General features: G+C 59.4%; 106 protein-coding genes and 1 pseudogene (1 of these 107 running past the window's edge). 56 read left to right on the forward strand and 51 right to left on the reverse strand.

Annotation, left to right across the window (positions count from 1 at the left end; translation table 11 throughout):
* Positions 1-366 (reverse strand): 50S ribosomal protein L13 (gene rplM / locus ACI2KB_RS09045; protein ID WP_404633592.1); only part of this gene is annotated, 366 nt, incomplete at its 3' end.
* Between the two features lie 240 nt (positions 367-606).
* On the opposite strand from rplM, the gene ACI2KB_RS09050 reads away from it, so the two are divergent.
* Positions 607-1644, forward strand: a complete 1038-nt coding sequence (locus tag ACI2KB_RS09050) for an NADP(H)-dependent aldo-keto reductase (protein ID WP_404633594.1) — start codon at positions 607-609, stop codon at positions 1642-1644.
* 115 nt (positions 1645-1759) lie between these two features.
* Here the strand turns inward: ACI2KB_RS09050 and ACI2KB_RS09055 are convergent, their stop codons facing one another.
* Positions 1760-2896: an acyl-CoA dehydrogenase family protein gene (locus tag ACI2KB_RS09055; protein ID WP_404633596.1), complete on the reverse strand. Its 1137-nt coding sequence runs from the start codon at positions 2894-2896 to the stop codon at positions 1760-1762.
* A gap of 245 nt (positions 2897-3141) precedes the next feature.
* On the opposite strand from ACI2KB_RS09055, the gene ACI2KB_RS09060 reads away from it, so the two are divergent.
* On the forward strand, positions 3142-4038 hold the full coding sequence (locus ACI2KB_RS09060) for a GlxA family transcriptional regulator (protein ID WP_404634335.1): 897 nt from the start codon (positions 3142-3144) through the stop codon (positions 4036-4038).
* A 170-nt stretch (positions 4039-4208) separates the two neighbouring features.
* Here ACI2KB_RS09060 and zapE read toward each other — a convergent pair whose 3' ends face one another.
* The 3 genes from zapE to ACI2KB_RS09075 form a co-directional block, all read right to left on the reverse strand.
* The gene (zapE, locus tag ACI2KB_RS09065) at positions 4209-5303 is read right to left on the reverse strand and encodes a cell division protein ZapE (RefSeq protein WP_404633598.1); all 1095 of its coding nucleotides are present in this window, start codon (positions 5301-5303) and stop codon (positions 4209-4211) included.
* A gap of 63 nt (positions 5304-5366) precedes the next feature.
* The gene (locus ACI2KB_RS09070; protein WP_404633600.1) at positions 5367-6716 is read right to left on the reverse strand and encodes a tryptophan--tRNA ligase; all 1350 of its coding nucleotides are present in this window, start codon (positions 6714-6716) and stop codon (positions 5367-5369) included.
* A 33-nt stretch (positions 6717-6749) separates the two neighbouring features.
* The gene (locus ACI2KB_RS09075; protein WP_404634336.1) at positions 6750-7373 is read right to left on the reverse strand and encodes an alpha/beta hydrolase; all 624 of its coding nucleotides are present in this window, start codon (positions 7371-7373) and stop codon (positions 6750-6752) included.
* Positions 7374-7518: 145 nt separating this feature from the next.
* Between ACI2KB_RS09075 and ACI2KB_RS09080 the strand changes: the two genes are divergently transcribed.
* Together ACI2KB_RS09080 and ACI2KB_RS09085 are read left to right on the forward strand one after the other, a co-directional pair.
* On the forward strand, positions 7519-7956 hold the full coding sequence (locus ACI2KB_RS09080; protein ID WP_404633602.1) for a YhcB family protein: 438 nt from the start codon (positions 7519-7521) through the stop codon (positions 7954-7956).
* Between the two features lie 158 nt (positions 7957-8114).
* Positions 8115-8300, forward strand: coding sequence for a hypothetical protein (locus ACI2KB_RS09085; protein ID WP_404633604.1), 186 nt, complete (start codon positions 8115-8117; stop codon positions 8298-8300).
* Positions 8301-8749: 449 nt separating this feature from the next.
* Here ACI2KB_RS09085 and cysN read toward each other — a convergent pair whose 3' ends face one another.
* The 3 genes from cysN to ACI2KB_RS09100 form a co-directional block, all read right to left on the reverse strand.
* Positions 8750-10648, reverse strand: a complete 1899-nt coding sequence (gene cysN / locus ACI2KB_RS09090; protein ID WP_404633606.1) for a sulfate adenylyltransferase subunit CysN — start codon at positions 10646-10648, stop codon at positions 8750-8752.
* A 9-nt stretch (positions 10649-10657) separates the two neighbouring features.
* The gene (cysD, locus tag ACI2KB_RS09095) at positions 10658-11575 is read right to left on the reverse strand and encodes a sulfate adenylyltransferase subunit CysD (protein WP_062384278.1); all 918 of its coding nucleotides are present in this window, start codon (positions 11573-11575) and stop codon (positions 10658-10660) included.
* Between the two features lie 374 nt (positions 11576-11949).
* A complete protein-coding gene (locus ACI2KB_RS09100) occupies positions 11950-12708 on the reverse strand; it encodes a Nif3-like dinuclear metal center hexameric protein (protein ID WP_404633608.1) in 759 nt (252 codons plus the stop codon).
* 101 nt (positions 12709-12809) lie between these two features.
* Here ACI2KB_RS09100 and algW point away from each other — a divergent pair, with 101 nt between their 5' ends.
* On the forward strand, positions 12810-13970 hold the full coding sequence (gene algW / locus ACI2KB_RS09105) for a Do family serine endopeptidase AlgW (RefSeq protein ID WP_404633610.1): 1161 nt from the start codon (positions 12810-12812) through the stop codon (positions 13968-13970).
* 172 nt (positions 13971-14142) lie between these two features.
* Here algW and hisC read toward each other — a convergent pair whose 3' ends face one another.
* The 10 genes from hisC to ACI2KB_RS09155 all read right to left on the reverse strand — a co-directional run bounded on the left by hisC (position 14143) and on the right by ACI2KB_RS09155 (position 22163).
* On the reverse strand, positions 14143-15195 hold the full coding sequence (gene hisC, locus ACI2KB_RS09110) for a histidinol-phosphate transaminase (RefSeq protein ID WP_404633612.1): 1053 nt from the start codon (positions 15193-15195) through the stop codon (positions 14143-14145).
* Between the two features lie 2 nt (positions 15196-15197).
* Positions 15198-16526, reverse strand: coding sequence for a histidinol dehydrogenase (gene hisD, locus ACI2KB_RS09115; RefSeq protein ID WP_404633614.1), 1329 nt, complete (start codon positions 16524-16526; stop codon positions 15198-15200).
* 149 nt (positions 16527-16675) lie between these two features.
* Positions 16676-17311: an ATP phosphoribosyltransferase gene (hisG, locus tag ACI2KB_RS09120; protein ID WP_404633616.1), complete on the reverse strand. Its 636-nt coding sequence runs from the start codon at positions 17309-17311 to the stop codon at positions 16676-16678.
* 165 nt (positions 17312-17476) lie between these two features.
* Positions 17477-18742 (reverse strand): UDP-N-acetylglucosamine 1-carboxyvinyltransferase, encoded by a 1266-nt coding sequence (gene murA / locus ACI2KB_RS09125; RefSeq protein ID WP_404633618.1) that lies wholly within the window; start codon positions 18740-18742, stop codon positions 17477-17479.
* A gap of 23 nt (positions 18743-18765) precedes the next feature.
* The gene (locus ACI2KB_RS09130; protein ID WP_081565357.1) at positions 18766-19005 is read right to left on the reverse strand and encodes a BolA family protein; all 240 of its coding nucleotides are present in this window, start codon (positions 19003-19005) and stop codon (positions 18766-18768) included.
* A 114-nt stretch (positions 19006-19119) separates the two neighbouring features.
* Positions 19120-19425, reverse strand: coding sequence for a lipid asymmetry maintenance protein MlaB (locus ACI2KB_RS09135; RefSeq protein ID WP_404633620.1), 306 nt, complete (start codon positions 19423-19425; stop codon positions 19120-19122).
* The gene (locus ACI2KB_RS09140; RefSeq protein WP_404633622.1) at positions 19422-20078 is read right to left on the reverse strand and encodes a phospholipid-binding protein MlaC; all 657 of its coding nucleotides are present in this window, start codon (positions 20076-20078) and stop codon (positions 19422-19424) included. Before ACI2KB_RS09140 ends, ACI2KB_RS09135 begins: the two co-directional genes overlap by 4 nt.
* An 11-nt stretch (positions 20079-20089) precedes the next feature.
* A complete protein-coding gene (gene mlaD, locus ACI2KB_RS09145) occupies positions 20090-20557 on the reverse strand; it encodes an outer membrane lipid asymmetry maintenance protein MlaD (protein WP_404633624.1) in 468 nt (155 codons plus the stop codon).
* Positions 20557-21354 (reverse strand): lipid asymmetry maintenance ABC transporter permease subunit MlaE, encoded by a 798-nt coding sequence (gene mlaE, locus ACI2KB_RS09150; RefSeq protein ID WP_404633626.1) that lies wholly within the window; start codon positions 21352-21354, stop codon positions 20557-20559. The genes mlaD and mlaE overlap by 1 nt, the downstream gene beginning before the upstream one ends.
* On the reverse strand, positions 21354-22163 hold the full coding sequence (locus tag ACI2KB_RS09155; RefSeq protein WP_404633628.1) for an ATP-binding cassette domain-containing protein: 810 nt from the start codon (positions 22161-22163) through the stop codon (positions 21354-21356). Before ACI2KB_RS09155 ends, mlaE begins: the two co-directional genes overlap by 1 nt.
* Positions 22164-22475: 312 nt before the next feature.
* On the opposite strand from ACI2KB_RS09155, the gene ACI2KB_RS09160 reads away from it, so the two are divergent.
* The 11 genes from ACI2KB_RS09160 (at position 22476) to ACI2KB_RS09210 (ending at position 31316) form a co-directional block, all read left to right on the forward strand.
* A complete protein-coding gene (locus tag ACI2KB_RS09160; protein ID WP_404633630.1) occupies positions 22476-23450 on the forward strand; it encodes a KpsF/GutQ family sugar-phosphate isomerase in 975 nt (324 codons plus the stop codon).
* Between the two features lie 12 nt (positions 23451-23462).
* A complete protein-coding gene (locus ACI2KB_RS09165; RefSeq protein ID WP_404634337.1) occupies positions 23463-23984 on the forward strand; it encodes a KdsC family phosphatase in 522 nt (173 codons plus the stop codon).
* 10 nt (positions 23985-23994) lie between these two features.
* Positions 23995-24567 carry an LPS export ABC transporter periplasmic protein LptC gene (lptC, locus tag ACI2KB_RS09170; RefSeq protein ID WP_404633632.1) on the forward strand — a complete coding sequence of 191 codons (573 nt, stop codon included), beginning with the start codon at positions 23995-23997 and terminating at the stop codon, positions 24565-24567.
* A complete protein-coding gene (gene lptA / locus ACI2KB_RS09175) occupies positions 24554-25102 on the forward strand; it encodes a lipopolysaccharide transport periplasmic protein LptA (protein ID WP_404633634.1) in 549 nt (182 codons plus the stop codon). The genes lptC and lptA overlap by 14 nt, the downstream gene beginning before the upstream one ends.
* A complete protein-coding gene (gene lptB, locus ACI2KB_RS09180) occupies positions 25102-25827 on the forward strand; it encodes an LPS export ABC transporter ATP-binding protein (protein ID WP_404633636.1) in 726 nt (241 codons plus the stop codon). The genes lptA and lptB overlap by 1 nt, the downstream gene beginning before the upstream one ends.
* Before the next feature lie 186 nt (positions 25828-26013).
* Positions 26014-27513: an RNA polymerase factor sigma-54 gene (locus tag ACI2KB_RS09185; protein WP_404633638.1), complete on the forward strand. Its 1500-nt coding sequence runs from the start codon at positions 26014-26016 to the stop codon at positions 27511-27513.
* A 77-nt stretch (positions 27514-27590) separates the two neighbouring features.
* On the forward strand, positions 27591-27899 hold the full coding sequence (gene hpf, locus ACI2KB_RS09190; protein WP_003377554.1) for a ribosome hibernation-promoting factor, HPF/YfiA family: 309 nt from the start codon (positions 27591-27593) through the stop codon (positions 27897-27899).
* Between the two features lie 12 nt (positions 27900-27911).
* On the forward strand, positions 27912-28376 hold the full coding sequence (gene ptsN, locus ACI2KB_RS09195) for a PTS IIA-like nitrogen regulatory protein PtsN (RefSeq protein ID WP_404633641.1): 465 nt from the start codon (positions 27912-27914) through the stop codon (positions 28374-28376).
* Positions 28377-28378: 2 nt separating this feature from the next.
* Positions 28379-29236, forward strand: coding sequence for an RNase adapter RapZ (rapZ, locus tag ACI2KB_RS09200; protein ID WP_404633643.1), 858 nt, complete (start codon positions 28379-28381; stop codon positions 29234-29236).
* A gap of 16 nt (positions 29237-29252) precedes the next feature.
* The gene (locus ACI2KB_RS09205; RefSeq protein WP_404633645.1) at positions 29253-29525 is read left to right on the forward strand and encodes an HPr family phosphocarrier protein; all 273 of its coding nucleotides are present in this window, start codon (positions 29253-29255) and stop codon (positions 29523-29525) included.
* A gap of 294 nt (positions 29526-29819) precedes the next feature.
* A complete protein-coding gene (locus tag ACI2KB_RS09210; protein WP_404633647.1) occupies positions 29820-31316 on the forward strand; it encodes a diguanylate cyclase in 1497 nt (498 codons plus the stop codon).
* A gap of 42 nt (positions 31317-31358) precedes the next feature.
* On the opposite strand, the gene ACI2KB_RS09215 is transcribed toward ACI2KB_RS09210, so the two are convergent.
* Positions 31359-31829 carry a PA2169 family four-helix-bundle protein gene (locus ACI2KB_RS09215; RefSeq protein WP_404633649.1) on the reverse strand — a complete coding sequence of 157 codons (471 nt, stop codon included), beginning with the start codon at positions 31827-31829 and terminating at the stop codon, positions 31359-31361.
* Positions 31830-32060: 231 nt separating this feature from the next.
* Here ACI2KB_RS09215 and ACI2KB_RS09220 point away from each other — a divergent pair, with 231 nt between their 5' ends.
* Positions 32061-32324 carry a DUF3820 family protein gene (locus ACI2KB_RS09220; protein WP_404633651.1) on the forward strand — a complete coding sequence of 88 codons (264 nt, stop codon included), beginning with the start codon at positions 32061-32063 and terminating at the stop codon, positions 32322-32324.
* A 344-nt stretch (positions 32325-32668) separates the two neighbouring features.
* On the opposite strand, the gene ACI2KB_RS09225 is transcribed toward ACI2KB_RS09220, so the two are convergent.
* Genes ACI2KB_RS09225 through zwf form a run of 3 tightly spaced genes read right to left on the reverse strand, consistent with a single transcriptional unit; the run spans position 32669 to position 35536 of the window.
* Complete coding sequence (locus tag ACI2KB_RS09225; RefSeq protein WP_404633653.1) at positions 32669-33328, reverse strand: bifunctional 4-hydroxy-2-oxoglutarate aldolase/2-dehydro-3-deoxy-phosphogluconate aldolase; 660 nt, start codon at positions 33326-33328, stop codon at positions 32669-32671.
* Between the two features lie 32 nt (positions 33329-33360).
* Positions 33361-34080: a 6-phosphogluconolactonase gene (pgl, locus tag ACI2KB_RS09230; protein WP_404633655.1), complete on the reverse strand. Its 720-nt coding sequence runs from the start codon at positions 34078-34080 to the stop codon at positions 33361-33363.
* Positions 34067-35536: a glucose-6-phosphate dehydrogenase gene (zwf, locus tag ACI2KB_RS09235; protein ID WP_404633657.1), complete on the reverse strand. Its 1470-nt coding sequence runs from the start codon at positions 35534-35536 to the stop codon at positions 34067-34069. Before zwf ends, pgl begins: the two co-directional genes overlap by 14 nt.
* 242 nt (positions 35537-35778) lie before the next feature.
* Here zwf and ACI2KB_RS09240 point away from each other — a divergent pair, with 242 nt between their 5' ends.
* Positions 35779-36648 carry a MurR/RpiR family transcriptional regulator gene (locus ACI2KB_RS09240; RefSeq protein ID WP_404633659.1) on the forward strand — a complete coding sequence of 290 codons (870 nt, stop codon included), beginning with the start codon at positions 35779-35781 and terminating at the stop codon, positions 36646-36648.
* Positions 36649-36791: 143 nt separating this feature from the next.
* On the opposite strand, the gene ACI2KB_RS09245 is transcribed toward ACI2KB_RS09240, so the two are convergent.
* From ACI2KB_RS09245 to edd, 10 genes are all read right to left on the reverse strand, one after another.
* Entirely contained in the window at positions 36792-37571 is a 780-nt protein-coding gene (locus ACI2KB_RS09245; protein WP_404633661.1) for a D-hexose-6-phosphate mutarotase, read from the reverse strand.
* Positions 37572-37870: 299 nt separating this feature from the next.
* Positions 37871-39226 (reverse strand): carbohydrate porin, encoded by a 1356-nt coding sequence (locus ACI2KB_RS09250; RefSeq protein WP_404633663.1) that lies wholly within the window; start codon positions 39224-39226, stop codon positions 37871-37873.
* Between the two features lie 148 nt (positions 39227-39374).
* Positions 39375-40535 (reverse strand): ABC transporter ATP-binding protein, encoded by a 1161-nt coding sequence (locus ACI2KB_RS09255; RefSeq protein ID WP_404633665.1) that lies wholly within the window; start codon positions 40533-40535, stop codon positions 39375-39377.
* 2 nt (positions 40536-40537) lie between these two features.
* Positions 40538-41383: a carbohydrate ABC transporter permease gene (locus tag ACI2KB_RS09260; RefSeq protein ID WP_404633667.1), complete on the reverse strand. Its 846-nt coding sequence runs from the start codon at positions 41381-41383 to the stop codon at positions 40538-40540.
* Positions 41376-42284 (reverse strand): carbohydrate ABC transporter permease, encoded by a 909-nt coding sequence (locus ACI2KB_RS09265; protein ID WP_404633669.1) that lies wholly within the window; start codon positions 42282-42284, stop codon positions 41376-41378. The genes ACI2KB_RS09260 and ACI2KB_RS09265 overlap by 8 nt, the downstream gene beginning before the upstream one ends.
* Positions 42285-42437: 153 nt before the next feature.
* Positions 42438-43724 (reverse strand): ABC transporter substrate-binding protein, encoded by a 1287-nt coding sequence (locus ACI2KB_RS09270; RefSeq protein WP_404633671.1) that lies wholly within the window; start codon positions 43722-43724, stop codon positions 42438-42440.
* Positions 43725-43960: 236 nt separating this feature from the next.
* On the reverse strand, positions 43961-45421 hold the full coding sequence (locus ACI2KB_RS09275; RefSeq protein ID WP_404633673.1) for an ATP-binding protein: 1461 nt from the start codon (positions 45419-45421) through the stop codon (positions 43961-43963).
* A gap of 6 nt (positions 45422-45427) precedes the next feature.
* Positions 45428-46165: a response regulator gene (locus ACI2KB_RS09280; RefSeq protein WP_404633675.1), complete on the reverse strand. Its 738-nt coding sequence runs from the start codon at positions 46163-46165 to the stop codon at positions 45428-45430.
* 166 nt (positions 46166-46331) lie between these two features.
* On the reverse strand, positions 46332-47285 hold the full coding sequence (locus tag ACI2KB_RS09285) for a glucokinase (RefSeq protein ID WP_404634338.1): 954 nt from the start codon (positions 47283-47285) through the stop codon (positions 46332-46334).
* Positions 47286-47293: 8 nt separating this feature from the next.
* Positions 47294-49120: a phosphogluconate dehydratase gene (gene edd, locus ACI2KB_RS09290; RefSeq protein WP_404633677.1), complete on the reverse strand. Its 1827-nt coding sequence runs from the start codon at positions 49118-49120 to the stop codon at positions 47294-47296.
* A 236-nt stretch (positions 49121-49356) separates the two neighbouring features.
* On the opposite strand from edd, the gene gap reads away from it, so the two are divergent.
* The 14 genes from gap to ACI2KB_RS09360 all read left to right on the forward strand — a co-directional run bounded on the left by gap (position 49357) and on the right by ACI2KB_RS09360 (position 65877).
* A complete protein-coding gene (gap, locus tag ACI2KB_RS09295; protein WP_404633679.1) occupies positions 49357-50358 on the forward strand; it encodes a type I glyceraldehyde-3-phosphate dehydrogenase in 1002 nt (333 codons plus the stop codon).
* A 158-nt stretch (positions 50359-50516) separates the two neighbouring features.
* Positions 50517-51032: an RNA polymerase sigma factor gene (locus ACI2KB_RS09300; RefSeq protein ID WP_404633681.1), complete on the forward strand. Its 516-nt coding sequence runs from the start codon at positions 50517-50519 to the stop codon at positions 51030-51032.
* Positions 51033-51191: 159 nt separating this feature from the next.
* A complete protein-coding gene (locus tag ACI2KB_RS09305; RefSeq protein WP_404634339.1) occupies positions 51192-52097 on the forward strand; it encodes a FecR family protein in 906 nt (301 codons plus the stop codon).
* Between the two features lie 121 nt (positions 52098-52218).
* Positions 52219-54807, forward strand: coding sequence for a TonB-dependent receptor (locus tag ACI2KB_RS09310; RefSeq protein ID WP_404633683.1), 2589 nt, complete (start codon positions 52219-52221; stop codon positions 54805-54807).
* Between the two features lie 195 nt (positions 54808-55002).
* Entirely contained in the window at positions 55003-55602 is a 600-nt protein-coding gene (locus tag ACI2KB_RS09315; protein WP_404633685.1) for a biliverdin-producing heme oxygenase, read from the forward strand.
* Positions 55603-55694: 92 nt separating this feature from the next.
* Positions 55695-56120, forward strand: a complete 426-nt coding sequence (locus tag ACI2KB_RS09320; RefSeq protein ID WP_404633687.1) for a YbaN family protein — start codon at positions 55695-55697, stop codon at positions 56118-56120.
* A gap of 74 nt (positions 56121-56194) precedes the next feature.
* A complete protein-coding gene (locus ACI2KB_RS09325; RefSeq protein WP_404633689.1) occupies positions 56195-56545 on the forward strand; it encodes a DUF5064 family protein in 351 nt (116 codons plus the stop codon).
* Positions 56546-56736: 191 nt separating this feature from the next.
* Complete coding sequence (locus ACI2KB_RS09330) at positions 56737-58245, forward strand: sigma-54-dependent transcriptional regulator (protein ID WP_404633691.1); 1509 nt, start codon at positions 56737-56739, stop codon at positions 58243-58245.
* A 502-nt stretch (positions 58246-58747) separates the two neighbouring features.
* Positions 58748-59131 (forward strand): glycine cleavage system protein GcvH, encoded by a 384-nt coding sequence (gene gcvH, locus ACI2KB_RS09335; RefSeq protein WP_404633693.1) that lies wholly within the window; start codon positions 58748-58750, stop codon positions 59129-59131.
* Positions 59132-59141: 10 nt separating this feature from the next.
* Positions 59142-62000, forward strand: a complete 2859-nt coding sequence (gene gcvP, locus ACI2KB_RS09340; protein ID WP_404633695.1) for an aminomethyl-transferring glycine dehydrogenase — start codon at positions 59142-59144, stop codon at positions 61998-62000.
* Between the two features lie 121 nt (positions 62001-62121).
* Positions 62122-63498: an L-serine ammonia-lyase gene (locus ACI2KB_RS09345; protein ID WP_404633697.1), complete on the forward strand. Its 1377-nt coding sequence runs from the start codon at positions 62122-62124 to the stop codon at positions 63496-63498.
* A gap of 63 nt (positions 63499-63561) precedes the next feature.
* Positions 63562-64683, forward strand: a complete 1122-nt coding sequence (gene gcvT, locus ACI2KB_RS09350) for a glycine cleavage system aminomethyltransferase GcvT (RefSeq protein ID WP_404633699.1) — start codon at positions 63562-63564, stop codon at positions 64681-64683.
* A 392-nt stretch (positions 64684-65075) separates the two neighbouring features.
* Positions 65076-65288 (forward strand): cold-shock protein, encoded by a 213-nt coding sequence (locus ACI2KB_RS09355; RefSeq protein ID WP_010220199.1) that lies wholly within the window; start codon positions 65076-65078, stop codon positions 65286-65288.
* A gap of 97 nt (positions 65289-65385) precedes the next feature.
* Positions 65386-65877, forward strand: a complete 492-nt coding sequence (locus ACI2KB_RS09360; RefSeq protein ID WP_404633701.1) for an RDD family protein — start codon at positions 65386-65388, stop codon at positions 65875-65877.
* 170 nt (positions 65878-66047) lie between these two features.
* On the opposite strand, the gene lptG is transcribed toward ACI2KB_RS09360, so the two are convergent.
* Complete coding sequence (lptG, locus tag ACI2KB_RS09365; RefSeq protein ID WP_404633703.1) at positions 66048-67109, reverse strand: LPS export ABC transporter permease LptG; 1062 nt, start codon at positions 67107-67109, stop codon at positions 66048-66050.
* Positions 67102-68220 carry an LPS export ABC transporter permease LptF gene (gene lptF / locus ACI2KB_RS09370; protein WP_404634341.1) on the reverse strand — a complete coding sequence of 373 codons (1119 nt, stop codon included), beginning with the start codon at positions 68218-68220 and terminating at the stop codon, positions 67102-67104. The genes lptG and lptF overlap by 8 nt, the downstream gene beginning before the upstream one ends.
* Positions 68221-68527: 307 nt before the next feature.
* On the opposite strand from lptF, the gene ACI2KB_RS09375 reads away from it, so the two are divergent.
* The 5 genes from ACI2KB_RS09375 (at position 68528) to rlmF (ending at position 75242) form a co-directional block, all read left to right on the forward strand.
* Positions 68528-70018 carry a leucyl aminopeptidase gene (locus tag ACI2KB_RS09375; protein WP_404633705.1) on the forward strand — a complete coding sequence of 497 codons (1491 nt, stop codon included), beginning with the start codon at positions 68528-68530 and terminating at the stop codon, positions 70016-70018.
* A gap of 69 nt (positions 70019-70087) precedes the next feature.
* Entirely contained in the window at positions 70088-70516 is a 429-nt protein-coding gene (locus ACI2KB_RS09380; protein ID WP_404633707.1) for a DNA polymerase III subunit chi, read from the forward strand.
* Between the two features lie 7 nt (positions 70517-70523).
* Positions 70524-70967: a DNA polymerase III subunit chi gene (locus tag ACI2KB_RS09385; RefSeq protein ID WP_404633709.1), complete on the forward strand. Its 444-nt coding sequence runs from the start codon at positions 70524-70526 to the stop codon at positions 70965-70967.
* Between the two features lie 235 nt (positions 70968-71202).
* Positions 71203-74049 (forward strand): valine--tRNA ligase, encoded by a 2847-nt coding sequence (locus tag ACI2KB_RS09390; protein ID WP_404633711.1) that lies wholly within the window; start codon positions 71203-71205, stop codon positions 74047-74049.
* Positions 74050-74219: 170 nt separating this feature from the next.
* On the forward strand, positions 74220-75242 hold the full coding sequence (rlmF, locus tag ACI2KB_RS09395; protein WP_404633713.1) for a 23S rRNA (adenine(1618)-N(6))-methyltransferase RlmF: 1023 nt from the start codon (positions 74220-74222) through the stop codon (positions 75240-75242).
* A gap of 208 nt (positions 75243-75450) precedes the next feature.
* Here rlmF and ACI2KB_RS09400 read toward each other — a convergent pair whose 3' ends face one another.
* The gene (locus tag ACI2KB_RS09400; RefSeq protein WP_404633715.1) at positions 75451-75732 is read right to left on the reverse strand and encodes an HU family DNA-binding protein; all 282 of its coding nucleotides are present in this window, start codon (positions 75730-75732) and stop codon (positions 75451-75453) included.
* Positions 75733-76086: 354 nt separating this feature from the next.
* Between ACI2KB_RS09400 and yejK the strand changes: the two genes are divergently transcribed.
* Together yejK and ACI2KB_RS09410 are read left to right on the forward strand one after the other, a co-directional pair.
* Positions 76087-77088: a nucleoid-associated protein YejK gene (gene yejK, locus ACI2KB_RS09405; RefSeq protein WP_404633717.1), complete on the forward strand. Its 1002-nt coding sequence runs from the start codon at positions 76087-76089 to the stop codon at positions 77086-77088.
* Positions 77089-77093: 5 nt separating this feature from the next.
* A complete protein-coding gene (locus ACI2KB_RS09410) occupies positions 77094-77444 on the forward strand; it encodes a glutaredoxin family protein (protein WP_404633719.1) in 351 nt (116 codons plus the stop codon).
* 1 nt (position 77445) lies between these two features.
* Here the strand turns inward: ACI2KB_RS09410 and ACI2KB_RS09415 are convergent, their stop codons facing one another.
* The 8 genes from ACI2KB_RS09415 to ACI2KB_RS09450 all read right to left on the reverse strand — a co-directional run bounded on the left by ACI2KB_RS09415 (position 77446) and on the right by ACI2KB_RS09450 (position 85124).
* Positions 77446-78378, reverse strand: a complete 933-nt coding sequence (locus ACI2KB_RS09415; protein WP_404633721.1) for a glutathione S-transferase N-terminal domain-containing protein — start codon at positions 78376-78378, stop codon at positions 77446-77448.
* Positions 78379-78442: 64 nt separating this feature from the next.
* Positions 78443-78763, reverse strand: a complete 321-nt coding sequence (locus ACI2KB_RS09420; protein WP_404633723.1) for a GIY-YIG nuclease family protein — start codon at positions 78761-78763, stop codon at positions 78443-78445.
* 47 nt (positions 78764-78810) lie between these two features.
* Positions 78811-79296, reverse strand: a complete 486-nt coding sequence (locus tag ACI2KB_RS09425) for a nuclear transport factor 2 family protein (protein ID WP_404633725.1) — start codon at positions 79294-79296, stop codon at positions 78811-78813.
* Positions 79297-79383: 87 nt separating this feature from the next.
* Positions 79384-80691 carry a CynX/NimT family MFS transporter gene (locus ACI2KB_RS09430; protein ID WP_404633727.1) on the reverse strand — a complete coding sequence of 436 codons (1308 nt, stop codon included), beginning with the start codon at positions 80689-80691 and terminating at the stop codon, positions 79384-79386.
* Positions 80692-80961: 270 nt separating this feature from the next.
* The gene (locus ACI2KB_RS09435; protein ID WP_404633729.1) at positions 80962-81726 is read right to left on the reverse strand and encodes an amino acid ABC transporter ATP-binding protein; all 765 of its coding nucleotides are present in this window, start codon (positions 81724-81726) and stop codon (positions 80962-80964) included.
* 10 nt (positions 81727-81736) lie between these two features.
* Entirely contained in the window at positions 81737-82834 is a 1098-nt protein-coding gene (locus ACI2KB_RS09440; protein ID WP_404633731.1) for an amino acid ABC transporter permease, read from the reverse strand.
* A gap of 10 nt (positions 82835-82844) precedes the next feature.
* Positions 82845-84026 carry an amino acid ABC transporter permease gene (locus ACI2KB_RS09445; protein ID WP_404633733.1) on the reverse strand — a complete coding sequence of 394 codons (1182 nt, stop codon included), beginning with the start codon at positions 84024-84026 and terminating at the stop codon, positions 82845-82847.
* A 66-nt stretch (positions 84027-84092) separates the two neighbouring features.
* Positions 84093-85124: an amino acid ABC transporter substrate-binding protein gene (locus ACI2KB_RS09450; protein WP_404633735.1), complete on the reverse strand. Its 1032-nt coding sequence runs from the start codon at positions 85122-85124 to the stop codon at positions 84093-84095.
* 486 nt (positions 85125-85610) lie between these two features.
* Between ACI2KB_RS09450 and ACI2KB_RS09455 the strand changes: the two genes are divergently transcribed.
* The gene (locus ACI2KB_RS09455; protein ID WP_404633737.1) at positions 85611-86267 is read left to right on the forward strand and encodes an alpha/beta hydrolase; all 657 of its coding nucleotides are present in this window, start codon (positions 85611-85613) and stop codon (positions 86265-86267) included.
* Positions 86268-86375: 108 nt separating this feature from the next.
* Complete coding sequence (gene rhlB, locus ACI2KB_RS09460; protein WP_404633739.1) at positions 86376-87845, forward strand: ATP-dependent RNA helicase RhlB; 1470 nt, start codon at positions 86376-86378, stop codon at positions 87843-87845.
* A gap of 137 nt (positions 87846-87982) precedes the next feature.
* Here rhlB and moaE read toward each other — a convergent pair whose 3' ends face one another.
* The 5 genes and pseudogenes from moaE to ACI2KB_RS09485 all read right to left on the reverse strand — a co-directional run.
* Entirely contained in the window at positions 87983-88432 is a 450-nt protein-coding gene (gene moaE / locus ACI2KB_RS09465) for a molybdopterin synthase catalytic subunit MoaE (protein ID WP_404633741.1), read from the reverse strand.
* A 2-nt stretch (positions 88433-88434) separates the two neighbouring features.
* On the reverse strand, positions 88435-88680 hold the full coding sequence (locus ACI2KB_RS09470; protein ID WP_404634343.1) for a MoaD/ThiS family protein: 246 nt from the start codon (positions 88678-88680) through the stop codon (positions 88435-88437).
* Between the two features lie 5 nt (positions 88681-88685).
* Positions 88686-89168 carry a cyclic pyranopterin monophosphate synthase MoaC gene (gene moaC, locus ACI2KB_RS09475; RefSeq protein ID WP_404633743.1) on the reverse strand — a complete coding sequence of 161 codons (483 nt, stop codon included), beginning with the start codon at positions 89166-89168 and terminating at the stop codon, positions 88686-88688.
* 183 nt (positions 89169-89351) lie between these two features.
* Positions 89352-90746 carry a PhoH family protein gene (locus ACI2KB_RS09480; protein ID WP_404633745.1) on the reverse strand — a complete coding sequence of 465 codons (1395 nt, stop codon included), beginning with the start codon at positions 90744-90746 and terminating at the stop codon, positions 89352-89354.
* 469 nt (positions 90747-91215) lie between these two features.
* A pseudogene (locus tag ACI2KB_RS09485) lies at positions 91216-92322 on the reverse strand (polysaccharide deacetylase family protein); the annotation flags it as partial.
* A gap of 290 nt (positions 92323-92612) precedes the next feature.
* On the opposite strand from ACI2KB_RS09485, the gene yaaA reads away from it, so the two are divergent.
* The 15 genes from yaaA (at position 92613) to ACI2KB_RS09560 (ending at position 112489) form a co-directional block, all read left to right on the forward strand.
* Positions 92613-93392 carry a peroxide stress protein YaaA gene (gene yaaA / locus ACI2KB_RS09490; RefSeq protein WP_404633747.1) on the forward strand — a complete coding sequence of 260 codons (780 nt, stop codon included), beginning with the start codon at positions 92613-92615 and terminating at the stop codon, positions 93390-93392.
* A gap of 932 nt (positions 93393-94324) precedes the next feature.
* Positions 94325-95641 carry a nucleotide sugar dehydrogenase gene (locus ACI2KB_RS09495; RefSeq protein ID WP_404633749.1) on the forward strand — a complete coding sequence of 439 codons (1317 nt, stop codon included), beginning with the start codon at positions 94325-94327 and terminating at the stop codon, positions 95639-95641.
* Between the two features lie 139 nt (positions 95642-95780).
* Positions 95781-97262, forward strand: coding sequence for a mannuronan synthase (alg8, locus tag ACI2KB_RS09500; protein ID WP_404633751.1), 1482 nt, complete (start codon positions 95781-95783; stop codon positions 97260-97262).
* A gap of 67 nt (positions 97263-97329) precedes the next feature.
* Positions 97330-98502, forward strand: coding sequence for a PilZ domain-containing protein (locus ACI2KB_RS09505; RefSeq protein ID WP_404633753.1), 1173 nt, complete (start codon positions 97330-97332; stop codon positions 98500-98502).
* A 2-nt stretch (positions 98503-98504) separates the two neighbouring features.
* Entirely contained in the window at positions 98505-99932 is a 1428-nt protein-coding gene (algK, locus tag ACI2KB_RS09510; protein WP_404633755.1) for an alginate biosynthesis TPR repeat lipoprotein AlgK, read from the forward strand.
* A complete protein-coding gene (locus ACI2KB_RS09515; RefSeq protein ID WP_404633757.1) occupies positions 99929-101437 on the forward strand; it encodes an alginate export family protein in 1509 nt (502 codons plus the stop codon). Before algK ends, ACI2KB_RS09515 begins: the two co-directional genes overlap by 4 nt.
* A gap of 27 nt (positions 101438-101464) precedes the next feature.
* Positions 101465-103123 (forward strand): mannuronan 5-epimerase AlgG, encoded by a 1659-nt coding sequence (gene algG, locus ACI2KB_RS09520; protein ID WP_404633759.1) that lies wholly within the window; start codon positions 101465-101467, stop codon positions 103121-103123.
* 13 nt (positions 103124-103136) lie between these two features.
* Entirely contained in the window at positions 103137-104576 is a 1440-nt protein-coding gene (locus ACI2KB_RS09525) for an alginate O-acetyltransferase (RefSeq protein WP_404633761.1), read from the forward strand.
* A 7-nt stretch (positions 104577-104583) separates the two neighbouring features.
* Positions 104584-105720: a mannuronate-specific alginate lyase gene (locus ACI2KB_RS09530; protein ID WP_404634345.1), complete on the forward strand. Its 1137-nt coding sequence runs from the start codon at positions 104584-104586 to the stop codon at positions 105718-105720.
* 241 nt (positions 105721-105961) lie between these two features.
* Entirely contained in the window at positions 105962-107527 is a 1566-nt protein-coding gene (locus ACI2KB_RS09535; protein WP_404633763.1) for an MBOAT family O-acyltransferase, read from the forward strand.
* Between the two features lie 10 nt (positions 107528-107537).
* Positions 107538-108710, forward strand: coding sequence for an alginate O-acetyltransferase (locus ACI2KB_RS09540; RefSeq protein ID WP_404633765.1), 1173 nt, complete (start codon positions 107538-107540; stop codon positions 108708-108710).
* Positions 108711-108747: 37 nt separating this feature from the next.
* Entirely contained in the window at positions 108748-109404 is a 657-nt protein-coding gene (locus tag ACI2KB_RS09545) for an alginate O-acetyltransferase AlgF (RefSeq protein ID WP_404634347.1), read from the forward strand.
* 134 nt (positions 109405-109538) lie between these two features.
* Positions 109539-110993: a mannose-1-phosphate guanylyltransferase/mannose-6-phosphate isomerase gene (locus tag ACI2KB_RS09550; protein ID WP_404633767.1), complete on the forward strand. Its 1455-nt coding sequence runs from the start codon at positions 109539-109541 to the stop codon at positions 110991-110993.
* A 177-nt stretch (positions 110994-111170) separates the two neighbouring features.
* Complete coding sequence (locus ACI2KB_RS09555; protein ID WP_404634349.1) at positions 111171-111635, forward strand: multidrug transporter; 465 nt, start codon at positions 111171-111173, stop codon at positions 111633-111635.
* A 29-nt stretch (positions 111636-111664) separates the two neighbouring features.
* Positions 111665-112489 carry an SDR family oxidoreductase gene (locus ACI2KB_RS09560; RefSeq protein ID WP_404633769.1) on the forward strand — a complete coding sequence of 275 codons (825 nt, stop codon included), beginning with the start codon at positions 111665-111667 and terminating at the stop codon, positions 112487-112489.
* Here the strand turns inward: ACI2KB_RS09560 and ACI2KB_RS09565 are convergent, their stop codons facing one another.
* The 3 genes in view from ACI2KB_RS09565 to ACI2KB_RS09575 are tightly spaced (at most 18 nt apart) and all read right to left on the reverse strand, a layout consistent with a single transcriptional unit that may run on beyond the window.
* Entirely contained in the window at positions 112490-113347 is an 858-nt protein-coding gene (locus ACI2KB_RS09565; RefSeq protein ID WP_404633771.1) for an efflux RND transporter periplasmic adaptor subunit, read from the reverse strand.
* A gap of 18 nt (positions 113348-113365) precedes the next feature.
* On the reverse strand, positions 113366-113566 hold the full coding sequence (locus tag ACI2KB_RS09570) for a DUF1656 domain-containing protein (RefSeq protein WP_404633773.1): 201 nt from the start codon (positions 113564-113566) through the stop codon (positions 113366-113368).
* Positions 113556-115076, reverse strand: the 3' portion of a protein-coding gene (locus ACI2KB_RS09575; protein WP_404633775.1) for an FUSC family protein. It continues 678 nt past the right edge of the window; 1521 of the gene's 2199 nt are visible here — the last part of the coding sequence; the start codon falls outside the window, past its right edge; it ends in the stop codon at positions 113556-113558. Before ACI2KB_RS09575 ends, ACI2KB_RS09570 begins: the two co-directional genes overlap by 11 nt.

A 115076-nucleotide genomic window follows, 5' to 3' on the forward strand; every position in this document is an offset into this window, starting at 1 on the left:
CAGCTTACGATACATGTCGCGACCCAGCGGGTTCTTAGGCAGCATGCCTTTGACCGCGGTCTCGATCACGCGCTCAGGAGCTTTGGCGATCAGCTTTTCAAAGTTGATCGACTTGATCCCGCCCGGGAAACCGGAGTGAGAGTAGTAGATCTTGTCGGAGGTCTTGGCGCCAGTAACACGGATTTGCTCAGCGTTGATCACGACGATGTAGTCGCCAGTGTCGACGTGCGGAGTATATTCCGGCTTGTGTTTGCCACGCAGACGGCTCGCGATTTCAGTGGCCAAACGACCCAGGGTCTGGCCAGCAGCGTCGACGACGTACCAGTCGCGCTTTACTGTTTCCGGTTTAGCGGTAAAAGTTTTCATTCTTTATAGCCTCAAAGGCCGCCCTGAAAAATAGACGGCGGAGCATACTCGTTAGTACGGTCTTTGACAAGTCAAAGGCCGCCGGGCACGAACGCTATAGGGGGCTCGGGTCAGCGCGTTCGATCGCAGCGGTGTCTTGTATCGCGGGGCATCACTCCCACGACGAAGAGCTGCGGAATTATCCAGATTGCGAAAAAAATTTCAACCTGCTTTTATGGGTCTTTTGATCGGGAGAGCTGTATGGATTACCGCCAACTGGGCAGAACAGACCTCAATGTCAGCGCCATCTGTCTCGGCACCATGACCTGGGGCGAACAGAACACCGAGTCCGAAGCCTTCGCCCAGATCGAACGCGCCAAGGCAGCGGGCATCAATTTCATGGATACCGCCGAGATGTATCCAGTCCCGCCGAAGAAAGACACCTACGCCGCCACCGAAACCATCATTGGCAACTGGTTCAAGAAAAGCGGCGACCGCGCCGACTGGATTCTCGCCAGCAAGATCGCCGGTCCCGGCAACGGCATCGACTATATCCGCGACGCCCAACTGAAATTCAACCGCGATCACATCGTTGCCGCCGTGGACGCCAGCCTCAAGCGCCTGCAAACCGATTACATCGACCTGTATCAACTGCACTGGCCGGAACGCAGCACCAACTTCTTCGGCAAACTGGGTTATACCCACAGTGACGAACAATTCACGCCACTGCTGGAAACCCTTGAAGCGCTGAACGAACAGGTCAAGGCAGGCAAGATTCGCCACGTCGGCCTGTCCAACGAAAGCGCCTGGGGCACGATGAAATACTTGGCCGAATCAGAGACTCACGGCTTGGTGCGCCCGGTGTCGATCCAGAACCCGTACAACCTCCTGAACCGCAGTTTTGAGGTGGGTTTGGCGGAAGTCGCCATTCGCGAACAGTGCGGTCTGTTGGCGTACTCGCCGATGGCGTTCGGGTTGCTGTCAGGCAAATACGCCAACGGCGCTCGCCCACCGAAAGGCCGTCTGAGCCTGTACAGCCGTTTCACCCGCTACTTCAACCCGCAGTCGGAAGCGGCCTGCGCCCGCTATGTGGCACTGGCCCGAGAACACGGCCTGGACCCGGCGCAAATGGCGCTGGCGTTCGTCACCAGCCGCGCGTTCGTGACCAGTAACATCATTGGCGCCACGACGCTTGAGCAACTGGACAGCAACCTGGCCAGCGCTGAGCTGGTGCTGTCCGAGGAAGTGCTGGCGGGGATCGAGGCGATTCACAAGGATCAGCCCAATCCTGCTCCGTAACGCATACCTCTTGTAGGAGTGAGCTTGCTCGCGATTGCGGTGTGTCATTCACCAATGCGGCGTCTGAATTGATGCTATCGCGAGCAAGCTCACGCCTACAGGGTCCATGTTCGGCTCAGAGTGAGCGCGCAATGATCTCCTTCATAATCTCGTTAGTCCCCGCATAAATCCGCTGCACCCGTGCATCCGCCCAGGCCCGTGCAATCGAGTATTCCCACATGAAGCCGTAGCCACCATGCAGTTGCACGCATTCGTCGAGCACCTTGCATTGCAGGTCAGTGGCCCAGTATTTGGCCATCGCCGCCGTCGGCACATCCAGCTTGCCCTCCAGATGCAACTCCAGACAGCGATCGACAAACACCCGTCCGATCTGCACTTCGGTAGCGATCTCCGCCAGCTTGAACCGGGTGTTCTGAAAATCGGCGATCGCCTGCCCAAACGCCTTGCGTTCGCGGGTGTAGTCCAGCGTCCATTGCAACGCAGCTTCAGCCGACGCAATGGCGCCAATGGCAACGGTCAATCGCTCTTGCGGCAATTCCTGCATCAAATAGGCGAAGCCCATGCCCGCCTGCCCCAACAGATTCGCCTTCGGCACACGGACGTCCTGAAAAAACAATTCGGAGGTGTCTTGCGCCTTCATCCCGACCTTTTCCAGACGCTTGCCCTTCTCGAAGCCCGGCGTGCCCGCCTCCACCAGAAACAGACTTGTGCCTTTGGCGCCTGCTTTGGGGTCGGTTTTGGCGACCACGATCACCAGCTCCGCGAGAAAGCCGTTGGTGATGAAGGTTTTCGAGCCATTGATGACGTACTCATCCCCATCCAGCACGGCCGTGGTCTTCACCCCCTGGAGGTCCGAGCCCGCCCCCGGCTCGGTCATGGCAATGGCCGTGACCAATTCACCCGACACCATCTTCGGCAGGTACTTCTGCTTCAGGGCTTCGCTGCCGTAATGCAGGATATAGGGCGCGACGATGTCCGAGTGCAGCGAAAAACCGATACCGGTCAGGCCCAGCCGATAAATCTCTTCGATCACCACCGTGGTGTAGAGGAAGTCCGCCGCCATGCCACCGTAGGCTTCAGGCAGATGCGAACACAACATGCCCTGCTCGCCCGCACGGTTCCACAGCGTGCGATCAACATGCCCCTGCTTTTCCCACGCAGCATGAAAAGGCGCGGCCTCCTGTTCGAGAAACTTGCGAACACTGTCACGGAAAAGCTCGTGTTCCGGGCTGAAAAGAGTTCTTGGGAGCATGGGACACCTTGTCGTGAGGGATCGTCGGACATCGTTGCGAACAGAGCGTATTCCGAGGGATTTAACGACGACACTGGACACATCCGACAAAAAATAAGACGATCACGCCGTTGCTTGACCACTTTCCCTTATAAGAACAACAGATTATGTCTACTCAACACACCGTGCCGTTGCGGCGCGTCAGCATCCTTGCGATCGATGGAATTTTCGCTTCCACCCTGACCCAGGCCAAGGACTTCTTCCATCTGGCCAGCCTGCGCTACGGCAAACAGCTGGGCCACGGCCTAAAAGCCGCCTTTGAAACCCGACTGGTCAGCCCAGATGGCCAGCAGGTGCGCAGTTTCAGTGAAGTCATGTTGCCGGTCGATGGCACGCTGGAAAACGCCGATATCATCATCCTCCCTGCCTTCGTCGATAACTTCGACACCTTGCGCGCCCGCTATCCGCAAATCCTGCCGTGGCTGCGCGAGCAGCACGCCCGAGGCGCCGTGTTGTGCGGCGAAGCCAGCGGCGTGTTCTGGCTGGCGGAAGCAGGCTTGCTCGACGGCAAAGAGGCCACCACCTACTGGCGCTTCTTCAACGACTTCGCTGAACGCTTCCCCAACGTGCTGCTCAATCAGGAAAAGCACCTGACCGACGCTGACAATCTGTATTGCGCAGGCGGGACGATCTCAGCCTGTGACTTGTACATCTACTTGATCGAACGCTTCTGCGGCGCCAACGTGGCGCAGACCGTGGCGCGGGACATTTTGTATGAAGTGCAACGGAGCTACTCGCCAGGCCGTATGGGCTTCGGCGGGCAGAAACTGCACCAGGACGTGATCATTCTGCAGATTCAGCATTGGCTCGAAGAGCACTTCGCTGACAAGTTTCGCTTTGAGGATGTGGCGCGAGAGCACGGCATGAGCATTCGCAACTTCATGCGCCGCTTTCAGACGGCCACGGGGGACAAGCCGCTGCATTACCTGCAACGCTTGCGTATCGAGACCGCCAAAGGACTGCTGTCGGGGTCCCGCAAGAGCATCAAGACCATCAGTTACGAAGTCGGCTACGACGACGCGAGCTTCTTTGCCCGCCTGTTCCGCCAGCACACAGAATTGTCGCCGAACCAGTATCGGCAGCAGTTCCAGCAGGCCGCCTGAAATGAAAAACGCCCCGCTACAATTCGGGGCGTTTTCATTAGCTGCCTGACACTACAGCGATCCTGTGGGAGCCGGCTTGCTGGCGAAAGGTCGAGTCAGCCGACACGATATCGACTGCCAATTCGTCTTCGCCAGCATGCCGGCTCCCACAATGATCAGCGATCAGCGCGTTACGGCTTGTGCGCGCGAGACAGGAACTCGTGGGACTGCATTTCCAGCAACCGGCTCAAGGTGCGCTGGAATTCGAAGTTCAGGCGACCACCGGAATACAGATCCTTCAACTCGACCTCCGCCGAGATGATCAGCTTCACGTTACGGTCGTAGAACTCGTCGACCATGTTGATGAAACGACGGGCGATGTCGTCGGTGGTGACACTCATCTGCTCCACGCCGCTGAGCAGCACAGCGTGGAAAATCTTGCCCAACTCGATGTAGTCGTTCTGGCTACGCGGGCCGTCGCACAGCTCACGGAATTCGAACCACGCCACGTCGTCACAGGTGCGCAACGCCTTGATCGGACGATTCTCGATCATCAGCACGTCGTTTTCGGTGGCCTTGGTGCATTCCGGCGTCAAGGCACGGAAGCTCTGGCGCAGGCTTTCGTGGGCCGCTTCGTTCAGCGGGAAGTGGAACAGCTCGGCTTGCTCCAGATGGCGCAGCCGATAGTCCACGCCGCTGTCGACGTTGACGATGTCGGTGTTCTGTTTGATCAGCGCAATCGCAGGCAGGAAGCGCGCGCGTTGCAGGCCGTCTTTATACAGGCCGTCCGGCACGATGTTCGAGGTGGCGACAAGCGTCACGCCGTTCTTGAACAGCTCTTCCATCAGCGTGCCCAGGATCATGGCGTCGGTGATGTCGGACACGAAGAATTCGTCGAAGCAGATCACTCGGGCTTCCTGAGCGAAGCGCTTGGCGATCGCCTTCAACGGGTCTTTCTCACCTTTGAGGGTCTTCATTTCCTCATGCACGCGCTTCATGAAACGGTGGAAGTGCGTGCGCATCTTGTCTTCGAACGGCAGCGCTTCGAAGAAGGTGTCGACCAGATAGGTCTTGCCACGGCCTACCCCGCCCCAGAAATACAGGCCCTTGACCACCGAGACCTCTTTCTTGCCGAACAGCTTGCCGAACAGGCCTGGCTTGCTCTCATGGGCCGCGATCAGATCGTCGTACAGACGCTGCAGATGACGCACAGCGTTTTCCTGAGCGGCGTCATGGAAGAACTCGGGTTTCTTAAGGTCGTTCTGGTAGCTTTCTAGAGGCGTCATAATTTCGTTAGCGAGGTAACAAAAACGGGCCGCCACTGTAGCGATGGCCCGTTGTAATGGCAATTAATCCTGTTGTGGCGACAAGGCCAGCTTCAGGGCTTCGATAGCAGCGTCACGGGCCGCCGTGTCGGCGAACGCCGGGCTGTCTGCCACACAGGCGCCGCCCAGCCAGACCGTGAATGCCTCGCCTTCCGAACGAATGTCCAGCGCGCCGCCTTGCTGCAACTGTTTGGTCACGGCCCCGGCCGCCTTGCCGTCGGCAAAAGTGCGCGACAACAGCAGTTGCTCACCGTCCGCCGCCAGCAGGCGGAAGCGGAAGCTGCCGTCGTCCTCGCGGAAGCTGACGAAGCGCGCCCCCTTGGCGGCTTTTTTCTTGGTGGCGGCGACGGCTTGTGTGGTCTCGCGGAAGGAGCGCAGCCCCACCGCCTCCCGCAACTCGCCCAAGAACGGCGTGGCGATACGACGAGCTTTTTGCGCACCGGCCAGCAGAATGTCCTCCAGATCGGCCGGACGTTCAATCAGACGATGGTAGTTCTCGCGGGCTTCACCCAATTCGCTGTCCAGCAGTTGGAATAGACGCTGTTTAGCATTGCCCCAGCCCAGGCCTTGCAGAAGGTCCGCGCGGAACTCGTCGCTCTGCGCTTTGGTGGCGAACGCCTGATACAGAGTGAACAGGTGCGAGTTGTCCGGATCTTTCGCTTCGCCCGGCAGACGCGAATCGGTGACGATGCGCGAAATCGCGTCCTTCATCTCCCTGGCGCTGCTGAACAGCGGGATCGTGTTGTCGTAGCTCTTCGACATCTTGCGACCGTCGAGGCCCGGCAGGGTCGCCACGCTCTCCTCGATCAACGCTTCGGGCATGACGAAAAATTCCTTGCCCTGACCGAACAAGTGGTTGAAGCGCTGGCCAATGTCACGGGCCATTTCGACGTGCTGAATCTGGTCACGACCGACCGGCACTTGGTGAGCGTTGAACATCAGAATGTCCGCCGCCATCAGCACCGGGTAGCTGAACAGGCCCATGGTCACGCCCGCATCCGGGTCTTCACCGGCTTCGACGTTCTTGTCCACCGACGCCTTGTAGGCATGGGCGCGATTGAGCAGGCCCTTGCCCGCAACGCAAGTCAGCAGCCAGGTCAGCTCAGGAATTTCCGGGATGTCAGACTGGCGATAGAAAGTGACGCGGTCTACGTCCAGACCGGCAGCCAGCCAGGTCGCGGCGATTTCCAGACGCGAACGCTGAATGCGCAACGGGTCATCGCACTTGATCAGCGCATGATAGTCGGCCAGGAAGTAGAACGAATCGGCGTCGCTCTGGCGGCTGGCGACGATGGCCGGGCGAATGGCACCGGCATAGTTGCCCAAATGGGGCGTACCGGTGGTGGTGATACCGGTCAGGATACGAGTGGTCATGGCGGGTCGCTTATTCTGGGTACGGCGATCGATTCAAAGGCGCGGCACGACCAGATCCTTGAGATCGGTCAGCTTGCCGTGAAAAAAGTGTCCGCATTCTGCCACTTTCAGCAGCTCATGGGGGCGCGAGAGTGCGTCAGACCAGGCATATACCCGTTGTGGGTCCACCACTTCGTCGGTTTCTGGCTGGATCAGGGTCAGCGGGCCGTTTTGTGGCAGTGCGCTCGGGTCTGCGATGCGCATCACTGCCGGTGCAACCATGAACAGGTGACTCAGGGTTTCGCCCTTGGCTTCAAGACGTCCGCCGAGTGTCGCAGCCACGAAACCACCGAATGAGAAGCCGAACAGCGTCATCGGCAGATCCGGGTGTTTGTCACGCAGCCAGGCAGCCGCCGCTTCGGCATCATCGACCTCGCCCTGCCCCATGTCCGAACTGCCCGCACTTTCACCAACGCCCCGGTAATTGAAACGCAACGTGATGTATCCTGCGTCCCGCGCGGTACGTTGCAGGGTCGAGATGACTTTATTGAGCATCGTGCCGCCCTGAACCGGGTTAGGATGGCAGATCAGCGCCAGGCCCTTGGCCCCTTCCAGGTCAAGGTACAGGGCTTCGAGTTGGCCCACCGGGCCGTCGATGAATACAGGGGTTTCACGCATGAGCAAGAATGAACTCCGTGACCTTCAATTGGGTCGACTCGTCTAGCTGATTGTCTGTGGCTGGCATGTCGGCGACGCGTCGCCGCTATACAGCGCAGGTTCGAGCCGTTAACGTAAAGCAAAGCCGTTTATAGAGGAAGGACTCGTGGATTACTCGCTCTTAGTTTGGTTGCTGCCGACTATTGCCCTGGTTGCCGGTGTCGCCATCGGTTTCTTCGTGGCACGTGCGCTGCCCAATGCCGCGCCTAACAGCACTCAGCGCCAGCTGGATGACGTTCAGGAGCGTTTCGACAGATATCAGAACGAGGTGGTCACTCACTTCAACAGCACGGCTAATCTGGTCCAGAAGCTGACTCAGAGCTATCAGGAAGTCCAGGAACATCTGGCCGAAAGCGCCAATCGCCTGGCCACCGACGAACTCACCCGCCAACGCCTGCTGGCCGCTTTGCATCCGGATTCGGTGCAGACCCCACGCGACCGCCTGACCCCACCGCGCACCGCCGCCGAGCCGCCGCGGGACTACGCGCCAAAAGCGCCGAACACGCCGGGTATGCTGGATGAGCATTACGGGTTGAAGAAGTAACTCCCGAGCGCATCAAAGAAAGCCCGCCCCTGAGGTGATCAGGGGCGGGCTTTTTTGTGTGTTTCGACTTTACAGAAACATCCTACGGGTCTATCAGACGCCGCCATCTACGCGCCAGTAAAGCGACCTAATAGGATCTCCAAAAAACTGGAGCCACCATGAAAACGATCACTGCCCTGCTTTGCTGCTTGCCCCTGATAGGCTGCGTCTCTGCCGATTGCGTGAAAGACTGCTATATCGTCGAGCTCAGAAAGTACGATCTGGATCTTGATTACAAGTGTTCGACCGGATCTGTCGATCCAAGATGTGAAGGGCGCGAGGCCACGATGAAAATCGGCTACTGACCCACCTATGAAATACTTCCTTGCTGCCCCTACCGTCAGAACCGCCGCCCTGTGTATCGCACTGAGTGGATGCGTATCCGCAGATTGCGTCGAAAACTGCTACATCACCGAACAACAGGCATACGAATCGCGGTGGGAGCAACTGTGCGAGAAGCACACGTTTGATCAGCGTTGTGAGGGACGCTCGCCATTGCCGGTTTTGTGAGCTTTGGATTCTGGCCGCAGGCAGGGATCAACGGATGCATCTGCGACATCACTAAAATCTGACCTGACGCGGGACTATTGTGGGAGCGAATTCATTCGCGATGCGGTGGTACATCCGACAGACATGTGTTGGATGTACCGGCCAATCGCGAATAAATTCGCCCATAGAGAAATGTGTTGCTGCGGGGCCGGCACCAACAAGAAACCCGCCATTGCTGGCGGGTTTCTTGTACATCAAACATCGCTTAGATCGCGCCGCGCGCTCGCAGCAGGTCCAGCACTTGTTTGACGCTGTCTTCAACGTTCAACGACTGGGTGTCGATCACCAGATCGGCGTCCAGCGGCACGTCGTACGGGAAAGACTCACCGGGGATGTTGTCCTTGCCAGCCGCGTACAGGCCCTGAGGATCGCGTTCCCGGCACGCTTGCGGCGATGCCTGAACGTAAACGGTGATCAGGCGATCATCGCCGATCAGCGCCTTGGCGTTCGAGCGACCCGCCGCATCCGGCGCAACGAAGGCGGCCAGGGTCAGCAGGCCTGCTTCGTTGAACTGACGCGCCACATGCGCGGCACGACGCCAGTTTTCGGTACGCCCTGCACGATCCTGTGGCAGACCTTTGTTCAGGTCGTGACGCAGGTTCTGGCCATCGAGGACAAACACCGCACGGCCCATGTCGAACAGCTTGCGCTCGACGGCATACGCCAGGGTGCTCTTGCCCGCGCCCGACAAGCCGCTGAACAGCACAGTGGCGGGCTTCTGGCCGAAACGCTGAGCGCGCTCTTCAACCGATACGTGGGCCAGCGCGCCGTGATGGGTGTCATGGCCCGCCGCAACCGGTTTGGCGATGATCATGCCCGCCGCGACGGTGCCGTTGGTCAAACGGTCAATGACGATGAACGCGCCAGTGGTGCGGTTGGTGTCGTAACCATCCAGCGCAATCGGTGCGTCGAGGCTGACCTTCACGCGGCCGATTTCGTTCAGTTGCAGCGCGCTGGCTGGGCCTTCTTCCAGAGTGTTCACATCGACCCGGTGGGTGATGCTGGCAATCGAGCCTGGCACATAGGACGTAGCGCGTTTGATGTCGTACTTCTTGCCCGGCAGCATCGGCTCTTCGGCCATCCACACCAGCATGGCATCGAACGCATCTGCCACTTGCGGCACGTTGTCGGCATGAACCAAAAGGTCGCCACGGGAGATATCGATTTCGTCTTCCATGGTCAGGGTCACGGCCTGACCGGGGCCTGCGTGCTCCAGCTCACCTTCGAAGGTGACGATGGACTTCACGCGACTGCCCTTGCCTGATGGCAGCACCACGACTTCGTCACCCTTGCGCACGATGCCGCTGGCCAGCGTACCGGCGAAGCCACGGAAGTTCAGGTTCGGACGGTTGACGTATTGCACAGGGAAGCGCAGGTCGTCGAGGTTGCGGTCGTTGGAAATCTCGACGGTTTCGAGGATTTCCATCAGCGACTTGCCGGTGTACCACGGCGAACGCTCGCTCTTGTTCACCACGTTGTCGCCCTTGAGCGCCGACATCGGAACAAATTCCATGGTCGTCGGCTTCAGGGAAATACGCTCGGCGAACTTCAGATAATCCGCTTTGATCTGCTCGAAAGTGGTTTCGTCGAAGCCATTGAGGTCCATCTTGTTGATGGCGACCACGATGTGCTTGATGCCCAGCAGCGAGGCGATGTAGCTGTGGCGGCGGGTCTGGGTCTGCACGCCATAACGGGCGTCGACCAGAATGATCGCAAGGTCACAGGTGGAAGCACCGGTGGCCATGTTGCGGGTGTACTGCTCATGGCCGGGGGTATCGGCGATGATGAATTTGCGTTTGGCCGTCGAGAAATATCGGTAGGCCACATCGATGGTGATGCCCTGCTCGCGCTCGGCTTGCAGACCATCCACCAGCAGCGCCAGGTCGACGTCATCGCCCGTGGTACCGGACTTCTTGGAGTCGCGAGTGATGGCTTCCAGGTGATCTTCGTAGATCATTTTGGAATCGTGCAGCAAGCGGCCGATCAACGTACTCTTGCCGTCGTCGACGTTGCCACAGGTCAGAAAGCGCAGCATCTCTTTACGCTCGTGCTGGCCCAGATAGGCGAGGATGTCCTCGCTGATCAAATCAGATTGATGCGACATGACAACCCCTTAGAAATAACCTTGACGTTTTTTATCTTCCATCGAGCCCGCCCCATCGTGGTCGATGACTCGGCCTTGGCGCTCGGAAGTTCGCGTCAGGAGCATTTCCTGAATGATGTCCGTCAGGGTTTCGGCCTCCGACTCGACAGCGCCCGTCAACGGGTAGCAGCCCAGGGTACGGAAACGTACTTTCTTCTTGACGATGCGCGCCTTTTCCTCGTCGGTGAGGTGTTCGAGGATGCGGTCGTCATCGATCATGATCAGCGTGCCGTTCTTCTCGATGACTTCGCGTTCGGCGGCGAAATACAGCGGGACGATCGGGATGCCTTCAAGGTAGATGTACTGCCAGATGTCCAGCTCGGTCCAGTTGGAGAGTGGGAATACGCGGATCGACTCGCCTTTGTTGACGTTGCCGTTGTACACGTTCCACAACTCGGGACGCTGGTTCTTCGGGTCCCAACGGTGTTTGCTGTCGCGGAAGGAGTAGACGCGTTCTTTAGCGCGGGATTTCTCTTCGTCGCGGCGAGCACCACCGAAAGCGGCGTCGAAACCGTGCTTGTCCAGCGCCTGTTTCAGGCCCTGGGTTTTCATGATGTCGGTGTGCTTGGAGCTGCCGTGGGTGAACGGGTTGATGTCCTGCGCCACGCCTTCCGGGTTGATGTGGGTGATCAGCTCAAGGCCCATCTCCTCGACCATCTTGTCGCGGAAGCGGTACATCTCCTGGAATTTCCAACGCGTGTCGACGTGCATCACCGGGAAAGGCAGCTTGCCCGGAAAGAACGCCTTGCGCGCCAGGTGCAGCATCACGGCGGAGTCCTTGCCGATCGAGTACAGCATCACCGGGTTATCGAACTCGGCGGCGACCTCACGGATGATGTGGATGCTTTCCGCCTCCAGCTGTTTCAGATGCGTCAGTTTGTCGACCATGGTTACTCACGGGATAACGTACTTTTATGGAGAGCCTGCGGGCTCTATCGAGCGAGGCACTTTATCATGGGGCCTGATTCTAATCAGTGGAGCTTATAGATCGAAAGGATATAACCATATAGCTCAGGATTTGGACGAATGAAGGTCACCTCTGTTCCACGGGAAATTCCATGTTGACTGGTCAACTGCATTCGCCACCAAGGCGGCTCCCACAGAATCAGCGCCGATCATAAATGCGATACTCGACGCGCATCGCTGTGGGAGCCGGCTTGCTGGCGAAGGCGTCAGTTCAGGTACCGATGTGTTGAATGACAAAACGCTTTCACCAGCAAGCCGGCTCCCACAGAGGGGATCGGCGGTTGCGGGCGGCAATTTCAAATCGGATTCGGGCAATCAATGAACAAATGTTCCAACGCAAAGCGCCTCGCCAGGTAATCACCCAGCGCCTGCACGCCATAGCGCTCAGTCGCGTGATGCCCGGCGGCAATGAAGCTGATGTCATTTTCCCGCGCGCTGTGGAAGGTCTGCTCCGACGCCTCACCGCTCAAGTACAGATCGACGCCCGCCAATACGGCCTGATCGATATAACCCTGTCCACCTCCGGTGCACCAGCCCACGCGGCGAATCATTCCACTGCCCTCTATCAGTAGCGGTTCACGCCCCAGCGCGCTCTGCACCCGATGGGCGAAGTCTCGCGGCGTCATGGGTTCCGACAGCGAGCCAACCAGCCCCACCACCCGCGGGTTCTCGGGATCGAGCGGGCCTTCGACGGTAATGTCCAGTTGCCGTGCCAGTTGCACGTTATTGCCCACCTCCGGATGCAGGTCCAAGGGCAGATGGTAGGCGAGCAAGCTGATGTCGTGCTTGAGCAACGTCTTCAGGCGGCGCTGTTTCATGCCAGTAATGCGCGCGTCTTCGCCCTTCCAGAAATAGCCGTGATGCACCAGGATCAAATCGGCGTCCGCATCGACCGCCGCATCCAGTAACGCCTGACTGGCCGTGACGCCGGAGATGATCCGACTGACGTGCGGGCGCCCTTCGACCTGAAGGCCATTGGGGCAGTAATCCTGAACCCGCGCGCTGCCCAGATAGCGGTCCGCCTCCTCGACGAGAGTGTTCAGAGAAACAGCCATAAAAGTCTCCTAAATAGGCATTTCAGACCGTGCCGGTCCTCGTATAATGCCCGCCATTATGGCGCAGGTACGCTGCGTTTTTCCTTTCAGGACCTTGTTCAATGTTCAAAGCGCTGCGTTTTCTCGGCTGGCCGTTGCTCGCTGGTGTGCTTATCGCTTTATTGATTATTCAGCGCTATCCACAGTGGGTCGGCCTGCCCAGCCAGGACGTCAACCTGCAACAAGCCCCGCAAACCGCCTTCATTCAACCGGGGCCGGTGTCCTATGCCGACGCGGTGAGCAGCGCCGCGCCTGCGGTAGCCAACCTGTACACGACCAAGATGGTCAACAACAAGCCCAATCACCCGTTATTCGAAGACCCGCAGTTCCGCCGCTTCTTCGGTGACAACCTGCCCAAACAGCGGCGCATGGAATCCAGCCTCGGCTCGGCGGTGATCATGAGCCCCGAAGGCTATCTGCTGACCAACAACCACGTCACCTCGGGTGCTGACCAGATCGTCGTGGCGTTGAAGGATGGCCGCGAAACCATCGCCCGAGTGATCGGCAGCGATCCGGAAACCGACCTGGCCGTGTTGAAGATCGACCTGAAAAACCTGCCCTCCATTACCCTTGGCAGCTCCGACAGCATTCGCATCGGTGACGTCGCACTGGCGATCGGTAACCCATTCGGCGTGGGTCAGACGGTCACCATGGGCATCATCAGCGCCACAGGCCGTAATCAACTGGGCCTGAACACCTATGAGGACTTCATCCAGACCGACGCCGCGATCAACCCCGGCAACTCGGGCGGCGCGCTGGTAGATGCTAACGGCAACCTGACCGGGATCAACACGGCGATTTTCTCCAAATCCGGCGGCTCGCAAGGCATCGGTTTTGCGATCCCGACCAAACTGGCGCTGGAGGTGATGAAGTCGATCATCGAGCACGGCCAGGTGATTCGTGGCTGGCTGGGGATCGAGGTTCAGCCTCTGACGCAAGAACTGGCCGAATCCTTTGGCCTGAAAGACCGTCCTGGCATCGTGGTGGCCGGCATTTTCCGCGACGGGCCTGCGCAGAAGGCCGGTCTTCAATTGGGTGACGTGATCCTGAGTATCAATGGCGAGCCTGCGGGCGATGGGCGTAAATCGATGAATCAGGTGGCGCGCACCAAGCCGTCGGAGAAGATCGCGATTCAGGTCATGCGCAATGGCAAGGAATTGAAGCTGATGGCGGAGGTGGGACTGCGTCCGCCGCAGACGCCGCAGCCTGCGGCAGAGGATTGAGCCTCTCGACAAACCTGTGGGAGCCGGCTTGCTGGCGAAGCCGTCAATTCAGTCACAGACGTTTTGGACGACACACCGCTTTCGCCACCAAGGCGGCTCCCACAAGGTGCGCCAGTATTTCTTCCATAAAAAACCGCCGAATTCGGCGGTTTTTTATGGAAGGCGGAAAGACTTACAACTCGCCCAACGCCTCCACCAGCGCCTGATTTTGCTCCGGCGTGCCGATGGTGATGCGCAGGAATTGCGCAATGCGCTCCTGCCTGAAGTGACGCACGATCACGCCCTGCTCGCGCACCTTGGCTGCCAGACCCGCTGCGTCGTGTTTCGGGTGACGAGCGAAGATGAAGTTGGCCGCCGACGGCAGCACTTCAAAACCTTTGCCTTCCAGTTGCTCGACCAGCTTTTCACGGCTGTCGATGACCAGATTGCAAGTCTTCTCGAAATATTCGCGATCGTCGAACGCCGCCGCTGCACCGACGATGGCCATGCGGTCCAGCGGGTACGAGTTGAAGCTGTTCTTGACCCGTTCCAGCGCCTCGATCAGATCCGGATGACCGACGGCCAACCCGACACGCAGCCCCGCCAGCGAACGGGACTTGGACAGGGTCTGTGTGACCAGCAGGTTCGGGTAACGCCCCACCAGCGCAATCGCGCTTTCGCCACCGAAATCGATGTAAGCCTCATCGACGATCACCACCGACTCAGGGTTGGCTTGAAGAATCTGCTCGACCGCCTCGAGTGCCAGCAGGCAGCCCGTCGGTGCATTGGGGTTCGGGAAGATGATCCCGCCGTTTGGACGGTTGTAATCCTCAACGCGAATCTGGAACTGCGCGTCCAGCGGAACGGCTTCGTACTCGACGCCATACAGGCCGCAATAGACCGGATAGAAGCTGTAGCTGATGTCCGGGAACAGCAGCGGTTTTTCCCGCAGGAAAAACGCGTGATACGCGTGGGCCAGCACCTCATCGGAACCATTACCCAGAAAAACATGGCTGGTCTCGACGCCGTAGTAGCGCGCGACGGCCTGCTTCAGCAGGTCGCTGTTCGGATCCGGGTACAGACGCAGATTGTCGTTGACCTCGGCGCGCATAGCTTCGATGGCTTTCGGCGACGGGCCATAAGGGTTTTCGTTGGTGTTCAGCTTGACCAGTTTGGTCAGCTTCGGTTGTTCGCCCGGCACGTAAGGCACGAGATCACGGACAAACGGACTCCAGAACTTGCTCATGCTCACTGGCCTTCTTGTGGGTTATCAACGATTCGGTATTCAGCGCTGCGGGCGTGGGCGGTCAACGATTCACCACGAGCCAGTACCGATGCAGTCTTGCCCAGCTCCGATGCACCTTGCTCCGAGCAGAAGATGATCGAGGAACGCTTCTGGAAGTCATACACGCCCAGTGGCGAGGAGAAACGCGCCGTGCCGGAGGTCGGCAAGACGTGGTTCGGGCCTGCGCAGTAGTCGCCCAGCGCCTCAGAGGTGTGACGGCCCATGAAGATCGCGCCTGCGTGGCGAATCTGCGGCAACCAAGCTTGCGGATCTGCCACGGACAGCTCCAGGTGTTCAGGCGCAATACGATTGGCCACTTCGATGGCCTGGCTCATGTCGGCGACCTTGATCAACGCACCACGGCCATTGATCGAGGTGTTGATGATTTCAGCGCGCTCCATGGTCGGCATCAGTTTGGCGATGCTGGTGGCCACCTGATCGAGAAACTCGGCATTCGGGCTGACCAGAATCGCCTGAGCGTCCTCATCGTGCTCAGCCTGGGAAAACAGGTCCATGGCAATCCAGTCCGGGTCCGTCTGACCATCACACACCACCAGAATTTCCGAAGGACCTGCGATCATGTCGATGCCGACCTGACCGAACACGTGACGCTTGGCAGTGGCGACATAGATGTTGCCCGGACCCACAACTTTATCGACTTGCGGAACGCTTTCAGTGCCATAAGCCAACGCCGCAACCGCCTGAGCGCCACCGATGGTGAACACGCGGTCGACACCGGCGATGCAGGCCGCCGCCAGCACCAGTTCGTTGACCTCGCCACGCGGGGTCGGCACGACCATCACCACCTCGCCAACGCCTGCCACTTTGGCCGGGATGGCGTTCATGAGCACCGAAGACGGATAAGACGCCTTGCCGCCCGGCACGTACAGACCTGCGCGATCCAGCGGCGTGACCTTCTGACCCAGCACCGTGCCGTCAGCTTCGGTGTAGCTCCAGGAATCCTGCTTCTGCCGCTCATGGTAACTGCGCACACGCTCAGCGGCTTTTTCCAGCGCCTGACGCTGAACAGGTGTGATGCGAGTCAACGCCAGTTCCAGACGCTCGCGCGGCAGAATCAAGTCGGCCATCGACTTGGCATCCAGCCCGTCGAAGCGTTGGGTGTACTCCACCACGGCCGCATCACCACGTTCGCGTACGTTCTTGATGATGTCGAGCACACGCTGGTTGACCGAATCGTCGGACACACTTTCCCAGCTCAGCAGATGAGCCAGATGTCGAGCGAAATCCGGATCAGCAGCGTCGAGTCGGCGAATGGTGTTGGAAGTGGTCATAGCGTGAGCCTCTATAAATGGCGTTTTCTCAGGAGCCTGAATGCGAAGGCAGGAGCCTAAGCTACCAAGCCATCCGCGCAGGCACCTGAGAAATTTGGCTATGACACGGATAGCTGGGCGCCATTTCAGGTTGAAATGGCGCGAAACAGTCAGCCGCGGTGTCGCGACTCCACCGCGGTGCGCAGGGTGTCAATCAGCGACTGAATACGGGCGTGCTGCATTTTCATCGATGCCTTATTCACCACCAGACGCGAACTGATGGTTGCAATCAGTTCCTGAGGTTCAAGACCGTTGGCACGCAGCGTGTTGCCGGTGTCGACGACGTCGATGATCTTGTCGGCCAACCCCACCAAGGGTGCCAGCTCCATGGAACCGTACAGCTTGATGATATCGACCTGACGACCTTGCTCGGCGTAGTAACGCTTGGCCACGTTGACGAACTTGGTTGCCACGCGCAGTCGGCCCTTTGGCTCGGCTGCACCGACGGCACCCGCCGTCATCAACTTGCATTTGGCAATTTGCAGATCCAGCGGCTCGTAAAGGCCCTGACCGCCGTACTCCATCAGCACATCCTTGCCTGCAACGCCCAAATCAGCTGCGCCATGCTCGACATAGGTCGGCACATCGGTCGCCCGGACGATCAGCAGGCGCACGTCATCCTGGGTCGTCGGGATGATCAGCTTGCGGCTCTTGTCCGGATTCTCGGTCGGCACGATGCCCGCAGCAGCGAGAAGCGGCAGGGTGTCGTCAAGGATTCGGCCCTTGGACAGTGCGATGGTCAACATGGGAAACGTCAGTCCTTATCAGCAGGCGCATGCCGGGTCGCAAACGGCGCCCGGTAACCTTCGAGCCGATGAAACCTGGCTCGAAGTGAAACGATTCAAAAGGTCAAACTTTCATTGCGTCACCTCGCGACCCACTGTGGGCAGGCCGCGAAGCGCCAGAGGCTGTTAGCCCGGAACGCGACGAATCTTCGCGCCGAGCATTTGCAGCTTCTCTTCGATGCACTCGTAACCACGGTCGATGTGGTAGATGCGGTCGATCAGCGTATCGCCCTGGGCCACCAGCGCCGACAGCACCAGACTGGCCGAAGCGCGCAGGTCGGTTGCCATGACGGGTGCGCCTTTGAGCTTCTCGCAGCCGGTCACGATGGCAGTGTTGCCCTCGACCTGAATCTGCGCGCCCATACGATGCATTTCGTAGACGTGCATGAAGCGGTTTTCGAAAATCGTTTCGATGATCGCGCCCGTGCCTTCGGCGATGGCGTTCAGCGAAATGAACTGTGCCTGCATGTCGGTCGGGAACGCCGGGTACGGAGCGGTACGCAGGTTTACGGCCTTTGGACGCTTGCCGTGCATGTTCAGCTCGATCCAGTCTTCACCCGTGGTGATTTCTGCACCGGCTTCACGCAGCTTTTCGAGAACGGCTTCCAGGATGGTCGGATCGGTGTCCTTGACCTTGACGCGGCCACCGGTCACGGCAGCAGCGACCAGGTAGGTGCCGGTCTCGATACGGTCAGGCATGACGCGATAGGTCGCCTTGCCAAGACGCTCGACGCCTTCGATGGTGATGGTGTCGGTGCCCGCACCGGATACTTTGCCGCCCATGGCATTGATGAAGTTAGCCAGATCGACGACTTCCGGCTCGCGCGCGGCGTTCTGCAGGACGCTGCGGCCTTTGGCCAGAGCGGCAGCCATCATGATGTTTTCTGTACCGGTCACGCTCACGGTATCGAAGAAGAAGTGAGCACCACGCAGACCGCCTTCCGGCGCCTTGGCCTTGATGTAACCGCCTTCGACTTCAATGATCGCGCCCATGGCTTCAAGGCCACGGATGTGCAGATCGACCGGACGCGAGCCGATGGCGCAACCGCCTGGCAGTGCGACTTCAGCCTCGCCGAAACGCGCCACCATCGGACCCAGTACCAGAATCGACGCACGCATGGTTTTCACCAGTTCGTACGGGGCGACCAGGGTCTTGATGGTGCGCGGGTCGATTTCAACGCTGAGCTTTTCGTCGATGATAGGTTCGATACCCATGCGACCGAACAGCTCGATCATGGTGGTGATGTCGTGCAGGTGCGGCAAGTTGGCGACGGTCACAGGACCGTCAGCCAGCAACGTGGCTGCGAGAATCGGCAGGGCAGAGTTTTTCGCCCCGGAGATGCGGATTTCGCCATCAAGACGACTGCCGCCAGTAATAATCAGTTTGTCCATTGGGATCTCGACGCCAATTTGGCTCAGGTGCGCTCGGCCCAAGCCGCGCGGCTGAAAAATTTCATGGTGACCGCGTGGATGCTGCCATCAGCGATCCAAGGGTTCAAATGCGTGTAGATCTGCTGCTGGCGCTTGACTGGACTCAGTGTAGCCAGTTCGTCGCTGATCACGTTCAGCTGGAAGTTGCAGCCTTCGCCTTCAACTTCGACCTGGACCTCTGGCAGCTTACCTTCAAGGAAGCTTTTAACTTCTACGGCCTGCATGCTTAACCTCAATCGGCGCCCTACGCGCGCGGGTCGGCCATCATACAAAAAAGCCCTCTCGTTGCGAACCCTGCTTTGCAGGAGACGGACGAGGGGCTTGATCGATGACAGCAATCAATGTTGTTCGAACAGTTCGGTGACGCCCGATACCTGTGCGATTTCTTTCATGTCTTCGGGCAATGCGCGAACGCTCACCGATTTACCGGCCGCCGTGGCATCGCGCATGAACGCCAGCAGCAGAGCCAGCCCAACGCTGCTGGACTTCACGACCGCCGAGCAATCCAGCACAAGAGAAGGCGAATCGCTGGATTTGATCAGCTCAGCCCCCTGTTTACGCAACTCAGGCCCCGTTCGGTAATCGAGCACACCGAACAGTTTCAGCTCGCCGCCACCTACCGCCGTGACACATGCCTCATTCATTTGACGACCTTGTCAGGCGAGTTTTCGGTCTCTTGCTTGGCCTTGGCGACCTCACCGGCCCAACCATCGATGGTCTTGTCCAGGTTGTTGCCATTGCGCTGCATGGCGTCGGCGAACTGATCGCGGAACAGCTTGCCAATGTTGATGCCATTGATGATCACGTTACGCACTTTCCAGTCGTCGTTGATCTTCACAAGGGTGTACGACACAGGGTAAACCGCGCCGTTATTGCCCTTGACGGACATGTCGACAGAGGCGCGGTCAGAGCCATCATCACGGGCCGAACCCACGGTGATGCCCTGGTTGTTGTACTCCAGCAACGCATTGCCATAGAACTGGATCAGGCTGCGCTTGAAGTTTTCCTGAAACCGTTGCATCTGCGCCGGGGTGGCGTTGCGCGAATACTTGACGGTCATGATGCTCTTGGAAATACCGTCGGCATCGATCACGGGGCCGACAATGCCATTGAGCGCATCGTAGAACGCCTGCGGATTGGTTTTGTACGTTTCCTTGTTGGCTGCCAGGTCCGCCAGCAATTGCTTGGTGGTGTTGTCCACCAGGTCATGCGCGGACGACATGGTGGCCGCCGCATTGGCGAACAGAGGCAGAGCAGCCAGCAGCACCAGAAGGCCACGGCGCAGAATCGAGATCATGAAAAAACTCCTCATTTGGCGTCTTTACCCACGGAATTGAGCAGGAATTTGCCGATCAGGTCCTCAAGTACCAACGACGACTGGGTGTCATGAATCGTACCGCCATCCTTCAGCAGCTTGTCGTCCCCACCCACGCTGATGCCGACATATTTCTCGCCCAGCAAGCCTGCGGTGAGGATCGAAGCGGTGGAGTCGGACGGCAGGTTGTTGACCCGCTTGTCGACTTCCATGGTCACACGGCCTGTGAAGGTATCGTGGTCCAGATCGATCGCAGTGACCTTGCCGATGGTCACACCGGCCATGGTCACCTTCGCTCTGACAGTCAAACCGGCGATATTGTCGAAGTTTGCATAAAGTTTATAGCTGTCAGTGGTCGTACTGGCGCTCAGACCACTGACGCGCAGGGCCAGCAGGAGCAAAGCCAGAATACCGGCCAGCAGGAACAGGCCGACACCGGTTTCGAGGGCGCGGTTTTGCATCAGAAGTCTCCAAACATCAAGGCGGTCAAAATAAAGTCCAGGCCCAGTACGGCCAAAGAGGCATAGACCACGGTCTTGGTCGTGGCGCGACTGATCCCCTCTGAGGTGGGTTCGCAGTCATAACCTTGGAATACGGCAATCCAGGTGACCACAAAAGCGAAGACGACGCTTTTGATGACACCGTTAATGACGTCGTTGGGGAAGGAAACGCTGTTCTGCATGTTGGCCCAGAACGAACCTTCGTAGACACCCAGCCAGTCGACGGCCACCCACGAACCACCCCAGATGCCGACCACACTGAAAATGATGGCCAGCACCGGCAGAGAAATGAAACCTGCCCACAGGCGCGGGGCAACAATGTATTTCAGCGGATCGACACCGATCATCTCAAGGCTGGACAACTGCTCGGTGGATTTCATGTTGCCGATTTCCGCAGTCAGCGCCGAGCCGGCACGACCGGCAAACAGCAAGGCTGTCACGACAGGCCCCAGTTCACGCAGCAATGTCAGCGCAACCATCTGGCCGACGGCCTGTTCGGAACCGTATTTGGCGAGGATGCTGAAACCCTGTAGCGCCAGAACCATGCCAATGAAAATCCCGGACACGACGATAATCGCCAGCGACATCACGCCGACCGAATACAGCTGGCGAACCAGCAACTGGAAACCACCACCGATACCGCCTCGCCCGAGCAAGGCATGCACCAGAAAAAGCCCCGAACGCCCCAAAACTGCAACAATGTCGATCGCGGATCGCCCCATCAGGCGAACACGATCCATCAACGACTTTCTGCGCATCAGCGCTTCCCCAAAAGATCTTCGCGAAAATCCGGTGCCGGATAGTGAAAAGGCACGGGGCCGTCTGGATCCCCTGTCATGAACTGCCGAATGCGTGGGTTATCCGACTGCATCAGTTCCTGCGGCGTGCCCTGCCCCAGTACCTGACCGTCGCCGACGACGTAGAGATAGTCGGCAATGCTGGCGGTCTCGGCCAGATCATGAGACACCACGACGCTGGTGATACCCAGCGCATCGTTGAGCAAACGGATCAGACGCACCAAAACCCCCATGGCGATCGGGTCCTGCCCCACGAAAGGCTCGTCGTACATCAAAATCTGCGGGTCCAGCGCGATGGCTCGCGCCAGTGCGACGCGACGCTTCATCCCGCCAGACAGCTCGTCCGGCATCAACTCGACAGCGCCACGCAGCCCCACGGCCTGCAACTTGAGCAGGACGATGTCGCGAATCATGTCTTCAGGCAACTGGGTATGCACACGCAGCGGAAATGCCACGTTTTCGAAAACATCCAGATCGGTGAACAGCGCACCGCTCTGAAACAGGACACCCATCTGCTTGCGTGCATCGAACAAATCGCTGCGCGACAGCTGTGGCAGGTTCTGGCCATTGACCCAGACCTCGCCGCTGCTCGGGCGCAGCTGTGCACCCATCAGTCGCAGCAGAGTGGTTTTCCCACTGCCCGACGGCCCCATGATGCCGGTGACTTTGCCCCGGGGTATGCGGATGTCTACATTATTGAAGATGCTGCGCGTACCGCGCTTGAAGGACACACCCTTCAGCTCGACCGCGTAGGCGTTATCGGCGCTCATCTAAACTCCTTGCGATGCAGCCTGCCTCTCAGATGCCGCGTCCTTTTCGAACGACACACTGTCTGGAGGGGCCGAACAAGCGGCGAACTATAACACCGCTGTCGCACGCCGCCCAAGGGCCAAACAGGTCAGTTGTATCTTCAGAGAAATATTTCGAGGCAGCAGGAAATTTCCTGCACACGTTGCGGCTGTTACTGCACAGAAGCTGAAGGAACTGCCGTTTCTATAAACAAACAACTGCGATGATGCGTGAGGCTTTTCAACATTGCCGCTATAATCGCCGCCTTTTCACCCGACCGACCCTCTTCAGACATGACCAACGCTCGCGACCTGATTCAATCCGCACAGTGCACCATCCGCCTTGAGATCGAAGCGGTTGAAGGCCTGCTCGCGCACATCGACGCAGACTTCGTCAGTGCCTGCGAGATGATTCTCGCCAGCAAGGGGCGTGTCGTCGTCGTCGGCATGGGCAAATCCGGCCATATAGGCAAGAAAATCGCTGCCACCCTGGCCAGCACCGGCACCCCCGCTTTCTTTGTGCATCCTGCCGAAGCCAGCCACGGCGACATGGGCATGATTACCGGCGACGACATCATTCTCGCCCTGTCCAACTCAGGCACAACCGCTGAAATCGTCACCCTGCTGCCTTTGATCAAGCGTCTGGGCATCAAGCTCATCAGCCTTACCGGCAATCCCGAATCAGCGCTGGCCAAGGCCGCCAACGTCAACCTCAACGCGCGCGTAGAAAAAGAAGCCTGCCCGTTGAATCTGGCACCGACCTCATCGACCACAGCAGCATTGGTCATGGGTGACGCCCTGGCCGTTGCACTGCTCGATGCCCGCGGGTTCACCGCCGAAGATTTCGCATTCTCCCATCCGGGCGGCGCACTGGGCCGTCGGCTGCTGCTGAAGGTCGAGCACGTCATGCACACCGGCGACGAACTGCCGAAGGTCGCCCGCGGCACCCCACTGCGCGACTCGCTGATGGAAATGACCCGAAAGGGCCTGGGCATGACCGCTATTCTTGAAGCAGATGGCCGACTGGCCGGAATCTTTACCGACGGCGACCTGCGCCGCACGTTGGATCGCGACATCGACATTCGCCAGGCCTCCATCGACGACGTGATGACCGCGCACGGAAAAACCGTACGCCCGGAGATGCTGGCCGCCGAGGCTTTGAAAATCATGGAAGACAACAAGATTGGCGCACTGATCGTGGTCGACCAGAACGACCACCCTATTGGCGCCTTCAACCTCGGTGACCTTCTTCGCGCAGGAGTCATGTAAGTGAGTGGCGATATGAACGAACTGATGCAACGCGGCAAACAGATCAAACTGGCGGTCTTTGACGTTGATGGCGTTCTGACCGATGGCCGTCTGTACTTTCTCGAAGATGGTAGCGAGTTCAAGACGTTCAATACGCTGGACGGTCAAGGCATCAAGATGCTGATCAATTCGGGCGTGACTACCGCTATCATCAGTGGTCGCAAGACGCCTGTCGTCGAGCGCCGTGCCAAAAATCTGGGCATCGCGCACCTGTACCAGGGGCGCGAAGACAAGCTGGTCGTACTCGACGAATTGCTCAAGCAATTGAACCTGGGCTACGAGCAGGTCGCCTATCTGGGCGACGATCTGCCGGATCTGCCGGTGATTCGCCGGGTGGGCCTGGGCATGGCTGTCGCCAACGCGGCGGGGTTCGTGCGCGAACACGCCCACGGCGTCACCCAGGCACGTGGTGGCGAAGGTGCAGCCCGAGAGTTTTGCGAGTTGATCCTGAACGCTCAGGGCAATCTCGAAGCGGCCCATGCCGCCTACTTATAGAAGTGCATTTATGCTGAGCAAACGAATTCGTACATTTCTGATCTTCGGTGTACTCGCCGCACTGCTTGCAGCGGCCGGGTACTGGAACATCAGCCCGGAAAGCTTCATGGATCAGCCCAAGGCGGCCGTGGACGAGAGCGCAATCGATTACTATGCGACGAACGCCCACAGCATCCAGTACCTTGAAGACGGCTCGGTGCAATACGACCTGACGTCCGACAAGGTCGAACACTTGAAGGCCACCGACGTGACCCTGATGACGACACCCGTTCTGGTGATGTATCGCGGCACCGAATTCCCGTGGCACGTCAAGAGCGTGCGTGCGGAAGTGTCGCCGGGAGGCGATCATGTCGAGCTGATCGACGATGTCCGCATCAATCGCACCGACGAAAAGAACCGCACCACGATCATCACCAGCACCCGCATGACTGTCTTCCCTCAGAAGCAATATGCGGAAACCGCGCAACCCGTTAGAATCGACGGCTTTAACGGCGTGAGCACCGGTACGGGTATGAAGGCCTATCTAAAAGAAAGCAGGATTCACCTGCTATCGAACGCAAGAGGACAGTATGAGGCTCCTTAAAACCCTCCCTATTTTGCTCGGCTTGGGCGCAGCACTGGGAAGCGTGAGCGCCTGGGCTCTGCCGAACGATCAGGATCAGCCTATCCGTGTTCAGGCCGACGATGCTCAGCTGGATGACAAACAAGGCATCGCCACCTACACCGGTAACGTGATCATTACCCAGGGTTCGATGAAGGTGACCGGCAACAAGGTGACCATGACCCGTACCCCGGCCGGTGATATCGACGTTGTGACCTCGGTAGGCAATCTGGCCTATTTCGAGCAGCTGCAAACCGCTGGCGACCCGAAACCCGTTCAGGGCTGGGGCGTGACGATCCAGTACCATGCGCCGCAAAACCGCATTGTGCTGATCGACAAGGCCAAGGTTGTCGACAAGGACAACAACACCACGCAGGGTGAGAAGATCGTCTATGACACGGTCCGTAAACTCGCCAGTGCTGGCCGCGCCACCGGCAGCAAGGTCACCGAAGCTCGCCCTCGCGTCGACATGGTGATCCAGCCGAAAAAGAAAACCGACCAGCAGAAGGCCCAGTAATGGCAACGCTGAAAGCCCAACACCTGGCCAAGGCATATAAGGCTCGCCAGGTCGTACGTGACGTCAGCCTGTCCATCGACAGCGGTCAGATCGTCGGTCTACTAGGCCCCAACGGCGCAGGCAAGACGACGTGCTTCTACATGATCGTCGGCCTGGTGCAGGCCGATCAGGGGCGCGTGCTGATCGACGATCAGGATGTCAGCCACCAGCCCATGCATGGCCGCGCCCGTGCCGGTATCGGTTATCTGCCGCAAGAAGCTTCGATCTTCCGCAAGCTGTCGGTGTCGGACAACATCATGGCCATCCTTGAAACCCGCAAGGACCTCGATCGCGCCGGACGTCGCAAGGAGCTGGAAAGCCTGCTTCAGGAATTCCACATCACGCACATTCGCGACAACCTGGGCATGAGCCTTTCGGGTGGTGAGCGTCGCCGTGTGGAAATCGCTCGCGCCCTGGCCACCTCGCCCAAATTCATTCTGCTGGACGAACCGTTCGCCGGTGTCGACCCCATCTCCGTGGGCGACATCAAGCAGATCATCTACCATCTCAAGGCAAAGGGCATCGGCGTTCTGATCACCGACCACAACGTCCGCGAGACCCTCGACATCTGCGAAACCGCTTACATCGTCAACGATGGGCAACTGATCGCAGAAGGCGATGCTGAAACCATCCTCGCCAACCAGTTGGTGAAGGAAGTGTACCTCGGCCACGAGTTCCGCCTCTAAGCGGGCGATGGCGAGTGGTTGACGACGGAACGCGGCATGCGGCTCATCGCCAACCTCGCATTAATTGCCATCACACCCTAGGCAAACACTCCGGTTTCAGGCATATAATTTGCTTAAGTTGGCGCCACGGCGCCCTAGTAGTGGATGGCGCGAGTGCGCCGGCGAATAAGGTGTTAAGCCCCTGCCATGAAACCTTCGCTAGTCTTGAGAATGGGCCAGCAGCTGACGATGACACCGCAGCTGCAACAGGCCATCCGCTTACTCCAACTGTCGACGCTGGATCTCCAACAGGAAATCCAGGAGGCACTGGAGTCCAACCCCATGCTGGAACGCCAGGAAGAAGGCGACGATTTCGATAACGCCGACCCGATGGCCGACAACATCGAAACAAAACCTGCTGCTGACGTTCAGGAACCGACTTACCAGGAATCCACGCCCACCGTCGACAACCTCGAAGACGGCGAATGGAGCGACAGCGAGCGCATCCCCAACGAGCTGCCCGTCGACACCGCCTGGGAAGACATCTACCAGACCAGTGCCAGCAGCCTGCCCAGCAACGACGACGATGAATGGGATTTCACCACCCGCACGTCCGCTGGCGAGAGCCTGCAAAGCCACCTGCTGTGGCAATTGAATCTGGCGCCGATGTCTGACACGGATCGCCTGATTGCCGTGACGCTGATCGACTGCATCAACAACCAGGGCTACTTGGACGAATCCCTCGAAGAACTGCTGGATGCGTTCGATCCCGAACTCGACATCGAGCTGGATGAAATCGAAGCGGTCCTTCACCGCATTCAGCAATTCGAACCGGCTGGCGTCGGCGCCCGCACACTGAGCGAGTGTCTGCTGCTGCAACTGCGTCAGCTTCCGGCGAAAACCAAATGGCTCGCCGAAGCCCAGCGTCTGGTCAGCGACTACATCGATTTGCTCGGTAGCCGCGACTACGCGCAACTGATGCGCCGCATGAAGATCAAGGAAGACGACCTGCGCCAGGTCATCGAACTGGTCCAGAGTCTCAACCCGCGCCCCGGCTCGCAGATCGAATCCACTGAAGCCGAATACGTCGTCCCGGATGTCATCGTGCGCAAGGACAACGAACGCTGGCTGGTCGAGCTCAACCAGGAAGCGGTGCCACGACTGCGTGTGAATCCGCAGTACGCCGGTTTCGTGCGCCGTGCCGATACCAGCGCCGACAACACCTTCATGCGCAATCAGTTGCAAGAGGCGCGTTGGTTCATCAAGAGCCTGCAAAGCCGCAACGAGACGCTGATGAAGGTCGCCACCCAGATCGTCGAGCACCAGCGAGGCTTTCTTGAATACGGCGACGAGGCGATGAAACCGCTGGTTCTGCATGACATCGCCGAAGCGGTGGGCATGCACGAATCGACGATTTCCCGCGTGACCACGCAAAAATTCATGCATACGCCCCGTGGCATTTACGAACTGAAGTATTTCTTTTCCAGCCACGTCAGCACCTCCGAAGGCGGCGAATGCTCGTCCACGGCGATCCGCGCGATCATCAAAAAACTGGTTGCTGCGGAAAATCAGAAAAAGCCGTTGAGCGACAGCAAGATCGCTGGTTTACTGGAGGCACAAGGCATTCAAGTGGCCCGCCGCACGGTCGCCAAGTACCGCGAATCCCTGGGGATAGCGCCTTCGAGCGAACGCAAGCGGCTGATGTAGAGGTCACAGGCCACAGCGTTCCAGTGGCAGGCCCCAAGGTCTGCCTCTTAATGCACTGGCAACGAAGGAGAAGCTGTATGCAAGTCAACATCAGTGGACACCAACTGGAAGTCACCAAGCCCCTGCGCGAATACGTCGAGCTGAAGCTGAAAAAGCTCGAAGGGCACTTTGACAAGATTACGAATGTGCAAGTGACGATGGCCGTCGAGAAACTCAAACAGAAGATCGAGGCCACTCTGCATATCCACGGTGGAGAGGTGGTTGCCAATGCGGAGCATGACGACATGTATGCGGCAATCGACCTGCTCACTGACAAGCTCGACAGACAATTGCTCAAGCATAAGGAAAAGCAGCAAAGCATCCTCAAAGGTGCGGCAGCTCGCTGATACTCCCCATCCATGATTCGACTTGAAAATATCCTGACCCCTGGCCGTTCCCTCGTGAACGTGCCAGGTGGCAGCAAAAAAGCCGTACTCGAACAGATCGCCAGAATGATCGGGCAACAGGTGCCTGAATTCGACTGGGAAACTGTCTACGAAAGCCTCATTGCCCGTGAAAAACTGGGATCTACCGGTTTCGGCAATGGCATCGCGATTCCTCATTGCCGACTCAAGGGTTGTACTGCCCCAGTGAGCGCGGTATTGCACCTTGAACGCCCTGTCGATTTCGACGCGATTGACGGCGCCCCGGTGGACCTGTTGTTTGTGCTGCTGGTGCCCGAAGCCGCTACCGATGCTCATCTTGAGCTGCTGCGCCAAATCGCCAGCATGCTTGATCGTGCGGATGTCCGCGCCAGCCTGCGCGCGGCGAAAAGCAGTGATGAGCTCTACAACGTCGTGCTTCACGTCCAGAACGGCCACTGATCATGCGCATGATCATCGTCAGCGGTCGCTCCGGCTCCGGCAAGAGCACGGCCCTCGATGTTCTCGAAGACAGCGGTTTTTACTGCGTCGACAACCTGCCGGCGGGCCTGCTGCCCGAACTCGCCGAGCGCGCTCTGATCAACACCGAACTGGCCGAGCCGCTGCTGGCGGTTTCGATCGACGCACGCAATCTGCCCAGTCATCTGACTCGCTTTCCGCGCATGCTCGAAGAGGTGCGCGCCCGGCATATCCGCTGTGATGTGCTGTTCCTGGACGCCGAAGAGTCCACATTGCTCAAACGCTTCTCGGAAACCCGTCGCCGCCACCCGCTGAGCACCGCCACACGCTCGCTGGCGGAAGCGATTCGTGACGAAAAGACGTTGTTGGGGCCGATCATCGATCTGGCCGACCTGACCATCGACACGACCCACCTGAATCTGTACCAGTTGCGTGACACGCTCAAACTGCGGCTGCTGAACAAGCCAGAACCCGGCACCGCTTTCCTGATCGAGTCGTTCGGGTTCAAGCGCGGCATGCCGGTGGACGCAGATCTGGTGTTTGATGTGCGCTGCCTGCCGAATCCTTACTGGAAGCCGGAGCTGCGCGAGCAATCCGGGCTGGATCAACCCGTCGCCGAATACCTGGCGGCGCAACCGGATGTCGAAGAGATGTTTCAGGACATCTCTTCCTACCTGATCAAGTGGTTGCCGCGCTTCGCCGCCAGCAACCGCGCTTACGTCACCATTGCCATTGGCTGCACTGGCGGGCATCACCGCTCCGTCTATCTGACCGAACGTCTGGGTCAGGTCCTGCAGCAATCGCTCAAGAATGTTCAGGTCCGCCACCGCGACCTCAGCTGAAAGGACCCCTTACGCGATGCCCGCTCACCAGATCACCATCATCAACAAGCTGGGCTTGCACGCCCGCGCGGCCGCCAAGTTCGTCGGCGTTGCCGGTAAATACCCGTGCCAGATCCGCGTCGGTCGCTCTCCCGACAGCATGGTCGACGGCAAAAGCATCATGGCCGTCATGATGCTCGCCGCCGGAAAAGGCACCGAAATCCACCTGCTGACCGAAGGCGACGACGAACATGCGGCACTGGAAGGTCTGATCGAGCTGATCAACAACAAGTTTGACGAGGGCGAGTAATCGCCCCGCTTACCAATGCATTCCTTTGAAGTCCTCGGCGCTCGTCAGTTCGAAAAATTCTGGGTTTTTGATCTGCCCGTCGGGGAAGGTCGCAACAATCTCCAGATCCCCCCGCCCTCACCCAACCCTCGGAATCATCCGACTTGATCATTCTCGGCGATGGATCTTTAATTCACCGCTTTGAAACACCTCATTGCTCATCATCCACTCTCAATCGTTCATCAGCCTGAGTGGCGACTGAGGTCCATACTCAAGCGTGACGGGTTTTCGGGTGTACCTTCACAGAGTTGATCGATGACACTGTCCGCAGCGTTGGCGCTTCACGGGGCTTGGTCCCGCTCGGAAAAAATGTTGATGACCGGCAGCGTACTGGCGGTGTTGGCGATTGTGCTGATCGTCACGTCACTGCTTGCTCGCGAGTACGGCAACGCTACCGATACTGCGGTGCGTTCGGCGAACAACGTGGTGCAGTTGATCGACGCCGACGTGCAACGCAGCGCAGACCTCTACGACACATCGCTTCAGGGCATGATCGCCACCTGGCGGCAGCCGGAGGTGATGTCGATTTCCGCACAGTTACGTCAGCAGGTGCTGTTCGACCGCTCAACCGCTGCCCCTTACAAAGGCGATCTGGTGGTGCTGGACGAAACCGGCACCATCGTTGCCGATTCAGTTTCAGCCATCCCTCGCGAAGACAACTTCTCCGACCGCGCCAGTTTCGCCTGGCACCGGGATAACCCTTCTCTGGCCTTGCAGGTTGCTGGCCCTTTCAAGTCGCGCTGGGGGTTCAAGGATTGGTGTATCAGCTTCAGCCGCCGGATCCCCTCGCCTGACGGAAGGTTCGTCGGCGTGGTAGCCGCATCGATGCGTCTGGCGTATTTCAACCGCCTGTTTCGCGGACTGGACGTCGGCCAGCACGGCACCATCAATCTGATCAACGCCGACGGCATAATGCTCGCCAGGGAACCGGAGGAAACCGAGCGTACCTTCATCGGGCAGGATTTCAGTCAGCGACCCAATTTCCAGCGCATTCTCAAGGAGGTCAACGGCAGCTTCACCGCCGTCTCGGAACTGGATGGCGAACGCAGGCTCTACACATTCTCGCGGGTGGGCGACCTACCCCTGATCGTGGTGGTCGCACAGTCGCGGGACGAGGTGTACGCGGTCTGGAAGCGCAATGCGCTGCTGGTAGCGAGCGCAACCGGCCTGTTGTGCCTGGGCATCCTGTGGCTGTCCTACCTGCTGGGCCAACAATTGAAGTTACGGCACCGGGCGGAACGGGAGCTGGCCGAACTGGCGGCAACGGATGGCCTGACAGGACTTGCCAACCGTCGTCGGCTGGACATGGTCCTGCGGCAAGAATGGGCGCGCAGCATGCGTTCAGGCACCCCGCTCTCGCTGCTGATGATCGATGTGGATCACTTCAAGGCGTTCAACGACCGACACGGCCATCACGGCGGCGACGTCGCGCTGCGCAATGTGGCCAAAACCCTGGCCGCCAACATCCGTCGCCCGGGCGATCTCGCGGCTCGCTATGGCGGAGAAGAGTTCATGGTCGTATTGCCGGAAACCGATCTGCGAGGCGCCTATGCACTGGCAGAAAAGATCAGAATCGCCATAGAGTCCCTGCCGCCCTATGCCAGCGAAACTCATCCCGTCACAGTTAGCATTGGTGTCGCCTCACAGCGGCCACGATCAGGAGACAAGCAACCGCAACTGCTGGCCGATGCCGACACAGCGTTGTACCAAGCCAAACGAAACGGTCGTAACAGGGTCGAACCGCGCCCATAAAAAAACGCCAGTCAGGCTGGCGTTTTTCGATCACTCTGGCGATTAGCTCGCTCTGCGAACAGAGTCGCGCAGCGCCTTCACTTTGTCGTGGTTGGCTTGCACACCTGCCAATTGACGCTGAATAAGGCTGACCACATTGGTTGGAAATGCTTTTTCCACAGCCTTTTGCTGAGCCTCTTTATAGGCTTTCAGTGCATGGTCTTCACCACGTTCCACTTCATTAAGCACGGCTTCATCGCTTTTGCCAGTGACTGCCGATTTCAGCTCGACCCACAGACGGTGCACAGTACCTGCAGCGCTGGAGGAATTTTCTGGATCGCCACCGAGCGCACGAACTTCGGCTTGAAGCTCACGCACGGCCGACGCGCATTCCGAAGCGCGAGAAAGGAAGTAGGCTTTAATCTCTGGGTTTTTCAGGTCTTCGGCGCTGGTGTGAAAACCTTTTTCGCCATCCTTACTGGTTTCGATCAGATCATTCAGGACCGAAATCGCTTCTTTGTTGATGTCTGTCATTTTGCAGTTCCTTTCTGGCAGGTTAATCGAAGGGTTGATGTGTCCACACTCGATAACACTGTTATTGCAGCGTGCGTGCCAGATAATCTGATAAATATTTCTACCCTATTTTCAATGACTTACAACATTCAACATTATGTTCAACCTCGCGTTCTGCATGATGAGTGCATTGGCGGACTTGCAGAATGCACGTATCGTCCAAGTTCATTGAAAACGATAAACGGAGTCGGCATGAATCCCGAAAAACTCAAACTGCTGGTGACCCGGGAAATGCCCTACGGCAAATACAAAGGTCGCCTCCTGGCGGACCTGCCCGGTGACTATTTGAACTGGTTCGCCCGCAAAGGATTTCCTGCCGGGGAACTGGGCAGCTTGCTGGCCTTGATGCACGAGATCGACCACAACGGGCTGTCCGCCCTCCTCGATCCTTTGCGCACACGCCCTCGCGAGCCGTTACGCGAAAGCCCGCTGAAGACACCGATCCGCTTCACCTGAACGCGTTGATCTGCGCCCACCAAAAATCGGGCAAAAAAAAGCGGCAACCGCAGACGAATACGGTGCCGCCAAAGAGCTTCATGGAAAAACAACTACAAAGGAGTGCTAAAGATACGAAAGCGCTTGAGGTCGAGTGCGGTACATATTTATAGCGTCTGTTTTTTCTGAAAATCAGGCAAAAAAAACGGCGCTCCTGACCAAAGGAACACCGTTAAACAGCCATGCAACAACGACTCCTGTAGCAGCGCCCCAGCGCTCGAACGCATTCAATGCTCTCGATTAGAACAGCTCACGCATGAACGGGAGCTGTCGAAGATCAATCAACGGGGCGCCTGACGCCTGCGTCAGCCGAACAGCGCAACCGCTTCGGCCGTCGCCTCAGTGATGCGCCCCCAGTCACCGTTCTTGACCCAGGCGTTGTCGATCATCCATGTGCCGCCGACGCACATCACGTTCGGCAACGCCATGTAGTTTTTCAGGTTGGCCGCGCTGACGCCGCCAGTCGGGCAGAAGCGGACTTCCGGGAACGGACCGCCCAAAGCCTTGAGCGCACCAACACCGCCGCTGATTTCAGCCGGGAACAGCTTGAAGCGACGATAGCCCAGCGCGTAACCGATCATGATTTCCGACGCACTGGCAACGCCCGGCAGCAGCGGCAATTCGCTCTGCGCACCGGCTTCCAGCAGGTCTTGCGTGCTGCCAGGCGTGACTATGAACTGCGAACCGGCCTCTTCAGATGCCTTCAGCATGTGTCGATCCAGCACAGTGCCCGCGCCAACGCACAGCTCAGGACGAGCGTCGCGCAGCATGCGAATGGCCTTGAGGCCGAATTCGGAACGTAGGGTAATTTCCAGCGCGGTCAGGCCGCCTGCTGCCAGCGCATCGGCCAGCGGCAGCACGTCCTGTTCACGCGCAATGGTGATGACCGGCAGAATCTTCGCTTTCGCGCAGAGTTCATCGATCTGGGCAACTTTGCTCGCCATGCTGTTCAACGGTTGTGTCATTTGGGTTTTCTCCATGGCGGCTGATCCATCGCTTATGGGCACCAGTAAATCTCTAGAGACGAATTGAGGAACGCGCGAACCGGCATTTCGGCAAGATCATCGCCTGCCAGCGCGGTGCGCAGTGTTTCCAGTTTTGCCTGCCCGGAAACGGACAGGATTGGCGTCGTTGCCGACGCCAACAGGGAGCGCGTCATGGTTAGACGCTGATGGGGGATGCTCGGGGCCAGCATCGGCAGACAGCGTTTGTTGCTGTTCAGATCCAGCGCCTCGGCGAGGTTAGGGCTGCCCGGGAACAGCGACGCGGTATGACCGTCATCGCCCATGCCCAGAATCAGCACGTCAATTTTCGGCAATTCTTTCAGCGCTTCATCCGTAGCCGCTGCCGCTTCGTCCAAGGTCGTCGTCGGGCGATACAGGCTGAAGAAACCTGCTTCGGCCGCCGGTCCTTGAAACAGAAAGCGCTTGAGCAGACCGGCATTGCTGTCGGCGTGCTCGGTCGGTACCCAGCGCTCGTCGGCGAGCGTGATAACCACTTTCGACCACTGGATCGGCTTTTGCGCCAATGCCTGGAAGAACGCCACCGGACTCTTGCCACCTGACACCGCCAAGGTCGCGATGCCATGCGGATTGCTGGAAATGGCCGCCGTCAGACGCTCGGCCACGTGATCGGCCAGCGCGCTGGCCAGTTGTTCGGGGTTATCGAATTCGTTGGCTTTCAGGCCAGCCGGAAATTGAAGTTCACATATCGCCATACCAGGACCTCCCGTCACGAGTAATGAGCGCAATGGAACTCATCGGCCCCCAAGAGCCTGCCGCATAAGGCTTGGGCGCATCGCCCGCCTTCTTCCAGCCTGCGATCAACTGGTCGCACCATTGCCACGCATACTCGATCTCATCTTTGCGGACAAACAGGTTCTGATTGCCGCGCATGACCTCCAACAGCAACCGCTCATAGGCGTCCGGGACTCGGGCGCTGTGGTATGCGTCGGAGAAGCTCAGTTGCAAAGGATTGCTGCGCAATTGCATGCCTTTGTCCAGCCCCTGATCCTTGGTCATCACTTGCAGCGAGATACCCTCATCAGGCTGCAGGCGGATGATCAGGCGGTTGCTGATCTGCATTCGCTGTTCCGGGGCGAAGATGTAGTGCGGCGGTTCCTTGAAGTGAATCACGATCTGCGACAGCTTTTGCGGCATGCGCTTGCCGGTACGCAGATAGAACGGAACCCCGGCCCAACGCCAGTTACGGATGTCGGCACGAATGGCAACGAACGTTTCGGTGTCGCTCGCGGTGTTGGAGTTTTCCTCTTCCAGATAACCGGGTACCGGTTTGCCTTCGCTGTAACCGGCGATGTATTGCCCACGCACCACTTGGGTCGCCAGGCGCTCCGGGGTGAACGGTGCCAGTGCCTTGAGCACTTTTACCTTTTCATCGCGGATGCTGTCGGCGGACAGGTCGCTCGGCGGGTCCATCGCAATCAGACACAGTAGTTGCAACAGGTGGTTCTGGATCATGTCGCGCAACTGACCAGCCTGATCGAAGTAACCCCAACGGCCCTCGATCCCTACTTTCTCCGCCACAGTAATCTCGACGTGGGAAATGTAGTTCTGGTTCCATTGGGTTTCGAACAGGCTGTTGGCGAAACGCAGCGCGATGAGGTTTTGTACGGTGTCTTTGCCCAGATAGTGGTCGATGCGATAAACGCGATTCTCGGGTAGGAATTTGGCCACCGCATCGTTGACCCGACGGGACGATGCGAGATCATGGCCGATCGGTTTTTCCAGCACGGCCCGGGTGCGATCGGTCAGGCCGACCAACGCCAGATTCTCGCAAATCGCTCCGTATACCGAAGCGGGCGTTGCGAAGTAAGCGATCATGGTTTGCGCATCGCCGACTTTCTCGGCCAGCGCGGCGTAGTCTTCGCCCTTCAAAAAATCCACGTGCAGGTAGCTCAGGCGCGCCTGAAAACGCTCCACATGTTCACGCTCAAGCTGCGATTCGGGGACGAAACGGCGCAGGCTCTTGTCGATATACGCCAGATGCTCTTCAGGCGTGCCCGCCTCACGGGCCAGAGCGAAAATTCGGGTCTCGGCATGCAGCAGTCCAGCACGGTCCAGCTGGTACAACGCAGGGAACAGCTTGCGCACTGCCAGGTCGCCCAAGGCGCCGAACAAGGCGAAAGTGCACGGTTCAACCGTAATCGAGAGCATAATGTTGGTTCTTTTATCAAGTTAAGCTACAAATACCTTTTTTAAAGGCGTTACTCAAGGCCAAATGTAGTAATAACCACAACATTTATCCAAAAAGCACATTAGAGTGGTGATCACTACAGGCCCCCAGTACGATAGGCCACCTTTGCTACAGGCTAAAGGCCCTGTTGAGCACCTTTTGCAAACCATTTGCACATTGCCTCACAGATCAGCCTGTTACAGCGTCACAAGAAGGACTTTGAATGGAACGGGTACGCAATCTTCTGGAGCAGATCCAGAGCCGTCTTGAAGAACTGAACAAGGCCGAGCGCAAGGTCGCCGAGGTCATTCTGAGCAACCCTCAGCAAGCCACGCGCTTCAGCATCGCGGCGCTCGCCCAGGCGGCCAAGGTCAGTGAGCCAACTGTCAACCGCTTCTGCCGCTCTTTCGATGTCAGCGGCTATCCCGAGCTGAAACTGCAACTGGCGCAAAGCCTGGCCAGTGGTGCGGCTTATGTCAGTCGGGCGGTGGAAGCCGACGACAATCCCGAAGCCTACACCCGCAAGATTTTCGCCAGCGCCATTGCATCCCTCGACAGTGTTTGCCAGGTGCTCGATCCAAATCTGATCAGCAAGGCCGTCGACCTGTTGATTCAGGCCCGGCAGATCCACTTCTTTGGCCTCGGTGCTTCGGCCCCTGTCGCGCTGGATGCGCAGCATAAATTCTTCCGCTTCAATCTGGCGGTGACCGCCCACGCTGACGTGCTGATGCAACGCATGCTGGCGTCGGTGGCCCACACGGGCGAGTTGTTCGTGATCATTTCCTACACCGGCCGCACCCGCGAGCTGGTGGAAGTGGCACGCATCGCGCGGGAGAACGGCGCATCGGTGCTCGGCCTGACCGCCGCCCATTCGCCGCTGGCCAAAGCCAGTTCGCTGAGCCTGAACATTCCGCTGCCGGAAGACACCGACATTTATATGCCGATGACGTCACGCATCATCCAACTGACGGTGCTCGATGTATTGGCCACCGGCATGACCCTGCGCCGAGGCGTGGATTTCCAGCCGCATCTGCGCAAAATCAAGGAAAGCCTCAATGCCAGCCGGTATCCGGTGGATGACGGGTTGGATTGAATAGCGTTTCCGGACAGAGCGCAGAACCCGTGGGAGCGAATTCATTCTGGGCGGCATTCCGACGAGGCGGTGTCAGTCAATATTTTCTGACCCGACGCATTCGCCACCCTAGAATCTCCCACAGGATTCCCCCCAACCACAGATCAACCCGCCAAACTCGCTTGCAGGCTCAACCGGACTTGCTGACCGGGCGCCAGGCTCAGGCAATCATCAGCACCTGAAGCCGCTTCGACTCGCACAAAACCCGCAGCCTCATGACCTGTGACACCCAGCAGCGGTCGACTGCCGGGATGCCACACAGCGGTGCTGGCACTGTCGCGGGTGTCGATGTTCAAACGGCGCTGCCAGTTATCGTCATGAAGCTCCAGCCCCCCTTCCAGACCTTCCAACGCGATGTCGGCGATGTCGCTGATTCGCCAGTACGCATGCAGGGCGTGGCCGAATTGACAGGGCTCGCTGTCCTCATGCCGGGTTTCCAGACGCAAGTCCATGCCGTGCCCAAGCTCCGCATAAAGATCAGCCTGCCAATCCCACAGACTCAGGCGCCAGTGCAACGACACGCCTTCGTCATGCTCATGGCTGTCGATCAGCTTCCAGTCGAGCAGCCGCCCCCAACCATTGGCAGGCCAGCCGCCCTCTTCCGGGTGACGGCCCACCCAAGGCCAGCACACCGGTACGCCACCGCGAATCGCACCGACTTGCGGCCAATGTGAGGAGCACCACAACCAAGGTTTCTGACCGGCTGGCTGGAAATGCACGAGCTGCGCACCTTGGCGACTGAAAACCGCTTGGCATTGCGGATGAGTGATCACCAAGACGTCGCGCTGCTGATGGCGCTCCCATTGGAAGGTGGGTTGCGGTCTTACGCTGGTGAAGAAGCGTTGCAGAGGATGTTCAAGCGAACCGGCTTCTTTGCTGGACATTGTTTCCCACTACGAATCCCCCCTTGTAGGCCTTCGCTTGCTCGCGATGGCGGCGTATCAACCTGCATGTAGTCGGCTGACCCACTGCAATGACGAGCAAGCTCACTCTTACAGGTTCGGCGAAAATCCCAGAAATGGCGTTGTTTGACCGTACAAAAAATGCTCCTGGAAACGGAGCTATCATCCATAAAAAAACGGGCAGCCAAGCTGCCCGCAAAGCACACACGACCCTTGATCGTTTGTGAAGCACATCAGAGAGCGCCACGCGGAGGAGCGGGTCCGCGCGGCGATGAAGCGATTTAGAACTTGGACTGAATCTTCAGACCCGCAACCAGCGCGTTGTCCGCGTCGGTCACACCACCTGGGCTCTTCACGTATTGCAGGTTCGGACGCACGGTCAGCCAGTCGGTCACGTGGAAGCCGTAGTAGATTTCCGAGTTGTACTCGCTGGTCTGCACCGGCTGGAACAGAGGATTGTCGTAATCGCTCACGCCGTTGAAGGCATTGAGTTCACGCTGAGCGTCACGGACGTCGTCGTTCACGTGAATGCGCGCGATGCCAATACCGATGTCATCCTTCGGACGCGCATCGAACGGGCCTTTGTACACAAAGCCGATCTGCTGATAGTTGTCGACGAAGTTGGTCGCCTTGTCATGCACCGTGGCGTTGGCAAAAATGCTCAAGCCGCGGGAAGCGTCGCCGTTGTGAGTGGTCAGTTGTTGCTGCGCTACGATCCACCAGCCGTGCTTGTCTTTGTGGGACTTGAAGTCACCGCCAAAGATACGCTGGTTCTGGCCATCGACGTTTTCAGCAACGTCATCAGCGCTTGGCGAGCTGAGGTAGTAACCGACGCGGTACTCGCCTGGCAAGGAGTTCACGTTAGGCGACCAAACCAGTTCGACCGGGACCACGGTGCCTTTCGCGCCGCTGCCGCTGAGTTTGAAGCTGTTGCCGGTTTCCAGATAGGACGGGTTCTGCTCGTACACACCGATCTGGGCGAAGACTTCCGGCGTGATGTTGTACTTCACGCGCAAGGCCCACTGGCTGACTGGCCAGTTGTACCAGGTGTTCACGTAGTTACCCACTTGCGAGCCGCAGAACGACAGGTTCTGGAAGTCGCACGGGAAGCTGTTGAAGTCCTCGCCTTCACCGAAGCGACCGACCTTGATATCCAGCGCGCCGTCGAAATACTTCTGCTTGACCCACATCTGCGTCAGACGCCAGGTCTGACCACGGCCCCAGACTTCTTGCGAGGAGCTGAGGGTGCCCGCGCGCGGATCGCTGATACGGTCGTTGGAAATGTTGTTTCCGCTACGCTCGGTGATCGCCAGCTTGAATTCCGCATCATGCCAACCGAGGATTTTCTGCAGGTCCATCTGCACGCCGAATGCGAACTGGTCGCTGTAACGGCCTGTCGTGTCGTGGTTGTAGCCGCCAGCCAGGTTGGAGCCTGCCTCGCCCACGTACTCGATCGGGAAATCGTAGCCTTTGTCGTACAGTTCCTGGCGCAGACCGCCCCAGTCACCGGTCAGGTGTTCACTCGCTTTGAACGGTTCCATCGCAGAGGCCGTTCCGGACAGCGACAAAGCGCCCAAGACCGACAAGCCACCGATAAGCTGAAACTGGTTAAGCGATTTGCCTTTTACCTTCTTCATCCCTTAAATCCTCGTTTTATTGTTATTAGCTTTGAACAGCGTTGTAACCACTTGCCTCGTGTGCCTGACAGGGCGCTTTTTACGGCAGAAAGTGCCCTGCCAGTGTGCTCGTTGACGCAGTGCTCCTGCGTGTGAAGTCAGTTGCGGCTCAGTTTCGGTTGAGCCGCGTAACGTTACTCATGCCCTCATTCGGTTTTGCCTTTCCCAGCACGCCCAGACGCTCCCCGGTGGCAGCATCGAACAACAACACCTTGGACGGATCGAATTGCAGGGTCAGGGTCTCACCCACGGCAGGTGCGACATCCGGTGCCAGACGGCAGCACACCTTGCTCTCGTTGAGGGTGACGAAAACCAGCGTATCGGGACCGGTCGGTTCGGTGACTTGCACCTCGGCGCGAATGGTCGGCAGACCCGCACCTTCACCGGACGCTAACATGATCTGCTCAGGGCGAAGGCCCAGAATCACCTCACGGTCTTCAAGGCCGGCGTCGCTCATGCTCATCGGCAATTCACAGCGCGCCTGACCGCTGTCCAGCAAGGCCACCAGACGACCATCCTTGCGTTGCAGGCGCAGCGGAATGAAGTTCATCGGCGGTGAACCAATGAAGCTGGCGACGAACTGGTTGGCCGGGTCGTTGTAGATTTCTTTGGGGGTGCCGAACTGTTGAATGATGCCGTCCTTCATGACCGCCACTTTGTCCCCCAGGGTCATCGCTTCGATCTGGTCATGGGTCACGTAGACCGTGGTGGTTTTCAGGCGCTGGTGCATCAGTTTCATTTCGGTGCGCATTTCGACCCGCAGCTTGGCGTCGAGGTTGGACAACGGTTCGTCGAACAGATAAATCTTCGGCCGACGGGCCAACGCACGGCCCATGGCCACACGCTGTTGCTGACCACCGGAAAGCTGGCCCGGTTTGCGATTGAGCAGGTGCTCGATCTGCAGGAGCTTGGCGACCCGCGCCACTTCCGCGTCGATGTCCGACTGATTCATCTTGCGAATCTTCAGACCGAATTCGATGTTCTCGCGCACGCTCATGGTCGGGTACAGCGCGTAGGACTGAAACACCATGGCGATGTCACGGTCCTTCGGGCTCATGCCACTGACGTCCTGATCGCCGATCATGATCGCGCCACCGGTGATGTTTTCCAGACCGGCGATGCAGTTCATCAGGGTCGACTTACCGCAGCCGGAAGGGCCCACCAGAATCAGGAATTCGCCATCCTTGATCGACAGTTCGATGTTCTTCAGGGTGTCTGGCAGACCGGCCCCGTAAGTCTTGTTTACATTGCGAAGTTCGAGCGTTGCCATGATTACCCCTTGACTGCGCCGGCCGTCAGCCCGCGCACGAAATACTTGCCTGCCAGCACATAGACCAGCAGCGTCGGCAGCCCGGCGATCATCGCCGCTGCCATGTCCACGTTGTATTCCTTGACCCCGGTGCTGGTGTTGACCAGGTTGTTCAGCGCTACGGTAATGGGCTGCGAATCACCGCTGGAAAACACCACGCCGAACAGGAAGTCGTTCCAGATCTGAGTGAACTGCCAGATCAGGCAGACCATGATGATCGGGGTCGACATCGGCAGAATGATCCGACGAAAAATCGTGAAAAATCCGGCGCCATCCAGACGCGCGGCTTTCACCAGCGCATCCGGGATGCTCACGTAGTAGTTACGGAAAAACAGCGTGGTAAAGGCCAAGCCGTAAACCACATGGACGAACACCAAACCCGTGGTCGTGCTGGCCAGGCCCATCTTGCCGAGCGTGAACGACGCGGGCAGCAGCACGGTCTGGAACGGCAGGAAGCAACCGAACAACAACAGACCGAAGAACATCTGCGAACCGCGGAAGCGCCACATTGACAGCACGTAGCCGTTCAACGCACCGATGGCGGTAGAGATCAGCACCGCCGGAACGGTGATCATGATCGAGTTCCAGAAGTAGCCCTTGACCGTCGCCCAGGCCTTGACCCAGCCAATGGCGGTGACTTCGGCAGGCCAGCTCAGCAGGTTGCCGGTGCCGATGTCTTCCGGGGTTTTGAAACTGGTCAGCAGCATGACCACCAGCGGGATCAGGTAGATCAGCACGGCACCGATCAGCACCGCGTAGATCGCGATGCGGCTCAGGCTCAGTGAAGGTTTGTCGGCCAGACTAGTCATTGCGCTTGGTCCTCAGCTCGGAATACAGGTAGGGCACGAGGATCGCGAGAATCGCACCGAGCATCAGAATCGCACTGGCCGAGCCCATGCCCATCTGGCCACGGCTGAAGGTGAACGAGTACATGAACATCGCAGGCAAGTCAGACGAATAACCCGGACCACCGGCGGTCATCGCGGCCACAAGGTCGAAGCTCTTGATCGCGATGTGCGCCAGGATCATCACCGAGCTGAAGAACACCGGACGCAGGCTCGGCAGCACCACTTTCCAGTAGATCTTCGGCATGCTCGCGCCGTCGATTTGCGCAGCACGGATGATCGATTGATCGACGCCCCGCAGACCCGCCAGAAACATCGCCATGATGAAGCCTGAGGCCTGCCACACAGCGGCGATGACCAGGCAGTAGACGACGCGATCCGGGTCGATCAGCCAGTCCAGACGCAAGCCTTCCCAGCCCCAGTCACGCAGCAGCTTGTCCAGGCCCATGCCAGGGTTGAGCAGCCATTTCCAGGCCGTACCGGTGACGATCATCGAGAGCGCCATCGGGTACAGGTAAATCGTGCGGATGAACCCTTCGCGGCGAATGCGCTGGTCGAGGAACACCGCCAGCAGCACGCCGACCACCAGACTGATGCCGATGAACATGCCACCGAAAACGGCCAGGTTCTTGCTCGCAACCCACCAGCGGTCGTTGTCGAACAACCGGGCGTACTGCGCCAGCCCTACGAACTTGTAGGACGGCAGGAATGTGGAATTGGTGAACGACAGAACGAACGTCCACAGGATGTAGCCGTAGAAGCCCACCAGAACGATGAACATGCTGGGCGCCAGCACCAGTTTGGGTAGCCAGCGCTGCAGTGCATCGAACGGCGAGGCTTTGCTGAACACAGCAACAGAACTCATGGTGAAATCCAGTACAGAAAAATGAAATGCGAAGTCAGTTTCTGTAGGAGCGCGCTTGGTCTGGGCCGCACCCGGACGATTGCGGTGTGTCATTAAACGATCAGGGCCTGATCTGACGCATCGCGGGCAAGCGCGCTCCTACAAAGCTGTGGCTTATTTAGCCGCCTTGATCGCAGCACCCAACTTCTTCGCCGCATCAGCCGGATCGGCTTTCGGGTCGTTGATGTAGTTGGTCACGACGTCAAAGAACGCACCTTGAACCGCCAGCGTGGTGGCCATGTTGTGCGCCATGCTCGGTTGCAGGCCGCCGTTCTTGGCGTCCGCCAGGAAGTCCTTGGCGGCGGTCTGGGCGCAGGAGTCAAAGCCGTACTTGTTCATGTCGGCCAGCATGTCGTTGCGCACCGGGATCGAACCCTTGTTGATGCTGAAGACCTTCTGGAAGTTTTCACCCAATACGACCTTGGCGATGTCCTGTTGACCGGCAGCAGTGCCTTTGTCTTTCTGCTTGAACACAGCGAGGGAGTCGATGTTGTAGGTGAACGCCTTGTCAGTACCTGGGAAAGCTACGCACTCGTAGTCCTTGCCGGCGATCTTCTTGGCCGCGGTCCATTCGGACTTGGCCCAGTCACCCATGATCTGCATGCCGGCCTTGCCGTTGATGACCTTGGCGGCTTCCAGGTTCCAGTCCTGACCTTTGCCGTCCGGGTCCATGTAGGTCGCGACTTTCTTCAGCTCGGTGAGTGCCTTGACCATGTCAGGGCCGGTCAACGCGCCGTTGTCCAGATCGACCAGGGCCTTCTTGTAACCATCAGCGCCCATGACGGAGAGCACGACGGCTTCAAATACGGTGCTGTCCTGCCAAGGCTGGCCACCGTGGGCCAGCGGGATGAAACCGGCTTTCTTCAGCTTGTCGCCTGCAGCGTAGAATTCTTCGAGGGTGGTAGGCGCTTTATCGATACCGGCTTTCTTGAAGACTTCCGGGTTGATCCACAGCCAGTTCACGCGGTGAATGTTCACCGGCACGGCCACGTAATCGCCGTCGTACTTCACGGTATCGGAGACTTTCTTGTCGAGGACGCTGTCCCACTTTTCTTCTTTGGCCGTGTCTTTCAAGACATCGGTGTCGAGCAGGCCGGTGGATGCCCACTCCTGAATGTCCGGGCCTTTGATCTGGGCGACGCCTGGCGGGTTACCGGCCACGGCGCGGCTCTTCAGAACGGTCATGGCGGTAGAACCACCACCACCGGCGACGGCGCCGTCCTTCCAGGTGAAACCGTCTTTTTCGACTTGGGCTTTAAGCACATCGACAGCCGCTTTTTCACCGCCAGAGGTCCACCAGTGGACAACTTCGACGGTGCCTTTGGAATCAGCGGCCATGGCGCTCAGAGGGAACAACGAGGCGAGAGAAATGAGTGCTGCGAGACGGGAGATCGAATTCATCTATTTGACCTTTATTGTTGTTATGCATGAGCAAGTCGTAGTGCTTGCGCTGCATGGATTCTAAACAACGGGCTAGAGCGGACGGTAACGAAGGGATGCGCGAGTGTCACAGGATGGTGACATTCGCTGTATTCCGTTGTAGAAGCGCGCTTGCCCGCGACCGCGGTGGGTCGGCACCGAGTGAGATGGCTGACCCACCGCTATCGCGGGCAAGCGCGCTCCTACAGTGGCCGCGTTCAGTTTGGGCTACGCGGCAAATACAGCGTCACCCGCAACCCACCTTCACGCAGGTTCTGCAAGCTCACCTCGCCGCCATGGCTGTGGGCGATGTTGCGGGCGATGCCCAGCCCCAGGCCGTAGCCCTGTTGCTGTTTGCCCGCCAAGCGAAAATGTGGCTCGAATACTTGCTCAAGCCGCTGCTCGGGTACGCCAGGTCCTTCATCTTCGACGTGTAGAACAAAGGCCTCAGCATCGTCCTCGACGATTAAATGCGCCTTGTCGCCATACTTGATCGCATTGTCGATCAAGTTGCCCATGCAGCGCCGCAACGCCAGCGGCTTGCCGTAAAACATCGACATCGCCTTGCCCTTGAGCGTGACACGGCCGTCGCCGTTGGCGCCCAGATACGGCTCGATCAGGCAATCCAGCGCATGGTTCAAATCCACCGGTTCGATGTTCTCGTGGATGTCGGTGTCCTTCACGCATTGCAGCGCGCCTTTGACCAGCAGCTCCAGCTCGTCGAGGTCCCGGGTGAATTTGGTCTGCATCGCTTCATCTTCCAGCAACTCGACGCGCAGCCGAAGGCGGGTGATGGGCGTGCGCAGGTCGTGGGAGATGGCGCTGAACAACTGCCCGCGCTCGGTCAAGTAACGGCTGATGCGGTCGCGCATGGTGTTGAACGCGCGCATCACCTCGACCACCTCACTGCCGCCGCCTTCGACCACCGGCTCTACGTCCGCCCCCAGCGACAGGTCCCGCGCCGCCCGGGCCAGACGCTTGAGCGGGCCGCTCTGCCAGTGCACCAGCAGGCCGATGAACACCAGCAGAAACATACTAGTCAACGCGATGAACCAGACTTGTTGCGAAGGCAAACCTTCCTCTTCGAGCATGGTGTACGGCTCGGGCAAGAGCGAGGCGATGTACAGCCATTCGCCGGGTGACAGCTCGATTTGCGTCACCAGCACCGGAGGGTTTACCGGCTCGAGTGTCAGCGCGTAATGCGCCCAGGAGCGCGGCAGTTCGTCGAGTTTCAGGCCACTGTTGAAGATGCGCAGGTCTTCGGGGCGCACAAAGCGCACGAGGATGTCTGGGTCGGCGCCGAGATTCTGCCGCAGCACCTGACCGACGACGTCGATCACCGCCGTTTTGCGCACCGTCGGCTCCAGCACCTGCATGTCCAGCGGACGATCGTTGAGGGACACGAAAAAGCGCGTACCGCCCATGCTCCGCAATTGATCAAGGACCAGCGGGCGAAACGCCACGGGTAACGAACGGAAGTAACTCACGCTTGCGGCCATGGAAAATCCAAGGCTACGCGCGCTAGTGATCAGGCCCTCCATCTGCGTGGCACGCAGTTGCGATAGCCAGATAAGGCTGGACAGCGTTTGCGCCAGCAACACCGCGAGCAGGGTCAGCAACAGCATGCGCCCCAGCAATGAACGCGGCACCGGGACGCGACGCTTTTTCTCGTTGCCCATCGGCGATCAGTAGCCGTTGCTGGCTTGCGGCAGCACGTTGGCCGCCAGCAGGTAACCACTGCCGCGCACGGTTCGAATCAGCCTTGGCGCCTTGCCGGTATCACGCAAACGCTGACGCAAGCGGCTCACGGCCATGTCGACGATGCGCTCCAGCGGCATCAATTCGCGCCCTCGGGTGGCGTTGCCGATGGTGTCGCGGTCGAGGATCTGTTGCGGGTTGTCGAGAAACAGTTTGAGCAGCGCGAAATCGGCACCGGACAGGATCACTTCTTCCCCATCGTTGTGAAAGAGGCGATGGCTGACCATGTCCAGACGCCACTCATCGAACACCAGCACTTCACCACCGGCGCGCTCCTGCCCGAATTGGGCACGACGCAAGAGGGCCTTGATACGGGCCTGAAGTTCGCGGGGGGAAAACGGCTTGGCCATATAGTCGTCGGCGCCTAGCTCCAGACCGATCACGCGATCCGCCTCATCGGAGCTGGCCGTGAGCATGATGATCGGAACATGGGGCTGGCGCGGATGCTGACGAACCCAGCGACAGAGGCTGAAGCCGTCTTCGTCGGGCAACATGACATCAAGAATCAGCAGGTCGCTGGGCTCGTCGTTGAACGCCTGACGAAACTCGGCGCCGTCACCGACGGTACGCACCTGAAAGCCGGAACGGCTCAGGTAGGCCTGCAGCAATTCCCGAATCTCCTGGTCGTCATCGACCACCAGAATCGATTTACTGACAGCGTTCAATTGGGTCGTCCTTGTAAGCACTGAAATTGTTGTTATGGGGTCTAGCGGGTGACACATTTCTTGTGAGAGCCGGCTTGCTGGCGAAAGCGGTGTTTCATTCGACACTGTGTTGTCTGACACTCCGCATTCGCCAGCAAGCCAGCTACCACAGGTATTGCGTTCGGCATCAGCCCTGGGCAATCAGCGCCTGATCGAGGGCCACACCAGCGCCCATCAGCCCTGGGTACTCAGCCGTCACCAGCCACACCGGCACGTCCTTGAAGTAGTCCTTCATCAGCCCTTTTTCCGCAAACGCCCTGCTGAAGCCGCTCTGCGTGAAGAAGTCGACGAAACGCGGGATCACCCCACCAGCGATGTATACACCGCCCCGGCCACCGACGGTCAACACGTTGTTGCCCGCCACGCGTCCCAGAAATACACAAAACTGCTCAAGCACCGCGCAGGCTACCGGGTCGCCTTTGAGCGCGGCCGAGGTAATCGCTGCCGGAGATTTCAGCTCTGGCTCAATCTCGTCCAGCGCACAACTCACTTGATACAACAGCAACAGACCGGCACCACTGAGAATGGTCTCGGCGCTGACATGTTCGTGGCTGGCCATCAGGCGCATCCACAACAGCGCCTCGCGCGGGCTGCCAATAGGCAAATCAACATGCCCACCTTCGCCTGGCACCGCCGTCCAGTGGCTCTCGCCAGAGCGAATCAGCGTACCGACACCCAACCCGGTGCCCGGACCGATCACCACGCGAGCGGCTTTGGGATCGCCCTTGCCGTGACGCACGGTCAGGTATTCGTCATCGCGCAGGCGGGTCATGCCAAGCGCCATCGCGGTGAAATCGTTGACCATGATCAGGTTGTCGATCTTCAGCGCCGCGCAGAACGCCTGACGATTGATCTTCCAGTGGCTGTTGGTGAAGTGAAAATCGTCGCCGGTCACAGGGCCTGCGACCGCCAGACAGATGGAACCGACGTCGCCCAGCTGCAGCTCCAGATCCTGTAGATAGACCAGCAGGGCCTTTTCGGGGCTGGCGTAATCCACCGTCGGGAAGACCCGGATCGAATGCAACTGATCGTCTTCCCAAATGGCAAAACGCGCATTCGTGCCGCCGATATCACCCACCATCGCCAATGTCACTTGAGCGTCTCCAGATTAGCCGTGAAGGCGCTGGCGCCCTTCTCTGCCGAGCTGAAGGCCATGCGCATGAAACCGAACAGCTCACGGCCGGTGCCCACGTTGTGGGACAAACGTCCGATTGCCGGTTCTCTGGACGCCAATTCTGCCGGTTCGACCAGAACTTGCAACGTTCCTTTGACCCCATCCACACGGATGAGATCCCCATCACGCACCAGCGCCAAAGGACCACCATCGCTGGCTTCCGGGCACACATGGATCGCCGCCGGAATTTTCCCCGAAGCCCCAGACATGCGCCCGTCGGTGATCAACGCCACTTTGAAGCCACGATCCTGCAGCACGCCCAGGAACGGCGTCATTTTGTGCAACTCAGGCATGCCGTTGGAGCGCGGCCCCTGAAAACGCATTACGGCGACGAAGTCCCGCTCCAGCTCGCCCGCCTTGAAGGCGTCGGCCAGGTCCTGCTGATCTTCGAACACACGCGCCGGGGCTTCGACGATCTGATGCTCCAGCGCCACCGCCGAAACCTTCATCACACCACGGCCCAAATTGCCTTCCATCACTCTCAAGCCGCCTTCCGGCGAGAACGGGCGAGCCACCGGACGCAGAATGTTCTCGTCCAGGCTTTCAATCGGGCCATCGCGCCAAACCAGCTTGCCATCTTCAAGGAACGGCTCCTGGGTATAGCGACGCAGGCCACGGCCCATCACGGTGTTCACGTCTTCATGCAACAAACCGGCGTCCAGCAGCTCGCGAATGAGGAACGACATGCCGCCCGCCGCCTGGAAATGGTTGATGTCGGCCTTGCCGTTTGGATAGACGTGGGTCAGGGTCGGCACGACTTCCGACAGATCAGCCATGTCCTGCCAGGTCAGTTGAATGCCTGCGCACTGAGCGATGGCGGGCATGTGCAGCGTGTGGTTGGTGGAACCGCCCGTCGCGTTTAATGCAACGATCGAGTTGACCAGCGCACGCTCGTCCACAATCTCTCCCAGAGGGATGAAATCGCCGCTCTGCTTAGTCAGGCGCGTGACCTGAAACGCCGCTTCGCGGGTCAGGGCATCGCGCAGCGGTGTGTAGGGATTGACGAAGGAGGCGCCCGGCAAGTGCAGTCCCATGACTTCCATCAGCAACTGGTTGGTGTTGGCGGTGCCATAGAAGGTGCAAGTACCCGGACCGTGGTAGGACTTCATTTCCGAGTCCAGCAGCTGTTCGCGGGTCGCCTTGCCTTCGGCGTAGCGTTGCCGCACGTCGGCTTTTTCCTTGTTGGAAATACCCGACACCATCGGCCCACCCGGCACGAAGATCATCGGCAGGTGACCAAAACGCAACGCCCCCATCATCAGGCCCGGCACGATCTTGTCGCAGATGCCCAGCATCAGAGCGGCATCGAACATGTTGTGGGACAGCGCCACCGCCGTGGCCATCGCGATGACCTCACGGCTGGCGATACTCAATTCCATGCCCGGCTCACCCTGAGTGACGCCATCGCACATGGCAGGCACACCGCCCGCAAATTGGCCGACAGAGCCAATCTCACGCAAGGCCTTTTTGATCTGCTCAGGAAAATGTTCGTACGGCTGGTGCGCAGAGAGCATGTCGTTGTACGCCGACACGATGGCGACGTTGGCCGCGTTCATCATGCGCAGGCTGTGCTTGTCTTCGCTGCCACAGGCCGCGACGCCATGGGCAAAGTTGGCGCATTGCAGCTTGCCGCGCATCGGCCCGTCGCTCGCCGCGCCCCGGATCAGTTGCAGATAGCGCTGACGGGTGTCACGGCTGCGAGCGATCAGCCGTTCGGTTACCTCAAGGACGCGGGGATGCATTGTCATGAACTCCAGGCTAACGGATGGGGTCACCCGTTTCAGGCGCTTACAAAATCTGACAATCATGATGGCCCTGAAGAAACGCTTCAGCAACGCATTGATTTTCAGGAAATTGTGCTGGCCCGACGGGCTTCTATTTGTAGATAAAACAAAATACTGCCACTAAAAAGGCTTGTTTTCTATTTTTATGAGAATAATCTTGTAATTCCAACAACAAATTCACAGAGGATGGGTGTATGACTCTCCGCATCGCAATCAATGGCTTTGGCCGCATCGGCCGCAACGTCCTTCGTGCACTCTATACCCAAGGCTATCGCCAGGACCTGCAGGTCGTCGCCATCAACGATCTGGGCGACAGCGAGATCAACGCCCACCTCCTCAAATACGACACCGTTCACGGCCCGTTCGACGCCACTGTCGAGCACGACAAGGAAAGCCTGACGGTCAATGGTGACCGTATTTCGGTCAGCGCCATTCGCAACCCTGCCGAGTTGCCATGGAAGTCGGAAAAGATCGACGTGGTGTTCGAGTGCACCGGCCTGTTCACCGACCGCGCCAAAGCCGCCGCGCACATCACCGCCGGTGCGAAGAAAGTCATCATCTCGGCCCCGGCCAAGGGCGCTGATGCCACCGTGGTATTCGGCGTCAACCATGACGTGCTGCGTCAGTCCCATCAGGTCATCTCCAACGCGTCGTGCACCACCAACTGCCTGGCGCCGGTCGCCCAGGTGCTGAACCGCGAGCTGGGCATTGAAAGCGGCCTGATGACCACCGTTCACGCCTACACCAACGACCAGAACCTGATCGACGTCTACCACACCGACCCGTACCGCGCCCGCTCGGCTACGCAATCAATGATCCCGAGCAAAACCGGCGCCGCTGAGGCCGTTGGCCTGGTGCTGCCGGAACTGGCGGGCAAACTGACCGGCATGGCGGTGCGCGTACCGGTGATCAACGTCTCGCTGGTGGACCTGACCATTCAGTTGAAGCGCGATGCGACTGCCGAAGAAGTCAACGCGATCATGAAAGAAGCCGCCAAACACTCGAAAATTCTCGGCTACAACTCCCTGCCGCTGGTGTCCCACGACTTCAACCACAACCCGCTGTCGTCGATCTTCGACGCCAACCACACCAAAGTCAGCGGCCGTCTGTTGAAAGTGTTGGCCTGGTACGACAACGAATGGGGCTTCTCCAACCGCATGCTGGATAACTGCCTGGCGCTGATGAAGGCGGAGTAAAAGCCTAAGCCTCCTGTGGGAGCCGCCTTGGCGGCTCCCGCAATGTCTATAAGCGCCGACCGATACTGGCGTTTACACATTCTTTGCAATTTTGACCCTTGACCCATACAGCAGATGACAATCATTATCATTCGCTGAATTTCTGGTCGGGTATCCCCGTGAGTCAGTCGCACTTCAACGACGTTTTCCTGGCAAGGCGAACGATTCTGCTGCGCACCCTGCAACGCATGGTTCGCAACCCCAGCACCGCCGAAGATCTCTTGCAGGAAACCTACCTGCGGGTGACCCGTGCACTGGGCGAACGCGCCATCGATCATCTCGAACCCTTCGTATTCCAGACCGCTCGCAACCTGGCGCTGGACCATCTGCGCGCCAAACGCATTCACGCGCGCACCATCGTTGACGACGTCCCACTGGCTGACGTTCACAGTGTCGTCGCGCCCGATGCCACGCTCGAAGATGCCGCCCACGCGGATCGCCTGCTGCACAACCTGAACGCCAGCCTGGAGAAGCTCACGCCGCGCCAGCAGAAGATTTTCACGCTGAGTCGGTTAAACGGTTGCAGCTATCTGGAAATCGCCGAGCAACTGGGTGTTTCCGCCAGCACCGTACAAAAGGAACTCAAGCTGATCATGGCGATTTGCGTCGGGGTTGCAGCCCGGCTCGAACGTTGATGAGAGCAGCCTGATCCATACTTCATAAGAAATCTTGCGGAAGGTCAGCGACCGTAGCGCTAAACTCCCGCCCCACACCCGTGTAGCCGAGGACGCCCCTTGACGGACTCTCACTCACCTGGCCCCAGTCAGGCAGCCCAGCCGCTGAACGGCAGCGCCATGGATCAAGCCCTGAACTGGCTGATCGAACTGGAAGGCGCTGACGCGCAGCAGCGCGCACGCTTTCAGGAATGGCTCGCCGCCGACCCAGTCCATGGCGAAGCCTTTGCCAAGGCCGAGGCCATCTGGAATTCTCAACCGGTATTCGATGCCGCGATGAGTCTTGCCGCGCCGAAAAAACCGTCGATGCTGCGCCGTCTGCGTCCGCACTGGCTACCACTGGCCACTGCCGCCGTTCTGCTGCTGGGCCTGTTCAACTTCAGCGACCTGCCCTTGCGATTGAAAGCCGACCACCTGACGGTCGCCGGAGAGCGCCAGCGCCTTGAGTTGGGGGACGGTTCGAAGGTGTTACTCAATACCCGATCCGCCTTCTCCAGCGAGTTGGATGATCGGCAACGCATCGCCCGGCTTTACGAGGGCGAGGCCTTCTTCGAAGTGCCCGGCGCGAAGGGTTTGCCACTAGAGGTCGAGGCCGGTCCGGTGCGCATGAGCGCCAGTAGCACCTCATTTGCCGTGCGTTATCTGGACGGCGTCGCGCAGATTCAGGTCGAACGTGGCGCGGTCAATGTCCATTCCGCCAAAGGCAATTCCCAGATGAGCCTGAATGCAGGCGACAGTTTGCGCGTCGGCCCCGATGGCTTCGGGCACCGAGAGAAACTCGACCAGAACAAGGATCTGGCCTGGGTCCAGGGCCGCCTGATTTTCGATAATTGCCCGTTGAGCGAAGTCCTGACGGAGCTGCGCCGTTACTACCCAGGCTGGATCGTCAACGCCAATACCAAGCTGGATCAGGTTGCCGTGACTGGAAACTATCGCCTCGACAACCCTATCGACGTGGTCCGCTCACTGGCGCAAATCACCTCCGCACGCCTGCACGAACTGCCTGCGCTGGTGATTTTGAATTGAGAATAATTATTTTTACGCGATAGCCGAGAGTCGTTCGTCTCGTTATAGCCAATGCAAGTGATTCCTATTAATACAGCACTTGCCAACACTGTAACGACCCGCACGACAGGGAGCGCTATCGATGCCGTCCACGTTCACCCCCGCCACTTCCGACTCGCCAAGAGCCACCCGCACCTTCGCCCTTTCTTTGCTGACCGTCGCGGTGTTGACCGCCGGTCTGCACGGCGCCCCCGTTGCAGCCGCTGAACAACCGGCCCGTGTGGCGGGCAGCTATCAGTTCTCGATCAAACAGCAGCCACTGGTGTCGGCACTGAACGAGTTCAGCAAAATCACCGGCTGGCAGGTGGGGATGTCGTCAGATCTGGCACAAAATGTGACCTCGCCAGGCGTCACAGGCTCGATGTCGGCAGAGAAAGCCCTCGATCGTCTGCTGGCAGGCAGCAATCTGAGCTACCGCAACCTGGGCAACAACAACGTCGTGCTGGAAAAACGCAACACCGCGGGCGCCCTGGCACTGGATCAGGTGACTGTCAGCGCCACCCGTCAGGCGCAATCGGTGGATTCGGTCCCCAGCACCGTCACCGTGCACGACCGCGCCGAGCTGGATCGCCAGAACGTCAACAACATTCGCGATCTGGTGCGCTATGAACCGGGCGTTTCGGTAGGCGGCGCCGGCCAGCGTGCAGGCACCAGCGGCTACAACATTCGCGGTATCGACGGTGATCGCATATTGACGCAGGTCGACGGCGTCGAAGTGCCGGACAACTATTTCTCCGGCCCGTACGCCAACACCCATCGCAATTACATCGACCCGGAAATCGTCAAACGCGTGGAGGTCCTGCGCGGCCCGGCGTCGGCCCTGTACGGCAGCAGCGCCATCGGCGGCGCAGTGAGCTACTACACGCTGGACCCGGACGACATCATCAAAGAAGGCAAGGACGTCGGCGCCCGCCTGAAAACCGGTTACAGCTCGGCGGACAATAGCTGGCTGAACTCGGCCACCGTGGCCGGTCGCGAAGGTGATTTCGACGCGTTGCTGCATGTCAGCCAGCGCAACGGTCGCGAAACCGAGTCTTACGGTGAACACGGCGGCACCGGGCTGAATCGCACTGCCGCCAACCCGGAAGACAACCGCGCTACCAACGTGCTGGCCAAACTGGGGTGGAACTATGGCGACGGCGACCGCTTGGCGTTCACCTATGAAAAGTACAAGGATGACACCCACACCAACCAGAAAAGCGCGGTGGGCGGCCCCTTCACGGGGGGGCGTGGTTTCGGCTTCTATCAGGGGCGCGAAGGTAACGACGTCATCACCCGCGAGCGTTTCGGTCTGGAAAACACCTTCGCACTGGACAGCCTGCTGGTCGACAACGTCAAGTGGAGCCTGAACTATCAAATCGCCAAGACCGACCAAAACACCATCGAGCGCTACGTGCCAGGCAGCCGAGATGTCTGGCGGACCCGCGACACCACCTACAAAGAACGCCAGTGGATCTTTGACGCCCAGTTGGACAAGACCTTCAACATCGGCGATACCGAGCACCTGCTGACCTACGGCACGACCCTCAAGCAGCAGAAAGTGACTGGCGAACGCAGCGGAACCGCGACCTGCGCCGCCGTTCTGGGCACTTGCCGCACCATTGGCGCCACCAGCCCTACCGCCTCCGACAGCCTGGCGCCAAACAGCGACTTCCCGGATCCAACCATCAATACCTATGCCCTGTTCGCCCAGGACCAGATCAAATGGGGTGACTGGACCTTTACGCCGGGAGCGCGCTACGACTACACCACGCTCAATCCGCACGTCACGCCAGAGTTCCTGCGTGCCGTCAGCCTGACCAGCGCCGACCAGTTCAATGACAAAGAGAAGAAATGGCATCGCCTGTCGCCGAAACTGGGTGTGACGTACACCATCGACGACGCCTACACCTGGTACGGCCAGTACGCCGAAGGCTTCCGCACGCCGAGCGCCAAGGCGCTGTATGGCCGCTTCGAAAACCTCAACACCGGTTATGTGGTGGAGCCTAACCCGGACCTGGAACCGGAAAAGAGCAAGAGCTACGAAACGGGTCTGCGTGGGCGCTTCGATGAGGGCTCGTTCGACGTTGCGGTGTTCTACAACAAATACCGTGACTTCATTAATGAAGACGCCATTCAACCGGCGACCTCTACCGAAGCGGTGTTCCAGTCCAACAACATCAAGCACGCCACCATCAAGGGTGTGGAGTTGAAGGGCCGTCTGAATCTGGACAGCTTCGGAGCGCCACAAGGCCTCTACACCCAAGGATCGCTGGCCTATGCCTACGGCCGTAACGACGACACGGGTCAACCGATCAACAGCATCAACCCGCTGACCGGCGTGTTCGGTCTGGGCTATGACCAGGACAACTACGGCGGCCTGCTGAGTTGGACGTTGGTCAAGCGCAAAACCCGCGTGGACGACTCCAACTTCCACGCGCCGGACGGCTCTTCGACCCAGTTCAAGACCCCAGGCTTTGGTTTGCTGGACCTGACCGGTTACTACAAAGTTACCGACGATGTGACCGTCAGCGGCGGCGTGTACAACCTGGCCGACAAGAAATACTGGCTGTGGGATGACGTGCGCGGCTACGACGGCGTGGGTGAGGCAGGTGTCACCGCGCCCGCCAACCTTGATCGCCTGACTCAGCCGGGCCGTAACTTCGCCATCAATCTGGTGTGGGATATCTAACCGGCCACTCACCTACTTTTGTGGGAGCCGGCTTGCTGGCGAAAGCGGCGCGTCAGCCACGCCAATGGCAATGACACACCGCATTCGCCAGCAAGGCGGCTCCCACGGAACTCTCTTTGCCCCATCGATTTTTTTACTGTTCTTCGAGACTCACTCGTCTTATTTACAAGGCCTCTTTTTTCCAAGGAAGACACCATGTCTGAAGACTCGATTCGTCGCTCGCAGCGCCTGAACCAGATCACCCATGCCCCGCATGAGAAACTGGACAAGGCCGTCAAGGCCAACGCCCCGTTCGAAACCCTGGCCAGTTACAGTCGTTTTCTGGCCGCCCAATACCTGTTTCAACAGGAATTGAAAGCGCTGTACACCGACCCGCAACTGGTCGACCTGATCGCCGATCTGCCAGAGCGCTGCCGCGCCGAACAAGCCAAGGCTGACCTGAACGACCTCGACACCCCGATCCCGGCTCCCGTGGCGGGCGCCGTCGACAAACCTTCACAAGCCGAAGCCTTGGGCTGGCTGTTCGTGTCGGAGGGTTCGAAGCTGGGCGCTGCTTTTCTGATCAAACGCGCTGTGTCCCTGAACCTGAGCGAGACGTTCGGCGCCCGTCATCTGGGCGAGCCAGTCGGTGGTCGCGCCGACGGCTGGAAACGTTTCACCCGGATCCTCGACGAACTGCCGTTCAGCGAAGAGCAGGAGCGCCAGATCGACAAAGGCGCCATCGCCGCCTTCGAACGCTTCAACGTATTGCTGGAACATGCCTATACGTCGGCTGCCGAAGCTGAACCTGCCTGATGACGCCCCGCAGGCGCCCCGGCTTTGTTAAGCTGGGGGCCTTCGACGGGCCTGCCCCGTGCAACATCTCTTCACCGGTTGTTCCAGGACTCATGACCCACACTCCGCCCGGCAGCAAACTGTCCCGCATCCTGTTTGGCATTCTGGCCTACGTCAGCCTTGCCATCGGCATCATTGCGATCTTCATTCCGGGGCTGCCCACCACCGAATTCATCCTGCTGGCTGCCTGGGCTGCGACCAAAAGCTCGCCCCGCCTGAGTGCCTGGCTGGAAAACCATCGCCTGTTCGGCCCGATGCTGAGCAACTGGCGCAACGGCAAACTCATCGCCCGCAGTGCCAAGATCAGTGCAACCGTCACCATGCTCATCTGTGCCGTCATCATGCTGATCGTGCTGACACCTCACTGGTGGATCTACTTCGCGATCACCGGCATGGTGCTGGTCAATCTGTGGATCTGGTCGCGCCCTGAACCCGGCGCACGCTCCGCCGAGTGCCCGGAGTCTTCCGGTCAGCGCTGAACGTCCAGCGCTGAACCCAGGCCAGCGCACACGGTCTGCTCCTTACGGTCATCGTTTCTTGAGGGAGCAGTCACATGTTCGAACCAGGCCACCTGCACATCGCTCGCCCTGCCCTGCAGCCGGATGACGTCAGTTACGATCTGCACATTCGCTATGAAGTCAGCCAGACCGACTCCGGCCCCGGTATGCATTTCACGCTCAAGGGCGACATCAACGGCACAGCCGTCAACGAAAGCTTCGACCTGCCCAAAGACCTCGCCTACAACTTCGCCAGCGACGTCTCACGTCTTGCCGAGAAGCATGGCCTGCCCAAAAACACCGATCTGCATGAAATGCATGGCCAATACGACGCCATGTTCGAAGACATTCGCGACCAGTTGGACATGAAATCCGGCGATCCGGTGAAGCCTGAGCATTTGGAATAATCACAGGTCTGTCGATCCTCCCCTGAGGGAGCGAATTCATTCGCGAAAATAGTCCGGCCGATAGAGATGTGTCGGATGCACAACCGCATCGCGAATAAATTCGCTCCCACAGGGGCTGCTCCGTGGCACGGAATATGTTCGTTTGCTGGCATAATCGCGCCCATCTTCGGCACGAGCATCCCGACCTCCCCATGCGCATCCACGTCACGTTCATCGACCGCGTCGGCATCACTCAGGAAGTGCTGGCGATTCTCGGCGCGCGGAATCTGAACCTCGACGCCGTGGAAATGGTGCCGCCCAACGTCTACATCGACGCGCCCACCCTAAGCCATGAACTGCTGGAAGAACTGAAAGACCGATTGTTTCGCGTACGCGGGGTGGAAGCGATCAAGGTCGTGGATATCCTTCCCGGCCAGCGTCGGCACTTGCAACTCGATGCTCTGCTCGCGGCCATGGCCGACCCAGTATTGGCGCTGGACAGCGCGGGCCATGTGCTGCTCGCCAACCCTGCGCTGGTAGCGCTGTATGGCCGCGAACCTGCGGGCGAGGCTGTCGGGGACTTGTTTGCCGATGCCGCGCTGCAAACCGCGCTGCTGGAAAATGGCTTTCGACTGCCTTTGCGCGAAGTCACGCTCAATGGCGAAGCATTACTGCTGGACGCCACGCCGATCACGGACGCAGGCGCCCTGATCACGCTGTACCTGCCCAGTCGCATTGGTGAGCGCCTTTCAGCCCTGCATCACGACCACGCCGAAGGGTTCGATTCGTTGCTCGGCGACTCCGCGCCCATTCGAACCCTCAAAGCCCGTGCCCAGCGAGTCGCAGCACTGGATGCGCCGTTATTGATTCAAGGCGAAACCGGCACCGGCAAAGAACTGGTGGCCCGCGCCTGCCACGCCGTGAGCGCCCGCAATGGTGCACCGTTTCTGGCATTGAACTGCGCCGCATTGCCGGAAAGCCTGGCCGAGAGCGAACTGTTCGGTTACGCCCCCGGCGCGTTCACCGGGGCGCAGCGTGGTGGCAAACCGGGTTTGATGGAGCTAGCCAACCAAGGCACGGTGTTTCTCGACGAAATCGGCGAAATGTCGCCCTACCTGCAGGCCAAGTTACTGCGCTTTCTGAATGACGGCAGTTTCCGGCGGGTCGGTGGCGACAAGGAAGTGCAGGTCAACGTGCGCATCGTCAGCGCGACCCACCGCGATCTGGAGAAGATGGTCGCCGAGGGCACGTTTCGTGAAGACCTGTTCTATCGCCTGAACGTGCTCAATCTGGAGGTCCCTCCCCTGCGCGAGCGTGGTCAGGACATCTTGCTGCTGGCGCGCTTTTTCATGGAACAGGCCTGCACCCAGATTCAACGCCCCGTGTGCCGATTGGCGCCAGCGACCTATCCGGCGCTGCTGGGCAACCGCTGGCCGGGCAACGTGCGTCAGTTGCAAAACGTGATCTTCCGCGCGGCGGCCATTTGCGAAAGTGCGCTGGTGGACATTGGCGATCTGGACATCGCCGGTACAGCCGTCGCTCGGGAAAGCGACGGCGAAATCGAGAGCCTGGAAGCGGCGGTCGAGCACTTTGAAAAGTCGCTGCTGGAAAAGCTGTATGGCGAATACCCCTCGACCCGGCAACTGGCTGCCCGACTGCAAACCTCCCACACAGCCATCGCCCATCGGCTGCGCAAGTACGGGATATCCAGCAAAAACTGAATGGCCCAACACAACCCCGCTGATCACGCCGGAACTGTGGGAGATTCTACGGTTGGGTACAAATGCTCTGTGTCCGACTTGCTGACGATGCTGACTGACCTATCGTCTTCGCCACCAAGGCGGCTCCCACAGTAATTACGCCGAATCCAAATCTTTAGTTCGACGCCGAACCTGTGGGAGCCGCCTTGGTGGCGAACGCGGTTGATTAGCCACCATAGAATCTCCTGCAGGTTCGCGCGCCGATCGGAACGAATTCGATACGACGGAACGATATCGTTACGACCTGCGCAACTCCCCAGCCGACAAGGCGTTGATCCCGAAGCACTTTTCAAACCCCGCGAAACTGTAGCGATTTCGCTACAACTACAGATTTCAAAAAATCCCAAAACACCCTGAAACCCCTGATTTACAGGCCTGGCATAAGGTTGGCCGCAAACTTGCTAAGCACCTGCCCATCATGCTCGCGACAACGACGGGCAGTTTTTCACCTTGGGGAGTTTCCATGAGCGAGTTGCGTTTTACCGAAGATCACGAGTGGCTGCGGGCCGAAGCGGATGGCAGCGTCACAGTCGGCATCACGGCTTTCGCGCAAGACGCACTGGGTGACGTGGTCTTCGTTCAACTGCCTGAGCTACAGTCCTACGACAAAGGCGCCGAAGCCGCTACCGTTGAATCGGTCAAAGCGGCCAGCGGCGTTTACATGCCATTGAATGGCGAGGTCGTCGAGATCAACCCGGCACTGGACGCCAACCCCGAGCTGGTCAACGAAGACCCGATGGGCCAAGGCTGGTTCTTCCGTTTTATTCCTTCCGACGCTACCGCTGTCGGCCAACTGCTGGATCAGGACGCTTACGACCGTCTGATCAAAGCCAACGCCGAAGCCTGAGGAACGCGTAATGACTGATCGCATCGAATTGAGCACCGCCAACGAATTCATCGCCCGTCACATCGGCCCGCGTGCCGACGACGAGCAAGCCATGCTCGCCACCCTGGGGTTCGACTCGCTGGAAGCCCTAAGCGCGAGCGTGATCCCCGAATCGATCAAGGGCACCAGCGTACTGGGCCTGTCTACCGGGCAAAGCGAAGCCGACGCACTGGCTGACATCAAAGCCATCGCCGCCAAGAACCAACTGTTCAAGACCTACATCGGTCAGGGGTACTACAACACTCACACCCCGGCGCCGATCCTGCGCAACCTGCTGGAAAACCCGGCCTGGTACACCGCGTACACCCCGTACCAACCTGAAATTTCCCAAGGCCGCCTGGAATCGTTGCTGAACTTCCAGACCCTGATCAGCGACCTGACCGGCCTGCCCATCGCCAACGCCTCGCTGCTGGACGAAGCCACCGCCGCCGCCGAAGCCATGACCTTCTGCAAACGCCTGAGCAAGAACAAAGGCAGCCAAAAGTTCTTCGCCTCGGCCCATTGCCACCCGCAAACCCTCGACGTACTGCGTACCCGTGCCGAGCCATTGGGCATTGAAGTGGTCGTGGCGGACGAAAGCCAACTGGGCGATGTCAGCGAGTTCTTCGGCGCCGTGCTGCAATACCCGGCAAGCAATGGCGATCTGTTCGATTACCGCGAACTGGTCGAGCGCTTCCACGCCGCCAATGCGCTGGTCGCAGTGGCCGCTGACCTGCTGGCCCTGACGCTGCTGACCCCACCAGGCGAATTCGGCGCCGACGTTGCCATCGGCAGCGCGCAACGCTTCGGCGTGCCGCTGGGCTTCGGTGGTCCGCACGCTGCTTATTTCTCCACCAAAGATGCCTACAAGCGCGACATGCCGGGCCGTCTGGTGGGTGTGTCCATCGACCGTTTCGGCAAGACCGCACTGCGTCTTGCCATGCAGACCCGCGAACAGCATATCCGCCGCGAGAAGGCCACCAGCAATATCTGCACCGCGCAGGTTTTGCTCGCCAACATCGCCAGCATGTACGCCGTTTACCACGGCCCGGTCGGCCTGACCCGCATCGCCAACCGCGTGCATCGCCTGACCGCGATCTTCGCCAAAGGCTTGAGCCAGTTGGGTCTGAACGTCGAGCAAGCGTTCTTCTTCGACAGCATCACCCTGAACACCGGCGCGAAAACCGCCGAACTGCACGCCAAGGCACGCGCCCAGCAGATCAATCTGCGGGAAGTGGACGCCGAGCGTCTGGGTCTGTCGCTGGATGAAACCACTCAGCAAGCCGACATCGAAGTGCTGTGGAAACTGTTCGCCACCGACGGTCAGGCACTGCCGGATTTCGCCGCGCTGGCCAACAGCGTTGAATCGCGCCTGCCTGCCGAACTGAAGCGCCAGTCGCCAATCCTCAGCCACCCAGTCTTCAACCGCTACCACTCCGAAACCGAGCTGATGCGCTACCTGCGTCGCCTGGCCGACAAGGACCTGGCGCTGGACCGCACCATGATCCCGCTGGGTTCATGCACCATGAAGCTCAACGCGGCCAGCGAAATGATTCCAGTGACCTGGGCCGAGTTCGGCAACCTGCACCCTTTCGCCCCTGCCGAGCAAAGCGCTGGCTATCAGCAACTGACCGACGAACTGGAAGCGATGCTGTGCGCCGCTACCGGTTACGACGCTATCTCGCTGCAACCGAACGCCGGTTCCCAGGGCGAATACGCGGGTCTCTTGGCCATTCGCGCCTACCATCAAAGCCGTGGCGATGACCGTCGCGACATCTGCCTGATCCCGTCGTCCGCTCACGGCACCAACCCGGCTACCGCTCAAATGGCGGGCATGCGCGTGGTGGTGACCGCCTGCGATGCCCGCGGCAACGTCGACATCGAAGATCTGCGTGCCAAGGCCATCGAGCACCGCGAACACCTCGCCGCGCTGATGATCACCTACCCGTCGACCCACGGCGTGTTCGAAGATGGCATCCGCGAAATCTGCGGCATCATTCACGACAACGGCGGCCAGGTGTATATCGACGGCGCCAACATGAACGCGATGGTCGGCCTCTGTGCACCGGGCAAGTTCGGCGGCGACGTGTCCCACCTGAACCTGCACAAAACCTTCTGCATCCCTCACGGCGGTGGCGGCCCGGGCGTCGGCCCGATTGGCGTGAAGTCGCACCTGGCACCATTCCTGCCGGGCCACGGCAAGATGGAGCGCAAGGAAGGCGCGGTCTGCGCCGCACCATTCGGCAGCGCAAGCATTCTGCCAATCACCTGGATGTACATCCGCATGATGGGCGGCGAAGGTCTGAAGCGCGCGTCGCAATTGGCCATTCTCAACGCCAACTACATCTCCCGTCGCCTGGAAGAGCACTATCCGGTGCTGTACACCGGCACCAGCGGCCTGGTCGCTCACGAATGCATTCTCGATTTGCGCCCATTGAAAGACAGCAGCGGCATCAGCGTCGATGACGTCGCCAAGCGCCTGATCGACTTCGGCTTCCACGCCCCGACCATGTCGTTCCCGGTAGCGGGTACGCTGATGATCGAGCCGACCGAAAGCGAATCCAAAGAAGAACTGGATCGCTTCTGCGACGCCATGATCAAGATCCGCGAAGAAATTCGCGCAGTGGAAAGCGGCGAGCTGAACAAAGACGACAACCCACTGAAAAACGCGCCACACACGGCGGCCGAGCTGGTGGGTGAGTGGAGCCATCCGTACAGCCGCGAGCAAGCGGTGTATCCGGTGGCGTCGTTGATCGAAGGCAAGTACTGGCCACCAGTCGGTCGCGTCGACAACGTGTTCGGTGATCGCAACCTGGTGTGCGCTTGCCCGTCTATCGAAGACTACGCGTAACACGCAATCTGGAGCGCTCCGATGTAATTGCATGGGAGCGCTGAACCTGTGGGAGCCGGCTTGCTGGCTCCCACAAGGCCCGTCCTAGCTACACAATAAGAATCTCCCCAGGAGCCCAATCATGTCCCTGAGCGTGTTTGACCTGTTCAAGATCGGCATTGGCCCCTCCAGCTCCCATACCGTGGGTCCGATGCGTGCCGCTGCGCGGTTCGTCGAAGGTTTGCGCCGCGACGACCTGCTTTCCGCCACGACCCGCGTCAAAGTCGAGCTTTATGGCTCCCTCGGTGCCACCGGCAAAGGTCACGGCAGCGACAAGGCCGTGCTGCTGGGTCTTGAAGGCGAACACCCGGATACCGTCGACACCGCGCACGTTGACGAACGCCTGCAACGCATCCGCAGCAGCAACCGTATCAACCTGCTCGGCGAGCACAGCATCGAGTTCATCGAAAAGCAGCACTTGGCGATGATTCGCAAACCGCTGGCCTATCACCCCAACGGCATGATTTTTCGTGCCTTTGATGACGCAGGTTTGCAGATCCGCAGCCGCGAGTATTACTCGGTCGGTGGCGGGTTCGTGGTGGATGAAGACGCCGCGGGTGCCGACCGTATCGTCGAAGACAGCACCGTTCTGCCCTACCCGTTCAAGACCGGCAAGGAACTGATGGCCCATTGCGCCAACACCGGGATGTCCATCAGTCAGGTCATGCTGGCCAACGAAGCCGCCTGGCGACCTGAAGCCGAAACACGCGCCGGGCTGCTGAAGATCTGGCAGGTGATGCAGGACTGCGTCGAAGCAGGGTGTCGCAACGAAGGCATTCTGGCAGGCGGCCTCAAGGTAAAACGACGTGCTGCCAGGCTGTATCGTCAATTGTGCCAAAACCCGGAAGCCTCGTTGCGCGATGCGCTCTCGGTGCTGGATTGGGTCAACCTGTACGCACTGGCCGTCAACGAAGAAAACGCCAATGGCGGGCGCGTGGTCACTGCACCCACCAACGGCGCAGCGGGCATTGTCCCTGCCGTGCTGCATTACTACATGCGCTTTATCAACAGCGCCAACGAAGACGGCGTCGTGCGTTTTCTGCTGACGGCTGCGGCGATCGGCATTCTCTATAAAGAAAACGCCTCGATTTCCGGGGCCGAAGTCGGCTGTCAGGGCGAAGTTGGTGTGGCGTGCTCGATGGCCGCCGGGGCACTGTGTGAGGTCATGGGTGGCAATGTGCAGCAGGTGGAAAACGCCGCCGAAATCGGCATGGAACACAATCTGGGCCTGACCTGCGATCCCATCGGCGGGCTGGTTCAAGTGCCCTGCATCGAGCGCAACGCCATGGGTTCGGTGAAAGCGATCAACGCGGTACGCATGGCCTTGCGCGGCGATGGCCAGCACTTCGTGTCGCTGGACAAAGTCATCCGCACCATGCGCCAGACAGGCGCCGACATGAAAAGCAAATACAAGGAAACAGCCCGTGGCGGGCTGGCCGTGAACATTATCGAGTGCTGATTTCAGCCCGTTTTTTTCGGGCTTGCGGTGCACAACGCCCAGGCCCCATTCAAGGAGTCATCGATGTCCACTGAACTGTTGAAAACCCCGCTCAACGCGCTGCACCGTGAACTGGGCGCCAAGATGGTCGAGTTCGCGGGCTACGACATGCCCGTGCAATACCCGGCTGGCGTGATGAAAGAACACCTGCACACTCGCGATCAGGCAGGCTTGTTCGACGTGTCGCACATGGGCCAGATCCTGCTCAGCGGCCCGAACGCCGCCAAGGCGCTGGAAACGCTGGTGCCGGTGGACATCATCGACCTGCCCGTCGGCATGCAGCGTTACGCCATGTTCACCAACGAAACGGGCGGCATTCTCGATGACCTGATGGTCGCCAATCTGGGCAACGATCAGTTGATGCTGGTGGTCAACGCAGCCTGCAAGAACGAAGACCTGGCGCATCTGCGCAAACACATCGGCGATCAGTGCGACATCACGCCGCTGTTCGAAGAGCGCGCCCTGCTGGCCCTGCAAGGCCCGCAGGCTGTAACCGCGTTGGCACGCCTCGCGCCGGAAGTCGCGAAGATGATCTTCATGCAATACGTCACCCTGCAAATCGACGGCATCGACTGCTTCGTCAGCCGCTCGGGCTACACCGGGGAAGATGGCTACGAGATTTCGGTTCCGGTTGATCAGGCCGAATCCCTGGCGCGCCGCCTGCTGGCCGAGCCTGAAGTGGCGCCGATTGGCCTCGGCGCTCGCGACTCGCTGCGTCTGGAAGCCGGTTTGTGCCTCTATGGTCACGACATGAATACCGACACCACGCCGATCCAGGCCAGCCTTTTGTGGGCGATTTCCAAAGTCCGCCGAGCCGATGGTGAACGCGCAGGCGGTTTCCCCGGCGCTGAACACGTGTTCGCTCAGCACCAAAGCGGTGCAACTCGCAAGCGCGTTGGCCTGCTGCCACAGGAGCGCAACCCGGTGCGTGAAGGCGCAGAAATCGTCGATGCCGATGACAAAATCATCGGCACGGTGTGCAGTGGCGGCTTCGGCCCGACCCTCGGCGCGCCAGTAGCAATGGGCTACGTGGACGCGGCGTTCACGGCACTTGAGACGCCGGTCTGGGCAATCGTGCGGGGCAAGAAAGTGCCAATGAAAGTCAGCAAAATGCCTTTCGTTGCGCCACGTTACTTCCGCGGCTGACCTTGACGTCAAAAAACTGCGGCACCGCAACAGTGCAAAACACTGTTCGACTGCCGCAGTCTGGCGCTTGAAAAACAGCAATGAAATTGTCAGAAAACTGCACTTTCGGATAGGTTCCAACAGCAAAAACTATCGATTCACGCCACTTGGTTAAAGTTTTCAAAAAGTGGCCGAAAGCCCCTGAAACCGGGCTTATCCGGGGCTTGTTTTTTCTGCGAGAGTTAGCGTAGAGTCTCTTAACTGTGTTTGCATAGGTCGCTGGGATCGTGACCTGGGCAGTAGCGCCAAAAGCAATGCTACATCCCGCTCTACGTTTCTTCTTCCTGCAACCAGCCCAGTACTCTTTCGTGTGAAAGGGGCTGTCATTAATTTATGCTTCAAGGAATAAGAAAATGTCTCAACGTCAGAGCGGTACCGTTAAGTGGTTTAACGACGAGAAAGGTTTTGGTTTTATCACTCCAGAGAGCGGTCCGGATCTGTTCGTCCACTTCCGCGCTATTCAGGGCAACGGCTTCAAGAGCCTGAAAGAAGGCCAGAAAGTGACTTTCATCGCTGTGCAAGGCCAGAAAGGCATGCAAGCTGACGAAGTTATCGCTGAAGCTTGATCGCTGAAAGCTGAAAAGCCCCTGATGGCAACATCAGGGGCTTTTTTATGCCTGCGATTTCCTACACTGCCCGTATCCTCGCGAACAGGCACCGTCCATGTCCAAACATGTGTTACGCCCCCAGGGCGAATTTCCCCCCGCTGGCCTGGGCAGACGTCTGGCTGCGATTTTCTATGACGCGCTGCTGTGCGTGGCGCTGCTGATGGTCACTACCTTTCTCTACAAGCTGGTCTGGCTCGCCATCATAGGTGAAACCAGAATGCGCGCACTGTCTGACGCGGGCGCGCTGGACGGCGACCCCCTGCTGTCGACGATTCTGGTGTTCGCCCTGTTCGCTTTCTTCGCAAAGTTCTGGACACATGCCGGGCAGACGCTGGGCATGCAAGTCTGGGGTATTCGTGTTCAAAACGCGGATGGCACCGGGATCAGCCTGTGGCAGGCACTGCTGCGCTTTGTGGTGGCGATTGCGTCGTGGCTGTGTGTGGGGCTGGGCTTCTTCTGGAGCCTGTTCGACAAGCAGAAACGCAGCTGGCATGACATGTACTCAGAGACGCAGGTGGTGCGGATTCCGAAGCAGAAAAAAAACTAATCGCCGCTATCTCTGCGCAAGATTCCATACTGCCAGGTCAACCGCTTTAGTCGAAACGCCGCCCGGACCAACGCGGCTCCCACAGCGTTCATCTCCAACATGAAAGCGGACCCGGCGTCAGGCACAAAAAAGCCGACCCTGAAGTCGGCTTTTCGTCATACATCCAGCAATCAACCCGCCCGACGCAGCAGCCAGAGGCCAGCCAGCGCACAAATCCCCGCTGGGACCAGCACGGCGAACAATGGCGAGAAGCCAAACACCAGACTCGACGGCCCTAGCAGGTCCTGCGCGATGCGGAAGGTGAACCCCACCAGAACGCCAGTGAACACACGCTGCCCCAGCGTTACCGAGCGCAACGGGCCGAAGATGAACGAAATCGCCATCAACACCAGCGCCACGGTCACCAACGGTTGCAAAATCTTGGTGTAGAACGCCAACCAGTAACGGCCGTTCGCCAACCCTTGATCGGCCAGGTAGTGCGCATAACTGTACAGCCCGGTCATCGACAGCGATTCAGGTGGCAGCACCACCGTGCTCAGCAACTGCGGGCTCAGGGAAATGTTCCAGCGCTCTTCCGGGGTCGTGACGACTTCGGTTCGGCCTTCGTGGAACAGCGTGGTGGAAACATCCTTCAGCAGCCAGTAATCCGTCTTGTAGTTCGCCTGTTTGGCGAAGCTGGCACTGAGCATGTGGCGCTGATCGTCAAAGTGGTATCGCGTCACACCGTACAGCAGGCCGTTGGGTTGCACGGTGTTGATGTGGATGAACTCCTCACCCTGACGATGCCACAGGCCATGACGTGCACTCTGTGCATCGCCAGTACCCTGTGCCAGCGAACGGGCCGCCTGGGCAGAAGCCTCGGTGACCGGCGCAACGTATTCACCAATCAACAGGCCGGCCACCATCAGCACCAGCATCGGCTTCATGACTGCCCAGACGATACGGCCAATGGACACGCCTGCCGCACGCATGATGGTCAGCTCACTGCTGCTGGCCAGCGTACCCAGGCCAATCAGGCAGCCGATCAATGCCGCCATTGGCAGCATGTCGTACAGACGACGCGGCGCGGTCATGACCACGAAACTGCCCGCATCCCAGAAGGTATAGGTGTCGCTGATGTCGGCCATCTCGTCGATGAACGCGAACAGCGACGCCAGACCCAGAATGATCCCCAACACGGCGATGATCGCCATGAACACGCTTTTTCCGATGTAGCGATCCAGCTTAACCATGAGCCACCTCCGACACTGCGCGGCGACTCGCCAGTTTCAAGCGCAAAGGCTCCCAGTAAAGCAGTCCCAGACCAATGGCCAGGAAGATCGCATGCACCCACCACAAGCCCAGCGCTGCTGGAATCTTGCCCTTCTCCAGCGCACCGCGCGCTGCAATCAGGATGGTGAGGTAGGCCATGTACAACAGAATCGCAGGCAGCAACTTGAGGAACCGACCCTGACGCGGATTGACGCGCGCCAGCGGAACGGCCATCAGCGTCACGATGAAGACAAGAATCGGCAGCGATGTGCGCCATTGCAATTCGGCCCGATTGCGCAACGAGTCTTCGCCGGTGAACAACTCGGAGCTCGGTATGGCGTCGCGGTCGGTAATTTCGTCGCTGATGTCCGGCTTGGGCAACAGTGCACCGTAGGTGTCGTACTTGATCGAGCGGTAGTTGGCCTGACCGGGGTTGCCGTCATAGCGATAGCCGTTGTTCAGAATCAGGTAACGGCTGCCATCGGGCTTGATTTCCTGCTTGCCCTTCTCGGCCACCAGCACGGTGATGCCGTGGTCTTTCTTCTCGTCCAGCTTCTTTTCGGAGATGAACACGCCGCCGAGATTGATGCGGTCGTCGGTCATGGTTTCGGTGTACGTCACACGGCTGCCGTCACGCAGCAACTGAAAACGGCCCGGCACCAGGGTGTCGAACTCGGTCATTGCGTCCTGTTTGTTGATCAGTAACTGGAACTGGGTCGCACCTTGCGGCGCAAGGCTAAAGCTCAGCCAGGCCACCAACAGTGATATCAGCGCGGCAGGCGCCAGCGTCATCCACAGCAGGCGTTGTTGGCTCATGCCAGTGGCCGATAACACGGTCATCTCGCTTTCCAGGTACAAACGCCCGTACGCCAGCAGGATGCCAAGGAACAGACCCAGCGGCAGAATCAGTTGCAGGAAGCCTGGCAGACGAAAGCCCATGATCAGAAACAGCACACCTGGATCGAGTGCGCCGGAGGCAGCCTGGGCCAGGTATTTGATGAAGCGACCACTCATGATGATCACCAGCAGCACGGCACTCACAGCGCTCAAGGTAACCAGCACTTCTCGGGACAGGTAACGGAAGACAATCAAACCAGACACTCCAGGGTCGTCACGCTCAGGCAGCCTGACAAGGAAATGGGTCACTCAGGACGCGCGCGACGCGAACCCGCGAAAAAATATGCGGCATTATCCTGTGATTGATCGTGTCTGTCACTGCGTGCGCCGGATACTTTATTTGCCCGATGCAGGCACGAGCGTCCCTATTCGGGGTTGTCAGGGGTCATAAGCCGGGGTCAAACTGCGGGCCTTGCCGCGAGCACGGGGTCGCAGGTCATCGCCACTCACCGGGCCGCGCAATCATATTGCGATAAACCACAGTTTATTCGGGGACCCCGACATGGAATTGGTTGTTAAGAGCGTCAGTGCAGAAACCTTGAAAACCGCCACCCTGGTGGTTGCCGTCGGTGAAGGCCGTACCCTGAGCGATGTTGCACAAAGTATCGACATTCTGAGCGGCGGCGCCATCAGCGCAGTGCTCAAACGCGGCGACCTGGCAGGCAAAGTGGGCCAGAGCCTGTTGCTGCACAACCTGCCCAACGTCAAGGCTGAACGCGTGCTACTGGTCGGCACCGGTAAAGAAGCCGAACTGGGCGACCGCCCCTTCCGCAAGATCATCAGCGGCGTGCTGAACACCCTGAAAAGCCTGGGTGGCACCGATGCCGCCTTTGCGCTGGATCACCTGAAGGTCAAGAACCGTGACACCTACGGCAAGAACCGCCTGCTGGTGGAAACCCTGGCCGATGGCGAGTACGTGTTCGACCAGTTTAAAAGCCAGAAAGCTGACCCTCGCGCGCTGAAGAAAGTCACCCTGCTGACCGCCAAGTCCAGCGTCGCCGACGTCGAGCGCGCCGCGAAGCACGCGCAGGCCATCGCCGCCGGTATGGCCGTGACCCGCACGCTGGGCAACCTGCCACCGAACATCTGCCACCCGACCTACCTGGGCGAGCAAGCCAAGGCACTGGGCAAGGCCAATAAAGGCCTGAAAGTCGAAGTCTTCGACGAGAAGAAGATCGCCGAGCTGGGTATGGGCTCGTTCTACGCCGTAGGTCAGGGCAGCGCCCAACCGCCGCGCCTGATCGTCATGCAGTACAACAACGGCAAGAAAAGCGAGAAGCCTTACGTGCTGGTCGGCAAAGGCATCACGTTCGACACGGGCGGCATCAGCCTGAAGCCGGGCCTGGGCATGGACGAAATGAAATTCGACATGTGCGGCGCCGCCAGCGTGTTCGGCACCCTGAATGCCGTACTGCAACTGCAACTACCAATCAACCTGGTGTGCATCATCGCCGCAGCGGAAAACATGCCGAGCGGCACCGCGACCCGTCCGGGCGACATCGTCAAGACCATGAGCGGCCAGACCGTCGAAATCCTCAACACCGACGCCGAAGGCCGTCTGGTGCTGTGCGACGCACTGACCTACGCCGAACGCTTCAAGCCAAAGGCCGTCATCGACATCGCAACCCTGACCGGCGCCTGCGTGGTTGCTCTGGGTGGCCACACATCCGGCCTGCTGGGCAACAGCGACACGCTGATCGAACAAGTGCTGGACGCAGGCAAACGCGCCGACGACCGCGCCTGGCAACTGCCGCTGTTCGATGAGTACCAAGAGCAACTGGACAGCCCGTTCGCTGACATCGCCAACATTGGCGGTCCGAAAGCCGGCACCATCACTGCGGCCTGCTTCCTGTCGCGCTTTGCCAAATCGTTCGAGTGGGCGCACCTGGACATCGCCGGGACCGCCTGGCTGAGCGGCGGCAAGGACAAGGGCGCCACCGGCCGTCCGGTTCCGCTGCTGACCCAATACCTGCTTGACCGCGCAGGCGTGTAAAACGCCCTCGAAACTCGCCGGGCCTTCTCGTTTCGAGCGGCCCGGCAGGTTTCACGCTCTGGACCGTTCATGACCCAAGTCGACTTTTACATCCTGCCTACCGCCGACCCGCGCGCACGGCTGGACTTCGCCTGCAAACTTACCGACAAGGCCTGGCGCCTCGGCCATCGCATCTACCTGCATTGCAGCGATGCCGAACAGCGCGCTGAGCTGGACGCCCGTTTGTGGCGTTTCAAGGGCGAAACCTTCGTGCCCCACGGCTCGGTCGAAGACGATCAGGACGCCCCGGTGGCATTGGGCATCGGTACCGATCCCGGGCAACATCAGGATTTGCTGGTCAATCTGGACCTGCGCATCCCCGATTTTTTCAAACGATTTGCGCGTGTCGCGGAGATCGTCGTGGAGGCCCCGCCCATCCGCGAAGCGGCGCGAGAGAGTTTCCGCTTCTACCGTGAACAGGGCTATCCTCTGCACAACCACCGACTGCAGCGTTTTTGAGTACACGATGGACAATCCAAAAACCCTGAAAGACTCCGCGCATCTGCTGGACGACCTGGAGTCGATCCGCCAGTTGCTCGGCGATGATTCGATCAACCCGCCGCTGCTGACCGAAACGGTCCCCCACGAAGGCCAGATCCCTTTGCTGTTCGATGTGGTCAGCGGTCAGGTCGTCGCGGCGGACGAGCCCGACACGCACACCACCGACATTCCTGTGCTGCAACCTGAGCCTGTAGCAGCCATTGCGCCGCCTGCCGCTGCCCAGCCAGAACCGAATCCCCATACGCCGAACCCCGACGACCTGCTGCACCTGGACAGCGAACTGCGCGCCGCTGCGCAATTGATCATGCAAGACGTGATCGACGATTTCGCGCCCCACATCGAGAACGAGATCAAACGGCGTCTCGAAGCGCGGATGGAGCGACTGCTGAGCCAATATCCAGGCCAGTGACGAATCCTGGGACGGCGCTGACGTCTCGTGTGGGAGCCGGCTTGCTGGCGAAAGCGGCCTGCCGGTCACCTCATTCGTAACGGGCCCGACGCTTTCGCCAGCAAGCCGGCTCCCACCAGAACGGCGTCCCGCCAGGGAGTTCAATGCGTTCCTGCCGCCCCGCTACACCTGATCCTCGTGAAAAGCTATACTTCCCGGCTTTTCCGACTGAAAGCAGATCAGGTTCCCGCCGCGCATGGACAAGACCTACCAGCCGCACGCCATCGAAACTTCCTGGTACCAGACCTGGGAGTCCGAGAATTATTTCGCTCCGCAAGGCGCGGGCGACTCGTACACCATCATGATTCCGCCGCCGAACGTCACCGGCAGCCTGCACATGGGCCATGGTTTCAACAACGCGATCATGGACGCCCTGATCCGTTTCCGCCGCATGCAGGGTCGCAACACCCTGTGGCAGCCGGGCACCGACCACGCCGGTATCGCCACGCAGATGCTGGTGGAGCGTCAACTGGAAGCCTTGGGCCAGAACCGTCACGACCTGGGTCGCGAAAAATTCCTCGAAAAAGTCTGGGAATGGAAGGATCAGTCCGGCGGCAACATCAGCCGTCAGATCCGCCGCCTGGGCTCGTCCGTGGACTGGAGCCGTGAGCGCTTCACCATGGACGACGGCCTGTCCGAAGCCGTTAAAGAAGCCTTCGTGCGCCTGCACGAAGACGGCCTGATCTACCGCGGCAAGCGCCTGGTCAACTGGGACACCAAGCTGCACACCGCCATCTCCGACCTCGAAGTGGAAAACCACGACGAAAAAGGCAGCCTGTGGAACCTGCGCTACCCGCTGGCCGACGGCGCCAGGACCGCCGAAGGTCTGGACTACCTGATCGTCGCCACCACCCGCCCGGAAACCATGCTGGGTGATGCCGCCGTCGCCGTGAACCCGAACGACGAGCGCTACCAGGCGCTGATCGGCAAGTTCGTCGAGCTGCCGCTGGTAGGCCGCCGCATCCCGATTATCGCTGACGACTACTGCGATCCTGAGTTCGGCACCGGCTGCGTGAAGATCACCCCGGCCCACGATTTCAACGACTACGAAGTCGGCAAACGCCACAACCTGCCGTTGCTGAACATCTTCGACAAAAACGCCACCGTGCTGCCTGCCGCTCAGGTGTTCAACCTCGACGGCACGCTGAACGACTCCATCGACGGCAGTTGGCCCGCTGAATACGCGGGTCTGGACCGCTTTGAAGCGCGTAAGCAAATCGTTGCCGCATTCGAAGCCGCAGGCCTTTTGGTCAGCGTTGACGACCACGCGCTGAAGGTCCCGAAAGGCGACCGCTCCGGCACCGTCATCGAACCATGGCTGACCGACCAGTGGTACGTCTCCACCAAGCCACTGGCCGAACCTGCGATCGCTGCTGTGGAAGACGGCCGCATCGCCTTCGTACCGAAGCAGTACGAAAACATGTACTTCTCCTGGATGCGCGACATTCAGGACTGGTGCATCAGCCGTCAGCTGTGGTGGGGCCATCGCATCCCGGCCTGGTACGACGAGTCTGGCAAGGTCTACGTTGGCCGCGACGAAGCCGAAGTGCGCGCCAAGCACAACCTCGGTCCAGACGTTGCGTTGCAACAGGACAACGACGTCCTGGACACCTGGTTCAGTTCCGGCCTGTGGACCTTCTCCACACTGGGCTGGCCTGAGCAGACCGACTTCCTGAAGACCTTCCACCCGACTGACGTGCTGGTCACCGGCTTCGACATCATTTTCTTCTGGGTCGCCCGGATGATCATGCTCACCATGCATTTGGTGAAAAACGAAGACGGCACAGCACAGGTCCCATTCAAGACCGTGTACGTCCACGGTCTGGTGCGCGACGGTCAGGGCCAGAAAATGTCCAAGTCCAAGGGCAACGTCCTGGACCCGCTAGACATCATCGACGGTATCGAGCTGGAAGCACTGGTGCAAAAGCGCACCAGCGGCATGATGCAGCCAAAACTGGCGAAGAAGATCGAGAAGCAGACCCGCGACGAGTTCGCCGACGGCATCGCCAGCTACGGCACCGACGCCCTGCGTTTCACCTTCTGCTCGCTGGCGTCCACCGGTCGCGACATCAAGTTCGACATGGGTCGCGTCGAAGGCTATCGCAACTTCTGCAACAAGATCTGGAACGCCGCGCGCTACGTGCTCGACAAAGGCGAAGACTGCGGCCAGAACGGCGAAGCGTATGAATTGTCGCTGCCGGACCGCTGGATCATCTCGCAACTGCAACGCACCGAAGCCGAAGTGACCCGCCAACTGGATCAATTCCGCTTCGACCTCGCCGCACAAGCGCTGTACGAGTTCATCTGGAACCAGTACTGCGACTGGTACCTGGAGCTGTCCAAGCCGGTGCTGTGGGACGAGAACGCACCCGTCGAGCGTCAGCGTGGCACCCGCCGTACGCTGGTTCGCGTGCTGGAAGTGGCGCTGCGTCTGGCGCACCCGTTCATGCCGTTCATCACCGAAGAAATCTGGCAGCGCCTGGCGCCGCTGGTCGGTGCAGAAGGCAAGACCATCATGCTGCAACCGTGGCCAGTGGCGAACGAAGAGCGCATCGACGCCGTTGCCGAAGGCGACATCGAATGGCTCAAGGGCCTGATGCTGGGCGTGCGTAACATCCGTGGCGAGATGAACATCGGCCCGGGCAAACCGCTGCAACTGTTCCTCAAGAACGTCAGCGCCGAAGACCAGCGTCGCCTGAACGAGAACGAGCACCTGCTGAAGAAGCTGGCCAAGCTTGAATCGTTCACCGTGCTGGAAGCGGGTGCCGAAGCGCCACTGTCGGCCACCGCGCTGGTCGGCGAGATGGAAGTGTTGGTGCCAATGGCTGGCCTGATCGACAAAGGCGCTGAACTGGCGCGTCTGGACAAGGAAATCCAGCGTCTGCAAGGTGAAGTGCAACGTGTGGGCGGCAAGCTGTCCAACGCCGCCTTCGTCGACAAGGCCCCGGCAGACGTCATCGCAAAAGAGCGCGCCAAACTGGCCGAGGCCGAACAGGCCCTGGGCAAGCTGGCGGAACAGCACGCGCGGATTGCGAGCTTGTAACAACCCAATCAGCCAGCCCAATAACCGGGCTGGCTGATTCACACAGACCCTGTGGGAGCCGGCTTGCTGGCGAAGGCGTCGGATCAATCGACATCACGTTGTCTGACCTGACGCCTTCGCCAGCAAGCCGGTTCCCACAGGGTTTTGTGTTTTAACCGGAACAATATGCGATGACCAAACCCGAGCCGTTCAAACCACCGCGCAAGAAGCCCAAACCCGCGACCTCAGCCAAGCCTGCCGAAACGCGGGAAAAGGCCAGCCTGCACCCGCGCAACCGCCACCAGGGCCGTTACGACTTTCCCAAGCTGATCAAGGCCAGCCCCGAACTGGGGCAGTTCGTGATCATCAATCCTTACGGTAAAGAGAGCATCGACTTCGCCAACCCGGCAGCGGTGCGGGTATTCAACCGTGCGCTACTCAAGGCCTTCTACGGCATCGCCCACTGGGACATTCCAACGGATTACCTCTGCCCGCCCATCCCCGGCCGCGCTGATTACCTGCACTTCCTCGCGGACCTGCTGGCCGAACATAACGACGGCGTGATCCCTCGCGGCGCGGCGATCAAGGCGCTGGACGTAGGCACCGGAGCCAACTGCGTCTACCCGCTGATTGGTCATAGCGAATACGGCTGGCATTTCGTAGGTTCAGACATCGACAAAATCGCCCTCGCCTCGGCCACCACCATCGTCAAGGCAAACAACCTCGGCAAAGCCATCAGCCTGCGTCAGCAAAGCGATCGCTCGCTGATCCTGAAAGGCCTGCTGCACGCCGAAGAACGCTTCGACATCACCTTGTGTAACCCGCCCTTCCACGCTTCGGCTGAGGAAGCGCTGAGCGGCAGCCGACGCAAATGGCGAGCACTGGGCAAAGCCGATCCGAAGCGCAAACTGCCGGTGCTGAACTTTGGTGGTCAGGCGGCGGAGTTGTGGTGCGAAGGCGGCGAGGCGAGATTCGTCGCACAATTGATCACCGAGAGTGCACAAGTGCCTGATCAGGTGCTGTGGTTCAGCACGCTGGTATCCAAGGCATCGAATCTGCCGCTGATCCAGAGCACGCTGAAAAAGGTGGGCGCAGTTGAAAGCCGCGTCGTTGAGATGTCACAAGGACAGAAGCAGAGCCGCTTCGTGGCCTGGACCTTCCAAGACAAGGCACAGCAGGCCGCGTGGCGAGCAGAGCGCTGGAACAGCCGATAACGCAAGACGGATTTTGTGGGAGACGGCCGGGCGGCGCTCCACTAGGTGGCGAAAGCGGTGCGTCAATCGACATAGATGTTGCTGACCCGACGCTTTCGCCACCAAGGCGGCTCCCACAGGATTGCGCTCAGCTCTCAAATCCCGGACACAAAAAAACCGTGCCCGGATCACTCCGTCACACGGTTTCTCTTACAAGAAGCGTTGTCGCTTACTTGTTAACAGCGTCAGTCAGGCCTTTGGCCACAACCAGCTTGATGACTTTCTTGGCAGGGATTTCGATCGCTGCACCCGTCGAAGGGTTACGGCCAGTACGGGCAGGACGCTCGGTCACTTTCAGTTTGCCAATGCCTGGCACGGTGATTTCACCGCCGTTTTCCAGTTGGTCAGCGACGATTTGGCCCAATTGGTCCAGAGCATTGCGCGCGGTGGTTTTTGGCGCGTCGATAGCTTCTGCGATATCGGCGATCAATTGGTCTTTAGTCAGAGCCATGGTGGTGTTCCTTCCCTATCAAATTCATATGGTTTGCAGAGTGTGTACAGACGCGAAATGTAGATACCGAAATCGGTCTTTGGTTCGGCCAGACGCCCACAAACTGCATGCTTGGCGCGCTTCGGGTGCGCAAGACCGGGCAAAGCTAGCACAGAGCCAAGCAAATATCCGCACCTGACTAGCCATTTGGTCAGCTTTATCGCGATTGAGGGGTAAAAAAGTCATATTAATGGCCCTGAAACCGGGTTTCGGACCTCGCCAGCGCGCGTTCCGCCGACTCTGCGGTACACTTGGCGACTTTCGCACGGGCCTTCCACTTCCCCGTTCAGTCCCCTTTCAGCAGCCGAGAACTCCATGCCGATCCGTCATGCCATCGTCCACCTGATCGACAAGAAACCCGACGGCACACCCGCAGTCCTTCACGCGCGCGATTCCGAACTCACGGAGTCCCAGGCCATCGAGAACATGCTGGCCGATCTCAACGAGAGCTATAACGCCAAACAAGGCAAGGCGTGGGGTCTGTTCCATCCTGAATCCGGTGCCCATCCGTTCAGCGGCTGGCTGAAGGAGTACCTCGACGACGGCAAAGACTTCACGGCATTCAGTCGCGTGGCGGTCGAGCACCTGCAAAAGCTGATGGAGGAATCCAACCTGTCCGTGGGCGGCCACGTGCTGTTCGCGCACTACCAACAGGGCATGACCGACTACCTGGCGATTGCGCTGCTGCACCACAGCGAAGGCGTGGCGGTGAACGACGAGCTGGACGTCACGCCTTCTCGCCATCTGGACCTGGGCCAACTGCACCTCGCGGCGCGCATCAACATCTCCGAGTGGCAGAACAACAAGGCGTCCAAGCAGTACATCTCGTTCATCAAGGGTAAGAACGGCAAAAAAGTCTCTGAATATTTCCGCGACTTCATCGGCTGTCAGGAAGGCGTCGACGGCCCCGGTGAGACCCGCACCTTGCTCAAGGCCTTCAGCGACTTCGTCGAGAGCGAAGACTTGCCGGAAGAGTCCACCCGCGAAAAGACCAAGGCCTTGGTCGACTACGCGAGCAGCCAGAGCAAGATGGGCGAGCCGATCGCACTGGAAGAACTGTCCGGCCTGATTGACGAAGACCGCCCACGTGCCTTCTACGAACACATCCGCAACAAGGACTATGGCCTGTCGCCAGAGATTCCGGCCGATAAGCGCACACTCAACCAGTTCCGCCGCTTTACCGGGCGCGCCGAGGGGCTGTCGATCAGCTTCGAGGCGCACTTGCTGGGCGACAAGATCGAGTACGACGAAGAAAAAGGGACACTGATCATCAAGGGCCTGCCAACTCAACTCACCGACCAGTTGAAAAGGCGCTGAACACCATGCTGATACGCACCCTCAAGAAGTTCGTACTGATCATGCTAGTGGTGGTCGTCTATCAGAACTGGGGCAAGATCGAGAACCTCATTCACCCGGACCCGGCGATCTCGGCGCAGGTCCAGACGAACGCGAAGGTGACGCTGTACGCCACTGACTGGTGCGGCTACTGCAAACAGACCCGACGCTTTCTCGACAGCAAAGGCATTCCTTATACCGAGTACGACATCGAAAAAGATGCCGTAGGGCGCAAGGCGTACGAAGCGCTGGGAGGACGCGGCATTCCCCTGATCGACGTGAACGGGACGCTGATCAGAGGGTTTTCCGAGGAAGAGATTCTGGCCGCGCTGAAATAGATCAGCGCTTTTCAATGCGAAATCCGACCCGGGGGAAATGTACATGCACCTCTCCCGCGCGCTCGTCCTCCCGGCGCAGGATGATTTCTTCACGGCCATTGAACACCAGCTCGCCTTGGACCGGGTTCACGCCATAATCCACCGCACTGACGCTCACCTGCTGCCCGGCTTCGAAGCCATTGGGATCAACCAGGATCTCGTCCGGCAGTGGCGCAGGCGTCGCCTGACGCGCGATGTCCACAGCGTCCGCCGAGTTCAGCTCACTGGCCGCACCATGGCCGAAACCGATCACGCGCTGATACCAGGCGAGCACCGCCGGATAGTCATCGACCAGTGGTGCGGTCACGGGGGTTTGCTTCAAAAACCACAGGGTATGGGCGACCGAAAAATCGGCAATCGACGGATCACCCAACAGAAAATCGCCGTTGCGCTCCAACTGAGTCTCCAAACGGCTCATCAACGTGGGCCATTGGTGCTGAGCCTGTTCCAGTGGCACCCGTGTCGCACTTCCTCCTTCGAAGAACGAAGCCCGGTCCGCAACAAAGGCTTTAACGGCCTCAGGCGGCAGCTTGGCGAAACGCAGCGCCAGTGAAGCGGGCTGGAAAACCAGGCTGACCGAATGCAGGAACAACACCGAGTCGGCCCAACTCGCCAGGCTGTCCGCAATGAACGATTGCCCCTCAGGATAGAACGTGGGTGAAGCCTTTTGTGCTTCGAGGCGACGGGCTATCAGGGCGGTGTCACAGTAAATATCAGCGCCCACCTGCAGCACCGGCGTCTTGCGATAGCCGCCCGTCAACGCGACCACATCGGGCTTTGGCATGATCGGCGGAATGATCACCGAACGCCATGACAGTCCTTTGAAACCGAGCATCAAACGGGCCTTTTCAGAGAACAGGGACGTGGGGTAGTGATGCAGGATCAGGTCTGACATGGTTCGGCCCATCAGCAGGTATGAAGCACCAGCATAGCGGCGACCGGCCTGGCAGCCTACCCGCTCACGTTAATGGCACCGAATCACGCTCATGGATGAAGCTGGTAGCCAGCGCTTCCTTCGCGCTTTTTCGCAGCTTTTTGATCAATCGCTCCTGACGCAACGCTTCGCGCTTGTCGGCACACGCCTCGATGTACACCAGCGCAACAGCAGGGCTGGAGTAGAAGAAGCGCGCCCCCTTTCCGCTCTGGTGCTTGGCGAAACGCTTGTGGGGATCGTCACTGATACCGCAATACAGCGAACCGTTCGCCGCGCGCACCAGATAGACAAACCATGGCTTGCTGGTGGCCGGTTCAGGTGCGGGATCAGCGAGGGCATCGGTCATCGTGCATGTGAGGTCTGGGGAGCAGGGGCGCCGATTCTAACAGAGCCTCAACGTCCCGCCTGAAACGCCTTCAGCCCCTTTTGCGCCTGAGCGCGAATCGCATTCTGCACCAGAGGCGTCCAGCCCAGCAGAGCGCCTTTCGCGCCCAACGCCTGACGGGACCAGCGCCAAACGTCGAACTGGTCGTGATGTTCGCAAATCTTGCCATCACGAAACACAAAGCGCGCCTGAATGTCGTTGACCACCGTGCGCCCGGTCTGGCTGAACAGGTAGGTGGCGACCCAGTGCGCAGCGCCGGTACGCTCATCGGCGCGCACGTTGTCAAAGCGTACAGAAAATTCTTTGGCCCGCGAGGTGAGCATGCGCCACATGTCCCCCGCCTGACGGCCACGCAGCTCGCCGAACACCGGATCACTGAACAGGACATCGTCGGAGTAGCACGCGGCCATGGCCTCGGCATCGAGTCGGTTGAACGCTTCGTAGAAACGGGTGATCAGCGCGCTGTTTTGCTCGCTTTGGTTGATATCGCTCATGCGCAGGGCATCCCTGAAAAAGATGCCTGCACGATAAGCGGCCTCGACGGGTTTTGCCACGGACATTCGCGCGACAAATACCCGGACTCAGACTTTCTCGCTGGTCACGTCCACATACAGTGCTCGGCCTGCGCCCATCCCCGCGAGGATCGCGCCGACGCCAATCAGACCGAAAATCCAGCCCACTGCGCTCCAACTGCCGGTCCAGTCGTGCACCACACCCACGGCAAACGGCCCCAGCGATGCGAGCGTGTAACCGACGCCCTGGGCCATGCTCGATAAATTGGCGGCGACGTGCGAATCCCGCGAGCGCAACACAATCAAGGTCAACGCCAGACTGAACGTGCCACCCTGCCCCAATCCGAGCAGCACGGCCCAAAACCACAACTGGTTGACCGGCGCGTAGAGGCAGCCGTAAAGGCCACCAAGGGTCAACAGCATCACCAGCAGAATCGCCAGCCGTTGATCCTTACCCCGCGTGGCCAGCCAAGGCGCTGCCAGCGAGCTGAGCAACTGAACCATGATTGAACCCGAAAGCAGCAACCCGCTCTCTGTCGGCGTGAGGCCGCGGGCGATCAGAATCGACGGCAGCCAGCCAAAAACGATGTACGCCAGCGAAGATTGCAGGCCCATGTACAGCGTCACTTGCCGCGCCAGCCGGTCGCGAAACAAACCGCGCACGCGGTAGGCAACCTGATGCTGACCATGGCTTTGCCGCGTCTGGGGCCACCAGAAAATCGCCGCGAGCAGCGCCGGAACGATCCAGAAACCCAAGCCCAGCGTCCAACTGCCACCGCTATCAGTGCCGAACGCCTGACTCAACGGGACCGTTGAACCCGCAGCGACTGCCGCGCCCAGACACAGCGCCATGGTGTAAACGCCGGTCATGGTGCCCGCCTGTTTGGCGAAATCACGCTTAACGATGCCAGGCAGTAATACGCCGATGATGCCGATGCTCGCACCCGACAAAATGCTTCCCGCGAAGAGCCCCGCCACGCCAAACGAACTGCGTAGCAAAATCCCGCAGGTCAGCGTCAGGAGAATCCCGAACACGACTCGCTCGCTGCCAAATCGCCTCGCCAGCACAGGGGCCAATGGTGCGAACAAGCCCAGACACAGCACCGGCAATGTGGTCAGCAAACCGGCAGTCGAAGTCGACAGCCCCAGGTTTTTCGACACCTCGCCTAATAACGGCGCCATGCTCGACAACGCTGGGCGCAGGTTCAGCGCCACTAACACCAAACCCAACAGCAAAAACCACGGGCGCCTTAACACTGGACGATGCTGCTGAACCTGCTCATCGTCGGCTTCCGCATCGATCAGCAGCTCATCGAGTTCATGATGTTTTCGGGAATGGGATAGCGTGTCGCTCGCCGTCGGCGCCTTGGTCGTCATGGGATTCTCGTGGGGGCAGGATGTGTAACAGCGCATTGCGCAAAGACGTAATCCTGTTGGAGATCACGAGAGAACACAAGTTTTGCGTGGATTGAATACAAAAAAGGCGTACTGATCACCCCGCAGCAGTCCGGCTTGCCGGCGGTTGCGCCTTTGAAATCGCTGCCGCCGGAAAGCCGGACTGCTACAGGAGCTCAACCCAATCACAACTCAGCGTGATTAAACAAAAACCCGGGCACAAGGCCCGGGTTTTTGGGTACAGCTATTAACTCAATGAAGAATCTGGCTGAGGAACAACTTCGTTCGGTCGCTTTGGGGGTTGTCGAAGAAGTCGTTGGGTGCGGCCTGTTCGACGATTTCGCCTTTGTCCATGAAGATCACGCGGTTGGCCACGGTGCGGGCGAAGCCCATTTCGTGGGTTACGCAGAGCATGGTCATGCCTTCTTCCGCCAAGCCGACCATGGTGTCCAGCACCTCTTTCACCATTTCCGGGTCGAGGGCCGAGGTTGGCTCGTCGAACAGCATGATTTTCGGCTTCATGCACAACGCACGAGCGATGGCCACGCGCTGTTGCTGACCGCCGGAGAGTTGGCCTGGGTACTTGTGCGCCTGCTCTGGAATGCGCACGCGCTCCAGGTAGTGCATGGCGATTTCTTCGGCTTTTTTCTTCGGCATCTTGCGCACCCACATCGGTGCCAGCGTGCAGTTCTGCAGGATGGTCAGGTGCGGGAAGAGGTTGAAGTGCTGGAACACCATGCCGACTTCGCGGCGGATGGTTTCGATCTGCTTCAGGTCAGACGTCAGCTCGGTGCCGTCCACGATGATGCGGCCTTGCTGGTGTTCTTCCAGACGGTTCAGGCAGCGAATGGTGGTCGACTTGCCCGAACCCGAAGGGCCGCACAAAACGATACGCTCGCCCTGACGCACGTTCAGGTTGATGTCTTTGAGTACATGGAACTGGCCGTACCATTTGTGTACGCCTTCCATACGGATCATGCCTTCGGCGCCCAGAGGCTTTTTGATAACTTCGCTCATCATTTGACTCCTAACGCTTGTGGCCTGTGTCCAACTTACGCTCCAAGTGCATGGAGTAGCGGGACATACCGAAACAGAAGATCCAGAACACCAGGGCTGCGAACACGTAGCCCTCGGTCGCCATGCCGAGCCAGTTCGGGTCGGCGGCAGCCTGCTTGACGCTGTTGAGCAGGTCGAACAGGCCGATGATGATCACCAGACTGGTGTCCTTGAACAGCGCGATCACGGTGTTCACCAGACCCGGAATTACCAGCTTCAGGGCTTGCGGCAGAATCACCAGGCCCATGCGACGCCAATAGCCCAGGCCCATGGCCGCAGCAGCTTCGTACTGGCCTTTCGGGATGGCCTGCATGCCACCACGCACCACCTCGGCCACATAAGCCGACTGGAACATGATCACGCCGATCAGGGCGCGCAGCAGTTTGTCGAAGTTCATGCCTTCCGGCAGGAACAGCGGCAACATCACCGACGACATGAACAGCACGGTGATCAGCGGAACGCCGCGCCAGAACTCGATAAACGTCACGCAAATCACGCGAATCGCCGGAAGATCGGAGCGACGGCCAAGGGCCAGGATCACGCCCAACGGCAGCGCACCGGCGATACCGACGGTGGCGATCACCAGCGTCAGCATCAGGCCGCCCCACTGGCTGGTCGCCACTTCGGCCATGCCGAACAGGCCGCCATGCAGCAGGAAGTACGCGATGATCGGGTAGATCACCAGGAAGCTCAGGCCATAAATCGCCTTGCGCGGCGTGGCTTTGATGAACAGCGGCGCAGCGCCGATGATCGCAAGCCACACGGTCAGATCGACCCTCCAGCGCAATTCCTGAGGGTAGTAGCCGTACATGAACTGGCCGAAGCGCTGTTCGATGAACACCCAACAGGCGCCCGCCTTGGTGCAGTCGGCGCGGGTGGTGCCGACCCAGTTGGCGTCGAAAATCGCCCAGCTCAGCAGCGGAGGAACGACGAGCCAGATCAGGTAGATCGCGAACAGGGTCAACAGGGTGTTGATCCAGTTCGAGAACAGATTCTGGCGCATCCATGCCACCGGGCCGAAGACTTTGCTCGGCGGCGGCATGTCAGGTTTGAAAGTATGGGATGTCATGCGCGAGTCCTCACCGCTCGATCAGCGCAATGCGCTTGTTGTACCAGTTCATCAGCAGGGAAATGCTGATGCTGATCGCCAGGTAAACACTCATGGTGATGGCAATGACTTCGATGGCCTGACCGGTCTGGTTAAGAACGGTACCAGCGAACAGCGAAACCATTTCCGGGTAACCGATGCCGGCCGCCAGCGAAGAGTTTTTCGCCAGGTTCAGGTATTGGCTGGTCAGCGGCGGGATGATCACTCGCAGGGCTTGCGGGATGATGACCTTGCGCAGCGTCGGACCTGGGCGCAGCCCCAGCGAGCGGGCAGCTTCAGTCTGGCCGTGGCTGACGGACTTGATACCGGAACGCACGATTTCAGCGATGAACGCTGCGGTGTACACGGTCAGGGCCAGGGTCAGCGCCAGCAGTTCAGGGATCAGTACCCAGCCGCCAACGAAGTTGAAGCCTTTGAGTTCGGGGACTTCCCAATGCACCGGCGCACCGAAGATCAGCGCGCACAGCGCAGGGATCACGATGAACAGGGCCAGGCCCGCCCAGAACTTATGGAACGGCACGCCGGTTTCGTCGAAGCGCTTGTTCGCCCACTTCGCCATGAACACGATGGCGACGATGGCCAGCACAATGCTGATCACGAACGGCCAAGTGGCGTCGTTAGTGATTGCAGCGGGCATGTTCAGGCCACGGCTGCTGACGAAGAACGAACCGAAAAAGCCGTGCGCTGCGCGCGGTCCTGGCAGTGTCAGGAACACGGCGAAGTACCAGAACAGGATCTGCAAAAGTGGCGGGATGTTACGGAAGACTTCGACGTAAACCGTCGCCAGCTTGTTGATGATCCAGTTGTTGGACAGTCGCGCCACGCCGACGACAAAGCCGAGCAGGGTCGCGAGGATCACGCCGATGAACGTCACCAACAGCGTGTTGAGCAAACCGATGAGGAAAACCCGCGCGTACGAGTCCGACTCCTTGAAGGGAATCAGGTGCTGCGCGATGCCGAAACCGGCACTGTTTTCAAGGAAACCGAAACCGGAGGTGATGCCCCGGTGTTGCAGGTTGGTCTGGGTGTTATCGAACAGATACCAACCCATCGCGACTACCGCGATAACCGTGATTATCTGGAATAGCCACGCACGCACTTTGGGGTCGCTGAGGGATAGCCTCTGCTTGGGTGCGCTGATCTGATTTTGCATGGGAGTGCCCCGGAAGAAATGCAACGAAGCGCCCGGCTACGGTTCGCGTAGCCGGGCGCAGGTCAATCAACGCACTGGTGGCGCGTATTGAATGCCGCCGTTGGTCCACAGAGCGTTCATGCCACGGTCGATTTCCAGAGGAGTGGTTTTACCCAGGTTCTTCTCGAAGATTTCGCCGTAGTTACCGACTTGCGAAACGACCTTGACGACCCAGTCCTTCGGCAGTTTCAACTGAGGACCGTATTCGCCGTCAGCGCCCAGCAGGCGAGCAACGTCAGGGTTCTTGGTCGATTTGGCTTCGGCTTCGACGTTCTTGGAGGTCACGCCTGCTTCTTCAGTGTTCAGCAGTGCGTAGCCAACCCAGCGAACGATCTCGGTCCACTCTTCGTCGCCGCGGCGAACCACAGGGGCCAGAGGTTCCTTGGAGATGGTTTCAGGCAGAACGACGTAGTCTTTCGGAGAAGCCAGCTTGGAGCGTTGTGCGTACAGCTGCGATTTGTCGGAGGTCAGCACGTCGCAACGACCGGATTCCAGCGACTTGGCGCTTTCGTCGGAGGTGTCGAAGGTGATCGGGGTGTATTTCAAGCCGTTGGAACGGAAGTAGTCCGACACGTTCAGCTCGGTAGTGGTACCGGCTTGAATACAGATGGTCGCACCGTCCAGCTCCTTCGCGCTCTTCACGCCCAGCTTGCTGTTGGCCAGGAAGCCAACGCCGTCGTAGTAAGTCACGAAGCCTGGGAATACCAGACCCATGCTCGCATCGCGGGAGCTGGTCCAGGTGGTGTTACGGGACAGGATGTCGATCTCGCCGGATTGCAGCGCGGTGAAACGCTCTTTGGCGTTCAATTGGCTGAATTTGACTTTCTTGGCATCGCCAAACACGGCAGCAGCTACAGCACGGCAAACGTCGGCGTCGATACCAACGATGGTGCCACTCTTGTCAGGCACCGAGAAACCCGGCAGACCATCGCTCACGCCGCACTGAATGAAGCCTTTCTTTTGAATGGCGTCCAGTGTCGCACCCGCCTGAGCGAAACTGCTGACACCAAGTGCTGCTGCGGCGGCCACTACAGCCAGGGTGGATTTCAACATCTTCATTCAAACCTCCAGTTTGCCCTTTGTTGTGTAGGAGCTTTAGCCCCGTCGCACCCTTGTGAGGCATTAATGACCCGTGCTGGCTTGTTTTTGGGTCATGCGACGTAAGACCCGGATCCGCTCATGCCACTGGCATCGTGCTCAGTGCTGGTCAGATTCGATGTGGTCAAACGGACTGAAGCCCCCTGATGTCCCGAAACCCGAGGGTTGCGGGCGAATCGTGCCGGGAATCCTGTTGATGGACTCCATGCTGCCCCGTCGTAACACTAGGCTGCACGAGGTATAGCCTAGTAGTGTTACCGCCCGAGGTGAGCGCCTTCACTCCAACGGTTTTATAGCAAAGCCCGTACCACCATGGTGGCAAAGTCAAATTAGCGACAGGTCAAGATCAAAACTTGTAACCTTGCGACATCTTCTGTCATTTATATTTCAGCCTGCGCACTGCCTTAAAGCATCGCGCCAGAGCCATCGCACACAAATGGAGCACGCATGAGCGAACCCCTGATTATCGAGCCTGAAAAACCCGCTGACGCCTGTGTTATCTGGCTGCACGGCCTGGGGGCCGATCGTTACGACTTCATGCCCGTGGCCGAAGCGTTGCAGCAGTCGCTGCTCACGACCCGCTTCGTGCTGCCTCAAGCGCCCACCCGCGCTGTTACCGTCAACGGCGGCTATGAAATGCCGAGCTGGTATGACATCAAGGCCATGAGTCCGGCCCGCGCCATCGACCGCGATCAACTGGAAGGCTCGGCCCAGCGCATTCTTTCCCTGATCGAACAGCAACGGGACAGCGGCATCGACCCGGCGCGGATTTTCCTCGCAGGCTTCTCGCAAGGCGGCGCCGTAGTGCTGCACACCGCATTTCTGCGCTGGGAAGGCCCGCTGGGCGGCGTGCTTGCGCTGTCTACCTACGCACCGACCTTCAGCGACGACATGAGCCTGTCGGCAAGCCAGCAGCGGATTCCGGTGTATTGCTTGCATGGGCATTACGATGAAGTGGTTCAAAACGCGATGGGCCGGACCGCCTACGAGCAATTGAAGGCTCAAGGCGTCACCGCGACATGGCAGGAATACCCAATGGGCCATGAAGTGTTACCGCAGGAAATCAACGATATAGGCGTCTGGCTCGCGGATCGGCTGCGCTGAAAGACTGAGTTTTCACTTTCTTTTGCCGTGCGGATTTGGTATGGCACTACGCCGCGCCGGGTTCTTGCTTTACACTGCCCGGCGTACACTCCTTAACCAATCGACGAGATGACCGTGCTCAAAGCACTTAAAAAAATGTTCGGCAAAAGCGAGGCTGAGCCGCTCGCGCCCGCAGCGCCCACCCCCGTATCCGCCGCGCCAATTCCGACTGAAGCCGCTTATCGGGAAACCGCGACACCCGTCACCCAGCCTGCGAAATCCGAAGCGCCTGCCGAGCCAGCCCGTTCACGCCAGAAGGCCGAACGACCACGCCGTGAACGCGCGCCCAAGCCCGTCGTCGAACCGTGGAAACTCGAAGACTTCGTGGTGGAGCCACAGGAAGGCAAGACCCGCTTCCATGACTTCCCCCTCGCCCCCGAACTGATGCATGCCATTCAGGATCTGGGCTTCCCGTACTGCACGCCGATTCAGGCGGGCGTGCTGGGCTTTACCCTCAAGGGCCAGGACGCTATCGGCCGGGCGCAAACCGGCACCGGCAAAACCGCCGCGTTCCTGGTGTCGATCATCACCCAGTTGATCCAGACGCCGCCGCCCAAAGAGCGCTATATGGGGGAACCCCGTGCACTGATCATCGCGCCGACCCGCGAATTGGTTGTACAGATCGCCAAGGACGCCGCCGCGCTGACCAAATACACCAGGCTGAACGTCATGACGTTCGTCGGTGGCATGGACTTCGACAAACAACTCAAGCAGCTTGAAGCCCGACATTGCGACATTCTGGTGGCCACTCCCGGCCGTCTGCTGGACTTCAACCAGCGCGGTGAAGTGCACCTGGACATGGTCGAAGTGATGGTACTGGACGAAGCCGATCGCATGCTGGACATGGGTTTCATCCCGCAGGTGCGTCAGATCATTCGCCAGACCCCACCGAAAAGCGAACGCCAGACCTTGCTGTTCTCCGCCACGTTCACTGACGATGTCATGAACCTGGCCAAGCAATGGACCACGAATCCGGCCATCGTCGAAATCGAAGCCGAAAACGTTGCCAGCGATAACGTTGAACAGCACGTCTATGCCGTGGCGGCAGCGGACAAGTACAAGCTGCTGTACAACCTGGTCAACGACAACGGCTGGGAGCGGGTGATGGTCTTCGCCAACCGCAAGGACGAAGTGCGGCGCATCGAAGAACGGCTGGTGCGTGATGGCGTGAATGCGGCGCAACTGTCAGGCGATGTCCCGCAGCACAAGCGCATCAAGACCCTGGAAAGCTTCCGCGAAGGCAAGATTCGCGTACTGGTGGCCACCGACGTCGCCGGACGCGGGATTCACATTGACGGCATCAGCCACGTGATCAACTTCACCCTGCCGGAAGTGCCGGACGACTACGTGCACCGCATTGGCCGAACCGGTCGGGCGGGCGCCGAAGGGGTGTCGATCAGTTTTGCCGGTGAAGACGACTCGTATCAGTTGCCCGCCATCGAGGAAAAACTCGGTCGCAAGATCAGCTGCGAAATGCCGCCGACGGAGTTGCTCCGAGCGGTGGTGCGTAAGCAGAAGGCTGCTCCGAAAGCGGAATAGCGCGGGGCTAAACCTGTGGGAGCCGGCTTGCTGGCGAATGCGTCATATCAGCCAATATTATTGCGACTGAAACGACGCATTCGCCAGCAAGCCGGCTCCCACAAGGCGCGTGGTGCAACCCCAATATGGGCTCAGGCTTATTTCCAGCGCTGCGCCGCCTGGTGATCGCTGTCCCGCCCTTCCACCCAGCGCGGGCCTTCTGAGGTGTTCTCCTTCTTCCAGAATGGCGCGCGGGTTTTCAGGTAATCCATCACGAAATCACAGGCCTCGAACGCGGCCTGGCGATGAGCGCTCGCCACGCCGACGAACACGATCGGCTCTCCCGGCTCAAGCGCGCCCACGCGATGTAACACCTCGATTTTCAACAGCGGCCAGCGCTGCTGAGCCTCATCGGCGATCTTGGCCAGGGCTTTTTCGGTCATGCCCGGATAGTGTTCAAGAAACATCCCCGCCACTTCCCGACCATCGTTGAAATCCCGCACGTAACCGACAAAGCTGACCACTGCACCGACGCCAACATTGGCGTCATGCATCGCATTGACTTCAGCGCCCGGATCGAATGCTGTGGCCTGTACACGAATGGCCATGATCAACCTCCGGTCACGGTCGGAAAGAACGCCACCTCATCGCCCTGCTCGACCGGTTCGTTCAGCGAGCACAGTTCCTGATTGCGCGCGCACATGATGCTTTGCTCGCTCAAGACTTCCCACACCCCGCCGCGTTGCAGCAAATGCTGACGCACTGCGTCCACGGTCGTAAAAACACCTTCCAGGGTTTCGCTTTCAACGCCCAGGGTTTCACGAAAGCGGGCGAAGTATTGAACCTGAACATGAATACTCATCACGCCCCCACCGTTTCATCGGCCACGAAATGGCCACTTTTTCCGCCCAGCTTTTCCAACAAACGGACATGCTCGATGACCATGCCGCGATCCACCGCCTTGCACATGTCATAGATCGTCAATGCCGCAACACTGGCAGCGGTCAGCGCCTCCATTTCCACGCCGGTCTGGCCGGACAGCTTGCAGCGGGCGACGATATGAACGGTGTCGGCACCCTCAGCATTCAGCTCCACCTTGACGCTGGTGAGCATCAACGGGTGGCACAACGGAATCAGGTCGCTGGTTTTCTTGGCCGCCTGAATACCCGCGATACGCGCCACAGCGAACACGTCCCCTTTGGGGTGGCCGCCATCGACGATCATTTGCAGGGTTTCGGGCAACATGCGCACGCGCGCTTCGGCCACGGCCTCACGGGATGTCACGGCTTTTTCAGTGACGTCGACCATGTTGGCGCGACCTTGTGAATCGAGATGAGTAAGCACGGGATGACTCCTGGACAGGAGCGGCAATTGTACACAATGAATGCAGTAGTGAGCGGACACCATAATCTGTAGCAGTCCGGTTTGCCGGCGGTGGCGGTTTCAAAGACGCTGACGTCGACAAGCCGGACTGCTACAGGTGTAAGCGAGAGGCGCCGAGAGATCGGCGCCTCTGACGGCCAAGCGTTACAAATGACTCTCCGCATACTCAGCCAGAATGGAGCGTGGCACCCCTTGCAGGGTGATGTGCACGCCGTTAGGGAAATCCTTGAAGCGCTCCGTCAGGTAGGTCAGACCGGAACTGGTGGCCGACAGGTAGGGGGTGTCGATCTGCGCCAGGTTCCCCAGGCAGACCACTTTGGAACCGGCGCCCGCACGGGTGATGATGGTTTTCATCTGGTGCGGAGTCAGGTTCTGGCATTCGTCGATCAGAATCAGGCTTTGCTGGAAACTACGACCTCGAATGTAGTTGAGGGATTTGAACTGCAACGGCACTTTGCTCAGGATGTAATCGACACTGCCATGGGTGTTTTCGTCATCCATGTGCAGCGCTTCCAGGTTATCGGTGATCGCCCCCAGCCACGGCTCCATTTTTTCCGCTTCGGTGCCTGGCAAGAAGCCGATTTCCTGATCGAGACCCTGCACACTGCGGGTCGCGATGATGCGACGATAACGCTTGCTGACCATGGTCTGCTCGATGGCAGCGGCCAGCGCCAGAATGGTCTTGCCCGAGCCTGCTGCGCCGGACAGGTTGACCAGGTGAATGTCCGGGTCCAGCAAGGCGAACAACGCCAGGCCCTGATAGATGTCACGAGGTTTCAGGCCCCAGGCCTCCTGGTGCAGCAGCGGCTCCTGGTGCATGTCCAGCAACACGATTTCATCGGCCTTGACGCCTTTGACCCAACCCACGAAACCTTGCTCATCGATGATGAACTCGTTGATGTGCACAGCCGGAATCTGCTCGTTCATCTGCACTTTGTGCCAGGTGCGGCCATGATCCTGACGGGTATCGACTTTGCTCACACGGTCCCAAAAGGAGCCGGTCAAAGTGTGGTAGCCACGGGACAGCAAGGATACATCGTCGACCAGTTGGTCGGTGCTGTAGTCCTCCGCCGCAATGCCGCAGGCGCGCGCCTTGAGACGCATGTTGATGTCTTTGGTAACCAGAACGATGCGCATGTCCTTTTTGCGCGCATGCAGGTCGATCAACTGGTTGATGATGATGTTGTCGTTCAGGTGTTCAGGCAGAAGGCTGTTGGGCTCTTCACGCTTGCTCATCAGGATGGACAGGTAACCCTTGAAAACGCCTGTACCGCGATCGATCGGTACGCCTCGTTCGACCTCCTCCGGGGTCGCCTCGCCCAGTGTCTTGTCGATCAACCGAATCGCCTGACGGCATTCAGCGGCGACCGAGTGCTTGCCCGCCTTGAGCTTGTCCAGTTCTTCGAGGACAGTCATCGGGAGTGCAACGTGGTGTTCTTCGAAGTTCAGCAGTGCGTTTGGATCGTGAATCAATACATTGGTATCGAGCACATAGAGGATCGGCTGGTTAGAGGAAGGGGTGCGTCCGTGGTCATCCATACTCGCTCACCTTTGTAGTCGCCAGATAACGCAGTACACGATGTGCTGCTGCGCCTGAAGGCCGCCGAGGCTCTCACCTTAAGACAGGTGAGAAATGCGCAAAGTGGGGTCTGGGTGACGCCACCTGTGTTGCAGGGTTCGGCGGTCTGTTGTCGTAATACCGCAAAACCGATGACATAAAAAAGCGTTTTGAGAGGATTTTGAAGTTTATTTCACAGCATGACGAATAGCCCTTGGCGGATCCCTCCCACGCGTTTACAGTCGGAAGTCCGGTCGACAGGAAATACCCGCAAAATTTCGACCGTTTCTCTCTCAATCCCCCCTACTCCCCTTTATTTACGGGCTTTTCAGCCTGGTCATCGGCGGCGGGCGCCTCATCCTCCGGCTGTTCATCTGCGGGCTCATCCGCATCTTCGTCGTCTGGCTCATCCTGATCAGCCTCATCCGACAACTGCTGTGGATAAATATGACAGTCTTCCCACTGGATTGCGCTTTGGGCAGTGTTCGCCATCAGCCACGGCACGGCCTGCTGTGCCTTGTCGGTGCTGTCATGGAAAACGATGTTGCCACGACGCCAGAGCAACATCAGGGTCAACACGCGATGCGCCGCTTGCTCGGCGGTGATGCGCCCGGTGGCGTCTTGAGAATCGATGTTCCACAGTGACACGCGCAATTCCTGCTCGCGGAAAAACGGCGCACTGTCGGCCCGACGATGGCCATAAGGGGGGCGAAACAACGGCACGAAGTTGTCCGGCAGCATCTGTTGCACCAGCGCGGCGCTGCGCTCGATGGAGTCCTGCCAGTCATTCCAGTAAGCATGAGAGCGGTATTCCCAGCCCTGCAAACCCACGCATTGTTGGCGATACAGCGTTTTCAGCGCTTCTGGCGTGCTGCCTTCCACGCGGCTCTGCAGATTCTTGCCAAGCACGAAAAACGTGGCGTTGATCTTCTGCTGGCGCATGAAGTCGGCCAGCCAATCCGTTGCACCATCAGCGACGGTAGGACCGCTCTCGAAATTGAGCAGGAAGGTGCGATCCGGCATCTCTTCGCCGCTCAATTCATCCGAGTTGTAGCGCTCGATTTCACTGCTGGTTTGCGGAAACAGGGCCGCCATGCGCAGCAACTCATTCAGATAACGCTGGTTGAAGGCATCGGCAGGTGCCGCCCAGCGCGCATAAAAGGAGTCGTCTGCGATTTTGTATTCGCTCGCCCGCTGACGCAGCATCGGCACGTCATCCACCAGCACGCAAAATGACGCATCCGCTTCGCAGGAGCGCTCGGCGGCCTTCCAGTTTTCAAACAGACGGGTCCACAGCCGGGTGCGGATCAGGTTGATGGTCTGGATATTGATTTGTCGCAGTCCCAGCCGATCAGCGAGCTGGACATCACTCAGTCCTTCGCTTTCCAGCAGTTGATGGGCAAAGCTCATGATTTCGGCGCGAGAGGCCACGTCGAACAGTTGCGGGGTTTCCAGCACCTCCGGCCAGACACCGCGATCAATGGTCGCGATATCGCCGGTCGCGGCGTGAGCGTTGAAGCCCAGCAGACAGGCACCGATCAATGACAGCTTGCGCAAACGACGTGCTCCCAATCCTTGAATGAAGAGGCCGAAAAAGACCGGCGAGGCACTATAGCGGATTTACGCATGCCCAGCGGCAGGCCCCACTGTGGGAGTGAGCTTGCTCACGAATGCAGAGCAACCGTCACAACAACGGTGACTGAGACAACGCCATCGTGAGCAAGCTCACTCCCACAGGATCTGGTATGTACCAAAACATCACGCAGCCGTCGTTCTATCACCACCATAGCTGGAGTCAGCCACCCACAACCCCTAGAATCGCCCCCACGATTAAAGGAGACGACCGCATGCTGATGGTGATTTCCCCAGCCAAAACCCTCGATTTCGACACACCGCCGACCACCGAACGTTTTACCCAGCCGCAATACTTGGATCACTCTCAAGAGCTGATCACCCAATTGCGCGAACTGAGCCCGGCGCAGATCGGCGAACTGATGCACCTGTCCGACAAACTTTCCGGCCTCAATGCTGCGCGCTTCGGCAGTTGGACGCCCGCGTTCACCCCGGAAAACGCCAAACAGGCGCTGCTGGCCTTCAAGGGCGACGTGTACACCGGCCTGAACGCTGAAACCCTCAGCGAAAACGACCTGGACTACGCGCAGCAGCACCTGCGCATGCTGTCTGGTCTTTATGGCCTGTTGCGCCCGCTCGACCTGATGCAGCCTTATCGTCTGGAAATGGGCACCAAACTGGCCAACGCCCGCGGCAAAGACCTCTACGCGTTTTGGGGCAACCGTATCAGTGAATGGTTGAACGAAGCCCTGGCCGAGCAAGGCGACGACGTACTGCTGAACCTGGCATCAAATGAATACTTCTCGGCTGTCAAACGCCCAGCCCTCAAGGCCCGTGTCATCGACACCGAATTCCGCGACCAGAAGCACGGCCAGTACAAAATCATCAGCTTCTACGCCAAAAAGGCGCGGGGCATGATGAGCCGGTTCGTGATTTCCGAGCGCATCGACAACCCGGAGCACCTCAAGCAGTTCGCTGTGCAGGGTTATCGGTTCGCCAAAGAGCTGTCGAAGGCCGACAAGCTGGTGTTTTTGCGGGATGAAGTCGACGCGTGATCGCCCCCGAGAGGTGCATTCAAGCCCACTGAACGCACCTCTTGCTCTCTTTTTTTCTTTCTAATGTCACCCGGTCGACGCTACCGAGCGGACCTACTCGCCCTCAAAAATCCCCCCTTCACTCATCAGAATCACTCCGCACTGAAGTTCCGTTTCGGCGATTTCGGCAGACGAACGGCGCAACTGACAAATGAATGACGCCAATAATTAGTCGACCAAAAAGTTCCGCGCTTTTTTCTCAAAAAATTAACAAGATTTTTGAGTGGTGGCACTTCACCTTTTTTCACTAGTGGCACAGTTACATGAACTAGCGCCAAACCCCTTAATACAAAGGGCAAAACGAAAAGTGCCATCATAGTGCAACCACTACGAAGATGAAGAATATTTCAAAAAATCTCAAAAAGAGGACAGGCGGCCAGGAACTTCTGGGGAAACCTCACGCTCCTACATCCCGTAACAATTCTCGTCCACCTTGTGAGACATCTCTTACAAGGAATAACGATAGATCTGGAAGTTACGCTTCAACGTAGTTAGGCCCCTCGGTCTGAGTGGTACGTGCAAGGAGAGAACGCACCAAACTAGTTGAGTTGAATGAGCAAGCACCAAACGGGTGCCTACAGCCACTGACGAGCAGGACAGCACTGAATCATGGCCACAAGCCTTGAGCCAGAGGCGCGGCAGCGACTCGCAACCACCCGCGGGAGTGTTATGCCATATCCCAGATCGGGAACGTATACAAATATGTATGGGTTACCCGACGCGTGTAACCGTTAATAAATATTAGAGCCCGCCTACGGAATCAGGCCGCTCACTTTTAAATTCTGCCTGTGCTTGTGTCACGACATTAATTGCCGTGCGGACGAGTGCGCGAAACATGTAAGAAAGTTCTTATATCCAGCCAACTAAATGGCGTAAAAATCGAGGAGATTACGATGCATATCAGCATCTTTGGTTTGGGCTATGTCGGTGCAGTATGTGCTGGTTGCCTCTCGGCGCGTGGTCATGACGTGGTCGGTGTGGATATCTCCAGCGCCAAGATCGATCTGATCAATCAGGGCAAGTCTCCCATCGTGGAGCCAGGTCTGGGGGAACTTCTGGAAAACGGTATCAAGACCGGCAAGCTGCGCGGTACCACCGACTTTTCCGAAGCGATTCGCGCCACTGATCTGTCGATGATCTGCGTGGGCACGCCAAGCAAGAAAAACGGCGACCTGGAACTGGATTTCATCGAATCCGTCTGCCGCGAAATCGGCTTCGTGCTGCGAGAGAAGACCTCGCGCCACACCATCGTCGTGCGCAGCACCGTACTGCCAGGCACCGTCGCCAACGTCGTTATCCCGATTCTGGAAGATTGCTCGGGCAAGAAGGCCGGTGTTGATTTCGGCGTCGCGGTGAACCCTGAGTTCCTGCGCGAGAGTACCGCGATCAAGGACTACGACCATCCGCCGATGACCGTCATCGGGGAGTTCGACAAAACCTCCGGTGACGTTCTGCAATCGCTGTACGAAGAACTCGATGCACCGATCATCCGCAAGGACATCGCCGTCGCCGAGATGATCAAGTACACCTGCAACGTCTGGCACGCGACCAAGGTCACCTTCGCCAACGAAATCGGCAACATCGCCAAGGCGGTCGGCGTCGATGGCCGCGAAGTGATGGAAGTGGTCTGCCAGGACAAGGCCCTGAACCTGTCCCAGTACTACATGCGCCCAGGCTTCGCGTTTGGCGGTTCCTGCCTGCCGAAAGACGTTCGCGCCCTCACCTACCGCGCAAGCTCCCTGGATGTCGAAGCGCCGCTGCTCAACTCGCTTATGCGCAGCAACGTGTCCCAAGTGCAGAACGCATTCGACATCGTCGCCGCCGCCGACACCCGCAAGGTCGCGCTGCTGGGCCTGAGCTTCAAGGCGGGTACCGATGACCTGCGTGAAAGCCCGCTGGTGGAACTGGCCGAGATGCTGATCGGCAAAGGTTTCGACCTGAGCATCTACGACGCCAACGTCGAATACGCCCGCGTTCACGGTGCGAACAAAGACTACATCGAGTCGAAGATCCCGCACGTTTCCTCCCTGCTCAACTCGGATTTCGACGCGGTTGTCGACAACTCCGACGTGATCATCCTGGGCAACCGTGACGAGCGCTTCCGCACCTTGGCCAACAACGCGCCAGCCGGCAAAAAGGTCATCGATCTGGTGGGCTTCATGAAAGGCACCACGACCGAAGACGGCCAGACCGAAGGCATCTGCTGGTAACAGCAGCGGATGACAGCAGCTGCAAGCTGCACGTTTTAAGCGACACGTAAGAGCCTGCTCCAAGCCCCAAGTCCAACGCGTTCTGCCTGGACTTGCGGCTTGAAGCTTGCCGCTTGCAACTGATCTAGAGGTGCGAATTATGGACAGGCTGAAACACGGCTTTCTACAAGCCGCCGGTTGGCTGTTTTATTTATGTTTGCTGGCGGCCATCGCCATGGCCTTGCCTGCGTCGCTGTTCGACTCGCAGTCGAAAGACTTTATTTTCCTCGTCGGTCTCGTCGGTATCTGGCGTTACTCGATGGGCGCTACGCACTTTGTGCGCGGCATGATCTTTCTCTACTTCGTTTACCCGTACCTGCGTCGCAAGGTGCGCAAGCTGGGCAAGGCCGCGGACCCGTCCCACGTGTTCCTGATGGTCACCAGCTTCCGTATCGACGCACTGACCACCGCTCAGGTGTACAGCTCGGTGATCGAAGAAGCCATCGCCTGTGGCTACCCGACCACCGTTGTCTGTTCGCTGGTGGAAAGGTCCGACGAGTTGCTGGTCAAGGCGCTCTGGGCCAAATACAACCCTCCTGAGCACGTGACCCTGGACTTCGTGCGCATCGCCGGTACCGGCAAGCGCGACGGCTTGGCTTACGGTTTCCGTGCCATCTCCCGCCACATGCCTGATGACCGTGCCGTGGTGGCCGTGATCGACGGTGACACCGTTCTGGCTGAAGGTGTGGTGAAGAAAACCGTGCCGTGGTTTCAGCTCTTCGAGAACGTCGGCGGTCTGACCACCAACGAATTCTGCGAAGTGCGCGGCGGCTACATCATGAGTGAGTGGCACAAGCTGCGCTTCGCCCAGCGCCACATCAACATGTGTTCGATGGCCCTTTCCAAGCGCGTGTTGACCATGACCGGCCGCATGTCGGTATTTCGTGCCACCGTGGTCACCGACCCGGATTTCATTGCCGATGTGGAAAGCGATTCGCTGCACCACTGGCGTCTGGGCCGCTTCAAGTTCCTGACCGGCGATGACAAGTCCAGCTGGTTCAGTCTGATGCGTCTGGGTTACGACACCTTCTACGTGCCGGATGCCGCAATCAATACCGTCGAGCACCCGCCCGAGAAGAGCTTCCTCAAGGCCAGCCGCAAACTGATGTATCGCTGGTACGGCAACAACCTGCGCCAGAACTCTCGCGCACTGGGACTGGGCATTCGCCGCCTCGGCGTGTTCACCAGCATCGTGCTGTTCGACCAGCGCGTGTCGATGTGGACCTCGATCCTGGGCCTGACCGTCGCACTGCTGGCCAGCTTCAAGTACGGCATCCAGTTCCTGCTCGCTTACCTGCTGTGGATCGGTATCACCCGTCTGATCCTTACGCTGCTGCTGTCGTGCTCGGGGCACCGTATCGGCCCGGCCTACCCGATCATTCTCTATTACAACCAGATCGTCGGCGCGCTCATGAAGATCTACGTGTTCTTCCGCCTCGACAAGCAGTCCTGGACCCGCCAGCCCACCGCCCTGAAGCGCGACCTGGCCAGTTTTCAACAATGGTTCAACACCTGGTCCTCGCGAACCATGACTTTCTCGGCGGGCAGCATCTTCGTTGCCGTGCTGCTGACGTTGGTATGAAAAGGCTGATGAGCTGCGCTCTGACAGCAGGTATGGATCAAATCGATTAATCAGGAAACTACACACCATGAACACAGCCGTGAATGCAAACGTCGTCCATGAATCCGAAGCCCAGCGCCAGCACGCCCGGATCAAGATCCCGGCAAAACTGCGCCTGCTCAATGGCCAGCCCAACGCCCCACTGGTGCGCATCGAAGACCTGTCAGCCGGTGGCCTGAGCTACATCGCCCCTGCCAGCCAGAAGCCCGCCGTGGGTGACGTGATCAAAGGCCGCATGCAGTTCCTGATCGACAACCTGGGCCTTGCCATGGACGTCGACTTGCTGGTCCGCGCCATCGATCCGTCCACTGGCCGCGTGGGTTGCCAGTTCCAGCACCTGGAAGCCCAGGACATCGCGACCTTGCGCCACCTGATCACGTCTCACCTGTCCGGCGAGATCGTCAGCATGGGCGAAGTGCTCGCCACCTTGCAGCGCGACAACTTCACCAAGGCGCGCAAGGTCAAGGACAGCGGCAGCGGTCTGAGCGCGTTCGGCCGCCTGCGTGCGGTGACGTTCAGCGCCGGCATTTTCGTCGTGGGTCTGGCCGCATTCGGTTTCGTCGCCAAATCGGTCTACAGCATGTACTTCGTCAGCCACTCCACCTCGGGTCTGGTGAGCGTGCCGACCATGGACGTGACCATGCCGCGCGAAGGCACCATGACCAGCCTTGTCGCGCCAAACGGTGAAGTCGCCAAGGGTGCGCCACTGGCCACCTTCAACACCAGCATGCTGGACATGCTCAAAGGCAACCTGGACCCGGACGAAATGCAACCGGCGAAGATCGAAGAACTGTTCGGTCGCCAGTTGGCCGGAACCATGACCAGTCCGTGTGACTGCATCGTCAGCAAGCAATTGGTCGCCGACGGTCAATATGCCAGCAAAGGTCAGGTCATTTTTCAGATGGTGCCGCGTAACACCGCCGCCAATGTCGATGCCCGCTTCACCTATCGTCAGTTCAACGACGTTCAACCGGGCGCCCGCGTGAACTTCACAGTGGCCGGTGATGACACCACTCATACCGGCAAAATCGTCAGCGCCACGGCCTTGAGCCCGGCCGACCTCTCTTCCGACATTCGCGTGCAAATCAAGCCTGACGAATCCTTGAGCAGCAACCTCGCAGGCCTGCCGGTGGAAGTGGTCAGCGATCGTGGCCCTTCGCTGAACTGGTTCATCGACAAAGCCACTGCAGCAGGTCTCTGATCATGACGGGCCCTCTACGAAACGTCTCTGCCCCGGCAGTGTTGAACCTGGCCATCGCCGTTGGCATCGCCCTCGGGCTGAGCGGCTGCGGCCTCAACCTGCCCGACCAGCGCCTGGCCAACGAAGCGCTGCAACGAGGAGACACCAACCTCGCCGAGCAGAACTATCGCCAGTTGGCGGACATGGGTTACACCGACGCGCAAGTGGGTCTGGCAGACATTCAGGTTGGCACTCGCGACCCCGAGTTGATCAAACAGGCCGAAGCGACGTACCGCGCCGCCGCCGAAACATCGCCACGGGCGCAGTCCCGTCTGGGCAAACTGCTGGCGGTCAAACCCAACTCCACCGAGGCCGAGCAACGTGAAGCCGAGGGTTTGTTGAAGAAGGCATTCGCCAATGGTGAAGCCGGTACGCTGATCCCGCTGGCCATGCTCTACCTGCAATATCCGCACACGTTCCCCAACGTGAATGCACAGCAGAAGATCAACGAGTGGCGCGCTCAGGGTTACCCCGAAGCCGGTCTCGCCCAGGTGGTGCTGTATCGCACCCAAGGCACCTACGACCAGCATTTGGGCGAAGTCGAAAGCATCTGCAAACAGGCGCTGCGCGCCAATGACGTTTGCTACATGGAACTGGCGACGGTCTATCAAAAACGTGGTGAGGCCGACAAACAGGCGGCGCTGTTGAAGCAGATGGAAAGCGGCTACGCCAGTGGTAGCGTTCCGGCCATGCGCGTCGACACCGTTGCCCGTGTGCTGGCCGATTCGACCCTTGGCAAGCCGGATGAAAAAACCGCGCAGCAACTGCTGGAAAAGGTGGCTCCCGGTTACCCAGCGTCCTGGGTGAGCCTCGCGCAACTGCTCTACGACTACCCCGAACTGGGCGACGTCAACAAGATGATGGAGTACCTGGACAACGGCCGTGCCGCGGACCAACCCCGCGCCGAACTGCTGCTGGGCAAGCTGTATTACGAAGGCAAGCTGGTACTGCCTGACGCCAAGAAAGCCGAAGAGCACCTGAGCAAAGCTGCGCCGACGCAGATCTCCGCGCACTACTACCTGGGCCAGTTGTATCGCCGTGGCTACCTCGGCAATCCCGACCCGCAACGCGCGGTCAACGAGCTGCTGACCTCCGCACGTGGCGGCCAGAACAGCGCCGACTTCGCCCTCGCGCAGTTGTTCTCGCAGGGCAAGGGCATCAAGCCCGATCCGGTCAACGCCTGGGTCTTCGGCACGCTTGCTCAGGCGCAAGGCACGCCGCAAGCAGCAGACCTGATGCAACAACTCAACGATCAATTGCCGCCTGAGAAACGCGCCGAGGCCCAGAGCCTTCTGCAACGCGAACAGCAGGTTCGGGGCACCACTGCGCAAAACGCGCTGGCCCTGCAAACCCTGCAAGAAGAAAAAGACGGCGAGGACGCACCTCTATGAAGCTTACGTTGAATCCTTTGGTGGCAGCCGGGCTGGGCCTGGGCTTCACCTTGATGTGGGCCACGCCGACCCTGGCTGCCTTGACCGACACCCCGAACAATTTCGGTATCGAAGTGAAGGTCACCGGCCAGATGGAAGACGACCGTGACCTGGGCACCCGTGGTGGTGGCGACGTCAACGGTATCGGTCTGGATCTGCGCCCATGGGCCTATGGCCAATGGGGCGACTGGAGCGGTTATGCGATGGGCCAGGTGGTCACCGCCACCGACACCATCCAGACCGACCCGCTGGATCAGCAAGTCACTGACGCCAACGGCCAGAGCGCCCAGCGTGCGCGCAAGACCTCGAGCAGCCGCGAAGTGGACGACAGCTATGCCGCCCTGCGCGAATTCTGGATCGGCTACAGCGGTTTCACGCCCTACCCTGGCGAGATCCTGAAATTCGGTCGCCAGCGCCTGCGCAACGACGACGGCCAGTGGCATGACACCAACATCGAAGCCCTCAACTGGACCTTCGACACCACGCTGCTCAAAGCCGAAGTCGGCGCCGCGCAACGCTTCAGCGAATACCGCACCGACCTCACCGAACTGTCGGCCCAGGACAAGGACCGCATGCACGTCTTCGGTGACGTGGCGTACCAGTGGACACCGGGCCAGTGGGCTGGCATCCGCGCTCACCACAGCCACGACGGCGGCAGCCTGAAACACGAAGGCGAGTCCATCGACGATCTGGACAAAACCAGCCGCGGCGACCTGACCTGGCTCGGCCTTCAGGCCAACAGTGATGCGTACAACTACCGCAACCTGAACAACATCAACTACTGGGGCAGCGTGACCTGGCTGACGGGTAACCGCGATCAGATCGGCAGCACCTACGATGCCACCACCGACCAGTACCTGGCCGGCCAGAAAGACAGCAGTCACGTCAACGGCTGGGCAACTGATCTGGGCCTGCGCTTCCGTCTCGATCCGCAATGGCAAGTGGGCGGCGCTTATTCCCGCGCCAGCAAGAACTACGAGCAGAACGGCCTTGAGAGCAACCGCTCGAACTGGACCGGCACCCGCTCGCGCGTGCATCGCTTCGGTGAAGCCTTCCAGGGCGAAATGGCCAACGTGGAGTCCGGCTCGCTGTTCGCCTCCTGGCAGTTGCAGGACGAGTACGACGCCTCGCTGATCTACCACAAGTTCCGCCGCGTGGACGGTCATGCGGGCATCGGCGGCGCGGGCATCAACCCGGCCAGCGAAAGCGTCGACGCCGATGGCGTTTCGACCTTCACGTCGCTGCCGCTGGAAGACGGCAACAAGGATCTGGGTCAGGAGATGGACCTGGTCGTCACCAAGTATTTCAAGCAAGGCCTGTTGCCCGCGTCGGTCAGTCCGTCCTTTGACGAGCCGTCGGCTTTGATTCGTCTGCGTGCGGGCGTGTTCAAGCCCGGGGATGCGTATGGCAGCGGTGTGGACAACTACATGCACCGCGCCATCGTCGACGTCATCTGGCGCTTCTGATGCAAGCCGCGATAGGAGTGCAATGACATGAACAGCCAAACGATGAGTTTGAGTTTGCGCCACCGGGCCTGGCCCCACGCCCTGTTGGACAGTGCCGCGCTGAGGAATGCGGTGCTCGGTGGCGTCCTGCTGCTGTCCGGAACGTCGGCGATGGCCAACACCACACCGGTCACCAAAGCAACGCCTGCCGCTGCGCAGACATCCGCCGACACCGGCACGGTCAAGGACTTGCATGAGGCCAAGACCTACACCATCACCAGCCCGCCGGTTGAGCCGCTGTTGATGGACAAACCGAAACTGCCAGACCTGTCGGGCTACACCCAGCAGGCGATGCAGAAGAAGATCGTGCGCAGCAAGGTCGCCAAGGTATCGATCCGCCGCATGATGCAGGAAGACTCGCTGAAGGAATTCATCGGTGGCGACAACAAGATGGCCGAATGGGTGGCCCGTCAACACGGTATCCCGCAGGCGATCTTCGTTGACGACGGCTACATGAACCTGCAGGACCTGGCGAAGAAAGTGCCCAAGCAGTACCTGAGCGAAACCTCGCCAGGTGTGTTTCTGGCGCGCCTGCCGATTGTGGTCGGGCAGAAAGGCATCTTCGAAGTCGACAAGAAAACCACCGAGTTGCGCCTGTCGCAGGAAGCCGGTGCTTTTCTGATCAACGACAACCAGTTGTTCGTGCAGGACACCAAGCTGACCGGCTGGAGCGAGAAAGCCAACGGCCCGTCGACATTCAAGGCGCCGAAGGAATTCCGCCCGTTCCTGCTGTCTTGGGGCGGCACCCAGACCTACATGTACAACACCAAGGTCGCGAGCCTGGGTTACAACAACAGCAAGTCGTACGGCATCAGTATTTCCCAGTACACGCCGAACATGAAGGCACAGATGAACCGCCCGGACCCGACCGGCTGGATCGTCAATTCCGAGTTCTCGGACATGTGGTACGGCTACTACTGCTATGAGACCCGGGACTTCGTGGTCAAGGGCAACACCTACCGCGACAACATCATCTACGGCATCGACCCGCATGACCGTTCCCACGGCCTGATCATTGCCGAGAACACCGTGTACGGGACCAAGAAGAAGCACGGGATCATCATTTCCCGTGAGGTGAACGACAGCTTCATCATCAACAACAAGAGCTACGAAAACCACCTGTCCGGCATCGTGCTGGACCGTAACAGCGTGAACAACCTGGTGGCCTACAACCAGATCTACCGCAACCACACCGACGGCATCACGCTGTACGAGAGCGCCGACAACCTGCTGTGGGGCAACCGGGTATTCGCCAACAAACGCCACGGCATCCGCGTTCGCAACAGCACCAACATCAAGCTGTACGAGAACCTGGCCATCGGCAACGGTCTGATGGGCGTGTACGGCCACATCAAGGATCTGACTGACACCGACCGCGACATCAAGCTCGACCCGTTCGACGCCGAGGTGTCGCTGATCATGGTCGGTGGCGAACTGACCTCCAACGGCTCAGGCCCGCTGTCCATCGATTCGCCGCTCAGCGTCGAGCTCTACAAGGTGTCGATGCTCGCGCCGACCAAGAGCAGCGGAATCAGCTTCAACGGCGTGCTCGGTGATCGTCAGGACGAAATCCTCGATCTGCTGGTGCGTCAACAAAAAGCCGTGTTGATCGACCCGGTCGAAAGCCAGAAACAACTCCGGGACTGAGGAAGCCAAATTCATGCACGCACACTTGATCAAATTGCTGACCCTCTCGGGACTCGCCGCCGCTCTGTTCGCGGCCAGCAACACGGCATCTGCCGCCGACGCCGCAGCGCCGAGCTTCACCGCAGAACCTTGCTGCAGCCTGTGCCCGGAAGCCCATGACGCGAAGAACTACGTCACGCGCTACCAACAGAACTTCACCACACTGGTGCAGGCTCAGGGTGATTGGCTGTTCCGGACTCGCGAAGACCTGCGTACCGAGTTCGACACTACGCCCGAGGGCTACCGTCGCATGCAGCAACTGCACGATGCCTTCAAGAGCAAGGGCGTCGAACTGGTCATCGTCTATCAGCCGACCCGTGGTCTGGTGGACCGCAACAAGTTGTTCCCGGCGGACCGCGACAAGTTCGACTACAACACGGCCCTGCGCAACTACCAGGCCATGCTCGGTCGTTTCGCGAAAATGGGCTACACCGTGCCAGACCTGTCGCCGCTGACCAACGAGCAACAGGCTCATGATTTCTATTTCCGTGGGGACCAGCACTGGACGCCCTACGGTGCTCAGCGCACGGCGAAAATCGTTGCGGAGTCGGTGAAGAAAATGCCGGCCTTCGCGGACATTCCCAAACGTGAATTCGAGACCCATCTGTCAGGCCGCATGGGCAAGAAGGGCACTCTGCACAACATGGCCGGTCAGTTGTGTGGCACCAGCTACGCCATCCAGTACATGGATCAGTTCGAGACGGAACCCAAGGGCGAAGCGGCCGACGGCGACCTGTTCGGTGACTCCGGCAACCCGGAAATCACCCTGGTCGGTACCAGCCACAGCGGCAAGAACTACAACTTCGCCGGCTTTCTACAGGAATACATCGGTGCTGACGTGCTGAACGTCGCCTTTCCCGGCGGCGGCCTTGAAGGATCGATGCTCCAGTACCTGGGCAGCGACGACTTCCAGAAGCATCCGCCGAAGATTCTCATCTGGGAATTCTCGCCGCTGTATCGCCTGGACCAGGAGACCATCTACCGCCAGATGATGTCGTTGCTGGATAACGGCTGCGAAGCAAAACCGGCGCTGATGAGTACCAAAACCTCACTGAAACCTGGCATCAACGAACTGTTGGTCAACGGCAAAAACGGCATCAAGGACGTGCGCAACGGCAGTAATCAGATCGACATCAAGTTCGCCGACACCTCGGTGAAAACCCTTCAGGCGCGCCTCTGGTACATGAACGGCCGCCACGAAGACCTGAAGATCGAGAAACCTGAAACATCTGAAACCGACGGGCGCTTCTCCTTCGAACTGCGCAACGACGGCGACTGGGCAGACCTGCAACTGCTCGCGCTGGAAATTCAGGGTCCCGAAGCCGGGACCCCGCCGCAGGAAGTCGAAGCGAAAGTATGCAAACGCAACGTGTTCCCGAATGTCGCGCATCAAACCGCGCAAGCCGGGTTATGAGGCTCTTATGCACACGCCAAAACTGATGCTCCCTACCCTTCTGTCGCTGGCCATGGTGTCTGCGACCGCATTCGCCACCAGCGTCAGCGCCGCATCAAGCCTGGTGCCGCCGCAGGGTTATTACGAGAGCGTGGAGAAATTCAAGACCGGTGACAACAAGTTCACCTGTGATGCCACGCCACAGCCTTACACCGGCGCGCTGCAGTTCCGCAGCAAGTACGAAGGCTCTGACAAATCCCGTTCGACGTTCAACGCAGAATCCGACAAGGCATTCCGCGATACGACCAAGGACATCACCACCATGGAGCGCAATACCGCCAAGGTAGTGATGCAGTACATGCGTGATGGTCGTCCTGAACAGCTCGATTGCGCACTGGGCATGCTCACGACGTGGGCCAAGGCCGACGCGCTGGAATCAAAAGACTTCAACCATACCGGCAAGTCGATGCGCAAATGGGCGCTGGGCAGCATGTCGTCGTCCTACCTGCGCCTGAAGTTCTCCGAATCGCACCCGCTGGCCACCCGTCAGCAGGATGCGCAAGTGATCGAAGCCTGGTTCAGCAAGCTGGCCGATCAGGTGGTCAGCGACTGGAACAACCTGCCGTTGGACAAGACCAACAACCACTCGTACTGGGCGGCCTGGTCGGTGATGTCCACCGCCGTGGCGACCAACCGACGTGACCTGTTCGACTGGTCGGTAAAGGAGTTCAAGGTAGCGGCCAATCAGGTCGATCCGCAGGGCTTCTTGCCTAACGAACTCAAGCGCAAACAGCGCGCGCTGGCGTACCACAACTACGCCCTGCCGCCGCTGGCAATGATCGCCAGTTTCGCCCAGGCCAATGGTGTCGATTTGCGTCAGGAAAACAACGGCGCACTGAAGCGTCTGGGTGATCGAGTGCTTGCGGGCGTGCAGAACTCCGGTAGCGAATTCCAGGCGCGCGACGGCCAGCAGCAAGACATGACGGATCTGAAAACCGACATGAAATTCGCTTGGCTGGAACCCTACTGCTCGCTCTACGACTGCAGCCCGGATGTGCTCGAACGCAAGCACAAGATGCAACCGTTCAAGAACTTCCGCCTGGGCGGGGACATGACCCGGACCTACGACCCAAGCCATGAGAAGGGTGAGAAAGGCGGTTCTTAACCACGACGGCATTCACAGACACGACACCACTGTCCTGTCTGGTGATGCCTTCTGTGGGAGCCGGCTTGCTGGCCAAAGCGGTGGATCAGAGACGTCTCTGTAGCTGGATAACCGCATTCGCCAGCAAATCGGCTCCCACAGAGTTCGGCGTTGGCAGTGAGATTCATGTTTCACCCCTCCATTTCCATGGGGGGTTTGGGGGGGCTGTGGCCCTTGGTGCTGGACTAACGGAGAGATAAGGATGGTTTTCTCATCCAACGTGTTCCTGTTCCTGTTCTTGCCGGTGTTTCTCGGCTTGTACTACGTGAGCGGAAACCGCTACCGCAACCTGCTGCTGCTGGTTGCCAGTTACGTGTTCTACGCCTGGTGGCGTGTGGACTTCCTGGCCCTGTTCGCAGCCGTGACGCTGTGGAACTACTGGATCGGCCTGCGCGTTGGCGCGGCCGGGGTCAAGACCAAACCGGCGCAGCGCTGGCTGCTGTTGGGCGTCGCGGTAGACCTGTGCATCCTCGGCTACTTCAAGTACGCCAACTTCGGCGTGGACAGCCTCAACGCGATCATGACCTCGTTCGGTCTTGAGCCGTTCATCCTGACCCACGTGCTGTTGCCGATCGGCATCTCGTTCTACATCTTCGAGTCCATCAGCTACATCATCGACGTCTACCGTGGCGACACCCCGGCCACGCGCAACCTGATCGACTTCGCAGCGTTCGTGGCGATCTTCCCGCACCTGATCGCCGGTCCTGTGCTGCGTTTCCGTGACCTGGTGGACCAGTTCAACAACCGCACCCACACGCTGGACAAGTTCTCCGAAGGCTGTACCCGGTTCATGCAGGGCTTCATCAAGAAGGTCTTCATCGCTGATACTCTGGCCGTGGTCGCCGACCACTGCTTCGCCCTGCAAAACCCGACCACGGGCGATGCGTGGCTAGGCGCACTGGCCTATACGGCGCAGCTGTATTTCGACTTCTCCGGTTACAGCGACATGGCCATCGGCCTGGGCTTGATGATGGGTTTCCGCTTCATGGAAAACTTCAAACAGCCTTACATCAGCCAGTCGATCACCGAGTTCTGGCGCCGCTGGCACATCAGCCTGTCGACCTGGCTGCGTGATTACCTCTACATCACCCTGGGCGGCAACCGTGGCGGCAAGGTCGCAACCTACCGCAACCTGTTCCTGACAATGCTGCTGGGCGGCCTGTGGCACGGCGCCAACATCACCTACATCGTCTGGGGTGCGTGGCATGGTGTGTGGCTGGCCATTGAGAAAGCACTGGGCATCAACACCGCGCCGAAAACCTTCAACGTCGTGCGCTGGGCCTTCACCTTCCTGTTGGTGGTGATGGGCTGGGTGATCTTCCGTGCAGAAAACCTGCACGTTGCCGCTCGCATGTACGGTGCGATGTTCAGCTTCAGCGACTGGCAGCTCTCGGACCTCAATCGCGCCAGCCTCACCGGCCTGCAAGTGGCAACCCTGATCGTGGCGTACATCACGCTGGCGTTCTTCGGTCTGCGCGACTTCTACCGCAACCGTGCACCCGAGAAGCCCAGAACCGAAACCAACGTTCAAGCCGACGGCCCTGCCACCGCGCAGCCAGGCCTGATCAAAGCCGTACCGGGCGACAAACCGGGCAGCATCCATCAACCGGGTTACATCGTCGGCACCGAGGCGCAGGTTCAGCCTGCCTACTGGACCGTCGACTGGTCACGCTATGCCATGCGCGCCCTGATCCTGCTGATGTTCATCGCCTCGATTCTCAAACTCTCGGCGGCCAGCTTCTCGCCGTTCCTGTACTTCCAGTTCTGAGGCGCCTGACATGACCCGCTCATTGCGTTTCATCTACATCTTCCTGTTCCTCGCCATCCTGCTGGCGCTGGGCCTGTGGTCGCTGCGCAGCTTCATCGGCTTCTCGACGTCCAAGGAAACCACCGTGCTCAACGGTCACTGGACCAAAGCGGTGGAAACTCACTACGACGACCAGTTCCCGATCAAGCGTCTGGGCACCAATCTCTGGGCTGCGCTGGACTACAAGGTGTTCAACGAAGGCCGTCCGGGCGTGATTCTGGGCAAGGACCAGTGGCTGTACACCGACGAGGAATTCGACGCGGTGGTCAACGGCGAGCAAAACGAAGCCGACAACCTGGCCATCATCGAAGGCGTGCGCGACACCCTGAAGAAACAGGGCACGCAACTGGTGCTGGCCATCGTTCCGGCCAAGACCCGTCTGTACCCCGAGCACATCGGCGACACCAAACCCACAGCGCTGCACACTGACCTGTACCAGCAGTTCCACGCGCAAGTGAGCCAGGCCGGCATCTTCGCCCCTGACCTGCTGGCGCCTCTGCAAAACGCCAAGGACAAGGGCCAGGTCTTCCTTCGCACCGACACCCACTGGACGCCCATGGGCGCCGAGGTGGTCGCGCAGCAACTGGGCGAAGCGATCTCGAAAGAGACCCCGCTCAGTGGCGATCCGCAAAACTTCGTCACCGAAGCCAAGTCGACCGCGCCGTACAAGGGTGACCTGACCAACTTCCTGCCGCTGGACCCGCTGTTCAGCAACCTGCTGCCCAAGCCGGATGATCTGCAACAGCGCAGCACCAATCCGGCCCAAACCGAAGGTGAAGGCGGCGACGCACTGTTCGCCGACAACTCGGTGGCGGTCGGCCTGGTGGGCACCAGCTACAGCGCCAACCCCAACTGGAACTTCGCAGGTGCCCTGAAGCAAGCCTTGCACAGCGACGTCGTGAATTACGCCGAAGACGGCCATGGCCCGATCCTGCCGATGCTCAAGTACCTGCAGACCGACGCCTTCAAGAGCAACCCGCCGCAGGTGCTGATCTGGGAATTCCCGGAGCGCTACCTGCCTGCACACAACGACCTGACCGAGTTCGATCCGCAGTGGATCGCCGAACTCAAGAAGGCCCGCGACCCACAACAAAATCTGGCGCAGAACGCCAACAACGAATCGCCCAGCCGGGCGCAAAACTGAGAGGACTCCTCACATGACTATGCAGACCACCACTCACATGCCTACCCGTTCGACCAAATCCGGCCTGCTGAAAACCTGCGTATTGGCCGCAAGCCTGAGCTTTGTCTCTCTCTCGGCCTTCGCCGGTGGCGACGCCGCCCTGTACGGCCCGACCGCACCGAAGGGCTCGACCTTCGTGCGTGTCTACAACGCCAGCAACGCCGAAATCAGCGCCAGCGTCGGCAACACCAGCCTCAACGAAATCGGCCCGCTGGCCAGCAGCGATTTCAGCTTCATGCCGCAAGGCGACTACAGCGCCAAGATCGGCAGCAACACCCTGCCGGTGAAGCTGGCGAGCGACCACTACTACACCATCGTCAACAACACCTCGGGCGCACCACAACTGGTGGAAGAGCCGCCGTTCAAGAACAAGCAGAAGTCGCTGGTGCGCGTGCAGAACCTGAGCGACAAGGCGCTGACCCTGAAAACCGCAGACGGCAAGACCTCCGTGGTGGATTCGGTCAAGGCCAAGGGCACCGGCGAGCGTGAAATCAACCCGGTCAAGGTCAGCTTCGCGCTGTTCGACGGCGACAAGAAAGTCAGCGACCTGAAGCCGGTCGCCCTCGAGCGCGGTGAGGCAGCGGTGCTGTACGTCACCGGCAACGGCAGCAACCTGTCGCCCGTGTGGGTCAAGCGCCCTACGTCGACCCAGTAACGCATTTCATCTGTGGGAGCCGGCTTGCTGGCTCCCACAGGTTGTGTGACACACCCAATAAGAAACACCCGAAACGACAGACAACTACCGACGTATAGCCCAAACAAACGCTATCGAAATTTTGGAGAAACAAAATGATTCCAGTGATCTTGTCAGGTGGCAGCGGTTCCCGACTCTGGCCTCTTTCGCGTAAACAGTTCCCCAAACAGTTCCTGGCCTTGACCGGCGAACACACCCTGTTCCAGCAGACCCTCGAACGCCTGCAATTCGAGGGCATGCAGCACCCCATCGTGGTCTGCAACAAGGAACACCGCTTCATCGTCGGCGAGCAGCTCGACGGTCTGGGTCTGGACACTCAGGCCATCATCATGGAGCCGTTCGGCCGCAACACCGCGCCTGCAGTGGCCATCACTGCCATGATGCTGGCCAACGAAGGCCGTGACGAGCTGATGCTGGTGCTGCCAGCCGACCACGTAATTGACGACCAGAAGGCCCTGCAACGCGCGCTGGCCTTGGCGACCGTCGCCGCCGAGCGTGGCGAAATGGTGCTGTTCGGCGTACCGGCCACTCGCCCGGAAACCGGCTACGGCTACATCCGTTCCACCGCCGACGCCCTGCTGCCGGAAGGCGTGAATCGCGTGGCCCAGTTCGTCGAAAAACCTGACGAAAAACGCGCCCAGGAATTCGTCGAAGCCGGGGGCTACTACTGGAACAGCGGCATGTTCCTGTTCCGCGCCAGCCGCTATCTCGAAGAGCTGAAAAAACACGATCCGGACATCTACGATAACTGTCTCCTGACCCTGGAGCGCAGCAAGCACGACGGCGACAACATCGAGCTGGATCAAGCCAGCTTCGCGTGCTGCCCGGACAACTCCATCGACTATTCCGTCATGGAAAAAACCCAGCGCGCCTGCGTGGTGCCGCTGGAAGCGGGCTGGAACGACGTGGGTTGCTGGGCATCGCTGTGGGAAGTTCATGACAAAGACGATCAGGGCAACGTCACCAAAGGCGACGTGGTCATCCAGGACAGCCGCAACTGCATGATCCAGGGCAACGGCAAACTGGTCACCGTGATCGGCCTGGACAACATCGTGGTGGTCGAAACCAAGGACGCCATGATGATCGCCCACAAAGACAAGGTTCAGGGCGTCAAGCAACTGGTCAACACCCTCAACGAGCGGGGCCGCACCGAGACCCAGAACCACCTCGAAGTCTATCGCCCTTGGGGTTCCTACGACTCCGTGGACATGGGGGGCCGCTTCCAGGTCAAGCGCATCTCGGTCAAACCGGGTGCCAGCCTGTCGTTGCAGATGCACCACCACCGCGCTGAACACTGGATCGTGGTGTCGGGCACCGCACAGGTCACCTGTGACGAGAACGTGTTCCTGCTCACCGAGAACCAGTCGACCTACATCCCGATCGCCTCGGTCCACCGCCTGCGCAACCCGGGCAAAATCCCGCTGGAAATCATCGAAGTGCAATCCGGCAGCTACCTGGGTGAAGACGACATCGAGCGTTTCGAGGATGTGTATGGCCGCTCGACGCCGGGTATCGATGTGGGTGTAAAAACCCAGACCATCGCGCGTTGATAAACCTCTAACACCCCGTTGCAGTGCCCCTGCCCATCGTCTGCGTATCCCCATCCGCAGACGACGGGCAGGGGCTTTTTTATGGGTCCGTTACTGGGTGCGTCACCCAAACGCCGATTGGTCTCTCTCGCCCCTTTAGGTACGATGCGCTTTATCTGCCCTCGCGAGACCGAACTCATGATCATCGGCGCCGTACTGATCTTCACCTGGCTGATTCTTCTGCTGCGTTACCCGGCCAAGGCCTTGCCGGTTTCGCTGGCCGCAGCCATTGGCCTGGCGATCGTCGCAGGGTTCGTGGTCTGGGAAGACAAGCGCGATGCCCAGCGGTTGGAGCGGTTGCAGTTACGTGTGAACTACGCCCCTCAGCAGTGCCCGGTCGGGCGCCCTTTGCTGGTGCTGATCGATAACGGCAACGATGTGCCGTTGCAGGAGTTGCGCTGGAAAGTCGCAGCCTATGCGCCAGGCGATACCGTGAATCTCGCCGATGACACTTACACCGCGCCGCGCTATCGCGGCCCCGGTGAGTTGCTGCCGGGCAGCCAGTGGCAGGATTGCTTGCCTGTGCCGCCGCTGCGTAACGGCTATCGTCCGCAGACACTGGAATTCCGTGCCGAACGCCTGCAAGGTACGTTCTCAGGCTAACCCTCCCCCCTTTCAAGGAATGAAGCACCATGCCTGTCGTTCTGATCACCGGTTGCTCCAGCGGCATCGGCCGCGCCATGGCGGATGCGTTCAAGGCCGCTGGCCATGAGGTCTGGGCCACGGCACGCAAGGTCGCCGATGTCGAAGCGCTGACGGCCGCCGGTTTTCGTGCGGTGGAGCTGGACGTGAACGACAGTGCTGCCGTTGAACGACTGGCTAACGAACTCGACCAACACGGCAAAGGGCTCGATGTGCTGATCAACAACGCCGGTTACGGCGGCATCGGCCCGCTGCTCGATGGCGGTGTCGAGGCGATTCGCAGGCAATTCGAAACCAACGTGTTTTCCATCGTCGGCGTCACTCGCGCGCTGTTCCCTTTGCTGCGCCGCAACAAGGGCCTAGTGGTCAATATCGGCAGCGTTTCCGGCGTGTTGACGACGCCCTTCGGCGGCGCATACTGCGCCTCCAAGGCAGCCGTCAGTTCGTTAAGCGATGCATTGCGCATGGAACTGGCCCCGTTCGGCGTGCGGGTGATGGAGGTTCAGCCTGGCGCTATCGACACCCAGTTCGCAAAGAACGCGAGCCATGAGGCCGAACAGGTGATTCAGGAGGGCTCGCCGTGGTGGCCGTTGCGCGAGGGCATTCGCGCCCGCGCCAATGCCTCGCAGACCAACCCTACTCCCGCCAGCGAGTTTGCTCGCGATGTGCTCAATGCGGTGCAAAAGCCTAACCCGCCTCGTTTGCTGCGCTCTGGCAATGGGAGCCGCGCATTGCCGTTGATGGCGCGACTGTTGCCCAAAGCGCTGCTGGAAAGCGTCCTCAGCAAGCGCTTCAAGCTGCGTGGGCCGTTGTAATCACGGAGCCGGATTCACAATCACCGTACAGGTAATCCCCGCCGCCAACACCACGCTGTCCGGTACGTTATCCAAATGGATGCGTACCGGCACGCGCTGGGCCAGGCGCACCCAGTTGAAGGTCGGGTTGACGTCGGCGATCAGTTCGCGGCTCTCGGGGTTGTCGCGATCGTAGATCGCACGGGCGATGCTTTCGACGTGGCCCTTCATCACTTCGCCACTCATCAATTGCATGTCAGCGGGGTCGCCGACTTTGACGTGGGGCAACTTGGTTTCTTCGAAGAAGCCGTAAACCCAGAACGAGTTCTTGTCGACGACGGCCATTTTCGCTTCACCGATGCGCGCGTAGTCGCCGCGATGCACGTTCAGGTTGGTCACATAACCATCGACCGCCGCCAGCACTTTGGTGCGTTGCAGGTTCAATTGCGCGGCCTCCAGTTGCGCGACGGCCAATTGATAATCGGCCTGAGCGGAGTTGGCGACGTTGGAGGCGTCTTCGCGGTTTTCGGCCGAAATCACCAGTGCGTCCATGTCCTTGCGGCGGGCGGCGTTGACCTTGCGCATCTCCCACGTGGCCTTGCGTGAAGCGACCATCGCCTCGGCCTGTTTGACCGCCAACTGGTAGTGCTCGGGATCGATCTGCATCAACAGGTCGCCCTTTTTCACAGGCTGGTTGTCCTTGACGGGCACGTCGATGACCACGCCGCTGACGTCCGCGGCGACGTTGATCACGTCAGCGCGCACTCGGCCATCACGGGTCCACGGGGTGTCCATGTAGTGAATCCACAGCAGGCGGCCCATCCAGATGGCCAAGGCAAGAATCAATAACGTCGCGATCAGACTGATGAGCTTTTTCATCTCGAATTCACATGTGCCTCAACGGTAAACGGTCAGCGCCATCGCGCCAAAAATGCAGCTGAACAGCCCCATGCGCAACAGCGCCGGGTGCCAGAAAAAACGGTAAAGATCGAGCCCGGACATGAAGCGGTCCAGCGCCCACGACAACACCATCGCAACCAGAAACATCAGGGTCACGGTCGGCATGTAAACGCCGTGAAAGGCGACTTCACGAGGCATGGGAAAGTCCTTGCGCCAGTTGCGCATCAGCTTGGGCGGGCGCGAAGGCGGCCAGCGGTGATTGCGGGTCGAGCAGGCACGTGCGGATGAAGTGCAGGTAGCTCTTCACCCGACGCAACGCCGAGGTGTCGAAATGCGGGGCGAACGGCTCGTCGGTGTTCTGCACGCAGATGATCGCGTGGTCCACGGCGTACAAACAACGCGCCAGGTTGTGGTGATCGGGCTGGATGAACAGACGCACCAGCGCACGCCCCATGGCACGAATGGCCTGACGCCAGGGCTGGGATTCGGCATAGCTCGGATGCACCGGCAAGTCGTCTTGCTCGCGACGCAGCTCAATGATCGCGTGGCCGATTTCCAGCACCACGAACATCCAGCGCAGCAGGTTGCGCTGCACCTCGGGTTTTCCCGCCGCCAGGCCATAGGCCTGGTGCATCAGATCACGGGTGCGGCTTTCGAAGCTGGAACGAATCCCGCGCAATGGCGCACCGATGGCGAAACTCACTTGCTGACGCAAGTCATCCTCAAGGCGCCGCCAAAACCAGCGGCTGTTGGGCGGCAAGATGATCGCCCCCGCTGCCGCACACAGCAGCATGCCGATGACCATGCCGATGTAATCGTTGATGAACGCGTACGGGTTGTAGACCGTGAGGTTGTCCGGTGCCGAACCAATGCTGAAGAAGATCAACAGGCCCAGCCCGTATCCCGTCCACTGTGGACGCGTGGTGAGAAACGCGCCCAACGCGAACACGGGCGCCAGCACCATGCACAGCAACGGAAAACCATCGATGCGCGGCAAGACGAAGAACGTGATGAAGAACCCCAGCAGCGCACCGAGCAAGGTGCCGCAAGCCATCTGAAACGACATGCGTCGCGGGTTGGGCGTCGTCGCCGACAGCGCAACCGTGGCCGCCGATACCAGCATCATCGTTGCGCCGCTCGGCCAGGCCGTGGCGACCCAGTACCACGCCATCGCAGCCATGATCAACAGTGCGCGCAAGCCGGAGGCCAGCGACAGCGTCCAGTTGGTGGTGGACACGAACGGCTCGACCCACTTCTCCCGAGCATGGCTGTGGTCGGCGAGCGAAGCGTGGGTCTGGGCGTAATCGTGCATGTCGTCGACGAAGCGATAGAGCAATTCGTAGGCGGTGTGGAAATCCAGCAGGTCGTCGTCGCTCGGCTCGGTCTTGACGAACGCAGCCCGCAGACTGCGAACCTGTTCGGGCAGATCGGCTTTGAACGTGCTCAAGCGGCTGGCCAGCTTCGCGGCGTCGGCGTCGGTCAGCGCTCGTCCGGCAAAGTCTTCAAGCAGCGCGCCCAACGCATCAAGACCAGGCTCGATGGCCTGAACCGCAGGCGTTACACCACGACGACGCAACCGCTCCAGCAACTGATGCAGGGCATTGAAGCGCGTGGTGATGGTCATGAACTCGCTGTTCAGGCGATTCAGACGGCCATTGCGGCGACGCATGTGCGGGTCTTCGAACACGGTGACGGCGCGCTGACCTTC

Source organism: Pseudomonas sp. NPDC088444 (assembly GCF_044900175.1).
In the GTDB taxonomy this organism is placed as follows: domain Bacteria; phylum Pseudomonadota; class Gammaproteobacteria; order Pseudomonadales; family Pseudomonadaceae; genus Aquipseudomonas.

What these genes read in the sequence shown, in the direction of transcription:
- ACI2KB_RS09050 (WP_404633594.1), top strand. Translation starts at nt 607, where the DNA reads ATGGATTACCGCCAACTGGGCAGAACAGACCTCAATGTCAGCGCCATC.
- ACI2KB_RS09055 (WP_404633596.1), bottom strand. Translation starts at nt 2,896, where the DNA reads ATGCTCCCAAGAACTCTTTTCAGCCCGGAACACGAGCTTTTCCGTGAC.
- zapE (WP_404633598.1), bottom strand. Translation starts at nt 5,303, where the DNA reads ATGACGCCTCTAGAAAGCTACCAGAACGACCTTAAGAAACCCGAGTTC.
- ACI2KB_RS09070 (WP_404633600.1), bottom strand. Translation starts at nt 6,716, where the DNA reads ATGACCACTCGTATCCTGACCGGTATCACCACCACCGGTACGCCCCAT.
- ACI2KB_RS09075 (WP_404634336.1), bottom strand. Translation starts at nt 7,373, where the DNA reads ATGCGTGAAACCCCTGTATTCATCGACGGCCCGGTGGGCCAACTCGAA.
- ACI2KB_RS09085 (WP_404633604.1), top strand. Translation starts at nt 8,115, where the DNA reads ATGAAAACGATCACTGCCCTGCTTTGCTGCTTGCCCCTGATAGGCTGC.
- cysN (WP_404633606.1), bottom strand. Translation starts at nt 10,648, where the DNA reads ATGTCGCATCAATCTGATTTGATCAGCGAGGACATCCTCGCCTATCTG.
- cysD (WP_062384278.1), bottom strand. Translation starts at nt 11,575, where the DNA reads ATGGTCGACAAACTGACGCATCTGAAACAGCTGGAGGCGGAAAGCATC.
- ACI2KB_RS09100 (WP_404633608.1), bottom strand. Translation starts at nt 12,708, where the DNA reads ATGGCTGTTTCTCTGAACACTCTCGTCGAGGAGGCGGACCGCTATCTG.
- algW (WP_404633610.1), top strand. Translation starts at nt 12,810, where the DNA reads ATGTTCAAAGCGCTGCGTTTTCTCGGCTGGCCGTTGCTCGCTGGTGTG.
- hisC (WP_404633612.1), bottom strand. Translation starts at nt 15,195, where the DNA reads ATGAGCAAGTTCTGGAGTCCGTTTGTCCGTGATCTCGTGCCTTACGTG.
- hisD (WP_404633614.1), bottom strand. Translation starts at nt 16,526, where the DNA reads ATGACCACTTCCAACACCATTCGCCGACTCGACGCTGCTGATCCGGAT.
- hisG (WP_404633616.1), bottom strand. Translation starts at nt 17,311, where the DNA reads ATGTTGACCATCGCACTGTCCAAGGGCCGAATCCTTGACGACACCCTG.
- murA (WP_404633618.1), bottom strand. Translation starts at nt 18,742, where the DNA reads ATGGACAAACTGATTATTACTGGCGGCAGTCGTCTTGATGGCGAAATC.
- ACI2KB_RS09130 (WP_081565357.1), bottom strand. Translation starts at nt 19,005, where the DNA reads ATGCAGGCCGTAGAAGTTAAAAGCTTCCTTGAAGGTAAGCTGCCAGAG.
- ACI2KB_RS09135 (WP_404633620.1), bottom strand. Translation starts at nt 19,425, where the DNA reads ATGAATGAGGCATGTGTCACGGCGGTAGGTGGCGGCGAGCTGAAACTG.
- ACI2KB_RS09140 (WP_404633622.1), bottom strand. Translation starts at nt 20,078, where the DNA reads ATGATCTCGATTCTGCGCCGTGGCCTTCTGGTGCTGCTGGCTGCTCTG.
- mlaD (WP_404633624.1), bottom strand. Translation starts at nt 20,557, where the DNA reads ATGCAAAACCGCGCCCTCGAAACCGGTGTCGGCCTGTTCCTGCTGGCC.
- mlaE (WP_404633626.1), bottom strand. Translation starts at nt 21,354, where the DNA reads ATGCGCAGAAAGTCGTTGATGGATCGTGTTCGCCTGATGGGGCGATCC.
- ACI2KB_RS09155 (WP_404633628.1), bottom strand. Translation starts at nt 22,163, where the DNA reads ATGAGCGCCGATAACGCCTACGCGGTCGAGCTGAAGGGTGTGTCCTTC.
- ACI2KB_RS09160 (WP_404633630.1), top strand. Translation starts at nt 22,476, where the DNA reads ATGACCAACGCTCGCGACCTGATTCAATCCGCACAGTGCACCATCCGC.
- ACI2KB_RS09165 (WP_404634337.1), top strand. Translation starts at nt 23,463, where the DNA reads ATGAACGAACTGATGCAACGCGGCAAACAGATCAAACTGGCGGTCTTT.
- lptC (WP_404633632.1), top strand. Translation starts at nt 23,995, where the DNA reads ATGCTGAGCAAACGAATTCGTACATTTCTGATCTTCGGTGTACTCGCC.
- lptA (WP_404633634.1), top strand. Translation starts at nt 24,554, where the DNA reads ATGAGGCTCCTTAAAACCCTCCCTATTTTGCTCGGCTTGGGCGCAGCA.
- lptB (WP_404633636.1), top strand. Translation starts at nt 25,102, where the DNA reads ATGGCAACGCTGAAAGCCCAACACCTGGCCAAGGCATATAAGGCTCGC.
- ACI2KB_RS09185 (WP_404633638.1), top strand. Translation starts at nt 26,014, where the DNA reads ATGAAACCTTCGCTAGTCTTGAGAATGGGCCAGCAGCTGACGATGACA.
- hpf (WP_003377554.1), top strand. Translation starts at nt 27,591, where the DNA reads ATGCAAGTCAACATCAGTGGACACCAACTGGAAGTCACCAAGCCCCTG.
- ptsN (WP_404633641.1), top strand. Translation starts at nt 27,912, where the DNA reads ATGATTCGACTTGAAAATATCCTGACCCCTGGCCGTTCCCTCGTGAAC.
- rapZ (WP_404633643.1), top strand. Translation starts at nt 28,379, where the DNA reads ATGCGCATGATCATCGTCAGCGGTCGCTCCGGCTCCGGCAAGAGCACG.
- ACI2KB_RS09205 (WP_404633645.1), top strand. Translation starts at nt 29,253, where the DNA reads ATGCCCGCTCACCAGATCACCATCATCAACAAGCTGGGCTTGCACGCC.
- ACI2KB_RS09210 (WP_404633647.1), top strand. Translation starts at nt 29,820, where the DNA reads ATGACACTGTCCGCAGCGTTGGCGCTTCACGGGGCTTGGTCCCGCTCG.
- ACI2KB_RS09215 (WP_404633649.1), bottom strand. Translation starts at nt 31,829, where the DNA reads ATGACAGACATCAACAAAGAAGCGATTTCGGTCCTGAATGATCTGATC.
- ACI2KB_RS09220 (WP_404633651.1), top strand. Translation starts at nt 32,061, where the DNA reads ATGAATCCCGAAAAACTCAAACTGCTGGTGACCCGGGAAATGCCCTAC.
- ACI2KB_RS09225 (WP_404633653.1), bottom strand. Translation starts at nt 33,328, where the DNA reads ATGACACAACCGTTGAACAGCATGGCGAGCAAAGTTGCCCAGATCGAT.
- pgl (WP_404633655.1), bottom strand. Translation starts at nt 34,080, where the DNA reads ATGGCGATATGTGAACTTCAATTTCCGGCTGGCCTGAAAGCCAACGAA.
- zwf (WP_404633657.1), bottom strand. Translation starts at nt 35,536, where the DNA reads ATGCTCTCGATTACGGTTGAACCGTGCACTTTCGCCTTGTTCGGCGCC.
- ACI2KB_RS09240 (WP_404633659.1), top strand. Translation starts at nt 35,779, where the DNA reads ATGGAACGGGTACGCAATCTTCTGGAGCAGATCCAGAGCCGTCTTGAA.
- ACI2KB_RS09245 (WP_404633661.1), bottom strand. Translation starts at nt 37,571, where the DNA reads ATGTCCAGCAAAGAAGCCGGTTCGCTTGAACATCCTCTGCAACGCTTC.
- ACI2KB_RS09250 (WP_404633663.1), bottom strand. Translation starts at nt 39,226, where the DNA reads ATGAAGAAGGTAAAAGGCAAATCGCTTAACCAGTTTCAGCTTATCGGT.
- ACI2KB_RS09255 (WP_404633665.1), bottom strand. Translation starts at nt 40,535, where the DNA reads ATGGCAACGCTCGAACTTCGCAATGTAAACAAGACTTACGGGGCCGGT.
- ACI2KB_RS09260 (WP_404633667.1), bottom strand. Translation starts at nt 41,383, where the DNA reads ATGACTAGTCTGGCCGACAAACCTTCACTGAGCCTGAGCCGCATCGCG.
- ACI2KB_RS09265 (WP_404633669.1), bottom strand. Translation starts at nt 42,284, where the DNA reads ATGAGTTCTGTTGCTGTGTTCAGCAAAGCCTCGCCGTTCGATGCACTG.
- ACI2KB_RS09270 (WP_404633671.1), bottom strand. Translation starts at nt 43,724, where the DNA reads ATGAATTCGATCTCCCGTCTCGCAGCACTCATTTCTCTCGCCTCGTTG.
- ACI2KB_RS09275 (WP_404633673.1), bottom strand. Translation starts at nt 45,421, where the DNA reads ATGGGCAACGAGAAAAAGCGTCGCGTCCCGGTGCCGCGTTCATTGCTG.
- ACI2KB_RS09285 (WP_404634338.1), bottom strand. Translation starts at nt 47,285, where the DNA reads ATGGTGGGTGATATCGGCGGCACGAATGCGCGTTTTGCCATTTGGGAA.
- edd (WP_404633677.1), bottom strand. Translation starts at nt 49,120, where the DNA reads ATGCATCCCCGCGTCCTTGAGGTAACCGAACGGCTGATCGCTCGCAGC.
- gap (WP_404633679.1), top strand. Translation starts at nt 49,357, where the DNA reads ATGACTCTCCGCATCGCAATCAATGGCTTTGGCCGCATCGGCCGCAAC.
- ACI2KB_RS09305 (WP_404634339.1), top strand. Translation starts at nt 51,192, where the DNA reads ATGGATCAAGCCCTGAACTGGCTGATCGAACTGGAAGGCGCTGACGCG.
- ACI2KB_RS09310 (WP_404633683.1), top strand. Translation starts at nt 52,219, where the DNA reads ATGCCGTCCACGTTCACCCCCGCCACTTCCGACTCGCCAAGAGCCACC.
- ACI2KB_RS09315 (WP_404633685.1), top strand. Translation starts at nt 55,003, where the DNA reads ATGTCTGAAGACTCGATTCGTCGCTCGCAGCGCCTGAACCAGATCACC.
- ACI2KB_RS09320 (WP_404633687.1), top strand. Translation starts at nt 55,695, where the DNA reads ATGACCCACACTCCGCCCGGCAGCAAACTGTCCCGCATCCTGTTTGGC.
- ACI2KB_RS09325 (WP_404633689.1), top strand. Translation starts at nt 56,195, where the DNA reads ATGTTCGAACCAGGCCACCTGCACATCGCTCGCCCTGCCCTGCAGCCG.
- ACI2KB_RS09330 (WP_404633691.1), top strand. Translation starts at nt 56,737, where the DNA reads ATGCGCATCCACGTCACGTTCATCGACCGCGTCGGCATCACTCAGGAA.
- gcvH (WP_404633693.1), top strand. Translation starts at nt 58,748, where the DNA reads ATGAGCGAGTTGCGTTTTACCGAAGATCACGAGTGGCTGCGGGCCGAA.
- gcvP (WP_404633695.1), top strand. Translation starts at nt 59,142, where the DNA reads ATGACTGATCGCATCGAATTGAGCACCGCCAACGAATTCATCGCCCGT.
- ACI2KB_RS09345 (WP_404633697.1), top strand. Translation starts at nt 62,122, where the DNA reads ATGTCCCTGAGCGTGTTTGACCTGTTCAAGATCGGCATTGGCCCCTCC.
- gcvT (WP_404633699.1), top strand. Translation starts at nt 63,562, where the DNA reads ATGTCCACTGAACTGTTGAAAACCCCGCTCAACGCGCTGCACCGTGAA.
- ACI2KB_RS09355 (WP_010220199.1), top strand. Translation starts at nt 65,076, where the DNA reads ATGTCTCAACGTCAGAGCGGTACCGTTAAGTGGTTTAACGACGAGAAA.
- ACI2KB_RS09360 (WP_404633701.1), top strand. Translation starts at nt 65,386, where the DNA reads ATGTCCAAACATGTGTTACGCCCCCAGGGCGAATTTCCCCCCGCTGGC.
- lptG (WP_404633703.1), bottom strand. Translation starts at nt 67,109, where the DNA reads ATGGTTAAGCTGGATCGCTACATCGGAAAAAGCGTGTTCATGGCGATC.
- ACI2KB_RS09375 (WP_404633705.1), top strand. Translation starts at nt 68,528, where the DNA reads ATGGAATTGGTTGTTAAGAGCGTCAGTGCAGAAACCTTGAAAACCGCC.
- ACI2KB_RS09380 (WP_404633707.1), top strand. Translation starts at nt 70,088, where the DNA reads ATGACCCAAGTCGACTTTTACATCCTGCCTACCGCCGACCCGCGCGCA.
- ACI2KB_RS09385 (WP_404633709.1), top strand. Translation starts at nt 70,524, where the DNA reads ATGGACAATCCAAAAACCCTGAAAGACTCCGCGCATCTGCTGGACGAC.
- ACI2KB_RS09390 (WP_404633711.1), top strand. Translation starts at nt 71,203, where the DNA reads ATGGACAAGACCTACCAGCCGCACGCCATCGAAACTTCCTGGTACCAG.
- rlmF (WP_404633713.1), top strand. Translation starts at nt 74,220, where the DNA reads ATGACCAAACCCGAGCCGTTCAAACCACCGCGCAAGAAGCCCAAACCC.
- ACI2KB_RS09400 (WP_404633715.1), bottom strand. Translation starts at nt 75,732, where the DNA reads ATGGCTCTGACTAAAGACCAATTGATCGCCGATATCGCAGAAGCTATC.
- yejK (WP_404633717.1), top strand. Translation starts at nt 76,087, where the DNA reads ATGCCGATCCGTCATGCCATCGTCCACCTGATCGACAAGAAACCCGAC.
- ACI2KB_RS09410 (WP_404633719.1), top strand. Translation starts at nt 77,094, where the DNA reads ATGCTGATACGCACCCTCAAGAAGTTCGTACTGATCATGCTAGTGGTG.
- ACI2KB_RS09415 (WP_404633721.1), bottom strand. Translation starts at nt 78,378, where the DNA reads ATGTCAGACCTGATCCTGCATCACTACCCCACGTCCCTGTTCTCTGAA.
- ACI2KB_RS09420 (WP_404633723.1), bottom strand. Translation starts at nt 78,763, where the DNA reads ATGACCGATGCCCTCGCTGATCCCGCACCTGAACCGGCCACCAGCAAG.
- ACI2KB_RS09425 (WP_404633725.1), bottom strand. Translation starts at nt 79,296, where the DNA reads ATGAGCGATATCAACCAAAGCGAGCAAAACAGCGCGCTGATCACCCGT.
- ACI2KB_RS09430 (WP_404633727.1), bottom strand. Translation starts at nt 80,691, where the DNA reads ATGACGACCAAGGCGCCGACGGCGAGCGACACGCTATCCCATTCCCGA.
- ACI2KB_RS09435 (WP_404633729.1), bottom strand. Translation starts at nt 81,726, where the DNA reads ATGAGCGAAGTTATCAAAAAGCCTCTGGGCGCCGAAGGCATGATCCGT.
- ACI2KB_RS09440 (WP_404633731.1), bottom strand. Translation starts at nt 82,834, where the DNA reads ATGACATCCCATACTTTCAAACCTGACATGCCGCCGCCGAGCAAAGTC.
- ACI2KB_RS09445 (WP_404633733.1), bottom strand. Translation starts at nt 84,026, where the DNA reads ATGCAAAATCAGATCAGCGCACCCAAGCAGAGGCTATCCCTCAGCGAC.
- ACI2KB_RS09450 (WP_404633735.1), bottom strand. Translation starts at nt 85,124, where the DNA reads ATGAAGATGTTGAAATCCACCCTGGCTGTAGTGGCCGCCGCAGCAGCA.
- ACI2KB_RS09455 (WP_404633737.1), top strand. Translation starts at nt 85,611, where the DNA reads ATGAGCGAACCCCTGATTATCGAGCCTGAAAAACCCGCTGACGCCTGT.
- rhlB (WP_404633739.1), top strand. Translation starts at nt 86,376, where the DNA reads ATGACCGTGCTCAAAGCACTTAAAAAAATGTTCGGCAAAAGCGAGGCT.
- moaE (WP_404633741.1), bottom strand. Translation starts at nt 88,432, where the DNA reads ATGGCCATTCGTGTACAGGCCACAGCATTCGATCCGGGCGCTGAAGTC.
- ACI2KB_RS09480 (WP_404633745.1), bottom strand. Translation starts at nt 90,746, where the DNA reads ATGGATGACCACGGACGCACCCCTTCCTCTAACCAGCCGATCCTCTAT.
- yaaA (WP_404633747.1), top strand. Translation starts at nt 92,613, where the DNA reads ATGCTGATGGTGATTTCCCCAGCCAAAACCCTCGATTTCGACACACCG.
- ACI2KB_RS09495 (WP_404633749.1), top strand. Translation starts at nt 94,325, where the DNA reads ATGCATATCAGCATCTTTGGTTTGGGCTATGTCGGTGCAGTATGTGCT.
- alg8 (WP_404633751.1), top strand. Translation starts at nt 95,781, where the DNA reads ATGGACAGGCTGAAACACGGCTTTCTACAAGCCGCCGGTTGGCTGTTT.
- ACI2KB_RS09505 (WP_404633753.1), top strand. Translation starts at nt 97,330, where the DNA reads ATGAACACAGCCGTGAATGCAAACGTCGTCCATGAATCCGAAGCCCAG.
- algK (WP_404633755.1), top strand. Translation starts at nt 98,505, where the DNA reads ATGACGGGCCCTCTACGAAACGTCTCTGCCCCGGCAGTGTTGAACCTG.
- ACI2KB_RS09515 (WP_404633757.1), top strand. Translation starts at nt 99,929, where the DNA reads ATGAAGCTTACGTTGAATCCTTTGGTGGCAGCCGGGCTGGGCCTGGGC.
- algG (WP_404633759.1), top strand. Translation starts at nt 101,465, where the DNA reads ATGAACAGCCAAACGATGAGTTTGAGTTTGCGCCACCGGGCCTGGCCC.
- ACI2KB_RS09525 (WP_404633761.1), top strand. Translation starts at nt 103,137, where the DNA reads ATGCACGCACACTTGATCAAATTGCTGACCCTCTCGGGACTCGCCGCC.
- ACI2KB_RS09530 (WP_404634345.1), top strand. Translation starts at nt 104,584, where the DNA reads ATGCACACGCCAAAACTGATGCTCCCTACCCTTCTGTCGCTGGCCATG.
- ACI2KB_RS09535 (WP_404633763.1), top strand. Translation starts at nt 105,962, where the DNA reads ATGGTTTTCTCATCCAACGTGTTCCTGTTCCTGTTCTTGCCGGTGTTT.
- ACI2KB_RS09540 (WP_404633765.1), top strand. Translation starts at nt 107,538, where the DNA reads ATGACCCGCTCATTGCGTTTCATCTACATCTTCCTGTTCCTCGCCATC.
- ACI2KB_RS09545 (WP_404634347.1), top strand. Translation starts at nt 108,748, where the DNA reads ATGCCTACCCGTTCGACCAAATCCGGCCTGCTGAAAACCTGCGTATTG.
- ACI2KB_RS09550 (WP_404633767.1), top strand. Translation starts at nt 109,539, where the DNA reads ATGATTCCAGTGATCTTGTCAGGTGGCAGCGGTTCCCGACTCTGGCCT.
- ACI2KB_RS09555 (WP_404634349.1), top strand. Translation starts at nt 111,171, where the DNA reads ATGATCATCGGCGCCGTACTGATCTTCACCTGGCTGATTCTTCTGCTG.
- ACI2KB_RS09560 (WP_404633769.1), top strand. Translation starts at nt 111,665, where the DNA reads ATGCCTGTCGTTCTGATCACCGGTTGCTCCAGCGGCATCGGCCGCGCC.
- ACI2KB_RS09565 (WP_404633771.1), bottom strand. Translation starts at nt 113,347, where the DNA reads ATGAAAAAGCTCATCAGTCTGATCGCGACGTTATTGATTCTTGCCTTG.
- ACI2KB_RS09570 (WP_404633773.1), bottom strand. Translation starts at nt 113,566, where the DNA reads ATGCCTCGTGAAGTCGCCTTTCACGGCGTTTACATGCCGACCGTGACC.